The sequence below is a fragment of the Bradyrhizobium sp. SOJA106 genome (assembly GCF_059448745.1).
Genome location: NZ_CM182549.1, coordinates 5,823,524 through 5,938,866 on the forward strand (window position 1 = coordinate 5,823,524; position 115,343 = coordinate 5,938,866).

The 115,343-nt window shown below is 61.4% G+C and carries 97 protein-coding genes (1 of these 97 cut by a window edge); 45 read left to right on the forward strand and 52 right to left on the reverse strand.

Features of this window, described 5'->3' with window-relative positions:
• Nucleotides 1–190: 190 nt before the first annotated feature.
• Complete coding sequence (locus tag AC5V87_RS27445) at nt 191–1,228, reverse strand: glycosyltransferase family 4 protein (RefSeq protein ID WP_495368282.1); 1,038 nt, start codon at nt 1,226–1,228, stop codon at nt 191–193.
• Between the two features lie 126 nt (nt 1,229–1,354).
• Here AC5V87_RS27445 and galE point away from each other — a divergent pair, with 126 nt between their 5' ends.
• The 3 genes from galE (at nt 1,355) to AC5V87_RS27460 (ending at nt 5,027) form a co-directional block, all read left to right on the forward strand.
• Complete coding sequence (gene galE, locus AC5V87_RS27450; protein ID WP_495368283.1) at nt 1,355–2,368, forward strand: UDP-glucose 4-epimerase GalE; 1,014 nt, start codon at nt 1,355–1,357, stop codon at nt 2,366–2,368.
• A gap of 117 nt (nt 2,369–2,485) precedes the next feature.
• Nucleotides 2,486–4,288, forward strand: a complete 1,803-nt coding sequence (locus AC5V87_RS27455) for an ABC transporter ATP-binding protein (protein ID WP_495368284.1) — start codon at nt 2,486–2,488, stop codon at nt 4,286–4,288.
• Nucleotides 4,289–4,325: 37 nt separating this feature from the next.
• Nucleotides 4,326–5,027: a fumarylacetoacetate hydrolase family protein gene (locus AC5V87_RS27460; protein WP_495368285.1), complete on the forward strand. Its 702-nt coding sequence runs from the start codon at nt 4,326–4,328 to the stop codon at nt 5,025–5,027.
• A gap of 71 nt (nt 5,028–5,098) precedes the next feature.
• On the opposite strand, the gene AC5V87_RS27465 is transcribed toward AC5V87_RS27460, so the two are convergent.
• From AC5V87_RS27465 to AC5V87_RS27485, 5 genes are all read right to left on the reverse strand, one after another.
• A complete protein-coding gene (locus tag AC5V87_RS27465; RefSeq protein WP_495368286.1) occupies nt 5,099–6,439 on the reverse strand; it encodes an MFS transporter in 1,341 nt (446 codons plus the stop codon).
• Between the two features lie 151 nt (nt 6,440–6,590).
• Entirely contained in the window at nt 6,591–7,046 is a 456-nt protein-coding gene (locus AC5V87_RS27470) for a YybH family protein (RefSeq protein WP_495368287.1), read from the reverse strand.
• Between the two features lie 13 nt (nt 7,047–7,059).
• A complete protein-coding gene (locus AC5V87_RS27475; RefSeq protein ID WP_495368288.1) occupies nt 7,060–7,989 on the reverse strand; it encodes an aspartyl/asparaginyl beta-hydroxylase domain-containing protein in 930 nt (309 codons plus the stop codon).
• 143 nt (nt 7,990–8,132) lie between these two features.
• The gene (locus AC5V87_RS27480; RefSeq protein WP_014493894.1) at nt 8,133–8,288 is read right to left on the reverse strand and encodes a hypothetical protein; all 156 of its coding nucleotides are present in this window, start codon (nt 8,286–8,288) and stop codon (nt 8,133–8,135) included.
• A 147-nt stretch (nt 8,289–8,435) separates the two neighbouring features.
• A complete protein-coding gene (locus AC5V87_RS27485) occupies nt 8,436–9,359 on the reverse strand; it encodes a LysR family transcriptional regulator (RefSeq protein ID WP_495368289.1) in 924 nt (307 codons plus the stop codon).
• 207 nt (nt 9,360–9,566) lie between these two features.
• Between AC5V87_RS27485 and AC5V87_RS27490 the strand changes: the two genes are divergently transcribed.
• A complete protein-coding gene (locus tag AC5V87_RS27490; RefSeq protein ID WP_495368290.1) occupies nt 9,567–10,277 on the forward strand; it encodes an SDR family NAD(P)-dependent oxidoreductase in 711 nt (236 codons plus the stop codon).
• A gap of 11 nt (nt 10,278–10,288) precedes the next feature.
• Nucleotides 10,289–10,492: a YbfB/YjiJ family MFS transporter gene (locus tag AC5V87_RS27495; protein ID WP_495368291.1), complete on the forward strand. Its 204-nt coding sequence runs from the start codon at nt 10,289–10,291 to the stop codon at nt 10,490–10,492.
• An 18-nt stretch (nt 10,493–10,510) separates the two neighbouring features.
• Here AC5V87_RS27495 and AC5V87_RS27500 read toward each other — a convergent pair whose 3' ends face one another.
• The 4 genes from AC5V87_RS27500 to AC5V87_RS27515 all read right to left on the reverse strand — a co-directional run bounded on the left by AC5V87_RS27500 (nt 10,511) and on the right by AC5V87_RS27515 (nt 16,937).
• Nucleotides 10,511–11,971 carry a flavin-containing monooxygenase gene (locus tag AC5V87_RS27500; protein ID WP_495368292.1) on the reverse strand — a complete coding sequence of 487 codons (1,461 nt, stop codon included), beginning with the start codon at nt 11,969–11,971 and terminating at the stop codon, nt 10,511–10,513.
• Nucleotides 11,972–12,774: 803 nt separating this feature from the next.
• Nucleotides 12,775–14,196 (reverse strand): adenosylhomocysteinase, encoded by a 1,422-nt coding sequence (gene ahcY / locus AC5V87_RS27505; RefSeq protein WP_456837259.1) that lies wholly within the window; start codon nt 14,194–14,196, stop codon nt 12,775–12,777.
• Nucleotides 14,197–14,319: 123 nt separating this feature from the next.
• A complete protein-coding gene (gene metK / locus AC5V87_RS27510; protein ID WP_456837258.1) occupies nt 14,320–15,516 on the reverse strand; it encodes a methionine adenosyltransferase in 1,197 nt (398 codons plus the stop codon).
• A gap of 65 nt (nt 15,517–15,581) precedes the next feature.
• On the reverse strand, nt 15,582–16,937 hold the full coding sequence (locus AC5V87_RS27515) for a hypothetical protein (protein ID WP_456837257.1): 1,356 nt from the start codon (nt 16,935–16,937) through the stop codon (nt 15,582–15,584).
• A gap of 165 nt (nt 16,938–17,102) precedes the next feature.
• Here AC5V87_RS27515 and AC5V87_RS27520 point away from each other — a divergent pair, with 165 nt between their 5' ends.
• On the forward strand, nt 17,103–18,806 hold the full coding sequence (locus AC5V87_RS27520; protein ID WP_456837256.1) for a caspase family protein: 1,704 nt from the start codon (nt 17,103–17,105) through the stop codon (nt 18,804–18,806).
• Nucleotides 18,807–18,903: 97 nt separating this feature from the next.
• On the opposite strand, the gene AC5V87_RS27525 is transcribed toward AC5V87_RS27520, so the two are convergent.
• From AC5V87_RS27525 to AC5V87_RS27550, 6 genes are all read right to left on the reverse strand, one after another.
• Nucleotides 18,904–20,022: a cobalamin-independent methionine synthase II family protein gene (locus AC5V87_RS27525; protein WP_456837255.1), complete on the reverse strand. Its 1,119-nt coding sequence runs from the start codon at nt 20,020–20,022 to the stop codon at nt 18,904–18,906.
• A gap of 20 nt (nt 20,023–20,042) precedes the next feature.
• Complete coding sequence (locus AC5V87_RS27530; protein ID WP_495368293.1) at nt 20,043–20,759, reverse strand: ABC transporter ATP-binding protein; 717 nt, start codon at nt 20,757–20,759, stop codon at nt 20,043–20,045.
• Entirely contained in the window at nt 20,752–21,507 is a 756-nt protein-coding gene (locus tag AC5V87_RS27535; protein WP_495368294.1) for an ABC transporter ATP-binding protein, read from the reverse strand. The genes AC5V87_RS27530 and AC5V87_RS27535 overlap by 8 nt, the downstream gene beginning before the upstream one ends.
• Nucleotides 21,504–22,532, reverse strand: a complete 1,029-nt coding sequence (locus tag AC5V87_RS27540; RefSeq protein ID WP_495368295.1) for a branched-chain amino acid ABC transporter permease — start codon at nt 22,530–22,532, stop codon at nt 21,504–21,506. Before AC5V87_RS27540 ends, AC5V87_RS27535 begins: the two co-directional genes overlap by 4 nt.
• An 8-nt stretch (nt 22,533–22,540) precedes the next feature.
• Nucleotides 22,541–23,410 carry a branched-chain amino acid ABC transporter permease gene (locus AC5V87_RS27545; protein ID WP_456837251.1) on the reverse strand — a complete coding sequence of 290 codons (870 nt, stop codon included), beginning with the start codon at nt 23,408–23,410 and terminating at the stop codon, nt 22,541–22,543.
• A 211-nt stretch (nt 23,411–23,621) separates the two neighbouring features.
• Nucleotides 23,622–24,800, reverse strand: a complete 1,179-nt coding sequence (locus tag AC5V87_RS27550; protein ID WP_456837250.1) for an ABC transporter substrate-binding protein — start codon at nt 24,798–24,800, stop codon at nt 23,622–23,624.
• Between the two features lie 526 nt (nt 24,801–25,326).
• On the opposite strand from AC5V87_RS27550, the gene AC5V87_RS27555 reads away from it, so the two are divergent.
• The gene (locus tag AC5V87_RS27555; protein ID WP_495368296.1) at nt 25,327–25,611 is read left to right on the forward strand and encodes a hypothetical protein; all 285 of its coding nucleotides are present in this window, start codon (nt 25,327–25,329) and stop codon (nt 25,609–25,611) included.
• Nucleotides 25,612–25,709: 98 nt separating this feature from the next.
• Here AC5V87_RS27555 and purU read toward each other — a convergent pair whose 3' ends face one another.
• The gene (gene purU, locus AC5V87_RS27560) at nt 25,710–26,573 is read right to left on the reverse strand and encodes a formyltetrahydrofolate deformylase (protein ID WP_495368297.1); all 864 of its coding nucleotides are present in this window, start codon (nt 26,571–26,573) and stop codon (nt 25,710–25,712) included.
• 144 nt (nt 26,574–26,717) lie between these two features.
• On the opposite strand from purU, the gene AC5V87_RS27565 reads away from it, so the two are divergent.
• The gene (locus AC5V87_RS27565) at nt 26,718–27,557 is read left to right on the forward strand and encodes a uroporphyrinogen-III synthase (protein WP_495368298.1); all 840 of its coding nucleotides are present in this window, start codon (nt 26,718–26,720) and stop codon (nt 27,555–27,557) included.
• Between the two features lie 12 nt (nt 27,558–27,569).
• On the opposite strand, the gene AC5V87_RS27570 is transcribed toward AC5V87_RS27565, so the two are convergent.
• Together AC5V87_RS27570 and AC5V87_RS27575 are read right to left on the reverse strand one after the other, a co-directional pair.
• The gene (locus AC5V87_RS27570; RefSeq protein WP_495368299.1) at nt 27,570–28,250 is read right to left on the reverse strand and encodes a peroxiredoxin-like family protein; all 681 of its coding nucleotides are present in this window, start codon (nt 28,248–28,250) and stop codon (nt 27,570–27,572) included.
• Between the two features lie 21 nt (nt 28,251–28,271).
• Nucleotides 28,272–31,598: an adenylate/guanylate cyclase domain-containing protein gene (locus tag AC5V87_RS27575; protein WP_495368300.1), complete on the reverse strand. Its 3,327-nt coding sequence runs from the start codon at nt 31,596–31,598 to the stop codon at nt 28,272–28,274.
• Nucleotides 31,599–31,895: 297 nt separating this feature from the next.
• Between AC5V87_RS27575 and AC5V87_RS27580 the strand changes: the two genes are divergently transcribed.
• A complete protein-coding gene (locus AC5V87_RS27580) occupies nt 31,896–33,158 on the forward strand; it encodes an MFS transporter (protein ID WP_495368301.1) in 1,263 nt (420 codons plus the stop codon).
• A gap of 91 nt (nt 33,159–33,249) precedes the next feature.
• On the opposite strand, the gene AC5V87_RS27585 is transcribed toward AC5V87_RS27580, so the two are convergent.
• Nucleotides 33,250–33,924 (reverse strand): Crp/Fnr family transcriptional regulator, encoded by a 675-nt coding sequence (locus tag AC5V87_RS27585; protein ID WP_027564916.1) that lies wholly within the window; start codon nt 33,922–33,924, stop codon nt 33,250–33,252.
• Nucleotides 33,925–34,260: 336 nt separating this feature from the next.
• On the opposite strand from AC5V87_RS27585, the gene AC5V87_RS27590 reads away from it, so the two are divergent.
• The 6 genes from AC5V87_RS27590 to AC5V87_RS27615 all read left to right on the forward strand — a co-directional run bounded on the left by AC5V87_RS27590 (nt 34,261) and on the right by AC5V87_RS27615 (nt 41,556).
• Nucleotides 34,261–35,082: an ABC transporter ATP-binding protein gene (locus AC5V87_RS27590; RefSeq protein WP_456837243.1), complete on the forward strand. Its 822-nt coding sequence runs from the start codon at nt 34,261–34,263 to the stop codon at nt 35,080–35,082.
• A complete protein-coding gene (locus tag AC5V87_RS27595; protein WP_495368302.1) occupies nt 35,079–37,010 on the forward strand; it encodes a long-chain fatty acid--CoA ligase in 1,932 nt (643 codons plus the stop codon). Before AC5V87_RS27590 ends, AC5V87_RS27595 begins: the two co-directional genes overlap by 4 nt.
• A gap of 268 nt (nt 37,011–37,278) precedes the next feature.
• A complete protein-coding gene (locus tag AC5V87_RS27600) occupies nt 37,279–38,172 on the forward strand; it encodes a branched-chain amino acid ABC transporter permease (protein ID WP_456837240.1) in 894 nt (297 codons plus the stop codon).
• Nucleotides 38,173–38,175: 3 nt separating this feature from the next.
• A complete protein-coding gene (locus tag AC5V87_RS27605) occupies nt 38,176–39,249 on the forward strand; it encodes a branched-chain amino acid ABC transporter permease (RefSeq protein WP_495368303.1) in 1,074 nt (357 codons plus the stop codon).
• Between the two features lie 45 nt (nt 39,250–39,294).
• Nucleotides 39,295–40,578: an ABC transporter substrate-binding protein gene (locus tag AC5V87_RS27610; protein WP_495368304.1), complete on the forward strand. Its 1,284-nt coding sequence runs from the start codon at nt 39,295–39,297 to the stop codon at nt 40,576–40,578.
• Nucleotides 40,579–40,716: 138 nt separating this feature from the next.
• Nucleotides 40,717–41,556 carry an ABC transporter ATP-binding protein gene (locus AC5V87_RS27615; RefSeq protein ID WP_495368305.1) on the forward strand — a complete coding sequence of 280 codons (840 nt, stop codon included), beginning with the start codon at nt 40,717–40,719 and terminating at the stop codon, nt 41,554–41,556.
• A 3-nt stretch (nt 41,557–41,559) separates the two neighbouring features.
• Here AC5V87_RS27615 and AC5V87_RS27620 read toward each other — a convergent pair whose 3' ends face one another.
• Nucleotides 41,560–42,699, reverse strand: coding sequence for an AGE family epimerase/isomerase (locus tag AC5V87_RS27620; protein ID WP_495368306.1), 1,140 nt, complete (start codon nt 42,697–42,699; stop codon nt 41,560–41,562).
• An 86-nt stretch (nt 42,700–42,785) separates the two neighbouring features.
• Here AC5V87_RS27620 and AC5V87_RS27625 point away from each other — a divergent pair, with 86 nt between their 5' ends.
• A complete protein-coding gene (locus AC5V87_RS27625; RefSeq protein ID WP_495368307.1) occupies nt 42,786–44,009 on the forward strand; it encodes a phenylacetate--CoA ligase family protein in 1,224 nt (407 codons plus the stop codon).
• A gap of 2 nt (nt 44,010–44,011) precedes the next feature.
• Here the strand turns inward: AC5V87_RS27625 and AC5V87_RS27630 are convergent, their stop codons facing one another.
• On the reverse strand, nt 44,012–45,649 hold the full coding sequence (locus AC5V87_RS27630) for a carbamoyltransferase family protein (protein WP_495368308.1): 1,638 nt from the start codon (nt 45,647–45,649) through the stop codon (nt 44,012–44,014).
• 122 nt (nt 45,650–45,771) lie between these two features.
• Between AC5V87_RS27630 and AC5V87_RS27635 the strand changes: the two genes are divergently transcribed.
• The 4 genes from AC5V87_RS27635 to AC5V87_RS27650 all read left to right on the forward strand — a co-directional run bounded on the left by AC5V87_RS27635 (nt 45,772) and on the right by AC5V87_RS27650 (nt 50,574).
• A complete protein-coding gene (locus AC5V87_RS27635; protein ID WP_495368309.1) occupies nt 45,772–46,125 on the forward strand; it encodes an HAD family hydrolase in 354 nt (117 codons plus the stop codon).
• Nucleotides 46,126–47,193: 1,068 nt separating this feature from the next.
• Nucleotides 47,194–48,093, forward strand: a complete 900-nt coding sequence (locus tag AC5V87_RS27640; protein ID WP_495368310.1) for an NAD-dependent epimerase/dehydratase family protein — start codon at nt 47,194–47,196, stop codon at nt 48,091–48,093.
• A gap of 259 nt (nt 48,094–48,352) precedes the next feature.
• On the forward strand, nt 48,353–48,628 hold the full coding sequence (locus tag AC5V87_RS27645; RefSeq protein WP_495368311.1) for a hypothetical protein: 276 nt from the start codon (nt 48,353–48,355) through the stop codon (nt 48,626–48,628).
• 692 nt (nt 48,629–49,320) lie between these two features.
• Complete coding sequence (locus AC5V87_RS27650) at nt 49,321–50,574, forward strand: glycosyltransferase family 4 protein (protein ID WP_495368312.1); 1,254 nt, start codon at nt 49,321–49,323, stop codon at nt 50,572–50,574.
• 86 nt (nt 50,575–50,660) lie between these two features.
• Here AC5V87_RS27650 and wecB read toward each other — a convergent pair whose 3' ends face one another.
• Nucleotides 50,661–51,770, reverse strand: coding sequence for a non-hydrolyzing UDP-N-acetylglucosamine 2-epimerase (gene wecB, locus AC5V87_RS27655; protein WP_495371949.1), 1,110 nt, complete (start codon nt 51,768–51,770; stop codon nt 50,661–50,663).
• A 435-nt stretch (nt 51,771–52,205) separates the two neighbouring features.
• On the opposite strand from wecB, the gene AC5V87_RS27660 reads away from it, so the two are divergent.
• Nucleotides 52,206–52,466, forward strand: coding sequence for a hypothetical protein (locus AC5V87_RS27660; protein ID WP_495368313.1), 261 nt, complete (start codon nt 52,206–52,208; stop codon nt 52,464–52,466).
• Nucleotides 52,467–53,187: 721 nt separating this feature from the next.
• Here AC5V87_RS27660 and AC5V87_RS27665 read toward each other — a convergent pair.
• Together AC5V87_RS27665 and AC5V87_RS27670 are read right to left on the reverse strand one after the other, a co-directional pair.
• On the reverse strand, nt 53,188–54,312 hold the full coding sequence (locus tag AC5V87_RS27665; protein ID WP_495368314.1) for a glycosyltransferase: 1,125 nt from the start codon (nt 54,310–54,312) through the stop codon (nt 53,188–53,190).
• A complete protein-coding gene (locus tag AC5V87_RS27670; RefSeq protein WP_495368315.1) occupies nt 54,305–55,672 on the reverse strand; it encodes a glycosyltransferase in 1,368 nt (455 codons plus the stop codon). The genes AC5V87_RS27665 and AC5V87_RS27670 overlap by 8 nt, the downstream gene beginning before the upstream one ends.
• Before the next feature lie 508 nt (nt 55,673–56,180).
• On the opposite strand from AC5V87_RS27670, the gene AC5V87_RS27675 reads away from it, so the two are divergent.
• On the forward strand, nt 56,181–57,560 hold the full coding sequence (locus tag AC5V87_RS27675) for a glycosyltransferase (RefSeq protein ID WP_495368316.1): 1,380 nt from the start codon (nt 56,181–56,183) through the stop codon (nt 57,558–57,560).
• 106 nt (nt 57,561–57,666) lie between these two features.
• On the opposite strand, the gene AC5V87_RS27680 is transcribed toward AC5V87_RS27675, so the two are convergent.
• Nucleotides 57,667–58,008 (reverse strand): hypothetical protein, encoded by a 342-nt coding sequence (locus AC5V87_RS27680; protein ID WP_495368317.1) that lies wholly within the window; start codon nt 58,006–58,008, stop codon nt 57,667–57,669.
• A gap of 167 nt (nt 58,009–58,175) precedes the next feature.
• On the opposite strand from AC5V87_RS27680, the gene AC5V87_RS27685 reads away from it, so the two are divergent.
• The 16 genes from AC5V87_RS27685 to AC5V87_RS27760 all read left to right on the forward strand — a co-directional run bounded on the left by AC5V87_RS27685 (nt 58,176) and on the right by AC5V87_RS27760 (nt 78,561).
• Nucleotides 58,176–59,438, forward strand: a complete 1,263-nt coding sequence (locus AC5V87_RS27685) for a glycosyltransferase (protein WP_495368318.1) — start codon at nt 58,176–58,178, stop codon at nt 59,436–59,438.
• A gap of 23 nt (nt 59,439–59,461) precedes the next feature.
• Nucleotides 59,462–59,767, forward strand: a complete 306-nt coding sequence (locus AC5V87_RS27690) for a hypothetical protein (RefSeq protein WP_495368319.1) — start codon at nt 59,462–59,464, stop codon at nt 59,765–59,767.
• On the forward strand, nt 59,764–61,011 hold the full coding sequence (locus AC5V87_RS27695; protein WP_495368320.1) for a glycosyltransferase: 1,248 nt from the start codon (nt 59,764–59,766) through the stop codon (nt 61,009–61,011). The genes AC5V87_RS27690 and AC5V87_RS27695 overlap by 4 nt, the downstream gene beginning before the upstream one ends.
• Nucleotides 61,008–62,216: a glycosyltransferase family protein gene (locus AC5V87_RS27700; RefSeq protein WP_495368321.1), complete on the forward strand. Its 1,209-nt coding sequence runs from the start codon at nt 61,008–61,010 to the stop codon at nt 62,214–62,216. The genes AC5V87_RS27695 and AC5V87_RS27700 overlap by 4 nt, the downstream gene beginning before the upstream one ends.
• A gap of 87 nt (nt 62,217–62,303) precedes the next feature.
• Nucleotides 62,304–63,167, forward strand: a complete 864-nt coding sequence (locus AC5V87_RS27705) for a dTDP-4-dehydrorhamnose reductase family protein (RefSeq protein ID WP_495368322.1) — start codon at nt 62,304–62,306, stop codon at nt 63,165–63,167.
• 59 nt (nt 63,168–63,226) lie between these two features.
• Entirely contained in the window at nt 63,227–64,261 is a 1,035-nt protein-coding gene (locus AC5V87_RS27710) for a polysaccharide biosynthesis protein (protein WP_495368323.1), read from the forward strand.
• Between the two features lie 519 nt (nt 64,262–64,780).
• A complete protein-coding gene (locus AC5V87_RS27715; RefSeq protein ID WP_495368324.1) occupies nt 64,781–65,734 on the forward strand; it encodes a glycosyltransferase in 954 nt (317 codons plus the stop codon).
• The gene (locus tag AC5V87_RS27720; RefSeq protein WP_495368325.1) at nt 65,731–67,065 is read left to right on the forward strand and encodes a class I SAM-dependent methyltransferase; all 1,335 of its coding nucleotides are present in this window, start codon (nt 65,731–65,733) and stop codon (nt 67,063–67,065) included. Before AC5V87_RS27715 ends, AC5V87_RS27720 begins: the two co-directional genes overlap by 4 nt.
• Nucleotides 67,062–68,003, forward strand: a complete 942-nt coding sequence (locus tag AC5V87_RS27725; protein ID WP_495368326.1) for an ABC transporter permease — start codon at nt 67,062–67,064, stop codon at nt 68,001–68,003. Before AC5V87_RS27720 ends, AC5V87_RS27725 begins: the two co-directional genes overlap by 4 nt.
• Nucleotides 68,000–69,241: an ABC transporter ATP-binding protein gene (locus AC5V87_RS27730; RefSeq protein WP_495368327.1), complete on the forward strand. Its 1,242-nt coding sequence runs from the start codon at nt 68,000–68,002 to the stop codon at nt 69,239–69,241. The genes AC5V87_RS27725 and AC5V87_RS27730 overlap by 4 nt, the downstream gene beginning before the upstream one ends.
• A 34-nt stretch (nt 69,242–69,275) precedes the next feature.
• A complete protein-coding gene (locus AC5V87_RS27735) occupies nt 69,276–70,046 on the forward strand; it encodes a TylF/MycF/NovP-related O-methyltransferase (protein WP_495368328.1) in 771 nt (256 codons plus the stop codon).
• Between the two features lie 112 nt (nt 70,047–70,158).
• Nucleotides 70,159–72,051, forward strand: a complete 1,893-nt coding sequence (gene asnB / locus AC5V87_RS27740) for an asparagine synthase (glutamine-hydrolyzing) (protein ID WP_495368329.1) — start codon at nt 70,159–70,161, stop codon at nt 72,049–72,051.
• A gap of 128 nt (nt 72,052–72,179) precedes the next feature.
• Nucleotides 72,180–75,263 carry a glycosyltransferase gene (locus tag AC5V87_RS27745; protein ID WP_495368330.1) on the forward strand — a complete coding sequence of 1,028 codons (3,084 nt, stop codon included), beginning with the start codon at nt 72,180–72,182 and terminating at the stop codon, nt 75,261–75,263.
• The gene (locus AC5V87_RS27750) at nt 75,256–76,440 is read left to right on the forward strand and encodes a class I SAM-dependent methyltransferase (protein WP_495368331.1); all 1,185 of its coding nucleotides are present in this window, start codon (nt 75,256–75,258) and stop codon (nt 76,438–76,440) included. The genes AC5V87_RS27745 and AC5V87_RS27750 overlap by 8 nt, the downstream gene beginning before the upstream one ends.
• A 57-nt stretch (nt 76,441–76,497) precedes the next feature.
• On the forward strand, nt 76,498–77,178 hold the full coding sequence (locus AC5V87_RS27755) for a class I SAM-dependent methyltransferase (RefSeq protein ID WP_495368332.1): 681 nt from the start codon (nt 76,498–76,500) through the stop codon (nt 77,176–77,178).
• A 157-nt stretch (nt 77,179–77,335) separates the two neighbouring features.
• Nucleotides 77,336–78,561, forward strand: a protein-coding gene (locus AC5V87_RS27760; RefSeq protein WP_495368333.1) for an IS3 family transposase whose coding sequence is annotated in 2 segments (ribosomal slippage) — nt 77,336–77,672 and nt 77,672–78,561 — 1,227 coding nt in all. Because the reading frame shifts where the segments join, the coding sequence is not laid out codon by codon here.
• 204 nt (nt 78,562–78,765) lie between these two features.
• Here the strand turns inward: AC5V87_RS27760 and AC5V87_RS27765 are convergent.
• From AC5V87_RS27765 to AC5V87_RS27775, 3 genes are all read right to left on the reverse strand, one after another.
• A complete protein-coding gene (locus tag AC5V87_RS27765; protein ID WP_495368334.1) occupies nt 78,766–79,497 on the reverse strand; it encodes a class I SAM-dependent methyltransferase in 732 nt (243 codons plus the stop codon).
• Nucleotides 79,497–79,967, reverse strand: coding sequence for a Wzt carbohydrate-binding domain-containing protein (locus tag AC5V87_RS27770; RefSeq protein ID WP_495368335.1), 471 nt, complete (start codon nt 79,965–79,967; stop codon nt 79,497–79,499). Before AC5V87_RS27770 ends, AC5V87_RS27765 begins: the two co-directional genes overlap by 1 nt.
• Before the next feature lie 428 nt (nt 79,968–80,395).
• On the reverse strand, nt 80,396–83,401 hold the full coding sequence (locus AC5V87_RS27775) for a M10 family metallopeptidase C-terminal domain-containing protein (RefSeq protein ID WP_495368336.1): 3,006 nt from the start codon (nt 83,399–83,401) through the stop codon (nt 80,396–80,398).
• A gap of 195 nt (nt 83,402–83,596) precedes the next feature.
• On the opposite strand from AC5V87_RS27775, the gene AC5V87_RS27780 reads away from it, so the two are divergent.
• Nucleotides 83,597–83,911 (forward strand): hypothetical protein, encoded by a 315-nt coding sequence (locus tag AC5V87_RS27780; RefSeq protein WP_495368338.1) that lies wholly within the window; start codon nt 83,597–83,599, stop codon nt 83,909–83,911.
• 968 nt (nt 83,912–84,879) lie between these two features.
• Nucleotides 84,880–86,241 (forward strand): hypothetical protein, encoded by a 1,362-nt coding sequence (locus tag AC5V87_RS27785; RefSeq protein WP_495368339.1) that lies wholly within the window; start codon nt 84,880–84,882, stop codon nt 86,239–86,241.
• A 486-nt stretch (nt 86,242–86,727) separates the two neighbouring features.
• Here the strand turns inward: AC5V87_RS27785 and AC5V87_RS27790 are convergent, their stop codons facing one another.
• The 6 genes from AC5V87_RS27790 to AC5V87_RS27815 all read right to left on the reverse strand — a co-directional run bounded on the left by AC5V87_RS27790 (nt 86,728) and on the right by AC5V87_RS27815 (nt 94,096).
• Nucleotides 86,728–87,906 carry a glycosyltransferase family 4 protein gene (locus tag AC5V87_RS27790; RefSeq protein WP_495368340.1) on the reverse strand — a complete coding sequence of 393 codons (1,179 nt, stop codon included), beginning with the start codon at nt 87,904–87,906 and terminating at the stop codon, nt 86,728–86,730.
• Nucleotides 87,899–88,831, reverse strand: coding sequence for an NAD-dependent epimerase/dehydratase family protein (locus AC5V87_RS27795; RefSeq protein WP_495368341.1), 933 nt, complete (start codon nt 88,829–88,831; stop codon nt 87,899–87,901). Before AC5V87_RS27795 ends, AC5V87_RS27790 begins: the two co-directional genes overlap by 8 nt.
• Nucleotides 88,832–88,839: 8 nt before the next feature.
• Nucleotides 88,840–89,514 (reverse strand): acyltransferase, encoded by a 675-nt coding sequence (locus AC5V87_RS27800; RefSeq protein ID WP_495368342.1) that lies wholly within the window; start codon nt 89,512–89,514, stop codon nt 88,840–88,842.
• Nucleotides 89,515–89,608: 94 nt separating this feature from the next.
• Nucleotides 89,609–90,697 (reverse strand): glycosyltransferase family protein, encoded by a 1,089-nt coding sequence (locus AC5V87_RS27805; RefSeq protein WP_495368343.1) that lies wholly within the window; start codon nt 90,695–90,697, stop codon nt 89,609–89,611.
• Nucleotides 90,698–90,700: 3 nt separating this feature from the next.
• Complete coding sequence (asnB, locus tag AC5V87_RS27810; RefSeq protein ID WP_495368344.1) at nt 90,701–92,479, reverse strand: asparagine synthase (glutamine-hydrolyzing); 1,779 nt, start codon at nt 92,477–92,479, stop codon at nt 90,701–90,703.
• Nucleotides 92,480–92,542: 63 nt separating this feature from the next.
• Nucleotides 92,543–94,096, reverse strand: coding sequence for a lipopolysaccharide biosynthesis protein (locus AC5V87_RS27815; RefSeq protein ID WP_495368345.1), 1,554 nt, complete (start codon nt 94,094–94,096; stop codon nt 92,543–92,545).
• A 461-nt stretch (nt 94,097–94,557) separates the two neighbouring features.
• On the opposite strand from AC5V87_RS27815, the gene AC5V87_RS27820 reads away from it, so the two are divergent.
• Nucleotides 94,558–94,686, forward strand: a complete 129-nt coding sequence (locus AC5V87_RS27820) for a hypothetical protein (protein ID WP_495368346.1) — start codon at nt 94,558–94,560, stop codon at nt 94,684–94,686.
• A gap of 108 nt (nt 94,687–94,794) precedes the next feature.
• On the forward strand, nt 94,795–95,988 hold the full coding sequence (locus tag AC5V87_RS27825; RefSeq protein ID WP_495368347.1) for a CaiB/BaiF CoA transferase family protein: 1,194 nt from the start codon (nt 94,795–94,797) through the stop codon (nt 95,986–95,988).
• A 311-nt stretch (nt 95,989–96,299) separates the two neighbouring features.
• Here AC5V87_RS27825 and AC5V87_RS27830 read toward each other — a convergent pair whose 3' ends face one another.
• From AC5V87_RS27830 to AC5V87_RS27840, 3 genes are all read right to left on the reverse strand, one after another.
• Nucleotides 96,300–97,814, reverse strand: coding sequence for a tripartite tricarboxylate transporter permease (locus AC5V87_RS27830; protein ID WP_495368348.1), 1,515 nt, complete (start codon nt 97,812–97,814; stop codon nt 96,300–96,302).
• A gap of 10 nt (nt 97,815–97,824) precedes the next feature.
• Nucleotides 97,825–98,367: a tripartite tricarboxylate transporter TctB family protein gene (locus AC5V87_RS27835; protein WP_495368349.1), complete on the reverse strand. Its 543-nt coding sequence runs from the start codon at nt 98,365–98,367 to the stop codon at nt 97,825–97,827.
• 178 nt (nt 98,368–98,545) lie between these two features.
• A complete protein-coding gene (locus AC5V87_RS27840; protein ID WP_495368350.1) occupies nt 98,546–99,520 on the reverse strand; it encodes a Bug family tripartite tricarboxylate transporter substrate binding protein in 975 nt (324 codons plus the stop codon).
• Here AC5V87_RS27840 and AC5V87_RS27845 point away from each other — a divergent pair.
• On the forward strand, nt 99,507–100,025 hold the full coding sequence (locus tag AC5V87_RS27845; protein WP_495368351.1) for a hypothetical protein: 519 nt from the start codon (nt 99,507–99,509) through the stop codon (nt 100,023–100,025). The genes AC5V87_RS27840 and AC5V87_RS27845 overlap by 14 nt on opposite strands.
• Here AC5V87_RS27845 and AC5V87_RS27850 read toward each other — a convergent pair.
• From AC5V87_RS27850 to AC5V87_RS27895, 10 genes are all read right to left on the reverse strand, one after another.
• Nucleotides 99,981–100,349 (reverse strand): hypothetical protein, encoded by a 369-nt coding sequence (locus AC5V87_RS27850; RefSeq protein ID WP_495368352.1) that lies wholly within the window; start codon nt 100,347–100,349, stop codon nt 99,981–99,983. The genes AC5V87_RS27845 and AC5V87_RS27850 overlap by 45 nt on opposite strands.
• 330 nt (nt 100,350–100,679) lie before the next feature.
• Complete coding sequence (gspM, locus tag AC5V87_RS27855; protein ID WP_495368353.1) at nt 100,680–101,261, reverse strand: type II secretion system protein GspM; 582 nt, start codon at nt 101,259–101,261, stop codon at nt 100,680–100,682.
• On the reverse strand, nt 101,258–102,295 hold the full coding sequence (locus AC5V87_RS27860; RefSeq protein WP_495368354.1) for a PilN domain-containing protein: 1,038 nt from the start codon (nt 102,293–102,295) through the stop codon (nt 101,258–101,260). Before AC5V87_RS27860 ends, gspM begins: the two co-directional genes overlap by 4 nt.
• Nucleotide 102,296: 1 nt before the next feature.
• Nucleotides 102,297–103,211 (reverse strand): type II secretion system minor pseudopilin, encoded by a 915-nt coding sequence (locus AC5V87_RS27865; protein WP_495368355.1) that lies wholly within the window; start codon nt 103,209–103,211, stop codon nt 102,297–102,299.
• Nucleotides 103,208–103,912 carry a hypothetical protein gene (locus AC5V87_RS27870; protein ID WP_495368356.1) on the reverse strand — a complete coding sequence of 235 codons (705 nt, stop codon included), beginning with the start codon at nt 103,910–103,912 and terminating at the stop codon, nt 103,208–103,210. Before AC5V87_RS27870 ends, AC5V87_RS27865 begins: the two co-directional genes overlap by 4 nt.
• Nucleotides 103,909–104,307 carry a type IV pilus modification PilV family protein gene (locus AC5V87_RS27875; protein ID WP_495368357.1) on the reverse strand — a complete coding sequence of 133 codons (399 nt, stop codon included), beginning with the start codon at nt 104,305–104,307 and terminating at the stop codon, nt 103,909–103,911. Before AC5V87_RS27875 ends, AC5V87_RS27870 begins: the two co-directional genes overlap by 4 nt.
• Nucleotides 104,285–104,779 carry a prepilin-type N-terminal cleavage/methylation domain-containing protein gene (locus AC5V87_RS27880; RefSeq protein WP_495368358.1) on the reverse strand — a complete coding sequence of 165 codons (495 nt, stop codon included), beginning with the start codon at nt 104,777–104,779 and terminating at the stop codon, nt 104,285–104,287. Before AC5V87_RS27880 ends, AC5V87_RS27875 begins: the two co-directional genes overlap by 23 nt.
• Entirely contained in the window at nt 104,742–105,197 is a 456-nt protein-coding gene (gspG, locus tag AC5V87_RS27885) for a type II secretion system major pseudopilin GspG (RefSeq protein WP_456837199.1), read from the reverse strand. The genes AC5V87_RS27880 and gspG overlap by 38 nt, the downstream gene beginning before the upstream one ends.
• A 46-nt stretch (nt 105,198–105,243) precedes the next feature.
• Entirely contained in the window at nt 105,244–106,455 is a 1,212-nt protein-coding gene (locus tag AC5V87_RS27890; RefSeq protein WP_495368359.1) for a type II secretion system F family protein, read from the reverse strand.
• Between the two features lie 5 nt (nt 106,456–106,460).
• The gene (locus AC5V87_RS27895; protein ID WP_495371950.1) at nt 106,461–108,146 is read right to left on the reverse strand and encodes a GspE/PulE family protein; all 1,686 of its coding nucleotides are present in this window, start codon (nt 108,144–108,146) and stop codon (nt 106,461–106,463) included.
• Between the two features lie 228 nt (nt 108,147–108,374).
• Between AC5V87_RS27895 and gspD the strand changes: the two genes are divergently transcribed.
• Entirely contained in the window at nt 108,375–110,669 is a 2,295-nt protein-coding gene (gene gspD, locus AC5V87_RS27900) for a type II secretion system secretin GspD (RefSeq protein WP_495368360.1), read from the forward strand.
• Nucleotides 110,670–110,755: 86 nt separating this feature from the next.
• Nucleotides 110,756–111,352 carry a prepilin peptidase gene (locus tag AC5V87_RS27905; RefSeq protein ID WP_495368361.1) on the forward strand — a complete coding sequence of 199 codons (597 nt, stop codon included), beginning with the start codon at nt 110,756–110,758 and terminating at the stop codon, nt 111,350–111,352.
• A 198-nt stretch (nt 111,353–111,550) separates the two neighbouring features.
• Here the strand turns inward: AC5V87_RS27905 and AC5V87_RS27910 are convergent, their stop codons facing one another.
• The 4 genes from AC5V87_RS27910 to AC5V87_RS27925 form a co-directional block, all read right to left on the reverse strand.
• Nucleotides 111,551–112,096 carry a tetratricopeptide repeat protein gene (locus AC5V87_RS27910; protein WP_495368362.1) on the reverse strand — a complete coding sequence of 182 codons (546 nt, stop codon included), beginning with the start codon at nt 112,094–112,096 and terminating at the stop codon, nt 111,551–111,553.
• Nucleotides 112,097–112,251: 155 nt separating this feature from the next.
• A complete protein-coding gene (locus AC5V87_RS27915; RefSeq protein ID WP_495368363.1) occupies nt 112,252–113,049 on the reverse strand; it encodes an enoyl-CoA hydratase/isomerase family protein in 798 nt (265 codons plus the stop codon).
• Nucleotides 113,050–113,091: 42 nt separating this feature from the next.
• Nucleotides 113,092–114,291 (reverse strand): pyridoxal-phosphate-dependent aminotransferase family protein, encoded by a 1,200-nt coding sequence (locus AC5V87_RS27920; RefSeq protein ID WP_495368364.1) that lies wholly within the window; start codon nt 114,289–114,291, stop codon nt 113,092–113,094.
• Between the two features lie 230 nt (nt 114,292–114,521).
• Nucleotides 114,522–115,343, reverse strand: the 3' portion of a protein-coding gene (locus tag AC5V87_RS27925) for an MFS transporter (protein WP_495368365.1). Its footprint extends 462 nt past the window's final position; the window shows 822 of its 1,284 coding nt (coding positions 463–1,284); its start codon lies beyond the right edge, outside the window; it ends in the stop codon at nt 114,522–114,524.

Genomic DNA, 115,343 nt, shown 5'->3' on the forward strand with positions numbered 1-115,343 from the left:
AGCAGCAGCAGCAGCAGTTCAAACGCTACGCATTCCTGTGATGCTGCCTTCTTACAGGTGTTTTGCCCGACGCGTCAACCAGATTTCGTAAAATCCGCATCACAGTCAGCAAGGCATTGATTCTGCAGGCACCGGCTACTGTGCATGGGGTTGTTTTCGAACTTCGTGTCACGGCCGGCGAAGGATGGCCTCACAGCAGCCGCCGATAGACCTCGCCGATCCGCTTTGCTTCCGCATCGAGGCTGAATTGATCGAGCACCCGTGCCCGCCCGCGCGCGCCCATCGCTGTCGCCGCCGCCACATCGCGCATCAACGGCTCCAGCGCCGCGGCGAGCGCATCAGCGTCACCGGTCGGGATCAGCACGCCGGTCACGCCATCCTCGACCACCAGCTCGGCAGCTCCAGCGCGCGCGGCGACCAGCGCGCTGCCGGCCGCCATCGCCTCGATCAGCGTGAGCCCAAAACCTTCGTTGCGCGAGGTGAAGGCGTAGACGGTGAGCCGCTGATACCAGCGCTGCACGTCCTCGATCGGCAATTCGCCGGTGATGACGATGCGCGATTGCAGGCCGGCGGACTCGATGCGCTTCTTCAGGTCGTTTGCGAACGACGTTTGCTCCGACGTGATCTGGCCGACGATGACGGCGGTGAAATCCGGATAGCGCGGCAACAGCCGACACATCGCATCGACGAACAGGTCGGTGCCCTTCTGCGCGCGGACGCGGCCGAAGCAACCGATGGCATAGCGGCCCGGGAGCGCGGCTTCCGCGAACGCGGCAGCGCGATCGATCGGTGGCGCATAGACGTCGGTGTCGACGCCGTGCGGGATCACGGTGGAGTCCACCTTCAGGAACGAGGCCGAGATCTCGCTTGTCGCGATGATCGCGTCCATGCGGCGGATCAGCCAGCGCGTGATCCAGGTGTGATGCCGCTGCGCCGCCGAGGTGAAGACGAGCTTGAACGGCCAGCCGAGCGCGCGCAGCACGACGCCGGCGATCATCTCGTTGTTGCGACGCGCGTGCCAGATCATTGGCCTCCCGCGCCGCCACAATTTCAGCAGATCGGCACCGCTCATACGCGCGATCCCCTCCGGCGCGTCGGTGCCGAACCAGGCCGCGCGAAACAGCTTCGCCAGCCGCGGCGCCACCATCCGATTGGTCGCGGTGACCCCGGAATAGCGCCTGTGCAGATTTGGCACGATCAGTTCGAGGTCGCCCGGGGAATTCGTCACGTCACACTCCGTTTCGCACAGCCCCTATACGCAACATTAAGCATAGTGACCAGTTCGGCTGCGCCGATACCCCCTCTTCACCACGCAAACGCTAGCATCCCGCGTTGATCGAAGACGGGTGAGATCATGACTGTGCTAGTCACCGGCGGTGCCGGCTATATCGGAAGTCACACGGTCCTGGCGCTGGCGGAAGCCGGCGAGGACGTCGTCGTGATCGACGATCTGTCGACCGGTTTCTCCGCTTACCTGCCCGAAGGCGTGCCGCTGTTCATCGGCGATGCCGGCGACGAGAACCTGCTCGAAGGCGTGATCGCCCAGCACGACATCGAGAGCATCATCCATTTCGCCGGCTCAGTCGTGGTGCCGGATTCGATGCGCGATCCGCTCGGCTACTACCGCAACAATTTCACGACCGCGCGCAATCTGCTCAACGTCGCGGTCAAGCGCGGCATCGGCCGCTTCATCTTCTCCTCGACCGCCGCCGTCTACGGCAATCCGGATCAGGTGCCGGTGCCCGAGCACGCGCCGACGCGGCCGCTGTCGCCTTACGGCTCCTCGAAGCTGATGACCGAGATCATGCTGCACGACGTCGCCTCCGCCTATGGCATGCAGTACGTGACCCTGCGCTACTTCAACGTCGCCGGCGCCGATCCGCAGGCGCGCATCGGGCTTGCCACCGTCGGCGCCACGCATCTGCTCAAGATCGCGGTGGAAGCCGCGACCGGCCAGCGCGCCAAGATCGACGTGTTCGGCACAGACTATCCGACCCCGGACGGAAGCTGCATCCGCGACTTCATCCACGTCACGGACCTCTCGCAGGCGCATCGCTCGGCGCTGGCCTATCTGCGCAACGGCGGCGCCTCGACCACGCTGAATTGCGGCTATGGCCGCGGCTATTCGGTGCTGGAGACTATCGAGGCCGTGCGCCGTGTCTCAGGCCGCAGCTTCGCCGTGCAATACGCTCCGCGCCGGCCCGGCGACATCATGACCATGGTCGCCGATACCAGCCGCATCCGCGGCCTGCTCGACTGGAAGCCGCAATACGACGACCTCGAAACCATCGCCGCCCATGCCCTGGCCTGGGAGGACAAGCTGTTCCGCGAGCGCCATGGCGAAGTCCGCCACGCCGCCTCGGCCTAAAATCCATCCGCACGCAAGTCCTTAATTGGGCTTGAAAAGCGGAGCTTTAGCGGGCACAGAGGCCCTTCGATCCCTGACGCGCGGGCAGGCTTTCCCTGCGCCGTCAATGGACACCGGATGGCCCAGTTTCCAAAGAAAATCACCGACGATCCCTATGCGGCAGCGGTCCTGATCCGCCGCCTGGTCATGGAACAGGGGGTCGTCTACTGGCGGCGTTACCTGGTTGCCTTTTCGCTGATGGCGCTCGCCGCCGGCGCGACCGCTGCTGCGACCTATGTGCTCGGCCAGGTCATCAACCAGGCTTATGTCGACAAGAACGTCCCGGGCATCGCGATGTTCTCCGGCATCACGGTGATCCTGCTCTTCATCAAGGGCGTGGCGACCTACGGCCACATGGTGATCCTGACCAAGATCAGCAACGCGATTCTTGCCGCCAACCAGCGCCAGCTGTTCGCCAAGTTGATGCGCGAGAGCGTCGGCTTCTTCTCCGAGCGGCATTCGTCCGAATTCCTGGCGCGGCTGACGGCCGGCGCCAAGTCGATCACCGACGTGCTCAACATGCTCGTCAACGCCATCGGGCGCGACCTCTTGATGCTGCTTGCCATGATCGGCGTGATGGTGTGGCAGGATCCGCTGATGTCGTTCATCGGCCTCGTCGCGGTGCCGCCGGCGATGCTGGTGCTGCGCAAGCTAGTCAAGCGCATCAAGGGCCTCGCCTACAACCAGTTCACCGGCACCGCCGATATCATGGAGACGATGCAGGAATCGCTGCAAGGCATCCGCACCGTCAAGGCGTTCACGCTCGAAGAGACCATGCAGAGCCGCATCGACGAGAACATCGCGATCGTCGAGCGCAACGCCAACAAGATGGCCCGCGTGGCCAACCGCTCCAATCCGCTGATGGAGATGTTGGGCGGCTTCGCCGTCGCCGGCTGCCTGATGTACGGCGGCTATGCCGTGGTCGCGCTCAACGCCACGCCCGGCGCATTCTTCTCCTTCATGACGGCGTTCCTGATGGCGACCGAGCCGGCCAAGCGGCTTGCGCGGCTCAACATCGACCTCAACAGCCAGCTGGTCGGCGCCCGCATGCTGCTCGAGGTCGTCGACAGCCCGGCCAGCGAGCATTCCGACGACGACAAGCCGGCGCTCAAGCTCACCGATGCCCGCATCGAGCTGCGCGACGTCAGCTTCTGCTATCGCAACGGCGAGACCGTCCTCAACCGCATGAGCTTCACGGCCGAGCCCGGCAAGGTCACCGCACTGGTCGGCCCCTCCGGCGGCGGCAAGTCGACCGTGCTTGCATTGCTGCTGCGCTTCTACGAGGTGACGCAGGGCGACATCGTGATCGACGGCCAGTCGATCGGCGCGGTCTCGCGCAAGTCGCTACGCGCGCAGACCGCCTATGTGGGCCAGGACGTCTATCTGTTCCGCGACACCATCCGGAGCAACATCGCCTTCGGCAAGCCGGGCGCGCGCCAAGACGAGATCATCGAAGCCGCGAAGGCCGCCTGCGCGCATGATTTCATCATGAGCTTCCCGCTCGGCTACGACACGCCGGTCGGCGAGCACGGCACGCAGCTCTCCGGCGGCCAGCGCCAGCGCATCGCGGTGGCGCGCGCGCTACTCAAGAACGCGCCGATCATCCTCCTGGACGAAGCCACCGCCGCGCTCGATTCCGAATCCGAGCGACAGGTGCAGGAGGCGATCGAGCACCTCTGCCAGAACCGCACCACCATCGTGATCGCGCACCGCCTGCACACCATCATGCATGCCGACCGCATCCTGGTGGTCGAGGGCGGCGAGATCGTCGAGCAGGGCCGCCACGACGAGCTGCTCCGCCGCGGCGGGCGCTATGCCTCGTTCTTCCGGCTGCAACATCACGACGCCGGCGCTCTGGCGCCGATCAGCGCAACTGCATAGAGTTCCTCATCAACCTCAAGAGCAGCGAGACCGCTCCATGAACGCCGCCTCCTACGTCATCCCGCTTCCGCCCCAGGCTTCGCTTCCCGTTGTCGGCGAAGCCGGCCGTTATCCGGTGCGCCGCATCTGGTGCGTCGGCCGCAACTATCTCGAGCACATCCGCGAGATGGGCAATGACGAGCGCGCCCCGCCGTTCTTCTTCGCCAAGCACGCCGACATGCTGGTGCCCGATGGCGTCACCATTCCCTATCCGCCGCTGACCAAGGATCTGCATCACGAGGTCGAGCTGATCGTCGCGATGAAGAGCGGCGGTCTCAACATCCCGGCCGACAAGGCGCTCGATCACGTCTACGGCTATGCCGTCGGCATCGACCTCACCCGCCGCGACCTCCAGATCGCCTCGCGCAAGAAGGAGCGCCCGTGGGAGATCGGCAAGTCGTTCGACTATTCGGCGCCCTGCTCGGCGGTGCAGCCGGCTGCGAAGATCGGTCATCCAGCCAAGGGCAAGATCTGGCTCACCGTCAATGGCAAGGAAGCCCAGAAGGGCGACCTCACCGAATTGATCTGGAACGTGCCGGAGATCATCTGGCAGCTCTCGCAACAGGTGAAGCTCGCCGCCGGCGACATCATCATGACGGGCACGCCGGCCGGTGTGTCGCAGCTCCAGCCCGGCGATAAGCTCGAATGCGGCGTCGACGGCGTCGGCACGCTGAAGGTGAACATCGGCCAGGCGGAATAAGCTGCACGACATCCGGAGCTTCAAAGCCCCGGACAGGACGTCCGGGGCTTTTTGCGAACGACCTCCCGATCTTAGGCCCGCGAAGCATGCGCATCTGCGCCATTGATATCCTTGCCGGTGTAGTCGGTCATCAGCGCGGTCGCGACAAGCGTGATGACGGCGCACGCCGCGATATAGGCCGCAATCGCCGTCGCCGAGTGGAACGTGCCGTACAGCCAGGTGGCGATCAGCGGCGCGGGACCGCCGGCGATCACGGATGCGAGCTGGTATCCGAGCGAGGAGCCGCTGTAGCGCAGGCGTCCGGTAAAGCTCTCGGCGATCAAGGCCGCTTGCGGCCCATACTGCATGTCGTGCGGAATCAGCGACAGAATGATCGCCAGGAAGATGATGGCCAGTGATCCGGTATTGAGCATCGCGAAATAGATGAAGCCGAAGATGCCCGTCGCGGCAGCTCCGAGCATGTACATGTTCTTGCGGCCGATCCGATCGGAGATGTGCCCGCACAATGGGATCGAGACAAACGACAGTACCGAGGCCGAGAGCACCGCCGTCAGTAGGAAGTCGCGCGAAACGTGCAGCGTGCCGATGCCATAGGAGAACACGAAGGCAGTGAAGATGTAGAACGGGGCCTGCTCCGACATGCGCGCGAAGGCGGACAGCAGAATCTCCTTCGGATATTCCCGGATCACAGTCAGCATCGGCGTGCGGTCGACCTGACGTTCAGCCACGAGCTTTGAGAATACCGGCGTTTCGAGAATGCCGAGCCGGATGTAGAGGCCGACGCCGACCAGGACGATGCTGAGCGCGAACGGAATACGCCAGCCCCACGCGAGGAACTGATCGCCCGCCATCTGGCTGAAGGCCAGCACGGCGAGATTGGCGAGGAACAAGCCGCAAGGTACGCCGAACTGCGGCCACGATGCGATCAATCCTCGGGAGTGGTCGTTGCGGGCCCATTCCATCGACATCAGCACCGAGCCGCCCCACTCGCCACCGACGCCGACGCCCTGAATGAATCGCAGCACGGTCAAGATCGCGGCGCCCCAGATGCCGATGCTCGCATAGGTCGGCACTACGGCCACTGCGGCGGTTGCCAGTCCCATCAAGAGCAGCGTCGCGATCAGTGTGGATTTGCGTCCGATGCGGTCGCCATAGTGTCCAAAGATTGCCGCGCCAATCGGGCGCGCGACGAAGCCGACCGCGTAGATTGCAAAGGCTTCCAACGTGCCGACCCAGGGATCGGAATGCGGAAAGAACAGCTTTGCGAAAACCAAACCCGTAACGGTGCTGTAGAGAAAGAAATCATACCATTCGATCGCAGTCCCGATGGTGGAGGCGATCACGGCGCGACGAAGCTGACGCTGATGCTCGGATGCAGTGAGTCGGTTGACGTCGAGGCCTAGTGTTGCCATGGGAATGCTCCCTCGGGCAGGCCCCCGCTTGCGCGTTTTCATCGGTTGTTCGTTCCAAGACAAACGACATTGGGGTTCCAGGGGTTCCAGCCGAACTGCAACGAGAGGCTAAAACTTTAGTCGGCCGATAGAGCCGGCGGTGACTGCTCTACTACCAGGCCTTCACCGGCCGGTTGGCGTGGCTTGCCTGCGGCACACCACGATTGAGCGACATGTGCGAATGCACGCACAGCCAGCCCTTGCCATTCCTTGAGAACACCATGGTCGCCCGCCCAGGACGGTCAAACGCGCTCCCATCGGGATGGTAACCCGTGCTTGTCCAAGGCGCGATCACCGTCGCCATCGCGCCGTCGGGAGATGCCAGAACAGAGGCCTGATCCAGCACGAAGCGGAAGTCGGTCGTCTTCGGCCAGACGTTGTTCCATTGCGTCGTGACCCATTGGTCGAGACCTGGGATCACATCGTTATGCGTGCCGAAGGCCAGCACTTCGGGGTGGAAGAGCGGCCGCGCAGAAGCATAGTCGACCTCGCGGACATAGCCCGCGAAGGTCTCCAGCCATCCGCGGAAGAACTGCGCGGCCGCGTTCGCGGTCGGCAAGGGACTCATTGCCAAGCGCCGATCACCGCAATGCGGACAGCACGATCAGGCCGAGGATCAGCGCCGTCACCGAGTACTTCAGCGTGTAATAGACGTTGCGGTTCCACTCCTTGACCTTGCGGCTGCCGAGATGGATCTCGTAGAGCTTGCCGAACACCTTGTTGAGGACGCCGACATTCTCGCCATCGACATTCTGGGTCGCCGATGCCTTGACGATGTGATGGCTGACCCAGCGGTTGATCGCGGTCATGAAGCCGTATTTCATCGGGCGCTCGACATCGCAGAACAGGATGATGCGGTTGACGTCGGTCGCGTTCTCCGCGCTGTGGATGAAGGTCTCGTCGAACATGAAGGCCTCGCCGTCGCGCCAGACACATTCGACGCCGTCGACCAGGATACGGCACTTGTTCGAGTTCGGCGTGACGAGACCGAGATGATAGCGCAGCGAGCCGGCAAACGGATCGCGGTGCGCCCCTAACTTGCCGCCAGGCGGCAGCATCGCGAACATCGCACCGTGCACGCTCGGGATCGATTTGAGCAGCTGCACCGTCTTCGGGCACAGCGTGTTCGCCGACGGCAGGAAGTCGTCATACCATTTCAGGTAAAACCGCTTCCAGCCGCTCTTGAAGAAGGAGTAGAAGCCCCAGTCGTTGTTCTTCGCCGCCGCGCGGATGAAACCTTCGTCGAACAGGCGCACGGCCTCGTCGCGGATAGTCTCCCAGTTCTCGCTGAGCGGCTTCAGCTCCGGAAACTGATCGACCGAGATCACCGGCTTGTTCGGCACGGCGGAGCCCGCATACATCAGCACATTGTAGGGCGCGAGATACGTCGAGTGATCGCCGAGCTGGCGCGCGAAGCGCAGCCGCTGCTTGCCGCGGAAATGAACGTAGATCGTCGATGCCGCAAGCACATACAAAACGACAAGTTGCGGCGCAAAAAGCTGTCTCAGCATTTCCCCAAATCCCAAGTGACCCAGCCGGGTTGTCGTGTAGCCCGACGCGGCCCAAGCGGCAAGATATTCGCCGGTGGGTTGCAATCACGCTGGGGAGAGCGCTCGCGCGGAACTTAGGGCTGAAAGCGCGGAAACCGCCCGAATCAAGCCCGCGACAGCGCCTGAAGGCCCTTGAACGTCAGGCGCTTGGGATCGGTGACACCGGCGAGATAAAGCCGGCGGATAAAGGCGATGACGGCGTCGCGGTCGCAATCGGTCAGCGCGACGACGGCGTCGACCGCGATCTTCTGGGCTTCCATTAGGCTCACCTCGGCCTTGCGAGTAACCCCGGCCGAGGCAGCCTAGGACTCATCCGTTAAATCGGCGTTAACCGTTTGGGAACCATCGCTGATTCAGCCAGCCCGCCGTATACGCAAAACAACGCATTGCGGGCGGCACGAAGCGGCTCAGCGCGCCTTGATACTCTGCGTCAGCAGCGCAAACTGCTTCTTCAACCGCGGCACGGCAAAGTCGGTGAACGCCCGCACCTTCGGCACCGAAAGGCGGCCCTGCGGGCAGATCAGATGCGCCGGCATCTCCGGATCTTCGTCCCCGGCCAGCACGATCTCGAGCTCGCCACGGGCGATCTGCTCGGCCACCTGGTACGAATACATCCGCGCCACGCCGCGCCCTGCGACCGCGGAGGCCACCGCCGCATAGGTGCTGTTGACGACCAGCCGCGGCGTGAACTGGACCGTACGGGCGGCCGAAGATCCGGCCTGCGGCGCAAAGGTCCAGGAATTTGGCAGGTGAGCCATCGCCACGATCTGATGCTTTGCGAGATCGCCGGGCTCGGTGATGCGCGGATGCTGCTTCAGATAACGGGGAGCTGCCACCACGACGCGGTTGATGCCGCCGACCCGCATCGCCACCATCGATGAATCCGCGAGAGGCCCGATGCGAAGCGCGATATCAATGCCCTCCTCGATCAGGTTGACCCCGCGGTCGAACAGCAGGAGCTTCGCCGACACGGTCGGAAACGCGTCGAGAAACGCATCGAGGATCGGCCGCAGTACCATCTCGCCCGACACGACGGGCGCCGTGATCGTGAGCAGCCCACGCGGCGCCGTGCGCGGTCCGGCAGCGATGTCGTCGGCCTCCTCCAGCTCGGTGAGCACACGCCGGCAGACCGCGAGATAGCGCTCGCCCTCCTCGCTCAGCTTGATCGACCGCGTGGTCCGGTGCAGCAGCTCGGCGCCGACCCGCTCCTCCAGGAAGGCGATGGCGCGGCTCACGGCCGCCGGCGAGCGGCCGAGCTTGCGACCTGCGGCAGCCAAGCTGCCCTGGTCGACCGCAACGACGAACACCTTCATCGCATCCAGACGATCCATGCCTTCCTGCCGCCCATCACATTCCGGTGACAGGCTAGGCGTTCGTTCCCGCCGCGACAACCTCCGCCGGACTCCGATCCGGCATTCGTTCGCGCCGCGTAACAGTGTCTGCCGGACAACGTGTATTCGCAGCCGGGGCGCCGCGGCGTACTTCAACGGGCAAGCCAGCCGCTGCTGGCGCAGGTTTTCAACAACAGGAGCCCCGTCATGGGTATCGAGCAGAAAGTCGCCATCATCACCGGTGCATCGCAGGGCATCGGCGCCGCCCTGGTGAAGGGTTTTCGCGATCGCAATTACCGCGTCGTTGCAACGGCGCGCTCCGTCAAGCCGTCGGGCGACGATGATGTCCTCGCCGTTGCCGGCGACATCGCCGACCGCACTACCGCCGAACGCGTAGTTCAGCAGGCCGTCGCCCGCTTCGGCCGCGTCGACACGCTCGTCAACAATGCCGGCATCTTCGTCGCAAAACCGTTCACGCAGTACACGACCGAGGACTACGCGGCGGTGATGGGCACCAACGTTGCGGGCTTCTTCAACATCACGCAGCTCGCGATCGCCGAGATGGAGAAGCAGGGTTCGGGCCACATCGTCCAGATCACGACCACGCTGGTCGATCAGGCAAACTCTAACGTGCCCTCTGTGCTGGCCTCGCTGAGCAAGGGCGGGTTGAGCGCCGCGACCAAGTCGCTCGCGATCGAATACGCCAGGCGCGGCATCCGCGTGAACGCGGTGTCGCCCGGCATCATCAAATCGCCGATGCATCCGGTCGCGACGCACGCCCAGCTGGGCGCGCTGCACCCGGTCGGCCACATGGGCGAGATGTCCGACATCGTCGATGCCGTGCTCTATCTCGAGGGTGCCTCCTTCGTCACGGGCGAGATCCTGCATGTCGACGGCGGCCAGAGCGCAGGCCACTGAGCCACGAGCTCGTGCCGCACTCGACCGAGCAGAAGCGCACGACATGGAGCCACGCCACGACCAGCTTTGCGCCATCCCAGGCCGCCGCCGCTTTCGGCTTCTCCTGGATCTACGCACAGACCGGCGGCGATTATCAGTTCGCTCTTGGAGGCGGGGCCGTGGTGCTGGCGCTCGCGATCGACCTTGGCCTCGCGCTCACCACGCGCGAGGCATAGACGTAGGCGAAGGCGTGATCAGGAATATTGCATCACGCCGTCGTCGATCCGGCCGAAGCGTAAGGAGACGACGTCGAGCGCGTAGTTCTGATAGAGGCGCCACGGCCGCTTCGAGCCCTGCTTCGGCATTTTTGCGACCGAGCGCTGCACATAACCCGAGGTGAAATCGAGCGAGGGCTGCGCGGTGATCTCGGGATCGTCGTTGTGTGGCATGCACTTGCGGAAATTGTGCCGGTCCATGTAGTTGATGAGACGGCAGACATATTCGCAGGTGAGATCGCATTTCAGCGTCCAGGACGCATTGGTATAGCCGAAGGCCGAGGCCATGTTCGGTACGTCGGCATACATCATCCCCTTGTAAGTGAGCGTTTTGGCGAAATCGACGACGCGGCCGTCGACGCTGACCTCGAGACCGCCGACAACTTGGAGCACGAGGCCGGTTGCAGTCACGATGATGTCGGCGGCAAGTTCGCTGCCGTCCTTGAGGCGAATGCCATTACGCGTAAAAGTGTCGATCTCGCTGGTGACGACGGCGGCGCGCAGTTCGCGGATCGCCTTGAAGAGGTCGCCGTCGGGCACTAGGCACAGCCGCTGGTCCCAGGGATTGTAACGGGGTGTGAAATGGGTCGCGACGTCGTAGTCGGGACCGAGCGCGGCCCTCACCCCCGTCAGGATCAGGTTCTTCACCTTCGCCGGCTTGCGCCGGCTGAGCTGGAAGAAGAACATCCCCCACATCACGTTACGCCAGCGGATCAGGTGATAAGCGAGCCGCGCCGGCAAATTGCGGAGCAGTCTGTTGGCGACAGGATCCTGCGCCGGGCGCGACACCACGTAAGTCGGCGAACGCTGCAGCATAGTGACCTGCGCCGCCTTCTTGGCGAGCTCCGGCACCAGCGTCACCGCAGTCGCGCCCGAGCCGATCACGACGACGCGCTTGCCCGCGTAATCGATGTCCTCGGTCCATTTTTGCGGATGCACGATGCGGCCGGCGAAATCCGCCGTGCCCTTGAATTCCGGCGTATAGCCCGCTTCATATCTGTAATAGCCCGAGCACATGAACAGGAAGTTGCAGGTGAAGCGCACCAGCTCGGTCGCGCCCTCGCCCGTGATTCGCTCGGCCTCGATGGTCCAGCGCGCATCCGGCGTCGTCCACGCCGCGCGCTTGACGCGATGATGGAAGCGGATGTGCTCCTCGATGCCGTTCTCGGCGGCGGTCTCGCGCACGTAATTCAGGATCTGCGGCCCGTCGGCGATCGCCTTCGGATCGGTCCACGGTTTGAAAGAATATCCGAGCGTGAACATGTCGCTGTCGGAACGGATGCCAGGATAGCGGAACAGGTCCCAGGTGCCGCCGATGCAATCTCGCCCTTCCAGGATGACGTAGCTCTTGCCCGGGCATTTGGTCTGAAGGTGATAGCCCGCGCCAATGCCTGATAGCCCTGCACCGACGATGAGGACGTCGAAATGTTCTTGTTGCATGGTTTCCTCCGCCGGGGCGGATTGTCCGCCTGCCGCTGCGGGCCGTCAATCGCCAATCAACCGTGCCGCAACTGCAAAGCGAGTTGAATTCCATGCGCCGAATTGGGATAGGGGGAGTCTCGCGACTCCTCCCTCCCACACCACCGTACTTACGGGTCTCTTATACGGCGGTTCGCCGGATTAAGCAGGGACGGTTTGTTTTGGGTCCGTGCCAGAGGCTCAGATAGTAGACGTCCGCGTGCTGGCTTCGGCCCTTCGAGCAGCGCTGTCCGGGCTTCACCCTTTCCCGCCGCTCCGAAGGCCAGTGACCTGGATTTTCTGCCGCTTGGCCAGCTCGAGATTTCCACCTCCAGCGTCTTTCCAGCGTTCAGGCCTTCGGCGAAACTCGTTCCGCCTACTGCGCCGTCTGCTGACTTCTCCGCCGCGATCACGAACCTTGCGGCCCGCTCAGTCCGGTGTCCCGGACACGACGGAGATCTCCCGAGGTAAGTTCGACCGCCTTCGCCGCACGCCCGCCGGATTTACCACCCGCCCCTTGATGACCCTGGACTTCGCAATCAGCTGCTTGCTCCTCCGGCCGGGTAGGCCTCCTTATCCGGTTTTTGTCCATCGGGCCGCGGCTTTGCTCCACGCTTCCTTCAGACCCCAACTCGCGATGACGCCCTTGCGCTTCGCTAATCCTTCGTCGTCATCAGGCTGGATAGAGGACTTCCACCTCCAAGCTGCCGATCATGCTCGGCACACAACAACGAAGCCCCGGATCGCTCCGGGGCTTCGCGTCGATGGTCGATCGAACCGGTCGATCAGTACCGGTAGTGGTCCGACTTGTACGGGCCTTCCTGCTTGACGCCGATATAGTCGGCCTGGTCCTTGCGCAGCTCGGTGAGCTTGACGCCGATCTTGGCGAGGTGCAGACGCGCTACCTTCTCGTCGAGGGTCTTCGGCAGCACGTACACCTTCTTCTCGTACTTGCCGTCCTTGTTGTTGGCGAACAGCTCGATCTGCGCCAGCGTCTGGTTGGTGAAGGACGCCGACATAACGAAGGAGGGATGGCCCATCGCGTTGCCGAGGTTCACGAGCCGCCCTTCCGACAGCAGGATGATGCGGTGCTTGTCGGGGAACTCGATCTCGTCGACCTGCGGTTTGATGTTGGTCCACTTCAGGTTACGCAGACCGGCGATCTGGATCTCGTTGTCGAAGTGGCCGATGTTGCAGACGATGGCGCGATCCTTCATCGCGCGCATGTGCTCGATGGTGATGATATCCTTGTTGCCGGTGGCGGTGACGAAGATGTCGGCGCGGGGCGCGGCGTCTTCCATCGTCGTGACCTCGTAGCCTTCCATCGCCGCCTGCAGCGCGCAGATCGGATCGACCTCCGACACCATCACGCGGCAGCCGGCCTGGCGCAGCGAAGCCGCCGAGCCCTTGCCGACGTCGCCGAAGCCCGCGACCATCGCGACCTTGCCCGACATCATCACGTCGGTGCCGCGGCGAATGCCGTCGACCAGCGATTCACGGCAGCCATAGAGGTTGTCGAACTTGGACTTGGTGACGCTGTCGTTGACGTTGATCGCCGGCCACAGCAGCGTGCCGGCCTTCTGCATGTCGTAGAGACGATGCACGCCCGTGGTGGTCTCTTCGGACACGCCCTTGATGCTGTTGGCGATCCCGGCGAAGTAGCCCTTCGGCTTCTCCTTGAGCTGCTTCTTCAGCAGCGCGAAGAAGACTTCCTCTTCCTCGGAGCCGGGCTTGTCGAGGAAGGCGGTGTCGCCGTTCTCGGCGCGCAAGCCGAGATGGACGTACATGGTGGCGTCGCCGCCGTCATCGAGGATCATGTTCGGGTGACCGCCGCCGTGCCAGTCGAACAGCTTTGCGGTGTAGTCCCAGTAATCCTTCAGCGTCTCGCCCTTGACGGCGAAGACGGGAATGCCGGCGGCCGCGATCGCCGCTGCGGCATGGTCCTGCGTCGAATAGATGTTGCAGGAGACCCAGCGGATGTCGGCGCCCAGCGCGGCCAGCGTCTCGATCAGCACGCCGGTCTGGATCGTCATATGCAGGGAGCCCGCGATGCGTGCGCCCTTGAGCGGCTGCTTCGGGCCGAACTCCTCGCGGGTGGCCATCAGGCCGGGCATCTCGGTCTCGGCCAGCGAGAGCTCCTTGCGGCCGAAATCGGCGAGCGAAATATCCTTGACGATGTAATCGGTGAAGCCGGGCTTCGCGTTCATAGGGGGTTCCTGTCTGTTTGGCTCGTCATTCCGCGGCGCCCGTGAAACGAGCAAACCCGGAATCCAGAGGTTCGAGATTCCGGGTTCGCCGCTGTCGCGGCGCCCCGGAATGACGCAAGAGAACTAGAGCGCGCGCTTGAGCGGCTCGACGAGATCCGTCTTCTCCCAGGAGAAGCCGCCCTCGTTGTCGGGCGTGCGGCCGAAATGGCCGTAGGCCGAGGTGCGCGCGTAGATCGGGCGGTTGAGGTCGAGATGGGTGCGGATGCCGCGCGGGGTGAGGTCCATCGCCTTGGCGGCAGCCTTCTCGAGCTGGTCCTCCGACACCTTGCCGGTGCCGTGGGTGTCGATATAGATCGACAGCGGACGCGCCACGCCGATGGCGTAGGCGAGCTGCAGCGTGCAGCGGTCGGCAAGACCGGCCGCGACGATGTTCTTGGCGACGTAGCGCGCAGCATAAGCCGCCGAGCGGTCGACCTTGGTCGGATCCTTGCCGGAGAACGCGCCGCCGCCATGCGGAGCCGCGCCGCCATAGGTGTCGACGATGATCTTGCGGCCGGTCAGGCCGGAGTCACCGTCGGGACCGCCGATGTAGAACTTGCCGGTCGGGTTGATGTGCCAGATCGTCTTCGGCGTGATCCAGTCCGCCGGCAGCGCCTCGCGCACATAGGGCTCGACGATGTCGCGGATCTGCTTGGACGAGAGGTCCTCGACCAGATGCTGGTGCGACACCACGATCTCGCGCACGCCGACCGGCTTGCCGTTCTCGTATTGCACGGTGACCTGGCTCTTGGAGTCCGGACCCAGCACCTTCTCCTTGCCGGAGTGACGGGCTTCGGAGATGAGGCGCAGGATCTTGTGGGCGTAGAAGATCGGTGCCGGCATCAGATCCGGCGTCTCGTTGGTGGCGTAGCCGAACATGATGCCCTGGTCGCCAGCGCCCTCTTCCTTGACCTCGCCCGGCTGCAGCGCATCGACGCCCTGCGCGATGTCGGCCGACTGCGGATGCAAGAGGATCTCGATGTCGCAGGTCTTCCAGTGGAAGCCGTCCTGCTCATAGCCGATGTCCTTGATCGCGTTGCGGACGACGCCCTCGATCTGCTCGTTTGTCACCGACTTCGGACCGCGGGTCTCACCGGCAATCACGACCTTGTTGGTGGTTGCGAGGGTCTCGCAGGCGGCGCGGATCTGCCAGGGATCGATGCCGGCCTTCGGCCCCTCGCGGTAGAACAGATCGACGATTTCATCGGAGATCCGGTCGCAGACCTTGTCGGGATGGCCTTCGGACACGGACTCGCTGGTGAAGAGATAGGACGCGCGCATCAGTAACCCCTTGTTCCGCCGCCGCTAAGCTGGCGGGTGTTTGCGATGTTTAGACTTGGATTATGTCAATCACGCCGTCGCGAGATGACGTAGGATTCGTCGAGAAACCAGAGCCCGTTATACTTGCGCAGCACGTCCCGGGCGGCATCCAGAGTGCGGCCGTTTTGAGTCATTTCTGTCAATCGGTCGTCCTCGATCTGCGCCACATACACCGCCGCGTTCCACGCTGCAAAGGCCGTCGAGGTTCCGATGGTACCCGTTACCTCGTTGGGCAGCGCTTCCATATCATACCTGAAGATCGAGCGGTTGTCCGCATAAGCATTAAAATTTAGGTCGCGGCCCAACGATCCGAGCTCATACTTAACCGCGCGCAATATCTCATGGCGGCTGACCGCGAAAGGGTTTTCTCCGGGCCAGATTGCCTGGATCATTTCCATGCCCGGATCCTGGCCGTGAGAGTGGATTCCGATCAGCCTGCCGCCGGGCCGAAGCGCCCGCGCCAGGGGCGCAATGATGCGTTTTGCCCGGAAATTGACCGAAGACAGGGCCCGGTATGGCTGGGATGCAATAACGAGGTCGAAATTGGCCTCGGTCTGGCCCGGCCGCGGAATGGTCGAATCCAGCAGGAAACGGTGGTCCTCGCGATAGAGCACGAGGACGACGGGCCGCTCATAGAGCGGCATGGCCGTGCGTGGGCTGATGGCCGCGCGCCAGTTCTGCTCCAGGAACGGCCTGAGCTCGGCGATCTGCTGCTCGAACTCGCCCGATGAAGCGCCGCGCAGCGGGACCTCGTGCCAGACTGTGGCGGCGGCCGCCGCGGGCGATGCCGGCGTGAGCCAGGGCGCCTCGGAGTAGAACATGTTGGTGAAGACGAACACCGAGGCTGGATGCTCGAAAATGCGGTCCGGCACCTTCTCCAGCGTCAGGCGCAGATCCTCGAGGCTGAGCTCCTTGCCGGCGACATAGAACGGCATGTGCGGATAGCGCTGGTGCGTCGCGCGCAGCACCCGCGCCAGCACCGTGCCGTCGCCGACGCCCGCATCGAAAATGCGCAGCGCCGGCGGGCGCGGATGGATGCTGGAGAGCTCGAGCGCAACACGCTCGGCGATCACCCGCTTCTCGCTGCAGGTATGAACGAACAGCAGGTATTTCTGCCGGTTCTCGAAGAAACGGAAATTGCCGCGCGGATCGCGCTTTTCCGGCGGCACCTGGAGGCCACGCGGCGGCGGCAGGCCGCCGGTCGTCGATGCCGCGATATAGGCCTGGATCCGCTCCAGCGTGTCGATGGTGATGCGCTTGCCCTCGCGCAGGCGATGCACGAGCTTCCCATCGTTCACCGCGCGGCGGCCAAAGGTCGATTCCGCCATGTCCGCCTTACGGCAGAAGTCGGTGATCTGGCTCAGGATTTCGTCGTTTTTCATCGGTGGGAAGGTGGTGGGCAGCAGCGTTGGGCTTTGCCTCGTAGCAAATTCTGCCCACTGATGGAATAGCCTTCCGTGCTTTACTCCACGTCCAATGACGACAGCGTGAACCCGGGGGCACCGCCGGGCAACAAACAGGCGCCTCTCTCTTATGGGACCACCGTCATGCGTCGCCCGCTCGCCGCACTCTGCCTGCTCACCGCCGCGCTTTGGGCAGCACCCGCGCTGGCGCAGACGCGCAGCCAGCTTGGCCCGCTCTGCACCACCGAGAGCACGCCGGCGGACCAGATGGTCGACGCCTGCACCAAAATCATTGCCCTGAAAGTGTTCAACGGCGAACAGCTCGCGACCGTCTATTTCTGGCGTGCGGTGGGCTGGAACAAGAAGGGCGACTACGCCAAGGTCATTGCGGACACCACCGAAGCGATCCGGCTGAAGCCGAGCCAGGCGGTCTACAACTTGCGGGGATCGGCCTATTACGACAAGGGCGATTACGACATCGCGATCGCCGACTTTGACGATGCACTCAAGCTCGGGCCTCCCAGCGGCATCATCTTCCACAATCGCGGTAACGCCTGGCGCGGCAAGCGCGATTACGCCAAGGCGATCGCCGACTACGATGCCGCCATCAAGGCCGATCCGAAATCGGCGTTCTCGTTCCAGAACCGCGGCATCTCCAAGGAGGCGCTCGGCGAGCTCGACGGCGCGCTCGCCGACATCAACCAGGCGATCCGGCTCGACCCGACGCTGCCGCAGCCGCTGATCAACCGCACCTCGATCTGGCGCGCCAAGGGCGAGCTCGATCGCGCCATCGCCGATGGCAGCGAGGCGATCCGGCTCGCCAAGGAGAAGCCGCCGGTCAACATCATGACGCCGCCGAACAGCGTCCTGATCTCCGGCTACACCCATCGCGCGCTGGCCTATGAGGCGAAAGGCGACTACGCCCACGCGCGCGAGGACTACAACGCGACGCTGGCGATCGTGGCTTCCGACGCCATCAGCAAGGCCAACCAGGCCACCGCAAAGGTGCGACTGTCGCTGGTGATCGATGCCACCGCGCCGATCCCGCGCGATGCGCCCTCACCCGCAACACAGCCGGCGGCCCCCGCTTCGCAGCAATCCGGCGCAGCACCCACGCCGGCCGTTCGCGGCACGCGCATGGCGCTGATCATCGGCAACGGCGCCTATGCGCATGTGAAGGCGCTGCCCAACCCGCCCAATGACGCGCGTGCCGTCGCCAAGAGCCTGCGCGACATCGGCTTCACGGTGTCGGAGGGCGTCGACCTCGACCGCGCCGCGATGCAGAAGATGACGCGCGACTTCCTGCGTGACGCGGCACGGGCGCTGGTCGCATTGGTCTACTATGCCGGCCACGGCGTGCAGGTGGACGGCCGCAATTACCTCATTCCCATCGACGTCGAGCTCAAGCCGGGCGCGAACATGACGGAGGCGATGATCGATATGGACACGATCATGGCCGGCCTCGACGACCAGGTCCGCACCAACATTTTGATCTTCGACGCTTGCCGCAGCAATCCGATGGCGCAACAGGTGGCGAGCGCCGGCACCAATCGCGGCATCGAGGGCGCCTCCGGCCTTGCCGCGCCGACGAGTCTGGGTGCCGGTGCGACGCTGGGCGCCGGCACGCTGATCGCCTTCGCCACCGCGCCGGGCCAGGTCGCCCTCGACGGCGAAGGCGCCAACTCGCCGTTCTCCGCGGCGTTGTCACGCCACATCGGCACGCCGGGCCTGGAGGTGCAGCAGATGCTGACGCGGGTGCGGGCCGAGGTGGTGTCGAGCACCAAGAACAAGCAGGTGCCGTGGTCGAACTCGTCGCTGCTGGGCGAGGTTTACTTGGCGGATAAGTGACGACGCGCATGCGCCTCGTCATCCCGGGATGCTGCGCAAGCACCAGACCCGGGATCGCGAGATTCCGGGTTCGCGCTAGGCGGAATGACGCTACGCGTCAATTACCCCACACTTCCTTCGCGATCTCCACCGCGAGGCTGAGCTTGGCCCACTGTTCTTCCTCGGAAAGGATGTTGCCCTCTTCGGTCGAGGCAAAGCCGCATTGCGGCGACAGCGCGAGCTGCTCCAGCGGGGCGAACTTGGCGGCTTCTTCCAGACGGCGCTTGATGTCGTCCTTCTTCTCGAGCTCGCCGAACTTCGAGGTGATGACGCCGACCACGACGACCTTGTTGCCCTTGGGCAGGAAGCGCAGCGGCTCGAAGCCGCCGGCGCGGTCGGAGTCGTATTCCAGGAAGTAGCCGTCGTAATTGGTGCCGGCGAGCATGGTCTCGGCCACGGGCTCGTAGCCGCCCGAAGAGATCCAGGTCGAACGGAAATTGCCGCGGCAGACGTGCGTCGTCACCACCATGTCGGCCGGCTTCTCGGCCAGCGCGTAATTGATGATGCGGGCGTAGATCTGCTGAAGACCGTCCGGGTTGTCGCCGCGCTCGCGCGCCTTCTGCAACTCGTCCTGCGAGCAGAGATAGGCCCAGACCGTGTCGTCGAATTGGAGGTAGCGGCACCCGGCGTCGTAGAACGCCTTGACTGCCTTGCGGTAGGTCTTGCCGAGGTCCTCGTAGAAGGCGTCGAGATCGGGATAGACGTCCTTGGAGATCGACTTGCGGCCGCCGCGGAAGTGCAGCACTGCCGGCGACGGGATCGTCATCTTGGCGGTGACGTGGGCCTGGTCGGCGACCTTCTTCAGGAAGCGGAAGTGGTCCAGCATCGGGTGGCTATCGGGAAAATCGAGCTTGCCGATCACGCGCACCGCGTCGTGACGGGTCTGCACGCCCGTGAACTGGATGCCGGTGTCGGGGTGGAACAGTTCGCAGCCGGTGAGCTTGGCGAGGAAGTCGAAATGCCACCAGGAGCGGCGGAATTCGCCGTCGGTCGCGAGCTTCAGGCCGATCGAGGCCTGCTTGTGCACGACCTTCTCGATCTCCATATCCTCGATCTTGCGCAGATCGTCGGCCGAAATCTCGCCCTTCTCGAGCTTGGCTCGGGCGTCCTTGATCTTGGCGGGACGCAGGAGGCTGCCGACCTCGTCGGCGCGGAAGGGGGCTTTGGTTCGCTGCATTTGGTACTCCCGGGTATTTTCTAGTGGGCCGCCGCCCCTGCGACCCCGAGGTGGCGCTCCAGGACCGAAGGGTCGGCCTTCAGCGCGGCGCTGGGGGCATCGTGGACGATCGTTCCGCGCTCCAATATCACAACGCGGTCGGCGAGCCCCAGAATCTTTTGGGCATTCTGCTCGACGATGATCGAGCAGATGCCGCCGGCCCGGGTGATCGTCCCGATCGCCCTGAGTAGCTCCTCGACGATGATGGGGGCCAGGCCCTCGGTCGGCTCGTCCAGCAGCAGGACTTTCGGGTTGAGGGTCAACGCGCGGCCGATGGCCAGCATCTGCTGCTCGCCGCCGGAGAGCTGGTTGCCAAAGTTGCTGCGCCGCTCCTTCAGCCGCGGGAACATCTCGTAGACCTTCTCGACCGTCCATGGGCCGGGCTGGGCCACCGCGGTCATGTTCTCCTCGACCGTGAGCGAGCGGAAGATGTTGCGCTCCTGCGGCACCCAGCCGATGCCGGCGCGCGCCCGCTGATCGGGCCGCAAGGCCGTGACGTCGGTGCCGGCAAGCCCGACGGTGCCGGAGAAGCGGCGGGTGACGCCGACGATGGAGTTGATCAGCGTGGTCTTGCCGGTGCCGTTGCGTCCCAGAAGCGCCATCACCTGCCCCTCGGCGAGCCGCAGCGACATGTTCGGCAGCACCACCGCCTCGCCATAACCGGCCCGAAGCGAGTCAATTGCGAGCAGGTCAGACATTGACCGCCTCCTCACCGAGATAGACCGCCTTCACTTGCGGATCGCGCGCGACCTGCTCAGGCGGGCCTTCGGTCAGCAGTGCGCCGGAAACCAGCACCGAGATGCGGTCGGCAAAGGAGAAGACGAGGTCCATGTCATGCTCGATCAACAGCACCGTGACCTCGCGCGGCAGGCTACCTACGACCGCAAGAATGTCGTGGCGCTCGCTCTCGGGCACGCCGGCGGCGGGCTCGTCGAGCAACAGCACGCGCGGCTTGGCGGCGATCGCAACCGCGATCTCAAGCAGGCGCTGCTTGCCGTAAGGCAGCGTGACGGTCGCTTCGTTCATGACGTCGAGCAGATGGAAGCGCGTCAGGAGATCGGCGATCTCGTCGTTGACGTCGTTGCGGGTGCCCATCCGCCGCCACCAGTCGCCGCCATGGCCGAGGCGCTCGGACACGGCAAGGCCGATGGTCTCGAGCGGCGTCAGGTCGGGATAGAGCTGGTTGATCTGGAAGGTGCGCGACAGGCCGCGCAGCACGCGCTTGTGCACGGGCAGGTCCGTGATGTCCTGGCCTTCGAGCAGGATGCGGCCCGAGTTCGGCTTCAGCACGCCGGTGAGCTGGTTGATCACCGTGGTCTTGCCGGCCCCGTTCGGCCCGATCAGCGCATGGCGGGCGCCCTGCTCGACCCTGAGCGACAGGTCTCGCGTGACGCGCAGACCGCCGAAGGTCTTTTCGAGGTTCTGGGTCTCGAGCGCGATGGTCATGCGTCGCTCTCCGGCACGGCGACGACGGCCTTGCGCCCGGCCACCTGCTTGATGACGAGGTTCGGCACATACAGCACCCAGCGATGCAGGCGCTGGCGGCCGACCAGCACGATCACGACCAGCACGAGTCCGATCCAGAACTGCCAGTATTGCGGGGTGATGGTGGAGAACACTTCCTGGAGCATGCGGAAGATCACCGCCCCGATCAGGCCGCCATAGAGATAGCCGGTGCCGCCGATGACCAGCACCAGCATGAGATCGGCGGAGCGCTCGAAGGCAAACACGTCGAGCGAGGCGATTGCGGTGGTCTGGGTGAACAGCGCACCGGCGATGCCAGCGTAGAACGCAGCCAACGTGTAGATCGCAATCAGGCGGCGGTTGACGGGGATGCCGATCGCGGCGGCGCGCAACGGATTGTTCTTGATCGCGCGCAGCGAGAGGCCGAACGGGGAATGCACGACCCGGCGGGCGAACAGGAACAACAGGAACAGGACGGCGAGCGAATAGAAGAAGCCGGCCTTGCCGAACATGTCGAACGGGATCTCGCCGAAGATCGGCTGCATCTCGATGCCCTGGAGGCCATCGGTGCCGCCGGTGATGTTGGAGAAGCGCTCGGCGAGCGCCTCCAGCAGCAGCGCGATGCCAAGCGTGACCATCAACCGGGTGAGATCAACGCCGCGGATCACCAGGAAGCTGGTGGCGAAGCCGAGCACCGTCGCGGCAAGACCGGCGACGATCAACGCGAGAACCGGCTCCTTGACGATGCCGTGAAGCGCCAACAGTCCCGCCGCATAGGCGCCGACGCCGAAGAACGCAGCATGGCCGAGCGAGACGATGCCGGCATAGCCGAGGATCAGATCGAGCGACATCGCAAACAGCGCCAGGCGCAGGATGTCGGTCATGATCAGGTAGCGCGTGGGGAACAGGAAGCCGCTGACCAGCACGATGAGCCAGAAGGCGACTTCGCCGTAGTGCCAGCGCGCCTGGCGCTGGGCGTGGTACCCGACGTCGGAGGAAGCGGTCATCGGCGAACTCAACGCGCGGCGGTGCGGCCGAACAGACCGTTCGGGCGCCAGATCAGGATCACGATCATCATGGTGTAGATCACGAACGGCCCCATCTTCGGCACATAGTATTTGCCGGCGACGTCGCCGATGCCAAGCAGGAGCGAGGCCAGGAATGGGCCGGTGATCGAAGACGAGCCGCCGACGGTGACTACGATCAGGAAGTAGATCATGAACTTCAGCGGGAAATACGGGTCGAGCCCGAGGATCTCGGCGCTGAGCGCGCCGCCAAGGCCCGCAAGGCCGCATCCAAACGCGAAGGTGAAGGCGAACACCTGCGGCACGTTGATGCCAAGGCCGCTGGCCGCGCGGGGATCGTCAACCGCGGCGCGCAGGCGGCTGCCGAAGCGGGTCTTGGCCAGCACCATCTGCAGGCCGATGGTGAGCAGGCCACAGATCACGATGATCATCAGGCGGTAGCGGCCGATGCCGACGCCGAGCACGTCGAACTGGCCCTGCAGCGCGGCCGGCAGGTTGATGAAGACGCGCGAGGAACCCTGGATGTAGTCGACGGCTGCGACCGACATGAACGTCAGGCCGATGGTGAAGAGCACCTGGTCGAGATGGCTGCGCGTGTAGAGGTGACGGTACAGCGTGCGCTCGAGCACGATGCCGATCACCGCGGACGAGACGAAGGCAAGCGGCAGCGCGGCGAAGAACGGCCAGCCGTGCTGGTTCACCAGCAGCATGCAGACATAGCCGCCGGCCATGGCGAAGGCGCCATGGGCGAGATTGACGAAGTTCATCAGGCCCAGCGTGACTGCGAGCCCGCAAGCCAGCACGAACAGCAGCATGCCGTAGGCAACGCCATCGAACAGGTTGGTGAGAATTGCGGTCATCGAGCGTCGAAGGTCATCTCAAGTGTGGCCGAGGGCCGTGCTGCGCTCCCTCCCCCGCTTGCGGGGGAGGGTTGGGGAGAGGGTGCCTCAACAACGAAGACTGCCCCAGAGGAGAGAACCCTCACCCGGCGCTTCGCGCCGACCTCTCCCGCAAGCGGGAGAGGTAAGCCGAGCACACGGAGAGCGCCCCGGGATGGCGCGCTTTCGCGCGTCACTTCTTCGTCTTGCCGAGATCCTTGACGGCCTCGAAGGTCGCGAACTCGACGTTGTAGAGCTCGCCGTCGACCTTCTCGACCTTGCGGATGTAGATGTTCTGCACGATGTCGCGGGTCTCGGGATCGATCGAGATCGGGCCGCGCGGGCTTTCCCACTTCTGGCCCTTCATCGCCTCAATCAGCTTGTCGCCGTTGGTGTCGCCATTGGTCTTCTTCAGCGCCTCGTAGATGAGGTGGATGCCGTCATAGCCGCTCACCGCCATGAAGCCCGGACGATTGCCGAACGCCTTCTTGTAGGCCGCGACGAAGTCCTTGTTCATCTGCGAGGGGTGCGCCGCGGAGTAAAGATGCGCCGTGACCGTGCCGAGCACGGCGTCGCCCATGTTGTTGAGCAGGTCGTCGTCGGTGACGTCGCCCGGCCCGATCACCTTGATGCCGGCCTTGTCGAGGCCGCGCTCGGCATATTGCTTCATGAAGTTGCCGCCCTGGCCGGCCGGCACGAACACGAAGATCGCGTCGGGCTTGGCGTCCTTCATGCGCTGCAGGAACGGCGCGAAGTCGGGATTTTGCAGGGGCACCTTAACCTCTTCGACCACCTCGCCGCCGCCCGCGGTGAAATGCTGCTTGAAGAAGTTCAGCGCGTCATTGCCCGGCGCGTAGTCCGAGGTCAGCGTCGCCACCTTCTTGATGCCGTTCTTCACCGCCCAGTCGCCGATGATGGTCGAGGACTGTGCCAGCGTGAAGCTGGTGCGCACGATATAGGGCGAGCGCTCGGTGATGATGGAGGTACCGGCCGCCATCACGACCTCGGGAATCTTGGCCTGCGTCGCCAGCGGCGCGGCGGCGAGCGCTGCCGGCGTCACGCCAAAGCCGGCGATGAAGTTGACCTTGTCGTTGACGATCAGCTCCTGCGCGGCGGTCTTGGTCTTGTCCGGAATCGCCGCATCGTCCTTGACGATGATCTCGACCTTCTTGCCGGCGACGGTGTCGCCCTTCTGCTGCATGTAGAGCTTGATCGCGTTTTCGATCTGCTTGCCGGTCGAGGCCTGGCCGCCGGTCATCGGCAGGATCAGGCCGACCTTGACGGTGTCCTCGGCCTTGGCCGGCGCGAGCGCCGCAAGGCCTGCGATAGCGGCCACCGCTGCAGTGCGCGAAAACATTCTGCGTTCGAACATCAAATGTCCCTCCCCTTCATTCCTGACCTCTTGTACGCCGGACCGAGTGCCCGGTCCTTGCCTCAGTTTAGCTCACGCACGCGCGATAGCGCGCGCCACATGGCGTCTTTCGCGCCCTCATTGTCAATCGGACGTTTGGCGACCCTTCGGCGCAAGCCGAGCGTTCCGATTGCCGAGAGCGAGGAGCGGCGTTCCGGTTACGTAGGGGTAACCTGAACTTCTCGATCGCGCCGCCTCCATTTGGACGATTGTACAAATCAAATGGACCTGTCAACGAAAAAGCCCTTCCGCTGCCCAAGCCAATTTGTCGCGAGGCTGCTGCCGCACTCTAAGAAGAACGCGACCGGCGACGTGGATGGAGGATTTCGTCTAGCTTTTGCAGAATTCGAACACCGGCGAGGTGATGTGCCGGTTAAGATCTGGTAACTAACTACCTATCTCGAATAAGCCTATTTTACCTTGTTGAAGGCTATTCTCCCGACGTCAGCCCGAGCTGACGCCCCATGACACAAGCCGCGCTCCCACAATGCCCAACTCTTTCCGCTCCGTCCTTGCCCTGATTGCGCTCGCCGCAGGGCTATGTGGCTGCGGCACGGTCAACGAGAGACTGTCGGCCGGCATGGGCGACTACATTCCGCAATGGGCCGGCGGCCTGCCGGCCGACGCCCCGCCGCGGCCAGGCACACCTCAATACGACGCCTATATGAAGGAACGCGAACGCAAGCGGCTGATGCCGGCGGCCGATCGCGAGAAGGAAGAGCAGGCGCAGAAGGGCGCGACGGGACCGACGTCGGGCGCCACGTTACGCTGAGGCTCTTCCCGTCATTTCCGGGGCGATGCGTCAGCATCGAACCCGGAATCTCGAGATTCCGGGTTCGCCTCTTCGAGGCGCCCCGGAATGACAGTGCCTCAATCCACGAACACCACGGTCTTGCGACCGTTGAGAATGACGCGATCATCGAGATGATAGCGGATCGCGCGGGCCAGCACCCGGCGTTCGATGTCGCGGCCCTTGCGGACGAGATCTTCCGGCGTGTCGCGATGGCTAATGCGCTCGACGTCCTGATCAATGATCGGACCTTCGTCGAGGTCGCGCGTGACGTAGTGAGCGGTCGCGCCGATCAGTTTGACGCCGCGCTCATGGGCCTGGTGATAGGGCTTTGCGCCCTTGAAGCCGGGCAGGAACGAGTGGTGGATGTTGATGCAGCGCCCGGACAGCTTTGCCGAGAGATCGTCGGACAGGATCTGCATGTAGCGGGCGAGCACGACGAGATCGGTCCCGGTCTTGGCGACGAGATCGAGGATCTGCGCCTCCTGTTCGGGCTTAGTCTCCTTGGTGATCGGCAAATGGTGGAACGGGATGCCGCCGAAATCGAGCCCGGCATAGACTTCGCGTGGGTGGTTGGAGACGATCGCCGCGAGCGTCATCGGCAATTCGCCGGTGCGCCAGCGATAGAGGATGTCGACCAGACAATGATCTGACTTCGACACCAGCAGCATCACCTTGCGATGCGCGGCGCGGTCGCGCATCTGCCACTCCATGCCAAAGCGCTCGGCAATCGCGGCAAAGCCGGTCTGGAGCGCAGACAGTTCCACGGCGAGATCGGCGGCGGTGAACACCACGCGCATGAAGAACTTCTTGGTCTCGACGTCGTCGAACTGCTGGGCGTCGAGAATGTTCTGTCCATTATGGGCCAGGAAGGTCGACACCGCCGAGACGATGCCGGGGCGATCCGGACAGGACAGGGTCAGCACATATTGATGGTCAGGCATGGTTCTTGATGAAGATTTGTGCACGGGCCGCGGAACGCTCCGCGATTTGCGCCCTGCTCTAACACCGACCCTGCCCTTGCGCCAATCCCGACCGCGGAGTCAGGATGAATGGTCCATTGCGATTTGACTGACCGGAGCACGCCCATGGCCGACCGCTTGAACGGCACTCGCATCCTGATCCTGGAAACCCGCGAGGAGGCGCAGTTTTCCAAGCTGCTGGCCGAGCAAGGCGCCGAGGTCGTGCAATGTCCGATGTTCACCATCGAGGACGCGCCGGACCCCGCCCCGGTCGAGGCCTGGATCCGCCGCGCCATCGACAAGCCGTTCGAGGATCTCGTGTTGATGACTGGCGAAGGCCTGCGACGGATCATGAAGCTTGCGCGCGCCCGCGGGCTCGACGAGGCGTTCGTGGCGGCGCTCGCCAAATCGCGAAAATTCACCCGTGGGCCCAAGCCCGTCAAGGCGCTGCGCGAGGTTGGACTTGAGGCGCAGCAGACCACGGAGAAGCCGACCACCGAGGGCGTGATCGAGATGCTGGGCAAGCTCGACCTGAAAGGTCACCGCCTCGGCCTCCAGCTCTATCCGGAGAAAGACCACAGCGCATTGACCGGCGCGCTCGCCGCGCAAGGCGCCGAGGTCGACACCGTGCTTCCTTACGTCTACGATTCCAAGGCTGCGGATGCCAACATCATCGCCGCCATCGATGACATGGCGCAGGGACGAATCGATTCCATCGCACTGACCAATCTCGGCCAGGTCCGCCGTCTGGTCGAGGCCGCGAAGGCCCATGGCAGCGAGGCGAAGCTGCGCGCCGGTCTCGAGCGCACGCTGATCGCCTCAGTGGGACCGGCAGTCTCCGGCGAACTCGCCGCGCACGGCCTGCGCACCGACATCTCGCCTCCGGAGGACGCATATTTCATGCGCCCGCTGATCTCGGCGATGGCGGCAGCGCTCGCCGAGAAACGCGCGAAGGTGGCGAGTTAATCGCCGAGATGCCTAACCTGCCACCTGGGAGGCGGCCGACATCAACTCCTGCGGGCTCGGCGCTGCGAACATGCGCTGGCCGCTGTCGGGGACCTCGGTGAACGTCCAGCGCACGATCCCTTCCCGGTCGAGCAGGAACTGGCCGAATAGCTGGCCCTGGCCCGTTGCCGCCATGCGCTGATCGGCCTCCGTCATCTCGTAACCGTCCTTGTTGTTAAGGTACTCAGCCGCCGCCGGCCGGTTCATCGGGCTCGGCAGTTCGCCGGGCATATCCACTTGCATACTCATGACCGCGTGCATGCTCACCTTGCGCGGCCACTCGGTCTCGTTCTCCGTGAATTCGAGATTTGGCAGGCCGAACGCGCGGTGCGAGACCCGATCGGGGTCGGATGCGGCGAGCAGATTGGGCAATGGATGATAGCGGAAATACAGCCGCGCCCGGTCGATCGGCGTGTTGACGACCGTGAGACTTTCGATGCCCTTCCCGCGCAGGGCGCCGTCAAGCTGCGCCTGCGCCGCAATATGGCGTCGGCAGAAAGGGCAGTGCAGGCCGCGAAACAGGCCCACCAATATCGGACTATGCCCGCGATAATCCTCGAGCGCGATCTTTCCTTCGCGTGTGATGGCATCCAGGACGATGTTCGGTGCGCGATCGCCCGGCTGAAGTGTTCCATCGACATGACGGTCTGACATGGTTGAACTCCCTCCCATTGGCTAGTCAAGAAACGGCAGTACGATCAGCCCTGCGGGATCGAGCCCGTGCCGGACGCAGACGTCATGGGCCAGCGCGAAATACCGCTCGGCCTCAGGCATGTCGCCCCGATCAAGGCTCAGTGTCGCAAGACCATCATAGCACGGAAACAGCTGCTGCGGCTCGCCGGTCTCGCTCGCCACCTCGATGGCCTCATTGTAGCAGCGTGCGGCCATGTCGGGGCGCAAGTGGCACTGATGGATCTGTCCCAGCACGATCAAGGGCACCGGGAGGTGCTCGCGCTGATCGAGCGCGCGGTCGATCTCGACCGCCTTTTCGGCAGCCGGCACCCCCTCCTCGGTGCATCTGTCCGTGAAGGTGCAGCAGGCGACGGCAAGGTTGGCAAGAAGGCGCGCCTGGAAGCCGAGATCGCCGATACGATGCGCGACATCAAGGCCGCGCCGGCAGACTTCCATGGCTCGCGCGGGATCGACGATGGTGTAGAGCACGCCAAGATTCGTGTAGCCGCGACACGCCACGTTGAGGAGGCCAGCGGCCTCGGCTGCCGCGACACTTTGCTCCACCTCCTTCACTGCCTCCTGGTGTCGCCCAAGCCGCGCCAGCGCAACCGCCTTGGTGTTGAGCGCCTCCGCAATGGCGCGCGCCGCCTCGACCCCCGCTTGCTCGCCAGCATCGGCCGGTACCGACCGGGCGTAGCCGATCGCGTCGTCTGCCCATCGCGCGGCAGCGACGTGATCGCCCACGCGGAACGCAAGACGGCCACGCTCTTGCTGGAGATGAGCCCACTCCAAGAGGTGTGCCCATGCGATTGGCGCCTCGGTCCCACCAAGCCGTTCAGCCGCCTCGGCATAATGCGTCTCTGCCCTGATGCGCTTGCCGGCGTCCCACAGCAATCGGCCGAGCTTGCGAAGAATGCGCGCTTCGCCGATGCGGTCCTCCGCCGTGCGGTGCCCTTCCAGCGCACTCTGGTAATGCTCCTCGGCGATGCTGCGACGGCCAGCTACGCAACAGAGGTCCGCGACGCGCTCGTAGAGGATCAGGCGCTCCGGCTCCCGTTCGCCGGAGCTCGAGAGCACGGAGAGCGATTGCTGATAGAAACGAAGGGCATCGTCGTTGGCATAGCTCGCGCGTGCGCGATCGCCGGCAGCACGCAAATAGCGCGCGCCTTTCGACTTGCTCGCGCTCAGACTGAAGTGATGTCCGAGCAATGTGAGATCTTCGAGTCGCTCGGGCTCTTTGCCATAGAGCCGCTCCAGCGCGGCACCAATCCGTCCGTGCAGATCGACCCGACGCTGCACAAGCAGGTTTTGATAGATCACGTCCTGAAACATGGTCTGCGTGAAGCGATAGGTCCGCAGCGACATCGCGTTCGAGCCCGCGACCTCCTCGATGAGTTCGGCGTCGCATAGAAGTTCGAGCCCCGCTTCGACCCTTGCCGGGTCGGTTGCTGCCGCACCGAGAACAGCCGCTTCAAAACGGGGACCGATCACCGCGGCCTCCTGGGCCAAGTGGCGCACTTGCTGCGGCAACCTGTCGAGGCGTGCCAGCAACAACGCCTGGATGCTCGCTGGGATATCGGCGGCGGCTTCGTCCGACCTGATCCGCCACTGCGCACCGTCGCGCTGCAGCGCGCCGGCTTCGATGAGGCCGCGGATGATCTCCTCGAGGAAAAGCGGATTGCCGCCCGCGCGCTCGAGGATTCGGGTGAACAAATGTCCCGGCGGTTCACGCCATCCATGACCGAAATACGCGGCGAGCAACCTTCGTCCGTCAGCATCGCCCAGCGGAGGGAGCCGAATGGTCGTGTGACTGATCCTGCTCGAACCGAACGGGTCCAGCTCCAGCACTGGCCGGTGCGTAAACAGCAGCATCAGCCGCGTCCGCTCCAGCCGGTCCATCAGGAACCGCAACGCCTCAAGCGACACCGCGTCCGCCCAATGCAGATCCTCGACGATGATCAGCAGCGGCGACAAGACGAGACGGCGCTCGAAAACGGTACGGATCGCGAAAAAGATCTGCCGGCGGAGCTGTTCTGGTTCGACGTGCCTGAGCACGGCGTTGGCATCGCCAAGGCCAAGAACGTGCAAGTAAAAAGGCATCAGGCGACCGACCTCCTCGGCCGCGAGACCAAGCTCCGACAGCGCCTCCGCAACCTTCGTCTCTGCCTCTGCGGCACCGGCCTTCTGTGCGATGCCATAGGCGCTACGCAGCACCGCGGCGAGTGCTCCATAGGACTGCTCGCCGAGCGGCGAGCAGACCGCCCGCCGGATCGCCACGCCTGCGAAGCGATCCTCATCGCGGATGCGGGCGGCGAATTCGTTGACCAGCCGCGTCTTCCCAATGCCGGCTTCGCCAACCAGCCGCACCAGCTGAGCTGCGCCGCCGCACGCGCGATCAAGACTGCCGATCACGCGCGCAAGCTCCGCATCGCGCCCGATCAGCGGAGCATCGAGGCCCAGCATGTCGAGGCCGCGTGCCGCGCGGGGGGTCTCGAGCGGTCCCTTCAGACGGTGGACCAGAACGCTGCCCATCTTGCCCTTGAGCGAGACCTCGCCGAGCGAGTCATAGGAGAACGCATGCCGCGTCAGACGGTGAGTCAACGGCCCGACCAGCACCTCATCCGGAGACGCCATCGATTGTAATCGCTGCGCGGTATTCACGGTATCGCCGGTCACCGAATAGGATTTGGCAACGCCGACGCCTAGCCCGCCCGCGACGACGTGCCCGGTGTTGATGCCGACATGGAGCAGCAGCGGCGAACCGGCATAGGCCATCGCGCGCTCGCTAAGGCGCGCCGTCCGGCTGATCATGTCGAGAGCAGCGCGGACCGCCCGCTCGGGGTCGTCCTCGTGCGCAGCCGGCGCCCCAAACAGCGCCAGCAGCGCATCGCCGATGAACTTGTCCACGAAGCCGCCAAAGCGCTGCACCGCGGCCGTCAGCTCCTCGAACAACTGGTTCTGAAGCGTCTGCATGACCTCGGGGTCGAGCCGCTCGCTCATCGCAGTGAAGCCGCTGAGGTCGGCAAACAGCACGGTGATGGTGCGGCGGTTTGCTTCGGTGTCGATCTTGTCGGGCTGCGGTCCAAATGCCTGCTGAGCCGGCTGCGGCAGCGGAGGTGAGGCCGATCGGGTCGCCGGACTCGTCTGCGCCGATGCCTGCCCACCGTTGTTCGTCGCCCCGCTGACGAGGGCGCCGCATTTCGGGCAGTAGACGAAATCCGGTGCACACAGGAAGCCACAGCCCGGGCACGCGTTCGGCTGCTTCGTGCCGCACTTCGGGCAGAAAGCAAAGCCGCTCTGAACCTCGAAACCGCAACCGGAGCAGTTCATGGGCTCAAGACCTCGCGGAAGCCGCGATGGCGCGATCTGTTGACGCTAGCAAATGGGCCTCAGAATGCGGACGAGAATGGGCTTTGTGCGCCAGAAGAGCAAGCGGTGGCTCGTCTGCCTCTTCGTATCGGCTGGGCAACGAGGCAATGCTGCAGGCGCACAGACGCACCGTAGATCATCGGCAAGCATGGCGGCATGCGGTAGCACCAATTGACAGACGCTTCGCCGGGGCTACCCTGCCGAACAGAAGAACAAATAATAAGGACCGGGAATCACCGTGAAGCCCGTCATCCCATCTTGAGCACATCCGCACGACCTTCCGCGTTCGCGCCATTTCGCATCCGCAACTATCGCTTCCAGTGGCCATCCGACCTGCTCACCTCCTGGGCGTTCGAGGTCGAGACGCTGGTGCTCGGCTGGTACATCATGGTCGAGACCGGCTCGGTGTTGCTGCTGACCGTGCTTGCCTCGCTCCAGTTCGTCGGGACCCTGGTCGCGCCGGTGTTCGGCATGATCGGCGACCGCATCGGTCATCGCGATCTCCTGGTCGTGATGCGTCTTGCCTACACCGTGCTTTCGTCGACCATCATGGTTCTGGCGCTGACCGATCATCTGTCGCCGCTGAGCGTCATGATCATCGTCGCGATCATGGGCCTGATCCGCCCCTCCGATCTCGGCGTGCGCGGCGCGCTGCTCGCCGACATCATGCCGGCCGAGCACCTCGTGGGCGCCATCAGCGTGGCACGCACGACCCAGGACAGCGCTCGCATCGCCGGGGCTTTGACGGGCGCCGGTCTGTTCGCCCTCCTCGGCATCGGCCTCGTCTATGTCGCTATCGCCTGCCTCTACTTCGCAGCCGCGCTTCTTATGCTCTGCCTGACCCGGCCCAAAAGGGTCGTCACCTCGAGCGATCTTCCGGCGAACAGCCACGCGATGTCGCGATTGCTAAGCGATCTGAAGGAAGGGATCGTCTACGCCTGGAGTGGTCCGGGCATGCGAGCGGCGCTGTGCGTCGCCTTCCTGGCCAATCTCACCGCGTTTCCCTTTACCGGCGGTCTGTTGCCCTACATCGCGCGGGAGATCTTTCACACCGACCAGACCGGCCTCGGCTATCTCTCGGCGAGCTTTGCCGTCGGCTCGCTGATCGGCTCGATCACGCTCAGCCTTGTCAGCGGACTGCGCATCGCCCGGCTGCTGATCGGCGCGACGCTGGCCTGGTACGCCATGCTGCTCGTGTTCGTCGAGATCAGGACCATGCCGGTAGCGATGGCCTGCCTCGTGCTCGCGGGCATCGCCCAGAGCATGTCGATGATCTCGGCGGCCGTGATCCTGATGCGCACCGCGAGCGCGCATCTGCGCGGCCGCGTGATGGGCGTGCGCATGATGGTGATCTACGGCCTGCCGATCGGTTTGCTCGCGGCCGGCAGCCTGATCGACGTCATCGGCTATTCCGCGACCGGGTCGCTCTACGCCGCCGCGGGGTTTGTCGCGATGCTGGCGATCGCGATCCGCTGGCGCGCCGACCTCTGGCCGGTGCACGCACCCGCCAACGTGCGCTAGAGCCCGTTTCGATGGTTCGGAACCGGGCTCTAGATTTTGTTTTACGCGTCTTCTTGACGCGAACCGGAAATCCGCTTCGCTCGAAAACTCTCTAATCCCCGTAACCGCGCAGCCGCTCGATATCCAGAATCGTCACCCCGCCATATTCCAGCCGCAGCAGGCCCTCCTTCTCCAGCCGGTTCAGCGCGCGGTTGGCGTTCTGGCGGGACATGCCGGAGAGCGCGCCGATCTCTTCCTGGGTGATCTCCAGATGCCGGGTCGATTCCGGATAAAGGATCGGGTTGAACAGCGACGCGATGCTGCGAGCAAGACGGGCGGTGGCGTCCAGCGTGCGGTTGACCTCGAGCATGCCGATGAACTGGCCGAGCCGCTCGTTGAGCTGGCGTACCAGGAAGCGGTTGAAGCCGACGCTGTTCTCGAACAGCCACATGAAGGCGCTGCGCTCCATCAGCGCGACGCGGCTATTGCGCAGCGCGACCACGTCGTAGCGGCGCGGTTCGTTCTTGAGCACGCTGCCCTCGCCGAACCAGGCCCCCGCGGTCAGCCCGGCAAGGCTCGTCTCCTTGCCGTCGCGCGAGACCCCGCCCATGCGGGCGAGGCCGCTGACCATGCCGGCCCAATAGGCAAACGTGTCGCCGCGCATGAACACGGTCTCGCCGGTGCCGTAGGACCGCTCCGTGATCCCGGCGCGGGCGACCTCGATCTCCGCTGGCGTGAGCTCGCGGGACCAGGCGGCGACGCGCTTCAGATGATCCTCTGAAATCATGATCGAGAGGCCAGCCGCACCGTGTCGTCACTCCGCCCTTCTGTTGCAATGCAACATGATTTGATTCCGCCGCCATCCGACGAAAGATGGAGGCCGCCTCGGTCCGAAAAACTTTGTCGCAGAATTGTCAGGCCGGAGACATTTCAAAATAGCGCTTTCCCCTATTGAGAACCACCTTGAGCGATGCGGCTTTTGATCCCGTACGGGACCAGAGTGGTGCGGCTCCGGTCGGGACCAATCGCTGCATGGCCTCGCCGGCTCGGCCGTACTAGGATCGCACCGACGAACGGACGAAGAGCGCCACTGAATGCGCCATCACCGGGAGGGATTTGTTTGGTGGCTACCAGTCTCGAAGTGCGCGGCGTGTCCTTGCGATTCGGCGGCGTCCGTGCGCTGACCGATGTCAGCTTCGCCATCAGGGAGGGCGAGCTGTTCTCGATCATCGGCCCCAACGGCGCCGGCAAAACATCGATCGTGAATTGTATTTCCGGCCGCTACAAGCCGACCGAAGGCCAGCTATTCTACCAGGGCCGTGACATCACCGGCCTTACGCCGAATGCGCGTCCGACGCTCGGCATCGGCCGCACCTTCCAGAATTTGGCGCTGTTCCACCACATGAGTGTGCTCGACAACATCATGGTCGGGCGCCATCACCTCCTGAAGAACAACTTCCTCACCGGCTCGCTCTACTGGCTCACCGGCGCGCGCAAGGAGGAGCTTGAGCACCGCCACAAGGTCGAGGAGATCATCGACTTCCTCGACCTCCAGTCGGTCCGCAAGGCGACCGCCGGAACCCTCCCCTATGGCCTGCGCAAGCGCGTGGAACTCGCCCGCGCCATGGCGCTGGAGCCGCGCCTCATCCTTCTCGACGAGCCGATGGCCGGCATGAATTTCGAGGAGAAGGAGGACATGGCCCGCTACATCGTCGATCTCAATGAGGAGTTCGGGATGACGGTGGTGATGATCGAGCACGATATGGGCGTGGTGATGGACATCTCCCACCGCGTCATGGTGCTGGATTTCGGCCGCAAGATCGCCGAGGGCGATCCGGCCGCCGTGCTCGCCGATCCCCACGTCAAGCGCGCCTACCTCGGTGAAGAAGACGAGGTGCTGGTCGATCCCGACGATGCCCCGCCCGCACAGGAGAGCGCGGCATGATGGATTATGCAGGCCGCGTCGCGCAGGCCGATACCTATCCGAAAATGCTGCGGCTCAACGCCAGAGAGCATGGCAAGGAGATCGCGCTGCGCGAAAAAGATCTCGGCCTCTGGCGCGTCTTCACCTGGAACGACTATCAGACTCGCGTGCGCGATTTTGCGCTCGGCCTCGTCGAGCTCGGCCTCGGCCGCGGCGACGTCATCGGCATCATCGGTGACAATCGGCCGGACTGGGTCGCGGCGGAAGTAGCTACCCATGCGATCGGCGGGTTGAGCCTCGGGCTCTATCGCGACGTGCTGGACGAAGAGGCCTCCTACCTCCTCAATTATGGCGAGGCCCAGCTCGTCTTCGCCGAGGACGAGGAGCAGGTCGACAAGCTGCTGACCCTCGCCGACCGCGTGCCGAAGCTGAAGCACATCATCTATTCCGATCCCCGTGGAATGCGGAAGTACGACGACCCGCGCCTGATGTCGGCGGAGAAGTTTGCCGAGCTCGGCCGCGCGCGGGTCGGACGGGAGCCGGAGCTTTATGACAAGCTGGTCGATGCGACCAAAGGCGAGGACGTCGCGATCCTCTGCACCACATCGGGCACCACCTCGCATCCCAAGCTTGCGATGCTCGCCGCCGGCCGCGTCCTCGGCCATTGCGCGACCTATCTCGCCTTCGATCCAAAGGGACCGGACGACGAATATGTCTCGGTGCTGCCGCTGCCCTGGATCATGGAGCAGGTCTACGTGCTCGGCAAAGGCCTGCTCTGCCGGATGAAGATCAACTTCGTCGAAGAGCCCGACACGATGATGAACGATCTGCGCGAGATCGCGCCGACCTTCGTGCTGTTCGCGCCGCGCGTCTGGGAATCGATCGCCGCCGACGTCCGCGCCAAGGTGATGGACGCGACACCTTTCAAGCAGCGCCTGTTCGACATCGGCATGAAGTCGGGCCTCGCCGCGCTTGAACAGGGCAAGCGCTCGGGCTTTGCCGACGCGATCCTGTTCCGCGCGCTGCGCGACCGCCTCGGCTTCACCCGTCTGCGCTCGGCTGCCACGGGCGGCGCCGCGCTCGGGCCCGACACGTTCAAGTTCTTCCAGGCGATGGGCGTGCCGCTGCGCACGCTCTACGGCCAGACCGAGCTGCTCGGGGCCTACACGCTGCATCCCGAGGGCAAGGTCGATCCTGACACGACTGGCGTGCCGATGGCCGACAGCGTCGAGATTCGCATCGACAATGCCGATGTCCATGGCGTCGGCGAGATCGTGGTGCGACACCCCAACATGTTCCTCGGCTATTACAAGAACCCGGAGGCCAGCGTCGCGGACATCAAGGACGGCTGGATGTGCTCAGGCGACGCCGGCTATTTCAACGCCAACCAGCAGCTCGTCGTCATCGACCGCATCAAGGATCTCGCCGAGACCTCGCGCGGCGAGCGCTTCTCGCCGCAGTTCATCGAGAACAAGCTGAAGTTCTCGCCCTATATCGCGGAGGCCGTGGTGCTGGGCGCCGGCCGCGACGCGCTCGCGGCGATGATCTGCATCCGCTACTCCATCATCTCGAAATGGGCGGAGAAGAACCGCCTCTCCTTCACCACCTACAGCGATCTCGCCTCACGGCCCGAGGTCTATGCGCTGCTGCAAAAGGAGGTCGAGACCGTCAACGCCACGCTGCCGCCGGCCCAGCGCATCTCGCGCTTCCTGCTGCTCTACAAGGAGCTCGATGCCGACGACGGCGAGCTCACCCGCACAAGGAAGGTGCGCCGCGGCGTCATCAACGAGAAATACGCAGGGATCATCGACGCCATCTACCGCGGCGATGCCGAGATTCCCGTCGACACCGTGATCCGCTTCCAGGACGGCACCACGCAGAGGGTGCGAACCACGTTGCGCGTGGTGGATCTCGGCGGACGAGGCCACATGGCGGAGGCTGCGGAGTGACACAGGTATCCGTCGCGAACGGCGCTGCCCTGCGCCTCTCCCTGCTTGCGGCAGGGCTGTCGCATATGCGTAATGCTGCAAGTTCGATGTGTCTTGTGAGTAGCAAATCGCTCCACAAACTCGTCATGCCCGGGCTTGTCCCGGGCATCCACGTCTTGTTTTGCAGGAGTGAAGACGTGGATGGCCGGGACAAGCCCGGCCATGACGCTGTGGAGGATTTAACGCCCCGACTCGTCCGCAAGCGGGGAAAGGCGAAGGATAGCATCACATGAACACCGCCTTCCTCATCGAGCTCCTGGTCAACGGCCTCGTGGTCGGCACGCTCTATGGCGTGGTCGCGATGTCGTTCGTGCTGATCTACAAGGCGACGCAGGTCGTCAATTTCGCGCAAGGTGAATTGCTGCTGGTCGGCGCCTGGGTGTGCTGGGCGCTGCTCGCCAAATACCAGGTGCCGTTCTGGATCGGCATGCCGATCACGCTGGTGTTCATGTTCGCGTTCGGCATCGCGGTCCAGGTGCTGATCCTACGGCCGATGATCGGCGAGCCGATCATCTCCGTGATCATGGTGACGATCGGCCTTTCCACCGTGCTCCAGGCAACGCTGAAATGGATGTTCGGCGTCAACCCGCAGCCGTTCCCACGCGTGTTCGAGAGCCAGTCAGTCAGCCTGTTCGGCCTCCAGATCCAGACCGTCTATGTCATGAGCCTCGTGGTCTCGGTCGCCATGATGATCGGCATGGCCTGGTTCTTCCGCGCCTCGAAATATGGTCTTGCGATGCGTGCCACCGCGTTCAACCAGCAGGTCGCACAGTCGCTCGGCATTTCCGTTAAGAGCGTGTTCGCGATGGCCTGGGCGATCTCGGCGACGGTATCAGCTGTCGCGGGCGTCGTCGTCGCCGTCGTCAACGGCGTATCCTCGGGCCTTGCCGCCTACGGCATCAAGGTGTTCCCGGCGGCGATCCTCGGCGGGCTCGATTCCGTCGGCGGCGCCGTGCTCGGTGGCATCATCATCGGCCTGCTCGAGAACGTCGCCCAATATGTCGACAGCCAATACCTGCACTGGGGCAATCTCTACGAGATCGCACCGTTCTACGTCCTCATCATCGTGCTGATGATCAAGCCTTACGGCCTGTTCGGCACCCACGACATCGAGCGGATCTGACCCATGGCCGGCCCTGCCCTCATCCCCGCTGGTGACTTCCGCACCTCTTACGCCGCGGACACGACGATCTTCCCGACCACCACTAGCCGCAACTTCGCCATTGTGGGCGTTGCGCTGCTCTGCCTCGCGCCGCAATTCTTCACCGGTTACTGGCTCAGCATCCTGATCCAGATCGGCATCTTCTCGATTGCGGCGCTCGGCCTCAACATCCTGGTCGGCTTCACCGGCCAGATCTCGATCGGGCACGCCGCCTTCTTCCTGCTCGGCGCGTTCACCTCGGCCTACATCTCCAACAACGCGCCGATCCCGGTGTTCTTCGCGATTCCGCTTGCTGGCGTTATCACTGCGATGGTCGGGCTGATTTTCGGTATTCCGGCGGCGCGGCTGAAAGGCCTCTATCTCGTCATCGCGACGCTGGCGGCGCAATACATCCTGCTCGACTTCTTCTCGCGCGCCGAATGGTTCTCCGGCGGCTCCGTTCCGGCGAGCGCCAATCCGTTCTCGATCTTCGGCTACGCGTTGCGCGGCGACAAACAGTATTTCTACGTCGTGCTGGCCTACGTGCTGGCGAGCTATATCCTCGTCACCAACCTGATGCGCACACGCGACGGCCGCGCGCTCGTGGCGATCCGCGACCACTATCTCTCCGCCGAGATCATGGGCATCAACCTCACCAAATACCGCACGCTGTCGTTCGGCCTTGCCGCCTTCTTCGCCGGCATCGCCGGCGCACTCTATGCGCACTACCAACTCGTGGTCTCGCAAGAGGGTTTCGGCATCGAGCGCTCGATCCTGTTCCTGGCCATGATCATCATCGGAGGCACCGGCTCCATCATGGGCACGCTGATGGGCACCGCCTTCGTAGTGCTGCTGCCGGAGACGATGGAGTTCATCAGCCTCTATTTGAAAGGCGGCGCGATCGACAAGGCGCTGTCACTCAACAACAACATCACCTTCCTGCGCGAGATTGCGATCGGGCTGATCATCATTGCGTTCCTGATGTTCGAGCCCGACGGGCTTGCGCATCGCTGGCGGCAGATCAAGGCGTATTGGAAACTCTACCCGTTCTCGCACTGAGCACGGAAACTCACGAACCAACGAATAAGCAGGAGGAGGCAACCAATGAAGACAAAAATCCTTTTGAGCACTGCATCGCTCGCGATCGCGATTGCCGCATTCTCGGGGAGCGCGCAGGCGCAGATCGCGATCGGCCACCTCGCCGATTATTCCGGCGGCACCTCCGACGTCGGCACGCCCTACGGCCAGGCCGTCGCCGACACCTTTGCGTGGGTCAACAAGAATGGCGGCGTCAATGGCAAGCAGCTCAATGTCGACACCAACGACTATGGCTACCAGGTGCCGCGCGCGATCGCGCTGTACAAGAAATGGTCTGCGCCAGACAGCAAGGTCGCGGCGATCATGGGCTGGGGCACCGCGGATACCGAGGCGCTGACCGGCTTCCTCGCGCAGGACAAGATTCCCGACATGTCCGGCTCCTATGCCGCGGCGTTGACCGACCCCGAAGGGGTCAGCGGCAAGGCCAAGCCCGCTCCTTATAATTTCTTTTACGGCCCGAGCTATTCGGACTCGCTGCGCGCGATGCTGATGTGGGCGGCCGAGGACTGGAAGGCCAAGGGCAAGTCCGGCAAGCCCAAGTTCGTGCACATGGGTGCCAACCACCCCTATCCGAACGCGCCGAAGGCCGCCGGCGAAGCCATGGCGCAGGAGCTCGGCTTTGAAGTGCTGCCGCCGCTGGTGTTCGCGCTCTCCCCAGGTGACTACAGCGCGCAGTGCCTCAGCCTGAAATCCTCGGGCGCCAACTATGCCTATCTCGGCAACACCGCGGCCTCCAACATCTCGGTGATGAAGGCCTGCAAGACCGCCGGCGTCGACGTCCAGTTCCTCGGCAATGTCTGGGGCATGGACGAGAACGCCGCCAAGACCGCAGGCGATGCCGCCAATGGCGTGATCTTCCCGCTGCGCACTGCGGTGAGCTGGGGCGGCGATGCGCCCGGCATGAAGACGGTGATCGAGATCTCCAAGATGTCGGACCCCACCGGCAAGGTCTATCGCCCGGTGCACTACATCGCGGCGGTCTGCTCGGCGCTGTACATGAAGGAGGCGCTCGACTGGGCCGCCAAGAACGGCGGCGCCACCGGCGAGAACGTCGCCAAGGGCTTCTATCAGAAGAAGGACTGGGTGCCCGCCGGCATGGAAGGCGTCTGCAATCCCTCGACCTGGACCGACAAGGACCATCGCGGCACGCTGAAGGTCGACCTCTATCGCACCAAGGTGTCAGGCGCGACCGACGGCGACCTCAACGACCTCATGGCCAAGGGCACGATCAAGCTCGAGAAGGTCAAGACCGTCGAGCTGCCGCGCAAGCCGGAACTGTTGGGTTGGTGAGCCTGGCACTCACCTCCATGGTCGTTCCGGGGCGCCTTGAAGAGACGAACCCGGAACCTCGAGATTCCGGGTTCGGTCCTGCGGACCGCCCCGGAATGACGGGATAGAGCCGTGACGATACCGAGAGAGTAACTGACCATGAGTGAAACGGCTCAGATCGAGCGTCCCTCCCCCAGCGTCGTCCCCGCGCCGCCCCTCCTCGCCGTGCGCAACATCGAGGTCGTCTATGACGACGTCATCCTGGTGCTGCGCGGCCTGAGCCTCGACGTGCCCAAGGGCGCGATCGTGGCGCTGCTGGGAGCCAATGGCGCCGGCAAGTCGACGACGCTGAAGGCGATCTCGGGACTGCTCAAGACCGAGGACGGCGAGGTCACGCGCGGCGAGATCCTGTTCGAGGGCGAGCCGATCGCCGGCATCGACCCCGACAAGATCGTCCGCCGTGGCATCTTCCAGGTGATGGAGGGCCGGCGCATCGTCGCGGATATGACGTCGCTGGAAAACCTCAAGCTCGGCGCCTTCACCCGCAGGGACCGCGAGGTCGACGCCGATCTCGACATGGTCTTCAACTATTTCCCGCGCCTGAAGGAGCGCACTGGGCTTGCTGGTTATCTTTCCGGCGGCGAGCAACAGATGCTCGCGATCGGGCGCGCTTTGATGGCGCGCCCGAAGATGATTCTGATGGACGAGCCGTCGATGGGCCTGTCGCCGCTGCTCGTGAAAGAAGTGTTCGCCATTATCCAGAAGATCAACCGCGACCTCGGCGTCACCATCCTGCTGGTCGAGCAGAACGCGCGCGCCGCGCTGTCGGTGGCGAGCCACGGCTACATCATGGAGCAGGGCAAGGTCGTGCTCGACGGCACCGCCGACGAGCTGCGCGACAACGAGGACGTCAAGGAGTTCTACCTCGGCGGCGCCGGCGACCAGCGCAAGAGTTTCAAGAACCTCAAGAGTTTCAAGCGCCGCAAGCGGTGGCTCTGAAACTCACTCGAGCACCTGCTCCGCTTCGATGACTGCGCAGAGAACATGATAGAACGACGACGCAGGAATGGTGTCGACCAGCGACTTGCCGTCGCGATCAAACTGGTCGTACCAGCCGCCCCTCACGGGATGGCTGAGATAATGCCGTTCGAGCCGCACCAGCGCCGCGCGCGCTTCGTCCGCGGCGCCCGCCTCGCCGGATTCGGCCTGCGCGATCCACGCCTTCGCCATCTCGGTCTGCGGCCACAGCCGGCGCGTCGCGCGGCGGATGTTACCGCTCGCATCGCCCTCGTCAGTGAGGCAGCCAGTCGCCTCGTCGCGATAGCAGAGCGCCGTCGCAAGCAGCTCGGCGCGGCGCTGGCCGGTCGGGCAGCCCGTGATGCGCTCAAATCCCTTCAAGAGCCAGACCCATTCCGCCTGATGGCCGGCCTCCACGCTGACCGGCTCGATCTTCGACCAGTCCTCCTCGAAATATTCCGTCAGGATGCGCTTCTGCTTGTCGTAGAGATTGGCGAGGAACAGCGCGAAGAATTCGCCGGCGCGGTTCTGGAACGACAGATCGTGGGTCGCGTCGAAGCACGCGATCATCGCCTCGAACAGATGCATGTGCGGGTTCTGCCGGCGCGGCAGCGAGACCGGCAGGCTTTCGTGGACGCCGCCATGCGGCGAGCGCAGGTGGCCATCAAGGAAAGCGAGCAGCGCGTCGATCTCGGCGCGCACCTGGGCGTCCTGGTCGAGCGAGTAGACAGCCGCGAGCGCAAACAGGATGAACGCGTGGTCATAGGCATCGCGCCGCGCGTCGAGCACCGCGCCCTCCGGCGTCAGCCGGTGCACATAGCCAGGCTTGCCGTCGGGCCCCTTCGCCTTGGCCAAGAGATGCTCCAGCCCCTTCAGCGCGACGGCGCGGCCTTGCGGATACCAGCCCATCTGCGCCGCCTTGGCGTAGCACCAGATCTGGCGCGCCTGCACGAACACGCGGCGCGGTGCGGCTGCGTCCGCCGTGCCATCGCGATGCAGCCGGTCGATGAAGCCGCCGGCGACGCCATCCCAGCCGGTCGTCGACCACAACGGCAGCGCGTCCTCGATCATGCGGAGCTTCAGGCGCGCGACGACGTCCGCCGCAATCATTCCTTCGTCCGCCATCGCGTCCTCTTCAAGCCGAGCCAATGGCCGTCTGATACCCATGCCGGCGGCGGCGCGCAACGGATGCCAACCCGGAAAGACCCGCCATGACCGCCCATTACGACGCCCGCGAGACGCGCGAACCGGTCGCGCGCGAGACCGAGCTGTTCGCCCGCTTGCCGGAGGTGTTGCGCAGCGCGATGGCAGCGCCGGCCTATGCCGAGCGGCTGAAGGGCATCGAACCCACTGCCGTGACCTCCCGGGCGGCACTGGCGGGCTTGCCGGTGCTGCGCAAGTCGGAGCTGCCGGCCTTGCACAAGGCCTCCCAGCCCTTTGGCGGCTTCGTTGCGGCGGCGCCGGGATCGTTCGCCCGCCTTTTCACCTCGCCCGGCCCGATCTTCGAGCCGGAGGGGCGGCAGGCCGACCCCTGGCGCGGCGCGAGGGCGCTGTTCGCGGCCGGATTCCGCCCCAATGACGTCGTCCTCAATACCTTCAGCTATCACCTCACCCCTGGCGGCTTCATCTTCGACGCCTCGGCGCGCGCGCTCGGTTGCGCGGTGATCCCCGCCGGGCCTGGCAATACCGAGCAGCAATTCGAGCTGATCGAGGCCTACCGGCCCGTCGGCTACAGCGGTACGCCGGATTTTCTGAAGATTCTGCTCGATGCCGCGGAGACCGCGGGCCGGGACGTCTCCTCGATCAAGCGTGCGCTTGTCTCGGGCGCGGCCTTCCCCCTCTCGCTCCAGGCCGAGATCAAGGCGCGCGGCATCGATGCCTACCAGGCCTTCGGCACCGCGGATCTTGGCCTCATCGCCTTCGAGACCGAAGCGCGCGAGGGCATGGTCGTGAACGAGGATCTGATCCTGGAGATCGTCAAGCCCGGCACCGGCGATCCCGTCGTACCTGGCGATGTCGGCGAGATCGTCGTCACCTCGCTTGACCCGCACCATCCCTGGATCCGGCTTGCGCTGGGCGATCTCACCGCCGCGCTGCCGGGCACCAGCCCCTGCGGCCGCACCAACATGCGGATCAAGGGATGGATGGGCCGCGCCGACCAGACCACCAAGGTCAAGGGCATGTTCGTCCGGCTCGAGCAGGTCGCCGAGATCGGCAAGCGCCATTCCGCGCTCGGGAGGCTGCGCCTTGTCGTCACGCGCCACGGCGAGACCGACGCGATGACGCTGAAAGCGGAAACGGCCGCCGCGAGCGACAGCTTACGCGAGGAGATCGCCGCCACCTTGCGCGCGGTGACGAAGCTCGGCGGCAATGTCGAGCTGGTCAGCCCGGGCGCGCTGCCGAACGACGGGAAGGTGATCGCGGACGAGCGCTGACCTCAGCTCTGCTTCGACAGCCGATAAGGCCCAAGATAGAGCACATCGAGCCCCGAGCAGAAATACGTGTGCAGCGCCTCCAGCGGCGCGTTCACGGTGGGCTGCTCGTTGATGTTGAGGCTGGTGTTGATAAGGACCGGCAGTGACGTCGCCTTTGCGAATTCTCCAATCAGGCGGCTGTAGAGCGGATTGCTGTCAGCATGGACGCTCTGGATGCGTGCGGTGTTGTCGACGTGGACCACCGCCGGCATGGTCTCGGCGACTTTCTCGTTGACCGGGAACGTCACCACCATGAAGGGCGCGTCGAACGTGTCCTCGAAATATTCGGCTTGGCGCTCGTATAACACCGACGGGCAGAACGGACGGAACTCCTCGCGATATTTGATCGTGAGGTTGATGCGGTCCTTCATGCCGGCATGGCGCGGATCGGCCAGGATCGAGCGGTTGCCGAGCGCCCGCGGACCGTATTCCATCCGCCCCTGGAACCAGCCCACCGTCTTCTGCTCCGTCAGGTCGCTGACGCAGCGCGAGACGGGATCGTCGAGCAGTTCGAACTTCGCGCCGACCTTGTCCAGCGTCTCCCGGATCGTGTCGTTGGAATATTCCGGTCCCCAGTAGGCGTGGGTCAGCGCCGCGATCGCGTGTCCCGCTTCCGCGCACTTCATCATCGCGGCGCCCAGCGCCACGCCCGCATCGTGCGGCACCGGCGGGACGTAGAGACGCTTCACCGACGGCGCGGCCGCGATCTCCATGTTCATCTTGCAGTTCAGCCCGACACCGCCGGCGATGCAGACATCGCCGCAGCCCGTCTCGGCGATCGCGGTGCGGATCACCTCGGTGGTGACGATCTCGAGTTGCTTCTGGCCGCTCGCGGCGATGTTCGTCAGTCGCTGGTCGAGCGGCGCGCCACGCAACCGCCGCGGACCCAATATTTTCTCCATCTTCTCGGTGAAGATGCGCTCCTGCCGTGTGGAGAAGTCGCTGGTGAAAATGTCCGCATCGCGCCGGCGCTTGTCGAGCTCGGGATCGAGCTCGTAGTTGATACCTGCCGGGCGCAGCAGCCTGGCAAACTTGTCCAGATATTCGGGGCTGCCATACGACGACAGGCCCATGACCTTGTACTCGTCGTTGGTCATCTGATAGCCGAGATACTGCGTCAGCATCCCGTAATAGAGACCAAGGCTGTTGTGGCGGCCGAACCGCGTCAGCACGCGGAAGTCGTTGCCGCGCGCATGGGCGACGAGACCCGAGCTGGAATCGCCGGAGAAGTCGAAGCAGGCAACGGTCGCCTCGGAGAAACCGGAGCCATAGAACGAGCTCGCGGCATGACACAGGTGATGGTCGTAGAGTTCGATCTTCGGGCTATGCCCGAACTGGTACTTGAAATACTCCGTGAGACGCTGCGTATAATTCGTATAGGTTTTCAGCGGCGAGCAGATCCAGTCGACCTCGCGCATGGTGATGCCGGCCTGCTTCAGGCAGTAGCCGATGGCACCGCGCGGCAGCTCGCCGCGCGCATGCTTGGCCAGCGTGAACCGTTCTTCTTCGGCGGCGCCAATCAGCTCACCGTCGCGCAACAGCACCGCCGCGCCATCGTGGTGGCCGTGCTTGATGCCAGAGCTGATCCCGATCACATACATTCGTGCATATCCTTGAAAGCTGCTTTCTACAGCACTGTGAAACAAAGTAAATCAGGCTTGGCGAGACCAGCCGATATTCTGACTTGAAGCAGACGCTGGGGCACGTAGCATAGAAGCGGCCATTGAATTCCACATTTCAGCTCGATGAAAAAGCTTGCCTTTTTTTAACCGAGACGGTGTCCTCATTGAGGACACCGGATATGTCTTTCGCCCCCAAGACCCTGCGGTGGATCGAAGGCGCCCGCGAATCAGTCAAATTCGTCAATGAAGCAGGCTATTTCGCCTTTGTCGTCACAATCACTCTGGCGTCGCTCGCGGCTTTTATGAGGATGCAGGAGCTCCACAGCTGGATGGCCGACGAACTGGCCAAGATCGAGGCGCATATCGACCAGTTGGAATACCGCCCCAACCATCCCGAGGCCGTGGTCGAACGCTATCGATGCAGCAGCACCCAGCGAAGACTGGGCCGGGAATGATCATCGAGCTTGTAGTACCTTACGCCGTCGATACCAGTCGGAGCATTCTCGTCGGCGACAAGCAAACCGACATTCAGGCAATTCTAGCCGCCGCATCAAGGGCTACCTTTTTTCAGGAGTCGACCTCTGCGCCTTCACCCAATCGGTCCTCACCAATGAACACCTTTGCGGGATCCAACACGACGCGTAGCGAACCCACTCTCTCTCTCTCTCTCTCTCTCTCGCCCCAAGCGCGCATCTGGCCGGTGGTGAGCACGAACTCGCAGGGCTTGTCGGCCCGGCTGCCTCGCCGAACACCGGCAAGTTGACTGCGGCCGAACGATAGCCGGCCCGACGTCGCCACGACCGGCCAGGTCGTCACTGTCCTCGCAGCTTTTCCTCTTCGCAAGCTTGACGGGCTGTCTCGCGGTCTCTGACGGGTCGCCGGAGCGTCTGCTTGACGCGTGCAGTTCAAAACCCCTCACGGGTTCGACGGAGCCAACGCTGATTAGATCGGCTGACATTTGGGTTCCGACACGTCGCAAGACGCTGTAGGCGACACGGGGTTGGAGAGCGGTTCTTCAGTAGCACCCAAGATCCAGCGATCACCGCACAGGGCGCTCGCTGGTGTAATGTCATAGTCCTCCGCTCCGGGATATCCGCCAATCGCGTCGCGCCAAAACAGCGCCGGCCGCAGTAAGCATCAGGGACTGCAGCGTCAGCGAATTGTAACTTGGCGCGGATTCGGCAAATGGAGCGTTGCAACTTCGGCAAATGGAGCGTTGCGACCCTGCGGATTGACCGCTCGACCTAGCGGAAACAGCAGGACGACAGCTCCACAGGAAGATGATTTCCGTCGAACATCGCGGCAGAATTCGTGGGGAATGCATGTCGTCCCAGAGCAAGGAAAGAACAATTCGAGGCTTGAGGACAGCGCGAGCGGCTGTTCCGAGATGCTGTCTACTCCACCCCAAGAAGCATCGGAACGCGCTTGCAAATTGCTCGTCGAAACGCCATGGATTAACTTAGCCATCGGTATTGACGGCCAACCGGCTACCCTACAGCTCCTTCGATGTCCATGTGCCCCTTATGAATAACCGAACCGTGCTCGTGACCGGCGCCGATGGATTCATCGGACGCTATCTTGTGCCTTACCTTGCATCTCGGCATCACAAGGTCGTAGCCGCATCCAGGAGCGCGCACGATTTCGAGCGCGAGAACATTGTCTCGATCCAGCTACCTGATATATCGGCGGCGCTCGACTGGGATCCCCTGCTGCAGCAATGCGACGCCGTTATCCACCTTGCGGGCATTGCGCACAAATTCGCCCACGATGACCTGTATGAGCGCGTCAATCACGGAGCAACGGAAGCCCTCGCCAGGGCTGCGTCTCGCCGAGGCATACATCTCGTGTTCGTCTCTTCCATCGCAGCACAATCGGGTTCATTTGCCGATCACGAGTTAACTGAAGACTGCGTTCCGAGACCAACCAATGGCTATGGACGATCAAAGCTGGCGGCTGAGCAAAGTGTTCGTGCGGCAGGAGTGCCCTTTACGATCCTGCGCCCCGTCGTGGTTTACGGCAGTGGAGCGAAAGGTAATGTCGCGATCATCGAAAAAGTGGCACGACTGCCAATACCGCTGCCGTTCGGCGCGCTAACTGCCAAACGATCAGTATTGTCAATTGAGAATCTTAGCTCGGCCATCGCACTGGCACTAACTGATCCACGCGCCCGAGGAGAAACGTTCATCGTCTCGAACCCCGCGCCTCTCACCGTTTCCGAGCTCATCGTGCAATACCGAACCAGCGCAGGCCGTCCCGCCCAGCTTATAAGAATTCCGGCGAAATGGATTGAACTGCTACTTAAAGCCTTCGGTCAGAACGAAATCTGGCAGCGAGTCGGCAAACCCTTGCTGGCACCGCCTACCAAACTCCTCGCATTCGGCTGGAAGCCATCTGGGGATTCCGACCACAACTTGCTGAACTAACCTATCGGACGCGACAACGTTCCAGCGATCATTCGCGGACAAGGCTGACGCCTCTCGCCCGGCAACTAAGACCGAAGGCTGATGAGGTCGCAAGCACGATGATTGCATTGAGACTCTCTGCCGGATATTCGACTGCGGGAAGCTGAGAGCGATCCACGCCATGAACGAAAAGGACAATCGAATCTTGTCTCGGCGCTGGAGTCTCGCGTTTGCCTGCTTTTTCGCGCACCGCGATCCTTAAGCCGGCGTGGCTTTGGTCTTGGAATTGCTGCTCTATCCGATCACTCGGAGCAAGCTCGCGCTATTTACGCCGGCATGGCTGGTCTTCATCGCAATTCTTCAAATGTTCGGCGCGAGAAGGGCTGCCATCCTCTCGCTGTTTTTGCCGATACTTGTGGGCGTGTTGAGCGCGATGGTTGAGACGAGGTCGAGCTATTTCGACATCGCCAACTTTCGCATGCCGGCAATTCCGTCGGTCGCCATGGAATTCTACAATGACTTCTTTTCCAATCGCCCGGTTACCTACTTTTGCTAGATTTGGCTGTTCAAGCCGCTGACGTTCTGCCCTATAGCGAGCCGTTATCGATCCTCATGGAGAAAGCATACAACCTCGGCAGGTACAACGCTTCGCCATTCGCTACCGAAAGGCATCGCGTCGGTCGGACCAGCATTCGCGCCAATTTCCACCCTTGCCTGCGGACCGGTCATAGATCTCACCAATCGCCTGTCCGCGGACTTACCGGCTAGCTTCGTACCGACATCCAGTGCGGTTCTGCCTCAGGTTCTCCTCAACGTGCCGCTCTCAACGACCTTGCTGACGCATGGTGCGGCGCTTCTCTTTCTGCTCTGGTACATTGCACCCCGCGAAGAGCGTTCGAACAAAAGGAGAGTGAACAGACAGTTCTTGAGAATTGACGGGGTGGCGCGTCGCATTCGGCAGCCGCAAACTCTGCCGATCGTCTGGCCGTTGACGATCTAAATCCGACGGATTACCACTGCTCGTCGCCAACGTCCTGGCTGACCTCGCCGATTTCCATTCGAACAACTTTGCGGCGCTAGGCCAAACGGTGGCGAAAATCCACCCCGAACCACCTGGCTTCAGGCGTCCTGGGCAAACGAACGCGACATTGTGGTCGAACCGTTGGAGGCAATAGGCAGACGCGTTGTGCCCTCTCCAGTTGGCTGCAACTCCGTTCAACCAAATCCATACGCCGCGCGAGTTCGAGTATGAAAGATCGCCCTCTCCGCATTCTGATCGTTTCTCAGTATTTTTTTCCGGAAGCTTTCGGCGTGAACGCGCTCGTCGCCGACCTCCAAGAGCGCGGTCACAACGTCACAGTCCTGACTGGCATGCCGAATTACCCTTCGGGTCTCTTTTACGAAGGTTATGGCGGTTGGAAAGTGCGTCGCGAAACCTGGAAAAATGCCAGCATTGTTCGCATTCCTATTTTGGCGAGAGGACAAAGCTCCCGCTTACGCTTGGCCTTGAATTATCTATCCTTTGCGATCAACGCCAGCATTTTGGCTCCTTTCGTATTGAGGGATCGCCCTAGCGTCATTCTCGTGTATCAGATGTCGCCCGTGACGATGGCGCTGCCAGCACTGGTCGTAAAGCTGTTCACCAGTTCGAGTATCCTTCATTGGGTGCAAGACATCTGGCCAGAGAGTCTGATCGCAACGGGCGCCGTAAAAAACTCCATGGTCGTCGCCATATTGCGGCGCCTGGTTAGCTTGATATATCGACGCTCGTCAATCATTGCGGTGCAATCGCGTCAATTTGAGAAATTCATACGCTCTTTAGGGAACTCTGAAAGTGATATCAGATATCTTCCGAATACTGCTGATCGTTTCTATCGACCTGTCAACGTCCCGCTTGATTCATCCGAACGAAAGCTCTTCCGTCAAGGCTTCAATATCGTCATTGCCGGCAACCTCGGCCTAGCACAGAACCTGGAAGTGATCGTAGAGACGATTGGGTTGCTCAAGGAGCGGAGAGATATTCAGTGGGTTTTCATCGGCGATGGCCGTCGCCGGCCTTGGCTCGAGCGTCAAGTCGAAGAACGAAACCTTACCGGCACCGTTCAGATACTGGGATCTTTCCCTCCCGAGAAGATGCCAGTGTTCTTTGCGATCGCAGACGCGTTGCTTGTCACTCTGGGCGACGAGGAAATATTCTCCCTGACGATTCCATCCAGATTGCAGACCTACCTCGCATGCGGGCGTCCCATTCTGGGCGCGATATCCGGAGAGGCAGCAAACATTCTAACGGCCTCGGGCGCCGGATTTACAGTCTCGCCCAACGATCCCCGGCAACTCTCTGAAATGGTATTGAAGATGGCGCAGATGCCGCCCGAACGCCTCGACGCTCTCGGAAATGCAGCGTTGGAATACCATCGGCGGGAATTCGACCGAGACTACTGGTTGGACCGCCTGGAAGACTGGCTTGAGGAACTCAACCGAACTTCAATGTTACAGAACTGAATTTTGCTTCCTCATAACTTGCCAGCGTAACGCAAAGTTGGGACGAAGTGCGCAAAATGAGCCAGCGGCAGTCGCGCTAGTGTAGCTCATTTCGACCATACAGTCCGGTTTACGTAATCGACGTAGCTTACGATGATACGAATCACCTTCTGGGAGACGTCGGGAACGTTATAGTCGTCCACAACGACCGAACGAAATCCATTCTCATGCTGAGCTGTGACGATTTGGACGGACTGAAGGATGCGTTCGGGGTCGAGTCCTGTCATGATCAATGTACCCCGATCCATTCCCTCGGGCCGCTCGTGAGCCTCGCGGACCGTGATAGCCGGAAATCCAAGAATTGAGGATTCTTCGGTTATGGTGCCACTGTCGGAGACCACGCAAAATGCGTTCATTTGCAGTTTCACATAGCTGAGAAAGCCAAATGGCTTCAGAAACTCGATTCGACCGTCGCGCTCTCTGTCACCGAGCGCCTCAATGCGCCTGCGCGTTCGCGGATGCGTGGAAACAATCATCCGCACGTTGAAAGATGTCGCCAACCGTTCCAGACAGGTAAGCAGCCGATCGAGCTTTGCGGGCTCATCGACGTTTTCCTCACGATGCAAGCTCACGATAATGTACGATCTCGGCTTCAATCCGAGTTCATCGAGAATATCCGACTCATCGATTCCAGACCGATAATACGACAGCACCTCCGCCATCGTCGACCCGGTCTTGATAATGCGCTCGGGCGCCAGACCTTCATCAAGGAGATAGCGACGTGCATGTTCCGTCAAAGGTAAATTGATGTCCGACAGGTGATCGATGATCTTGCGGTTGATTTCTTCGGGGACTCGCTCATCGAAGCAGCGGTTGCCTGCCTCCATGTGAAACACCGGAATCTTCCGCCGCTTTGCGGGTATCACAGCTAAGCCGGTATTCGTATCACCGTAGATTAGAACACCGTCGGGCTTCTCTCGCTCAAAGGCCTCATCTGCAGCAATGATGACCTTGCCAATAGTTTCCGCGGCGGTTTCCCCTACCGCGTTGAGAAAAATATCCGGCCGACGGATGCCTAACTCCTGAAAAAAGACCTCGTTCAATTCGAAATCAAAATTCTGACCGGAATGAACAAGAACATGGTCGGTATGCCGGTCAAGCTCGGCGATGACTCTGCTGAGCTTGATGATCTCCGGACGGGTTCCAACAACGGTCATGATCCTTAACCGCGTCGTCTGATCCTGTTCAGCCACTGCAAAGTCCCTTCTTCACGAACCGCAGGTATCGCATAGCAAATTGGGGACTTCAAGCGAGCCACATCGACACGCATTCGGCGGCGCGGTTGACTTAATCAGATACCCCGCTGGCGGATCCCAAGGGGCAAATATCGTCGGCTCGGGCTCGCTGGAATGCGCCGATCAAATGCTCTCAGCAGTCACCGCGACCGGTTCTCGACTCCTAAGTAGAACCTCTCTAGCAGGGTGAACGAGGCCCATCCCAGCCCGACAGCACCGACAAAGCCGATCGTCCCCAGATAAAGAACATTGCCCACTGTGCCAAAAGGCGGAAACCAAAGGCGCCACCAAAACCTAAACAGCCCGACCAAAGCAACCGAATGCAGAAGATAAAACGAATAGGAGATCCCCCCAAGCATGACCAGCGGCGACCATGCAAGAACCGCGCAAGCCCCCTCGGCCGACGAGCGCCTTGCGGACTATTTCAAAGCCCGACCCCGCAAACAGACACACAAACTGCGAGGTCGCCAATATCCCGCGACCATCAGCCATCCGACAGCGCAATCGAGCAGCACGACTATCGAGTCCGGAGAGGCATCTGCGACCATCGTGGTTCCAGGAGACGAAAGCGTTCCGATCGACGCGCCGACAAACAAGAACAGAAAAAATTCGGAATAAAATCCAATCAGGGCCGGACCATAAGCGAAAATGACGCCGGCCGTGACTATCGCGCCGACGGCTGGAATCGCGAACCTTTGCGACAGCATGAGTACATGCGGAAGGTTCAGATAAAACGCCATTTAGTAGAACAGGGACCAAACAACATTGTTAAATACGATGCCCGGCACGCTAAACTAGATCGAATCCGACATCGCCAGAGAGGAATCGATCCACACCCAATAAAATTCACGGCGCTGCAATCATCAAAGCAAGCAAGAAGGCTGGATAGATTCGGAGCATCCGATTGCTGACGAACGCAAAATAGGAAGTCTTTTCGCTCAGCGATTTTGGTAATCAGGAATCCACTTAAAAGAAAAAAACACCGTGATGAGAGCGAAAGAGCCAGTACATGACTTTATCGAACGGATCGGACCATCCCTCAAACCCGATAGCGTTCGGGTTCTCGCCTCGAAACGTCGCCATGTATGGACCGCAATAATGAAACGAGGTTATTCCACGTGATCCTTCGAGACCGCGATTACGTTCAATCATGCCCGATAATTCGCCAATGAGAAAAGCGCGGCTGGCGAGCCGGTTCGTCATATGCTTCGCGCATACGCATTGAACGTCGCATCCACCCGCTGGTGGTTTGAAAGTATTGAAGGACGCTGCCATCGAAATCCGCTACTCAACTATTCTTCTTCTAGCCAACGCAGATTGAGTCACCAGGCCCTTGCAACTACGTCGCCGTCGTCACCCAATTGGGTCTGGTCCCGCACTGTGTCGTAATCCAGTTGTAAGCTTCGACGTAGCGATCTGCGATCGGCGGCCACGTGTATAGCTGAGCGTAATCTCGAGCTTGACTTCTAATTGACCGAAGGCGACTGGAATCCGTGGAAAGTGCACGACTCAGCGCGTCGCCCAACTGGGCTACGTCGTTATCAACAATCCATCCTAGGTTTCTTGAGGACAGCTCGCCCCACGGAGTGGCTTTGGTCGTAATAACCGGAAGGCCCGATAACAAAGCTTCCGCAATCGTGATCCCAAAATTTTCACTATACGAAGGAAGAACATAGATGGACGATCTTTCCAGTTTTCTCCACTTTTCTTCGCCGTACAACGGGCCACATAGTTTAACGTGAAGCCCGATCTTGAGCGATGAGATGCGGCGTTCAAGCTGCCTGAGATAAGAGGCTGCCCCATAGCCGTGAATATGAAGCTCATGGCCACGGCGGTCGATCGTGCTCCAGGCCTCCAAAAGATCGGGAATGCCCTTCTTGGGCGAAAGGCGGGCGAGGAAAAGCACGACGTTGTCTCGATCAGACGTTTTTGGCTGGGATAGATCTGCCGGACGATCACTGGTGTCGACTCCCACGGGAATAACCGCAATGGGCGCTGTTAATCCAAGGTCACGAAAATGATCACGTTCGAGATCGGTGCTGGCTACAAGCAGATCAGCCTGTTGCAGGATGTTTTTTTGATACAGCATCCACGCTGCCAACTTTTTCACCCGCTTATGTCTAAACGCCCAGGGCTCCAGCGATCCATGCGGGCTAATGACCAAACGCGCGCCTCGTGCCTTTGCTTCTCGATAAGCACGCCACTCAAATGGCGTCCACAATCCGTGAATGTGGACCACACTACTCATCGAGCCGTCAGGAAGTTCGCGAAAGCCGCCACCTCTCACGCCAACAACACGCAAATTTTTCGTTGGACGTTCCGGCGCAAGTCCAACGACGATATCCGCGTTTAAGCGCCGCTCCAGGAGCTTATGCACGGTAAGAGCAACACTTGCCATTCCGGCACCCGACCTACTCGCATCACACACGACAGTGGTGACCGTATTGCCGGATTCCTTATGCACGTCGCACGCTCATCTTTACCAGAGCTCTCCGGACAACCTTTGAGTATTTGACCGCTAGCGAGAACAACGACCGCCGCATCGACGCGTGCAGCTGATCGGGGCGGCGTTCATCTCCACTGTGCCTTGAGTGATCGTTGAGGGTCATCACGCCGTTAGCCCCCGCGTCGATGAAATCGTCAAACGAGCGCGCCATAGTTTCCAGGACGAAATCAGCCAAGAAAGCCTTCCGTGCGTTCGCGGCCATCTCAGAATAACGTTGTCGATTGACGACCAGCCGCGCCATTTCATCTAAGAGACCTTCTGTCGACAAGTTGGTGGCCAGAATACCGCAGTCTTTCTCGCGGACGAACTGAGCAGCAGCGGAATAGATTGGGCCGTGAAATATGATTGGTCGACCGGCAGCAAGGTAGAGCACCAGCTTGCTCGGAAAGCTCTGTCGGGCAACTTCTTCCATGGACGGGGCGAAAGGATATGGACAGTAGCAAAAATCGCAATCAGCAAGCAACTTCACTGCCTCCTTTTGCGATTTCCAACCAAGAAATGTCACACGATTTGCCGGCAGGGATGGCGGCCGAATTGCCCCCATGGCAACGATACTGACGCTGCATTCACCGACCATCCAATTCGCAGCCTCGAAGGCCGCAATCAACCTCGACCATTCGTCGGCTGCATAAAATTGGCCCGCCATCCCGATCGAAATAGATGAGCCAACACGCGGAAAAGTCGAAGGCGAACGGGCCAAGGCCCGCGGGTAGCTTAAAATGACAGGGACAGCTTTGACACCAAATCGAACCCGATAGGCTTTTGCCATGGCATCGGAAGCAGTCGCAACACCGACGCTTCTTGCGATAGTCGTATCGAATAGTTCCTGCGTTTCGCGGGCCGTGTCGTGGGGGATGCAATTCTCCTTAGCCCACCAGCTAAACGGGTCCCAAACCTGCGTGTAAAGCGGAACATTCAGCCCTTGCGCGACTGCAATTGCCATTCGAATCGTCGTCTGTCCCTGCAAGACGACCCAAACTCGATCGACCTGCTGCCTGCGACCAAATTCGATAGCTTTGCTGACAAGCGATTTAACGGACCAATTGCTGGCGTAAGCCTCTCCCGCCCGCGATACCACAGACGAAACCTTGGCCAGCGGAAAGTTCCGGGGCAACCAAGCCCAGTTCTCCAAGGGTTTTGAGTGGAACTCGACAGGGACGCCACCAAACTCCTGCGAGATCCGAAACGGGTGGGCCGGATTGACGACCGCAAAGCAGCAGATTGAGCCGCGGGGCAAAAACCTCACCATCGCAGAGAGGACGATCCCCGCGGTGAAATCGTCACAAGGCGGTACATCTGTTATGAGTAGAACTTTCATTGAAGAGAAGGCGCAGGCCTGTTGATGGTGACAAATCCGTCTGGGTGCCCGCTGCTGATGCGGGTCCGACGTCCCGGATCATACATCCCAGCAGGGCAGGCATAGGGTATCAGCTAACCGCTCCGGCGCATCGTCCTTCGGCTCACTTATGATCGTGAAATGGCGGGGATCGTTCTCGTTCGTCAGCTGGGACAAGGGCCAGGAATGCAACGGCAGCGCTGATCCCGCTAAATTAGCACATAGGGATTCCACAAACCATAGCTTCGATCTCCGGCGACTAAGACCTCATCCGACAACGCAATGAAACTCGCGCTCCATATGTTGTATTATCATGTTCCGCTATTTTAAGTAGCATTGCTGCGCAAGGAGAATGGTCGCCGGTTGCGCATGCATCGTTGATGGGTCCTCACTATTATCGTAAAAGGGCCCACGGTCCTATGCCGAGCTCGATGTTCGGACAGTAAGCCGACAATCTTTTCCGATACTCAACGCATGGCGCAGCCTTCGTATGTCACGTCGTCCTCGAATATTATTTGTTGCCATGCACGATAGTCCTCACGCCGCCCGCTGGATCGAGATGCTCGACGGCTTTGATTTCGATGTTCACCTTTTCCCGGTGAAGGCGGGGTCACCTCACGAAAAATTGCGCAATCTCACGCTGCATATTCCAGTCCTTGCAGCCTCGCCGCCCGCCGTTCGCGCTGAGGAGTGGATAAGTAAGGGTCTTCAGCTCGCGCGTCTCGCGCTTGATAATCCAACCAAGGCGCTCATTCGGCTTAAGCGAAAACTCCTGGCCTTTGCAAAAAAAAGACGTCCGTTGAGCAATTTAGGTGGCGGCTCCAAGATTACGATACGAAGCTTTCCGGTTGATCGCATTGTCCGCAGAGCCCCAGCGAAAGCGCAATCCGTCCGTCTTGGACGAGAAAACGAAAGCCCCCAGGCAACGACGCGCATCCACGGACCGGAGGTGCTGGCGTCTTTGATACAAGAGCTTAAGCCAGATCTGATTCATTCAATGGAATTTCAGCATTCGGCGTACCTCGTACTGGCCGCGCGCGATCACGCTACATTTCAGTTTCCAGGCTGGCTCGCGACCAACTGGGGAAGTGACATTTTTTACTTCGGAAGGGATCCCGAGCATGCCCGTCAAATCAGGCGCGTGTGCGAGACCATCGATCTTTACTCGTGCGAGTGTCACCGCGATCTCGCGCTAGGGCGAGCTTTCGGTTATCAAGGTCCCGACCTCCCAGTGCTGCCTAACTCTGGTGGCATGGACATAACACATGTGCTCAAACTTCGGGGAGCGACGCTCCCGTCTCAGCGCAAGGTGATTATGGTGAAAGGTTACGATCACTTTGCAGGCCGCGCGATGGTGTCCCTTGCTGTGCTCGAGCGGTTTGCCAAATCTTTGCGGGAATACACCATCATCTTGTTCTCGGTTGGCGCTAGACCAAAAGCTCGCGCTTTCGAACTCGCCAACTCAGGAATTCTGAACATTAAAGTAATTGACTCGGCGACACACGATGAGATTTTGGAATGTTTTGCCAAAGCACGAATATATCTGGGCGTCAGTGTTTCCGATGCTATCTCGACTTCTGTTCTTGAGGCGATGGCGATGGGTGCATTTCCCATCCAAACCAACACCTCATGTTGCGAGGAGTGGTTCATTCACGAAAGAACCGGTTTTGCGATCCCGCCAGACGATTTTGAGGTCATTTGTTCGAGCTTCAAATCTGCCTTGATGGACGATGCATTGGTGGATGCTGCCGCCATCGAAAACTTCGAAATCATAAAATCAAGACTCTCGCTTGAGGTTTTGCGCCCCCGCATGAAAGACTTTTACGAACAGGCACTTTCCTATCTTGCCCATCGAACAACTCAACCATGAAATACTCTTCAATGACTTCGTCGGTTGATCGCAAGTCGCCTCACCATACGTCAATTGCTTGTCGCGGAAGGAATGACAGCATCGCTCCAGTTCTACATCATCCGGATTATTCTTCGATTGAATCTGGAAGCCGAAGAACAGCAACGTCAGGGCTTCTTCCTGAACACGATGCAGCGTCGAGCGCGAGATCCAGCAACCTTTCCGGTGAGAACGTTCTGTTGTCGTAGCGATCAAGGATGTCCCGCCTAATCCGGGTGTCGCAGGCTTTCATCCCGCCGTAACTTTTGAGCACGTAGGCAAAATGGCGGCGAAAGTGCCCGACATTATCGTGCAGTCCGTAGACCTGCAATTCCGCCTCGTGGTCGCGTGCGATCTTGTCGAGAACACTGCGCGGAAAGGCCCATTTTGTCGTCTGGGCCCACCCGGGACTTGCTGCAGCATCATTCACGGATTTCCATCGCCTCCAAGCACCACGCCGCGCAGGCGCCTGAGTGGCCCCTACGGTCAGGCTTCGAGAAAAGGGGACCGTTTCGCATCGCAAGCGATTGACAAAAATTGCTATCTTCCGGCCCCGAGAATCGGTAGCACGATTGCCTCCAAAGCCTCGGACTAGCAATGAATCTGGTTTCAACACAAGAAACGGCAAGACCCGAATACTGGGAACCTGCCAGCCCGCTCCGGCTTGCCATCGTAACGACGGCTGCACCGCCGTCGGCAAACGGCCAGGCACGCGTGTTGGGCCAGATTACAACGCCAGAGATGTTCGCGCCGCCAATATTCCTGACCGATCAGATGAACATTATCGAAGTCGATCAGGCGCACCGTGGCCTCCATTTCGAACTGTCGCCGCCTCGGTTCCAATTCACCACGCGCCGTTGGGGAAGGCTGGCAGTCAAGCTGAACCATGGCGGAGGCCTTGCAAGCACCGTCGCGATCAGGGCCGGTGAAATCGTGCGGACCCTGCAGAAAAACCAAGTCGACATTATCATCGGCTGCAGCGGCAATCCGTTCGACCTGCCTGCGAGTTATCTAGCTGCGCGGCGTCTCAATATCCCTTTCGTTGCGTATCTTTTCGACGACCCAGTCTATCAGTGGGAACGTGGCTCATATCGCAGCCTCTCGCGCCTCTCCGAACGGCTGTGGAGTCGCGGTGCAGCCACTTTGATTGCTCCAAATGAAGTGCTGGCGAGGGACATAGAAAAACGCTTGCCCCGTCGTAACGTTCAGATTGTCAGAAATCCGGTCGGGTCGGATGTCGCTCCGGCAGTCGATGAATTTCCCACCGAACGCTCCAGCGACGATGCCTCAGTATGGCGGCTGCTCTATACTGGTTCGGTTTATTCCGCACAAGCGAGCTCATTTCGCAATTTAGTGGTGGCGCTTGGTAACCTGCAGGGCCGCTTTGTGATCGACATATATACCGGGCAATACGGTTCGGATCTTGTTTCCAAGGACCTTGCGAGTCCCCACGCGATCATACACCCGCAGGCAAGCCACGCGACCGCGATCACGCTGCAGAAATCTGCCGATATCTTGTTCCTGCCTCTGGCATTCGATTCACCCATTCCCGAAGTGATCCGATCTTCGGCCCCCGCCAAGCTAGGAGAATATTTGGCATCGGGGCGCCCCATTCTGGTTCACGCGCCAGCCGGATCGTTTGTCACGGAATTGATACGCGACGCCGAGGCCGGTGTAGTCGTGGATACGCCGGATCCGCAGCAGCTGGCCGGAGCGCTCCTCAGGATCGCGAGCGACCACATGTTGCGGAAACGTATTGTCGCGAACGCTTCGGTCTTAGCGTGTCAGTTCAGTGTCAAGCGAGCCCGCGACGACTTCCTCGCGATTATGACGTCAGTCGTCAAGCTACGCCGCCAATGACCGTGCCTCTCGAGATTCTTCACGTGGCGATCCACACCAGTGTGCGCTTGAACCCACGGATCGACCAGGCAGCGCGCCTGAACTTCGATCATTATTTTATTCCACTCGTTGGACGTCTGGCACGTCGCAAGCTCGCAAAGGTGATACTTCACGTTCAACTCCTCAGTGAAAAACCTCCTCAACGAGGGCTACTACGCGAAGCGGCGATCCTCGCCTCGGGTATAATCAGATCGCGTTGGACAATTGATGCCTTTATGTCAGCGAAGCGCGTCTGTCATGAACAGACGTTCGACCATGCAAAATGCGTCGATTTAAGTGTGTTGCAATGAAGGTTCTCCAGGTCAATTCGTCCGACGTCATTGGCAGCCGCTTTAACGGCTTCGACATTCGTGGCCTGCTTGCCGATGAAGGGATTCGGTCCCAACATCTGGTTTGGAACAAGATCAGCAAGGACTCTGCATCAAGCCGTTTTTTCGACCTATTTGGCAGTCGATTCGCCATGCAGTTATTGGCACGGCTCGAGCGTTTTTTCTCGATTCATTCTCGGCTCCAGTGGCAATCCTTTTTACTTCCACTGCATCGCGAATTTCGGGAAGCCGATGTGGTCCATTATCATATTCTGCACGATGGTTATTTTAGCCTCGACGCGCTTCCTATGCTCAGTCGCCTAAAACCAACGATCTGGACTTTGCACGATCAATGGCCGCTCACCGGACATTGCATCTATCCGCTTGGTTGCGAGCGCTGGCGCGGAGGATGCGGCGCTTGCCCGCGGCTCGATCTTCCGTTCGCGATGCATCGAGATCGGACGGCGCAAGAATTCAAATGGAAGGCGAGTATTCTGCAGCGGATGAAGGTGGAGCTGGTCGTCGCCTCGGATTCGATGCGCCGCATGGTGGAGCAATCGCCCGTCACGCGCGATAAGCCGCTACACGTGATTCCGTTCGGCATCAATCTGCAGAAGTTCGTGCCCGGTGACGTTGCCGCTGCGCGTGAACGATTGGGCATCTTGCCCAACCGTGTTGTAATCGGCGTCAGATCTTTTCCGTTAAGTCCCTATAAGGGTTTCGATCATTTCGTTAGCGCGCTGCGGCGGCTCACAGCGATCGGCGTTCCCCTTGCCGTCGTGACCACGCACGCTCGAGGCCAACTTAACGAGTTCATCGGCAGGCACCAGATCATCGATCTGGGATGGATACACGATGAAGACCTCATGCTGGATACGTATCGAGCCGCGGATTTGTTCGTGATGCCTTCGGTGAGCGAGGCCTTTGGAATGATGGCTATCGAGGCTATGGCATGCGGCAAGCCGGTGATCGTATTCGACGGGACGTCCCTGCCCGATGTTACCCGCGCCCCAACCATAGGCCTGGCAGTTCCTAATGGAAATGACGAGGCACTCGCCAGGGCAATCCGATTCCTTGTCGAGAACAAGGACGAGCGCCTGAGACGCGGGGTCGCAGGACGCGAGCTCGCGGAGCGACTCTACGACGAGCGAGAGTTCGCCCGGCGTCTGTCGGAACTGTATGGGTCGGTGGCGAGCCATCGGACAAGCCGAGCGGACCGAGAATGAAGACACTCCTACTCACCGACATCCCACCATCCAGCAATCTCACCGCGGGGATTGTCACCGCACAAATGTGCCGCTTCGTGCCCCCGGGAGAGCTGGCGATCTTCTGCGTTCTAAATCGACATCTTCGGCCCGATCCCTATCCGGATCTTGTCAAGATTCCAACCCAGATGGTTCAAAAGCCCGACGAATTCAATCGGCGCATCCCAAACCTATTTCCGCTAGATCGAGCCAAGATAATAGCGACCGAGGCCTTCAGGCGCTATGCCAAGTCACCTGCCTTGATCCGGCAAGCGATCGAATACGGCCGGCAGCAAGGCGTGACTTCGCTGTGGGCCGTGCTACAGGGACAAACAATGGTGCGGATGGCGGGTGCCGTCGCCAAGGGCTTAGACATACCATTGAGAGCTCAGGTATGGGATCCATTGGGCTGGTGGTTACAGGCCCATGGTGTCGATCGACTTAATCGCAGGATCGATCTGGCGAAATTCGACGAGACAATGCGCCAGGCGGAGACCTGCGCAACCGCTTCCTGGGCGATGGCCCGCGAATATGCGCAGAAGTATGGCACAGCATGCCATGTGGTGATTGCCTCGTTGGACGATGCTCTTGCGCACCAGCCGCAACCGGCGCTGCGAACGGGGAATGAACTGGCAATCGGGATGATCGGACAATTCTACGCCGAGCCGGAGTGGCGCAATTTGATGATGGCGCTGGATTATGCGGGTTGGCACGTAGGCGGGCGCAAAGTTGTCGTTCGCATTGCCGGACACGCGCGGCCGGAGATGCAGATTGCCCCCTCGGCCAACATCGAATTTCTCGGCTGGATGGCCCAGAGCGAGCTCGTCGATTTCCTCTCCAGGACGTGTGATATTCTCTATTGCCCCTACCCGTTCTCGCCCGAGATGGAGGAGGTGGCGCGGCTCAGCTTTCCGTCAAAAATCCCGACCTATCTGGCCGCCGGTCGACCCATCCTGTTTCATGGTCCCGCCTACGCGTCGCCGGCGCACTATCTCCACGATCGCGGCGCAGGCCTGGTCTGCCGCGCGGCAGATCCAGCGGCCGTTTATGACGGCCTAACTCGCCTCGTCGAAGATTCTAACCTCTATGCTCGACTTGTGATAGCTTCCCACGCCGCCTTCCTTGCGGATTTCACATTGCGCAGCATGCAAAAGAGCGTGCTGAGATTTCTTGGTTATCCAGACTGAGGATGTGTCTGACCGGGCACCAATTACCGCCGGGATTGGACTTCCCCCCCAAATTGGTGCAGAGACGGACAAAACTAGGCTTGCCGCATGACAAAAATCCTAATTGTTGGAGTTTCCGGAATGCTTGGAAGCTCTGCTTATCGCCTCTTTGCGTCCTCACCGGGAATCAGCGTCACAGGCACCGCGCGATCGCTTCGCGGCCTGGACGAGCTTCCTTGCCATCGCAACGCGACTATCGTGGGAGGCATTGACGCCACCGATACCGACGGGGTCATCCGGGTCCTCGCTCAGGAAAAGCCTGATGTCGTCATCAACTGCGTCGGAATCATCAAGCAATTGGCTGCGTCGAAGGAGGCGCTGACGTCGATTACTATAAACTCGTTGTTCCCCCACCGTTTGGCTGAGCTCTGCGCGGTAGCAAATGCGCGCCTTATCCAGATTTCGACAGATTGTGTATTCTCCGGGGACCGGGGTGGCTATCGCGAAAGCGATCACCCCGATGCGCAAGATCTTTATGGGCGTTCAAAGCTGCTCGGCGAGGTCATCAACTACCCTCGCGCCATTACGCTCCGCACATCGATCATTGGCCATGAAATGGGTCGTTGTGTCTCGCTGATCGATTGGTTTCTTCACCAGCCGGGTCCTACGGTATCCGGCTATCGACGGGCGATTTACACCGGATTTCCGACGGTCGAACTCGCCCGGGTCATAAGAGATTTGGTCATTCCCAATCCAACCCTTAGCGGCCTGTGGCACGTGGCGTCGCAGCCCATCAGCAAGTTCGAACTCCTCAAGATTGTCGGAGAAATCTACGGCAAGCGGATTGAAATCATTCCGGACGACTCCGTCACGATTGACCGATCGCTCGACGGCTCGCGCTTCAATGCGGCTACCGGATATTCCGCACCGTCCTGGCGCGAACTCGTGAGCCAGATGCATGCCGCACGTTAATCGCGAGATGCATTTTCGAAGACGGCTTTTTTTCGCATTCTCGAGATAGAGCAACCCTCATGATGGCTGGAACCATGGACTTGAAAGACAAAGTACTCCTCATTACCGGAGGAACAGGTTCGTTCGGCAACGCAGTTTTGAAGCGCTTCCTCAATGAGCAGGTGCGCGAGATACGCATCTTCAGTCGCGATGAAAAAAAGCAAGAAGATATGCGGATCGAACTGAAGAACGACAAGGTTAAGTTCTACATCGGCGACGTCCGCGAGCCGTCCAGCATTGCGACCGCCATGATGGGTGTGGATCTCGTTTTTCATGCTGCCGCGTTGAAGCAGGTGCCTTCATGCGAATTTTATCCACTCGAAGCGGTACGGACCAACATCCTAGGCGCTGAAAACGTCCTGGACGCCGCCCTGCGATGTCACGTTGAACGTGTAGTCGTCCTATCTACGGACAAGGCTGTTTACCCGATCAACGCCATGGGCATGAGCAAGGCGTTGATGGAAAAGCTGACAGTCGCCAAGGCGCGACTACTGAACGGGAGGACCGTGCTGTGTGCCACCCGTTATGGCAACGTGATGGCCTCGCGCGGGTCCGTCATTCCTCTCTTTGTGTCCCAGGTGAAGGCCAATCAACCTATCACCGTCACTGACCCGAAAATGACCCGTTTCCTGATGTCACTCGAAGAATCGGTCGATCTTGTGCTTTTTGCTTACGCAAACGGCAAACAGGGAGACATTCTTGTTCAAAAATCACCAGCTTGCACCGTCGAAACTCTGGCGAAAGCCGTGATGGCGGTCCTTGAACGCGAGGTTCCGATCCAAGTGATCGGAACGAGACACGGCGAAAAGAAATACGAATCGCTCGTGTCCCGCGAGGAGATGGCGAGGGCGGAAGATTTGGGGCGCTTTTATCGTATCCCAGCCGACGATCGTGACCTTAATTACAATAAGTATTTCGTCGAGGGCGAGCAGAGCATTTCTAAGATGGACGATTACACGTCCGACAACACCGAACTTCTCGACGTCAAGCAAACAAGAGACGTGCTTCTTAAGCTGGATTATATAACACATGAACTTAATTCACATAAGACATGATGTTGTTTACGTCTCCAACGGTGCGAGCGGCGAGCTATCTCGGGAACTGTCGTTCGTACGCCGGCCCGCTGGCGGATTGACGCTCAATTAGACAGACCGGCCGCACCAGATGATGAGTGACCTTGACCTGACCTACGCTTTCTTGGAGCATGCGCGGTTGCTCGCTCCAGTTGGAAACTGCGAGTAGTCGTGATGCGGCAATCTCCCGATGCTTCGATGTTCGAAGCGGACGATCACCCCAATGGACCACGGGTCCTCTTTGTCGGATGGCCAGAAAGCTCCCACACCCACTCGTGGATCGATCTGCTCCGGGGCTCACCGATCAACACCCGACTGTTCGCGCTGCCATCGGCTATTCCTCCGGCGGACTGGCGCGTCCGAACATATGTGACCATTAATGTTCCCGAGATGCTAGATCCTGCATTTCGAAAGCCACCAACAATGATACGACCGGCACCGCGGAGGCTGGAATTCCTCCGTAAGCCTGCACCGCTAATTCCAGTTTCCGTTGAACGTCAATTGGCTGATGCCATCCTACGCTGGCGCCCCCACGTTGTACACAGCCTTGGCATAGATGCGGCGTCCTACCTGATGGATCGAACTCGCAAGCTTCATCCCGAAATCCAGGGGATCGGGCGATGGGTGGTACAGGTGCGTGGCGGGCCGGACCTCGCTCTTCACCAGCACGATCCAGACCATCGGCCGCGAATCGAAAGCATCTTTGCCCAATGCGATCACCTTATTGCCGATAACTCTATCAACTACGAAGATGCCATCAAACTTGGGCTGGACAAAAGCAAAGCCCAATCGCCGGGTCTCGGCGTTGTCTCGGGACCGGGTGGGCTCGACGTTGCGGCGTTGCGTGCGACCTGGTCGCTTCCACCTTCGAAAAGACCGCGAACCATATTATGGCCCAAGACATATGAGACGATTTCTGCAAAAGCACTACCTGTCTTCGAGGCCATCCGGCTCGCATGGGACCGGATCGCGCCGGTGAAATTCGAGATGCTCTGGCTCGTCCAGAGCGACGTCAAAATCTGGTTCGAGAAGACAATGCCGGACCACATCAAGGCGTCCTGCAATCTGCATGGTCGAATCAGTCGCGAACAGGTCCTCGCAATGCTGCCAGACGCTCGGGTAATGCTCGCGCCGTCACTGACCGATGGAATTCCCAACTCCATGATGGAAGCGATGGCCTTGGGTGCTTTTCCGATCGTTTCGCCGCTCGACACTATTACTCCGGTCGTCAAAAATGAAGAGAATGTTCTGTTTGCCAAAAACCTATATCCTGAGGAGATTGCAGCTGCTTTAGTCAGGGCGATGCAGGATGATGTTCTCGTAGATCGGGCAGCGGCGCGCAACGTGGACCGCGTCGATCAACTTGCCAATCGCTCGCGCGTCCGGAATGCGGTCATCGCCTATTACTTGGACCTTGCAGGAATGGAGGCACGCGTGTCCTCCGTGAAGCCATGATCAGTCCTGCAAAAGACGAAAGCGCCGGTTCCGCCGCCTGTTGTCCAGCATGCGGAACGGACACCTTCGGCGCGACGAAGGAAGTCGTCGATATCGACCGCATGATGACGCGCTGGTCTAACAACGGCGTCGTTTTCGATGCTGATACCCTCAATCACTATAGCAGCGAAAAGCTTGGTCCCATCCGTCTGTATCAGTGTAAGTCCTGCGGCTTTGGCCAGTACTTACCGATCGTCGTCGGTGACTCCGGCTTTTATGCCGCCGTAGGAAGTGTGGAGTATTACACCGAAGAAAAATGGGAATTTTCCCGTTCGCTCCAGATGATTCGCAAAGAGGGCGCGCGCTCGGTGATCGATGTGGGCTGTGGATCTGGCCTCTTCTTGAACCAGCTGCGCGACGCCATGCCGTCCATTAAGGCGACAGGTCTCGAAATCAATGAACTAGCTGCCGCGCAAGCTCGGTCACGTGGTCATCGCGTTGAAGTCCTCGATTGGAGCAGCGACGATTTCACATTCGACAGCCTTCCACACGCGGATGTCGTGGTGTGCCACCAGGTTCTCGAACATGTCAGAGATCCCTTTCGACTCCTGAAGGCAATCCGAGCCATGCTGACCGACAAAGGGCTCGCGATCATATCAACTCCCGACAGCGCCGGACTTGTCGGAACGCAGGTCGACGCGTTAACCGAGCAGCCACCTCACCACGTCACGAAATGGACGGAGCAGTCATTCCGGGCCGCCTTGCCGCTGGCCGGATTTCATTCAGTCAATGCCTATTTCGAGCCGCTCCCCAAGGTCTTGTGGCCGGGGTACCTACCGAAAGTCTGGGAGGCGAATGGCTGGCCCGCCCTACTGGGCCGCACCGCCGCCGGTCTAGGCAATCTGGATAGCGAGGGAATCAATTGGGTTGCAGATGTTTTGGAGGAAAGAGGTATACCCTATATCTATGGGGTTGGCGGCCACACAATCATGATGACGGCACGTCCGTTCGCGGCCGAGGCGGTGCCGCACGAGGAGGGCGTAGCGGCGGACCGCCGCAACCGTCTGGCGTGGCTGTCTCGGCTGTCAGATCAAATAGCCAATTGGCGGGATAGCAAGCGCATCGCAGCCCGCAAAAAGACTTTCGATCGCGCCCTCAAGAGCCTTATTGCTTCGGCAGAAGAAATCGACACAGCAAAGGCTGAGATGGCCGATCGCAATAGCAACAACTCCAGCCCTGACGGCCCACTTCATCTTACCACCGTAAAACTGGAAATACTGGCTGCGATCGTATTAACGGTGAACAGCCATTACGAGACAATGACCCGATATTACGAAAGAAGACGCTCTTGAACAGCCGGAACATTCAGAGCAAACAGGGCAAACCTAAAGTAATCGATCGCAGTTATCACAATAGACGGCGTCCTTGCCTGGACCAGGAGTTGATCTTGTTAGCTGCGCGATCCCCCTTTTCTCCGTGGTGGCATTCCAGTCTGACCTTGCTGCGGAGCGCGTCTCGAAATCGCCGACTCATCTTTGAACTCGCAAAGCGTGAATTGCTCGATCGTTACGCGGGCCAGCTCTTCGGAACTGCCTGGGCTATTTTGCATCCAGCTTTGACAGTCCTCGTTTTCCTGTTCTTGTTTGGCGAAGTACTGAAGTTGAAGCTGGAGGGCAACAATCTTCCGGTCAACAACGACTTCACGACATATCTTCTGTCGGGTCTGTTGCCCTGGCTGGTGATACAGGAAGTCGTGACGCGAAGCTCGAGCCTGATCGTCAGCAATGCCCCTCTAGTCAAGCAGGTAGCGTTTCCGCTCGATGTGCTGCCAATCAAAATGATTCCGTCTGCGTTTGTGATCCTGATGGTCGGGATTAGCCTGCTGGCTCTCTATACCGGGCTATTCGTCGGGCCACTGCACTGGACCTATCTACTCCTGCCGTATCTCCTTGTCTTGCTTGCGCTCCTTTGCATCGGGATCGCTCTGTTTCTCGCATCGCTCGGGGTCTTCCTGCGCGACCTAAAGGACATCGTGCAGGTCTTCGCGTTCGTGGGAATTTACGTGTCGCCTATCTTCTACACGCTGGACACCGTGCCCGGAAAATTGCGCATACTGGTGCTGATGAATCCGTTCACATCGACCGTGCTTACTTTCCAGGACGCCCTGTTCTATGGAGCAATCAATCATCCCTGGGCCTGGCCCATATCCGCATTGCTGTCGCTCCTGGCATTTGTGGTTGGCGCGCGGGTGTTCTCCTCGACCCAACACTATTTCGGTAGTTATCTGTGAATAATCCCGCAATCTCAATCCGTAACCTTTCCAAGGTCTACAAGATCTATCAGCGCCCCGCGGATATTTTGCGAGAGTTGCTAACACGCACGAAACATCACAGAGAGTTCTGGGCGCTGCGCGACGTTTCACTCGATGTGAACCGCGGTGAAGTGGTCGGAGTGATCGGGCGCAATGGAGCCGGCAAAACGACCTTGCTCCGCATCATTGCCGGAACGCTAGATGCCAATGCCGGCACCGTGGATGTTGAAGGCAAAGTGTCGGCGATCATGGCGCTTGGAACCGGCTTCAACATGGATCTGACCGGCCGCGAGAACATTCTCATCGGAGGCCTGGTGCAGGGGCTCACCCACGAGCAGGTCGACGCCAAGACCCAGGAAATCATCGATTTTTCCGGACTGGCTGATTTTATCGACCAGCCCTGCAAGACCTATTCGAGCGGCATGATTGCCCGCCTCGCCTTCTCAGTTGCCTCGAGCATAGACCCCGATATCTTGATCGTGGACGAAGCCCTCGCGACGGGAGACATGGTTTTCAACGTCAAAAGTTACGCTCGCATGCGGCGCATTGCTCGCAGCGGCGCTACCGTGTTGCTGGTCACCCACAGCCTTGCTCAAATCTATGAACTGTGTGATCGCGCGATCCTGATCGAGCACGGACGCGTTGCGATGATAGGCGAACCCCGCGTCGTCGGGCAGTCCTACGAGGATATGCTGCACAAGGAGATGGAAGCTGCAGCAGCGACAACGGCGCCGTCCACGTCCCCGGGGCAAACCTTGAATGCTCCTCCCGTCGAAGAGGGCGGCTTCGCCATTGAATCCGTCGAGTTTACCGATCAGGCCGGCCGGCCGGTGCGTGGACTCTCCTCCGGCGGGGTCTACCGTATTGCCGTTAGTGGCAGAGCGAGGGGTCCTCTGAAGGGCGTCAGCCTTGGCTACATCATACGAACGCAGATGGGCACAGGCATTTACGGCACATCGAGCGGTGACCAAGGTCGTTTTCTCGACTTGGACATCGGAGAGCGCGCTCAAGCATTGTTTGACTTTAGATGCGAGCTTGGCGCGGGAAGCTATTATCTGACGATCACGACGGCCGCGGGAAACGACGTTCGTAGCCGATTTGCAACGGCTGACACTATGGATTTGGCAAACGCCGTATTCTTTGATGTTGCCGCCGGACGACTATTCGCGGGGATTGTGGATCTCAAAAGTGAATTCCTTCCTGAAAGTACAAAATGAGACGCTTACTAACCATAACTAGGGCGAACACCTTATGATCTTCAAGCGCAAAGTTCCGTGGCATCGCGCCGGATCGCCTTATTCCTCGGAAATGAACTTGAAGCAGGAACTCGAACAGCTTCGTGAAGAGGTTTTCGCGCTGCGGAAGCAAGTCGCGAATCTGGAACAGCGTTTTGCCACCTATCATCGAGAGCGCTTCAACTGCATCGACAAGCTTGCGGACTATCTGGTTGGCGCACAGCTTCCGGGCGGCTATTTCGAATTTGGTGTCTCGCAGGGCGTCACATTCTCCTATGCGATGCGAACGATGCAGGGACTGTTCCCGCACATGCAATTTGTTGCGTTGGATTCGTTTGAAGGACTCCCCACGCCCAGGGGACAAGACGCCCTGCATGGATACACGAGCGGGTTCAAGGCCGGGGAATTCGCCTGCACACCGGAGACGTTTCTGAGCAATGTCGCGTCAGCGGGAGGGGACATCAAAAGGGTAAAGATCGTCAAAGGCTGGTTTGATCAGTCCCTTGCAAAAGGCGATCAGCGGACAGCTGAGCTTGGCAAAGTTGCTGCGGCTTGGATCGATTGTGACCTTTATGAATCCACCATTCCAGTTCTGGACTTCCTTACTGATCGACTGAGTATCGGAACTGTTCTATTATTTGATGACTGGCGTTGCTTTCGAAATCTGCCTGATCGTGGCGAGCAGCGAGCCTGTCGGGAATGGCTCGAGCGCAATCCTCAGATAGCCCTTCGCGAGTTCGTCGATTTCGGCTTTCACGGCGTCTCGTTTACGGTCGAGCGGTGCTAACCCCCATAGCACTACGCGGTCAATATCGCTAACACCCTCCTAACCCGGTCTTGGAAAAATGTGCGGAATTGCTGGAGTCTTTGGGGTCTCGGATCAGCCGACTGTTCAGCTTATGGTTGCTTCGATGCGCCACCGCGGCCCTGATGATCAGGGCACGTACGCTGGCGACAGGGTCACCTTAGGCCACGCGAGACTTTCGATCATCGATTTGACCGCAACTGGTCATCAGCCAATGTTTAATACAGCTGGCACGATCGGAATTTGCTTTAATGGCGAAATTTACAATTACCTCGAAGAGCGCCAGAGACTAATCAAGGATGGGTGGCAATTTCGCTCGACCTCAGACACCGAAGTATTGCTTGCCCTATACGAACGCGAGGGCGACGCGTTTCTGTCCCGACTTCGGGGCATCTTCGCCTTCGCGATCTATGACGCCCGCCTGGGACGAGGTCGCGAACGGCTGCTGCTCGCGCGCGATCAGTTTGGAATCAAACCGCTGATCTATGCCGAAACCCCTCGAGGACTGATATTCGCCTCCGAACTTAAAGCTGTCCTGGCGAGTGGCTATGTAGAGCGTAGAATCGATCGGGATGCACTACGTACGTTGCTGACTTTCGGCTCTGTCACCCAGCCTCGCACTCTTATTGAGGGCGTTTGTCAATTGCCAGCGGCGCATAAGTTGGTGGAGGACGAAACCGGTCGCCGCATCTCTTCTTATTGGTCGTTCGGCGTCGACCGTGTCGCAGGCTTGCGTAGCAGCCCCTATCCCGTGATCAGGGAATACGTTCGGGATGCTATTGTACAATCGGTCGAAATGCAGATGGTTGCCGACGTGAAAGTTGGAGCATTTTTGAGCGGCGGCGTCGATTCCTCGCTGATTGTGGCACTTATGGCCAGACATACCGGCGCGCGCATCGAAACCTACTCAGTTGGCTTCGAATCCGACGCCAAAGCGGAAGACGAGACTGAAGATGCCGCGGAGATTGCCGACCTCCTGAACACGAACCATACGAGGATCGTGGTCGGTGGGGACCAAGCAGCCGAGCACCTCCGGCGATTCGTTGTCGGACTCGATCAACCGTCCGTTGATGGAATGAACAGCTATTTCGTTTCCCACTGGACTGGACAGAAGGTAAAGGTCGCCCTGTCCGGCACCGGTGGTGACGAGCTATTCGCTGGCTATCCGTGGTTCGCAGGGATGATTCCCGACTTTGACAATCGATCGGGCCGAACAGAAAATGTCGCTCCCAGCATTTTCAAGCGTCTTAAAGCTTTGCTAGGGGCGAATCCACTCGTGACAGCAAACAGCTTCCCCCGCGACGTATCGGAATTTCTGGAAAACTACGGTCGTCTATATCACTGCTTCGGCCCGACAACAGCGGCAGGGCTACTCTCAATCACGCCTGGGAAATCAATGGCGTCGGATCTATTGCCTCTTGACGAACTGCCGTTAGCAGAGGTTCTCGATCGCGTTGGCGCGCTCTGTCTGAATGGATACACGCGCAATCAATTGTTGCGAGACATCGACACTACATCGATGACCAGTTCCCTTGAAGTTCGTGTTCCATTTCTTGATCCTGTCATCGCAGATATCGCTTTCTCGCTGCCCCGGGACGCCAAGCTCAAACCTCACGGCGCGCCCCTTGCCGCATCGGCGAGCTATAATGAGAGCGGTGTCAAACGCGTTCTAACCGACGTGGCGCGTGAATTTCTCCCCCCTGACTTTTTCTCCCGCCGCGGCAAACGCGGGTTTAGCCTTCCATTCGCCGACTGGCTGAGAGGGCCCTTGCGGCCGGTACTTGACGATACGCTGTCACTGGAAACGGTGCGGCGCCGAGGCCTGTTCGACCCTTTGGTGGTGAACGACATTAGGCAACAGTTCATTGCCGGAAACCAGGCTTGGAACGGACCATGGCTTTTGATGATCCTGGAACTCTGGATGCGTGAAGTATTCGACCGCGTAGGCCCGTACCGTTTGCCAAGCCTTGGTCGATATCCGGCCTGAAGATCTCCCCTGGCGGGAAGAGAGAGATTCAAGGCTTTATAGCTGGTAAAATCCACTATTACTCGCGAACTCCCATCCTCTTCCGCTTCGGAAGATCGCCCGAGTAATTCTTTTGGAAGAAGTGCGCCATGGCGGCTCCTACATTCAGCATCATCATCCCAACTTATAACCAATCTCAATATTTAGGCGCCTGTCTGGATAGTATCATTGCCCAGACGGACGGCGACTGGGAAGCTATCGTCATTAACGACGGCTCGACGGACGGCACGGCGGAACTTGCAACTGCCTATGCATGTCGTGATCGGCGCATCCGCGTGTCGCACAAGTTGAACGGCGGTGTCGCAAGCGCACTCAACGAAGGCTTGCGTCAAGCTCGCGGTCGCTGGATTCACTGGCTCTCGTCCGACGATTTTTTCGATCCTCAGAAACTGGAGATCAATCGCAAGGCGATTTCTGATTTTCCAGATTGCAAGTTCTTCTTTTCCTATTTTCGGCTCCTTAGGGAGTCAACGCGGGAGGTTTGCGACCATGCGCTATGGGGACCACTTCCGGATCGCGAACTGCAAATTCCAACTCTGTTTTTTCGTAACTACATCAGCGGCATCACGATATGCATCGAGCGCTCGGCGTGGCTGAAAATTGGCTACTTTGATGAGTCGCTGCGCTACGCTCAAGACTATGACATGTGGCTGCGTCTTCTGGCGAGCTATCCCGCGCGCTTCATCGATCAATGGACCGTCACTAATCGCAACCACGCCTTACAGGGATCGGAGGTCTTCCCCCAAGCGTGCTACTACGATACGGCCAAGGCGGCGATACTTTTCCTCAATCAGAAATCCTTCGAATCACTCTTCCCACTCCTGGACCTCTCGGATCCGACGCAGGCGATCCGGGCGCTCGAGTATTCTCTCTCGATTACCGCGGATCAGTCGGCATTTTTATACGCTCTGGGTTGGCATTCGGCACTGGTCTGGCGCGTGATAGAATGGATCGCCGAAACCGAACGGCGAGACGCCTCTCTGGGCAAGCGGCTTAGAACAAAGGCGAGATGGATCTGTCGGAATAACGCCCGTCGTCTGGGCCAATCCAGCGCCTCATTCATCTGGAAGACCATGCGAGTCGCGCTCGCAAGCAAGGGTATTCAAACGACCTATCGGGCGCTTGATCCGGTCGCTATCGCAGTGGACCAATATTTTGAACTCCTGTCGGCATCCGATCCTGCCGCGCTTCCTCTTGCTGAATATTTGAACCAGTTTCACGGCTTGGGCCTGTCGAGTGCACGCTTCGCTGAAAAAAGGGGCGATGAGATTGCTCTAGTTGTCCACGGCAAAGGGTCCGCCCAGGATTTGCTTGACTTAGTGCGACCTCTTGTTCGTACGCTGACGGAGCTTGGATGGCGCACCGTCATTTTCCTCGAAGGGAGTTCGGCTTATTGGCTCGACGGCGCGACCCCTGTAATCGTCGAATCTGGGCAACGTATCCGTCATTTGGCACTTCAGTTCCGTCATAGATGCGCACTGTCCTCCGACATCGTAAATGCGCAATTCGCGCCCAAGTATCTCACACTGCCTTTGAATACGGTCGAGCACTCCGAAGTAACCGCTAACATCATTACCTGCCTGGTCACGGCCTTTCCGAGCGAGCTCCAAAGGATCCAGGAATCGAGTTCGGGTTCTATTCCGCTCGTGTTCTTGACACGAGCACTCTATGGCGGAGGGGCTGAACGAGCGCTTTACGATCTCGTTCACGCACTTGTTGATCCTCGTTTCAATATTACGATCATCCCGATATTTGAAGCGGCGCATACGCCCGAGTTCTCTAACGGGCTCGTGGCCCAGTCATTCGAGGAGGCTCTATCGCGAACGACGACCAAATCAGGGGAACCGGACGTCGTTCGCCCCTCCGCGCCGGTTACTCCACTGCCCGCGTCGATCGTAACGCTCGCTCGCAGGCTGTCCCCACGTCAGCTTCATTATATTAAATCAAGCCGGCTTTACTCACCAGCCGTTCTCGCCTTGCGAACGATTGCGTCAATCTACCGTACGCTGCGCTACGGCAGACGACAAAATCAGCGTAGCGATTATCCTCCCGAAGGATCCCAAGAACATGTGGCGGCTGAGACGAAAAACGCTACGCCCGCGCGGCAATCTCAGTATGCTAGACTGCACCAGTATAGCCGTATAGCCGATTATGTGGCGGACCTTGTGCGGCCACTTGGCCACCGAGCGATACTGATTTCGGTCATGGAAGAGGCAACCATCGTGGCCTGGCTGACATCACTCCGCCAACCGCTTCGTTATTTGGCGTGGCTTCACACCGTTGAAAGTGTCTATTTGGACCAACTATTCCCCAACAAAGATGAGCGCAGTGTTCATAATGTCCTGCTACACACAGCGGTGGCGCGCTCAGAAAAGTGCGTTTTTCCATCCCGCGGCTGCTGCGATGACCTTATCTCGTTGTTTGGCCTGCCGGCGGACCGCTTCCAAACCATTTACAATCCGATCAATTTGTCGGCCGCGGTAAAGTTCAAGCTGGAAGCACCCGAAAAACCTTTAAATTTCGATCCGGCAGTGCCACTCATCGTAAGTCTCGGCCGGCTTTCGCCTGAAAAAGGCCACGACCATCTACTCAAGGCGCTGCACCTATTGCGTCAACGGCGCAAAGACTTTTTATGCCTCATCATCGGAGAGGGCGAGTGTGATAAAGAAATTGCGGCCATGATTGAGCAATACGATCTGGGGGAAAACGTCAACTTGCTGGGCGCGGTGAAGAATCCTTTTCCCTATCTCGCTAGAGCTAGGAGTTTGGTTTTGACTTCCAAATTCGAGTCGTTCTCCCTGGTTTTGATTGAGGCGATGGCGAGTGGCGTCATACCCATTTCCTTCGACTGCCCAACGGGTCCGAGAGAAGTTCTGGATCAAGGCCGGGTGGGAATTTTGGTTCCTCCCGGCGATGAACGCGGCTTAGCAGATACCATCGAAGAGGTGCTGTGGTCAGGTCAGAACAACGACCGACTACTTGCGAACGCGGCAGACTGGATTAGGACTTTTGACGTTGCAACTGTGAGTTCGCAATGGGAGCGTCTGCTCAAAGATGTCTACGCGAAGGGTCCCCAATCGACGTTTGAGCGCCGACAAATCGACCCGTCCCTCGAGCACGATCTACGACATGACGAAGAATCTGATCGATTAAAGGCATCGCATCATGGCTGATCACGACGGCAAGCTTCCTGCGTTCATCAGGAGAGGTCAAGATGAAATATTGCGGCGTCTTATTAGGGTTGCAAAGCGACTAGTCGGGCCGGCTATTCGACGGGGGCTCGCGCAAAGCCACCAGATTGCGGCTCCCACCACCGCCCAACCGGGCGATAAGAGGATGCTGGCGCGGATGGCAGAGCTGGCCGGCTCGGATCTGGCTAAGCGATATCCTAACGTCGCTCCTGACGATGCGGTGGCACTCGAGTTGGCGCGCTTAATTGCGCCGAAACTCGCCGCCATGCCGGGCAATCCCGCTCACGATGTCTTCTATGAGAACGGATTCCATCTGCTACGCAAACATTTTTATCTTCCGATTCCTGACGACAGTGATCGACTCGATGCTTTTTGGACGACGCCCAGTCAAATGGTCGGGGTCGAAACAAACGTCGAGTCGCAGCTCGCGCTAATGAAGGATATATTTCCCCGCTATCTCGCGGAATTTCGGTCGCGCTTTCCGATCGCCCAACCGAAAGTGCATGGCGACTTTTTTCTGCTCAATGGGAGCTACATGGCGGTAGATGCCCATGTTTACTATTCACTGATACGCGAGACCAACCCGCGTCGCATCGTCGAGATCGGAACCGGATACTCGACGCTTCTTGCCTGCCAGGCGGCATTGCTTAACAACCAAGAGCTTGGTCGAATGCCGTTGATAACCGCAATCGATCCCTACCCTTGGGACATCTTCAGGAATGGCCTCGCCGGCCTGAACGAAGTGGTGGCTAAGAAGGTTCAAGACGTTCCTTTGGACGTTTTTACCTCGCTGAGAGCTGGAGACATTCTCTTCATCGACTCCACCCATGCGCTCCGCTCAGGTAGTGACGTACAATATGAGTTTCTTGAGATCTTGCCGCGACTTGCTCCCGGCGTGCTTGTGCACGTGCACGATATCAGCCTCCCATTGCCATATCCGAAAGTTTATTACGACACACAGACTTACTGGAATGAGCAGTATCTACTTCAGGCATTTCTGGCGTACAATTCCCGTTTTGAGATTGTGTGGGCGGGAAATTACATGCTGCTAAATCACCGCGATGCAGTGATCGAAACGTTTCCTGAATTCAACTTGATGCGGGAGAAGTGGACTTCTTCCGAACCCACCGCATTTTGGATGCGATCGAAACAAATATAATCGTGTCGAAGCAATCGCGCTTCCTTTGGAAAGGCGTACTGTCAGGGAGGGCGTGCCGTGAAGATAACATACCAATCCCTCCAGCCGGAGCTCGATCGGGTACGCTTGTATTCTAAATCAGTGGATTGCTCTTCATGGACGTCTGATGATTATCAGCGAGACGTCCTACGTTTTCTCGTCGAGAATTCGGGCGAAACTCAGTACCGTTCCATTGTGGAAGTCGGCTGTTTTCGAGGAGGACTCACAGTCCAGCTCGCCACGGTCTGCAAGGCTTTTAGATTGCGCCTTCATACCATGGATGTTTGGGATGCCGCAGTTGATATCACGCGCCAACACCTCAGCGCCCTCGGCTTGACAGACGTTGCGACCGTCCATCACAGCAACCTATCTCAATTCACGCACGTCGAAGTCGAAACGCCTATACTTCTGGCAATCCTCGATGGTGACCACCTTTATCAGGCAGTTCGACAAGACATCGCAGATATCTACAGACTACCGTCACTGCCTTTTGCTGGCGCATTTCACGACTACAGCCTCAGGCATCCGACCATCGACGAAAGGGTAAGTGACGCGATAGCTGACAGCTTCGGCCTGAATGTCAATATCAGACTAATCGGCGCGCAGATGACCGCCAACGGTCCCTACCCTACGATCGACCGCCCTCAGCCCGATGGACACTATTGGGCGACGCCGGGCTCCGAGGGCGCAATCGTGGTGCTGCCGCACCGGTTGATTTGATCATATCAGCAACAACCAAAGCAACGCGGCCGCCCGCATCCGCCATCGACCATCGACAGCCCAAACGAGGCACGTATTGCCGACGTGAACTGCTCCCTGTTTTGACCGGACACCGGCGTTAGCCGGAGGAGCTAGGCATAGTCCTAGGCATACGCCTATGTCCGAGACGTTTTCGAAGGTGGAAGTCATCACCGGCGTTGCCCGCCGGCGACGGTTTACGACGGAGCAGAAGCTCTTGGTCGTCAATGAGACGCTGCAACCGGGCATGTCGATCAGCTATGTTGCCCGTCGCCATGGGCTCTCCCCGAGCCTGGTCTTCCGATGGAGACGGCTGATGAGCGAAGGGGGCAAGGAAGCGGTTCGGGCAGATGAGGATGTGGTCGCCGCATCCGAGGTCCGGCGGTTGGAGGAACGGGTTAGAGACCTCGAACGCCTGCTGGGCCGCAAGACCATGGAGGTCGAGATCCTCAAGGAGGCTCTTGATCTTGCACGGGTAAAAAAACCGACCTTGCTGTCGCGATCGCAAGCGCCGGAGGATACCCCGTGAAACGGATCGCAGAGACCCTCGGGGTGGCCCGCTCCAACCTGGTTGAGCGAGTTGATGGCAAGCGTCCGAAGCGCGGGCCCCAGATCCGCGCCGGGGATGTGGAACTCACGTCTGATATCCGGCGCCTGGTGGACGCCCGCCCGAGCTATGGCTACCGGCGGATCGCCGCGCTCCTCAAGCGCGCGCGGCGATCCGCCGGCCACGATCCCGTCAACGCCAAGCGCGTCTACCGGCTGATGAAGAAGGGCGGCTTGTTGCTGGCCCGGCATACAGGGCGCCGCATCCCGCGGGCCCATGATGGAACGATCATGACAAGCCACTCCAACGTGCGTTGGTGTTCGGACGCGCTGGAGTTCACCTGCTGGAATGGCGAGATCGTGCGGGTTGCCTTTGCCCTGGACAGCCATGACCGCGAGGTCATCAGCTGGGTGGCGACAACGGCCGGGATCTCCGGCGAGATGATCCGGGACATGATGGTCCACTGTGTCGAACGGCGGTTCGGTGACATGCGCGCTCCACGTAAGGTGCAATGGCTGAGCGACAATTGCTCGATCTTCGCCGCCTATCGCACCCTTGAGATTGCCGCGGCCTTGAACCTCGAGCCTTGCTTCACGCCGGTCGAAAGCCCCGAGAGCAACGGCATGGCCGAGGCGTTCGTGAAGACCTTCAAGCGCGACTATGTTCGCGTCAACCCGATCCCCGACGCGCGCACCGCGCTGCTGTGGATCGACCACTGGATGGAGGATTACAACTCAGAACACCCGCATTCCCGGCTGGGCTACCGCTCACCGCGGGAGTACATTGCATCTCTCAAACCAGCCGAGTGTCCGGTCTAACGGGGGCAACTCCACGACGGGATTCCGTTCCCGAAGCGTAAGCGTAGCTCTGAGGCCCATTTGATTGGCGCTTGACGTCAATTTTGAGCGGCCGTCACCGGACGCGTACCTAGTATCTGGATGTTAAGTTAAAGACGAGGCGTGCGCGCAAACCCAAACGAGAGAAATGTGCATTTCGGTTTACAGCAGAATGATCGTTTCGGATCAACCATTGTCAGCCAGAATGTTTGACCAGGGAGCCTTAACGTAAGGGCGATATTCACTGGTCATGACATTTTTTTGGTCTGTAAACATACTATCGGATGGATTCTTGAAATCCGCCCCAGTGCCCTTTGTCATAACTGCATAGAACAATACGTCTCGTGCATCGAACAATCGGAAGTTCTCAATCGTATACGGAACGCGCTTCGGGGTGAAATCGGCAGTCAGGAAGGCAAAGCTGATCTCGTATCCGTTGGCTTTTGCCAGTTCGGCGATAAACCGAGGATGATAGTTGTAAAATGCATGATTTACCAATCCTTGCGAAGGTAAGCAGTGGATCATTGTTCCGCCGGTCTTCGCGAGCCGATGCATGTTTCTGAACGCTGACGCTTGATCGAAACAATGTTCTAGGGTCCCCAGATTTGTCACCAAGTCAAATGTCCTTGCGAATCCGTAAGTAGAGGCGAGATCGAAGTTTAAGTCGAACGCATGAACGTTTACAGGGCCGCCGTTGATGTCGATAGCATCGTAGCTTGCGAAGCCCAAACGGCTATAAAGTTCGGCGGCCGTGTTAATAGGGCCGCCATTCTTGAAGCCAAAATCCGACAGTAGCCTCGCCACGGCGCCCGGGTCAGCTGAAACGTCCTGTGCACCAAGCTCCAACACGGTGGCATCAGCAGGGAGCTGAGATCTGATCTCCGCAAGAGTCGCGACGAACTCTAAGTTGATGCCCATTACTGCGCGCCAATCTTTTCAAACGAAATCAGATCGCTCTTCAGCTCCGCCAAGCCAGTATCCTTGTCTGAGACAACAACAAACGTTAAGGCATCGTGAACGAAGTCGCGCATGACGTAATTATGAATCTCATCATCGGGGGTGAGCACCTGGGCAGCGCCGGCTGAGAGATAATAAGTTCCAAGCCCCAACTCAGGCTTAAGTGTAAAACGACAAACTTTCGTTTCTCCGCCTTCGAAATTCAGCAGATGTCGTTGGATGGCTGAAGACGTTCCATAAACGGTTGTTCCATTGGCGAGTTTGATATTATATCCTATACTCATGTCCTTGACGGGTTCTGTGGCCGTAACCGTAATGGCGATCAAATATTCCTCGCCAGCATTCAGCCCCCGAACGCACTTCCCCGCAGAATCGATAATTTCGGTCGAGCGAATAGTCAGTCCCTGTGGGGGTGGAGTCTGGCTTGTCATCTGAATTCCTCTGGGAGGGGCAAATTAACATTTCGAACGGCGCTTTCAACCATGCTCCGGCCAGATGGGGCCGAGCTCGGCTTCGGCGCGGACGAGATCACGGCTTTGGAGCACAAGCAATGCTCGATTCATTGCGTCGCCGTACTTCCACTATCAGTTTATTTCATTTCTGCGTGGCGAGCCGTTGGCAATTCCTATACGTTGAACGATCGGCTTCTTCGCTTAGTTGAGCTGCCAGAATCGGCCCGTGCGATCCGGGATTTTGCGCGCTGCAGCATCACCTTGCCCAAATGGACAATCATCTACCGCAGCTTAGCGTTCTCGATGTCGGACGTCTTCAATCGACGCATCTCAGCCAGTAAGAGTCCGTCGTATTACTTCTTCCAGCAGGTCGCCTGGCTACCCTGCATACCGCCGCCGTCCAGCAGTCATTGTATAAAAGCAGAACTTGCGTGCAGGTCGGCAATTAATTTTAGGTGATCGTGATTCCCGGCGAGATCGTGCCCAATACTACTCACCTCGAACGCCGTGTGTGGTGCGCCAATCTGCTCGTGGAGCACAGACAATTCGGAGTGATCGGCTCTCAACGAGGAGTAGTCGCTGAATTTGGCCGTTTCGGCCTCAAGGCCCCAGTCGCCTCGGAACGCGAACGAGCCACCAATTGCAGCGGTGCCGACGGACGCTTCGACAACAGAACTTGACGTCGGGTTGACAGTGCTTGTCGCTACTGGGCTGGCTCCCGCCGGGACAACACCGACCACTCCGTCACCGTTGAGGTCCTGGTGGAAGCTGGTCTCGACCGATTCCAAAGCCAAGCTAGAGCCCGGCGTCGTCATGACTGCAGTTGAGACGTAATTGCCATCTCCGTTGGCGTTCCAGACCGAGTACTGGTCGGAACCGATGACCTTCCAGGCAACCTCGTATCCGCTTGCTGTCGGCTCCGCTCCAAGCGGCGTCCAGGCACCCGCTTGGCTCGACGCCACGATGGGAGTGCCGCTATATTTCACCTCAGGACCAGAACTCATGCCGTTCGGGAAAAGATAGTAATTGACCCCAACTTGCGTCAGGCTCGTCGAGCCGAACGACTCGACGATTGTCGCCGCGACGCCTATCACTCCGTCACCGTTGAGGTCCTGGTGGAAGCTGGTCTCGACCGATTCCAAAGCCAAGCTAGAGCCCGGCGTCGTCATGACTGCAGTTGAGACGTAATTGCCATCTCCGTCGGCGTTCCAGACCGAGTACTGGTCGGAACCGATGACCTTCCAGGCAACCTCGTATCCGCTTGCTGTCGGCTCCGCTCCAAGCGGCGTCCAGGCACCCGCTTGGCTCGACGCCACGATGGGAGTGCCGCTATATTTCACCTCAGGACCAGAACTCATGCCGTTCGGGAAAAGATAGTAATTGACCCCAACTTGCGTCAGGCTCGTCGAGCCGAACGACTCGACGATTGTCGCCGCGACGCCTATCACTCCGTCACCGTTGAGGTCCTGGTGGAAGCTGGTCTCGACCGATTCCAAAGCCAAGCTAGAGCCCGGCGTCGTCATGACTGCAGTTGAGACGTAATTGCCATCTCCGTCGGCGTTCCAGACCGAGTACTGGTCGGAACCGATGACCTTCCATGCAACCTCGTATCCGCTTGCTGTCGGCTCCACTCCAAGCGGCGTCCAGGCACCCGCTTGGCTCGACGCCGCGATGGGAGTGCCGCTATATTTCACCTCAGGACCAGAACTCGTGCCGTTCGGGAAAAGATAGTAATTGACCCCAACTTGCGTCAGGCTCGTCGAGCCGAACGACTCGACGATTGTCGCCGCGACGCCTATCACTCCGTCACCGTTGAGGTCCTGGTGGAAGCTGGTCTCGACCGATTCCAAAGCCAAGCTAGAGCCCGGCGTCGTCATGACTGCAGTTGAGACGTAATTGCCATCTCCGTCGGCGTTCCAGACCGAGTACTGGTCGGAACCGATGACCTTCCAGGCAACCTCGTATCCGCTTGCTATCGGCTCCGCTCCAATCGGCGTCCATGCTCCCGGCTGGTTCGATGCGACGAAGGGCGTTCCGCCATATTTGAGCGACGGCCCCCCGCTAGTTGCGATCGCACTGAGAAAGAAATTGCCGCCACTCTGCACCAAGCTTGTCGCACCGACAGCTTCGATCACAATCGGTGATTCAAGTGCGACGCTGGCGACCGTCCCGTCGGCGAACTGGAAATACTCGACCCCTGTGGCGGTGTCGGTGCCATCCGGCGAGCCAGCGCGTTGGTCACTAATCGTGAAAGTCTGGGTACTTGCGTCATAGCTGATGACGTAATTCGCCCTGGTGCCGGAATACACCGCCACGTCAGTGCCAGCACCGCCGATAATCGTGTCGTTGCCGCCGCCGCCGCTGATCGTGTCGTTCCCGGCGCCGCCATTGAGCACGTTGGCGATGGCGTTGCCGAGGATCGTATCGTTGCCGGAGCCGCCGGTGGCGTTGTCGATGTAGGAGCGCGCGTCGCCGTTGTAGAGATAGGCGTTGTAGACATTGCCTGAGGCGTAATGTCCGTTGCCGAGATTGGCGAGTTGCACGGGGGAGAATACCGACGCCGCGCCAGGATTGAGATTGATGCTCAGATTCGTCGTGTAGTTCGACAGGTCGTAGGTATCGACGCCACCGCCGTCCCAGACCGTCTCGTAGATGCGGTTGGCCGAACCGCCTGCGCCGCCGCCCGGTGCGAGCTGTCCGACGCCGTTGATGAACTCCTGCCCGGTCGTCGCGCTCCAACTGTAGACCGTGTTGCTGCTCTGGGCGTTGTAGTTCGCGCCGTACATCGTTTGCAGCGCGAGGATGTCGTTGGCCATGTAGGTCTGCGGATATCCGTAGGCCTCGTTGGTGTAGCCGGACGTCGTCGAAGCGCCGACATAGCTGCGATAGCTCATGACGGTGTATTCGCTGTCGTCATGCGCGCTCGGCATCGCAACGTTGGCGGGGCCGCCGGTCTCCTGGCTGTGCTTGAGGCCAAAGGCATGGCCGAGCTCGTGCAGCGCGGTCGTGAAGTAGTAGTTGCCGAGCTTTGCCTGCGTGTAGTCGTATTTGGTGCCGAACCACACGTCGCCGGCCGCGGCATAGTTGCCGGGGTAGTAGGCGTAAGAGGTGGGGTTGGCCGCGGGCGACTGCGCGATCATGATATTGGCGCCGTCCGTTCCCGCGTACTGGATGTTGGCGTTGGTGTAGCTGAGGATCAATCCGATCGCGTAATTGATCGCCGCCTGCATCTGGCTCGGCGCCGAGGCGAAGCCGGCCTGCGTCGGCTCGCTGCTGCCGCCGCCGTATGGATTGGCGTAGTCGCTGGGCGCGTCGGGAAAGCTGTAGGTGATCGTGCCGGACCATTTGTAGCCCGACAGCAGGCCGTCGATCTCGGCGTTATTGGTGGCATTGACAGTGACAGAGTTAGCCAAGAAACTCTCCGGAGCAGCGTTTCGGCACGATCAGAAGTGCAGGCGCCTAATTCTAGCTTGAGAGCTATAGATTTGGTTTAAATTTGGCGTCGGCGCAGATTCCCCTTCCGTCACGCCGTATTAGCCATCAAATTCCGTAGTGATACGGAGTGGCAGGATGCAAGTTCCGCCTCGCGTGTAATTGTAAGGGAAATCATGAAACTGGGCCCGCATTCAGCCGGTCTGGTCTGGGCGCTGGCAGTGCTCGCCGGACCGGACCAAAAGCACTTCGGAGAACAGCCTGCGATGGTCGGGAAAGCCAAAGCAGACGACAGCGCCAAAGAAAGTTCCAAAGCAGGACGCGCTGCCTCCATGCCGATGGCGCGCGATCCGACCGTCGCCGTGACGGAGGAGTACGAAGCCGCCCGGCGGCAGGGAACTCGGGAGGCGTTCGAGCTCTTCATTGCTCGGCACGGCGACGATCCGCTCGCCGAGAAGGCTCGCGCGGAGCTGCGTCGGCTGTCACGCTGACCGAGCCCGGCCGTTTTGGGTCACGATGCGCTTCACCCTACTCAATCTAACCCGCGTCTGGTCCGACTCCACGGGTGTGCGCAGTTCACGACACGAAATATGGTGGAACCGATCGCGTCGTTTGTCGCACGCCTGGACGACTGGAGTGAGAAGGGCAACGGGCGCGTGGGTGCGGCTAGTGCAATACCCCACAGGCTTGGGGTTCTCGCCACCGGAAGTACTATTTGGGTCCGCCGGAGCTACCCCTCAGGATTTGCCGACTCGTCTCACAGGCCGACAAAATGCTTGCGCCTGGCTGGAAGCCGGTCGAATTCTCAAACCTTCGATTTGCTGTCCAATGACCAGCGCCGCCCACTTACTCTTTCTCTTTCTGACCTGCAACAGGATTGCCAAAATGGGCATTAGTAGCAGCGTACTGGCGGATAAGATTTCAACGTGTCTTGGTTTACTGATCGGCTTTCACATCTTAGCTTGCTGTATTTCGCTCGCCTACCTAGCCACTGCTACGGCTTCTATCATATCTACTATGATCCGGCATTGCCTAACGGCGCAATTGTAACAATCGCCGTGTTTGCTGTCCTCTCGTACGTGTATCGTGAACGCCTGCTAAGAAGCCTTATGGATGCGGCAGCGTGCGGCAGACCGCCAATTGCCACCGGTGTGCCGGGTCGCCGGCCAGTTGTACTGGATTATCAAACGGGTCTGCTGGTGCTAGTGAAGATCCAAATGCTTTGGCTACGGCAATTTTGCGGTTGGCCGAATCTCGGCAACTGCGGACGCAGTATGGTCAGAACGCAAGGCAACTAGTCGTGGATAAACTCGCGGCGACAGTCATTGGAAACACCATTGCTCGCCTGTACAACGATTTGACGGTGGAGGGTGAGAAGTTTGTTCACAGCTCAATCCCTAAGTTTGCGTACAATAACGGACGCCTACCTTACAGCTGTCTAACCAGATAATTCCACCAAATGACCATGAACTCGCCAGTTTCGAACGACATTTTCGAGCGCGTGATGCTGGGGTTGCTGATCGGCGTTCACATCATCGCCTGCTGCATTTCGCTCGCCTACCTCAGCCGCGACTATTACGTGTATCATATCTATTACGATCCGGCTCTCCTCAAGGGAGCGGGCGTCGCGATCGCAGCATTCGCTCTTCTCTCTTATGTTTTCTTACGAGCTCCGTTCAGTTTCGGCTATTTTGTCGGATTTTATTTTTATACCATGGTGGTAGGTTATCTATGGCTAAATTCCTTCTCGCGGTTTGAGTACGATCATTGGCTCAGCGGAGCCTCTGCCGTTGTATCGATGGTTGGGTTTCTCGCCCCGGCACTATTTGCGTCGTCCCCGATCCGGCAAAGATTCAAAGTCGAGGAGTCGACTTTCGACCGCATGCTGACCTTCATTTTGGTAGCCGGCGTAGCTACGATTCTACTCAGCGCAACGTATAGCTTCAGCCTCGTCTCGCTAGCGCGGATGTATGAGTTCCGCGAGAAGCTCAACATACCTAATCCGCTCTATTACTGGATCGGGATCACTTCGAACTCACTACTGCCTTTCACCTTTGCCTGCTTTGTGATGCGAAAAAGCTACTGGCGAGCTGGCTTCACGCTTGCTCTATTGCTGTTGTTCTACCCGATCACGCTAAACAAGATTGCCCTATTTACGCCTGCCTGGTTATTGGCGTTGGCTGTGCTTACGCGCTTATTTGACTGCAGGGTGACCGTTGTCATTTCGCTATTGCTGCCGCTGTTGGCAGGGCTCGTTTTGTACGAAATCCTTGGGACGAATGCGCGTTTCTTTCTCGAATTGATCAATCTGCGGATGATTGCAACGCCATCGAACGCTATGGACATCTACAATGATTTCTTTTTCCATCATCCCTACACTTACTTCTGCCAGATTAGGCTCCTCAAAGCCTTAGTCGCGTGTCCCTACCAGGAACAGTTGGGGGTCGTTATGTCGAGCGCTTACGGCCTCGGCAATTTCAATGCCTCCCTGTTCTCGACCGAAGGAATCGCTTCTGTCGGACCGCTCTTGGCACCAATTCCTGTGCTGATTTGCGGTCTCGTGGTCGCCTTTGCCAATCGTCTCTCCGCCGGCCTCCCCTCCCGTTTGGTTCTGATCTCGAGCTCCGTCCTTCCTCAAATCCTCCTGAATGTACCACTTACGACAACCCTGCTTTCTCACGGTGCCGCCTTTCTTTTCTTGCTGTGGTATGTCACGCCCCGGTCGATGTTTCCAGAGCAAGCGCCACTTGTTCGAGTAGCATTCCTCGGCCTGTCTAGGTCCACCGAAGCAATCGGCAGAAAATCGATGCTTTGCGTCTGATCACCGGCGCCGCCGCTCGCAGGGTGGGCCAATCGAACAAAACCTTCAGCAAAAGCATGCCCGGCTCCTGAACGTTCGGCAGTAAATATATCTTCGGCGGGGTCAATCGATTTGGAAATGCTTACCGGCAGGGCGTGATGCTTCGCGGCCTGCGTCGCGACGCTCGAACTCGCCCCACAAGCACTTTCCGCGAAGGTCCGAGCGCAAGCGCAAGCGGGTGGCGTCATCCAACAGGTCTCGCGGCAGATTCGATGCATTCTTCTCATCAGCACCTGACGAATCCGGAGCAGGAAATAGTAGCGCGATATCTACTATCTCAATCTTTCAATCTGGTCCGTCGACACATCGACTCGCATGCGATCCCGGAGCAAGCTTTTCGAAGCCCTTGAAGGTTCGATTGATGTGCCAGACGGTGGCACCGCGCTCCTCTTTCTTGCTCTGGTATGTGGTGCCGCGGAGCATCTTCGCGCGGGCCAGTCTCAATGACTAACAAGCCCGCGGCGCTTGGATTACCTCCCGGGCCAGTCGGACGAAGTCTGCAACGAACCCCTTTACCTGCCCATCGACGTTCGGCAATAAATCGCGGACCGTCATAGGGCCGGCCGTTTGCGTGACCTCCGCCATGTGACCGGCGAGCGCGTCGAAATCGCGTGTGCCGAAGTAACGCGCCTTTCCCCCGGTCTGCTCGCTATGAACGGCGAGGTCGGACAGGATCATAGGAACGCCGAACGACTTCGCCTCCTCGACGGTCGTGCTCCATCCCTCGCACTCCGAGGGATTGATGAGCGCGGTCGACGCGCGCAGCAACGCGTAGACATGATCCAGCGGGATCATCCCGAGATGGCGGAAGTTCCGCTCAAGCCCTCGGGCTTTCACTTGTCTCATCGTGCTCTCAAAAAAGCCGGGGTTGCGAAGGTCTTGCGTGCTGCCCGACGCCGCAACGACGATGTCGAGCCCTCGGCGCTTCAAGAGATCGAGTGCTTCGATGACGAGCTGGTGATTCTTATGCCGCCAGAACTGATTGGGCAGGTAGAAATAGCGCTGTGGCAGGCCATATTGCGCGATCACGTCGGACGGATTCGTCGCAAGCAGGCTCGAAGGAGGCTCGGTCGCGAACCGGACCACCGAAACGCCATTTGCGACGCCCGGATAGAACGTGCGGAAGTCGGCGAGAGCGCTGGTGCTGCTCAGCATGATGTGCCGGCGGGCTGCTATCTGGACCCGAAAGCCGATTTCACGCCGCCAATAGGCACTCTTGGAGAAGAGCTGCGGCAGCAGGCGGTGTTGAAAATCGGGAAACCAGGCGATCGCCGGATACGGCAGGCGCCAGCCGAAGAAGCGCGCGGACTCGAACACCATATCGACATTCCGCGCGCGGAATTCGGCGACCGCTTGTCGGTCGACTCCGAACGCAATTGGACCGAGCAGGCCCCATCGGCCGCGGGCGAATGCGGGCGAACGAACGACCTCCACCGCCGGAATGTCCGCGAGCCAAGTGATCTCCTCGGGATCATCCGCCGGTCCCGCAAACAGCACCGGCACAATCGCGCCGGGGCAGTACCGGTTCAGCGCCACGAAGAGGTTGCGCTGATAGTTGTGACCGCCTGCCCACAGGCGGCGCGGAATGTTGGTGAAAGCAATTCGCAGCGGCGCAAGCTCAGCCACGGGCTTGGCCTTTGAACCAATTCACGTAGTCGGCAAGACCGCGTTCGAGCGGAATGCGCCAAACAAAATTCATCTCGCGCAGGAGCCGGTCGTCCGCCAGCAGGCTTACCGGATCGCCCGGCCGGACGACGCCGGAGTAGCGCACGACGGTCGTGCCTCCCCACTGCTTGATCAGGCCGTCCGCAATGGCTGCTACGCTCGCCCCGCGCCCAGAGCCGCCGTTGATCACGCGAAAGCCGTCCTGCTGCGCCACTTCCACGACCCGTGTCAGCAATCGCACTACGTCTCGAACATCGGTCCAGTCCCTAATTTCAGCCCCAGTTCCTCCGAGAGCGAGCGACCGCTCCGCGGTCCTCAGCCGCGAGCAGATATCCCACAGCAGTTGTTTGCGAAGGTTGGGACCGTAGACCGAGAACAATCGTACCACGACGCAGCGGATGCCGAAGCTCTGAGCGTAGCTGCAGCACAGCTGCTCCATCATCAGTTTGTGGTGGCCATAGGGCGACATCGGAGCCTTCGCCGCGCATTCGGGGATCGGGCCGGCGTGGTCAGCGCCGTAGACGGCAGCGCTCGACGCAACGACCAGCAGGCTCTTGGGCGCAAAGCCTCGCAGCCATTCGAGCAAATGAGCCGTGCTCGTCACCGTACGCGAAAAATCCTCGAGCGGTCGGGCGATCGACGGCCCGACGGAAGAGCCGCCCGCTAGGTGAAAAACCCGCGACGGCAATCCGTGCGCGGACGCAAGCGCATTCAGATTGGCCGCGTCGACCTCACCATTGATCCAAGTTTCCAGGCCAAGCTGCCGCGCATCGCCCGGATCGATGGCGCCGTGCCCGACACCGTGCACCGCGTGCCCTGCACCTGCCAGCTCGCGGACGAGATGGCGGCCGATGAACCCGTTCGCGCCGGTCACCCAGATGGACATGGCTTACCTCATCGCTCGTCCGGGGACAGTTTCCGGACGATGGTTGCGGGGTTACCGGCCACGATGGAATAGGCCGGAACATCCTTGGTGACCACGGCACCCGCAGCGACGATCCCACACTCGCCAATGGTCACGCCACGCATGACCATGGCGCAAGCGCCGATCCACGCATCATCGCAGATCCTGATCGGACGATCGTCCAGGGCGACCTTCTTCGGATGCCCAGTGGAAAAAATCTGTTTCGCCTGCTCGTGCCGCTCGGCAGCACGGATCGGATGCGAGAGATTATCGAATATGTTCACGGAATGCGAGATCAAGACGCGATTACCGATGTTGATCGACGCTCCTGACCAAATTCGCGTGCCAACCCCGACATAGCACCACTCCCCTATCGTGATCCGGCCGCCGTGACCGAGGATCATCAGCTCGCCCCTGACGTGAGAATTGCTTCCGATGACTATCCTATCGCTATCGCCGAGCGCATTCCTGATCCGAGCGCTATGAGCCAGGAATGCTCCTTGGTGCAAGCGGCAGGTGGCCCGCCCGATCAGGCGCTGGACAATGTAGTGCAAGTTGATGCCATCGATGGCGTGCGCGCCATAGCGCACTAGCGCAGAAAGGCCGGACATCAGCGCATTCCAGCACGTCGCAGAATCGGTCGTGTTCGGATCTTCAAATTGCATCTCCAACGGGGCTCGCCTCCGTCCCGCACCGGATCAGGAAGCTGATATTCGTGCAATCGATCGGGAGTGTACTGGGCCGAATGCTGTAGCATGGCTACAGGCGTCCTACGACATCGCCGAATTCCTTCCACTGCCGGTCCTTGCTGTAGATGTCCCGTATGCGGGTTCGACCAAGCGCGGCGATCTCGGCCGATCTTGGCCAATCTTGCAGACTGCGTGAGATCACCTCAACGGCCCGTTCCGGGCTATCGTAGGTCTCGATCGTGACGCCGTCCTGCATGCCCTGCAGATATCTTCCAGCGTCGGATACGAGCAGCGCGCCGCACCCCATTGCCTCGAAGCAGCGCATATTGCCGCGGTCTTCGCCGGCCATGTCGATCGCGCCATTGAGGACGATCTTCGACGAGCCAATCAGCTCATAAAGATCTCTCCCGAACACGGGCGGCCTCGCGATGATCGCGATCGAATCGGGACGCCGGTGCCGCCGCAGCGGCAGCAACCGTCCGATTGCGCTCTCAGCGAGCCTGGTCAGGCGCGATGCATCGAGACAAAGCACGACATTGTGGCTGTCCGCGAGCTGCGCAACCCGTTCGAGCGTCCTGGCACGCGCGCGATGATGTCGCGAGTAGCCGCCGACGAAGGCAACATCGATCGGACGTTCGCCATAACCATAATCGTCCATCACGGGATCATACGCCGGATAGAACAATTCGCCCCGACATCCCTTGCGGCGCCAGATATCGAGGATCGACGGAAAATTTCCAACCACTGCGCCATAGGCTGTGAAATCCGCATTTCCCGACGGCGCTGCGCGCCAGCACAACGTCTTTTTCACGCAGCCGGGCAGCTTGGCAACGAACGCGCTGGGGTAGCGTACGGGATCGAGATTGTAAAACACCTCGGTTGCGTGATGCTCTATCTGCGCGAGCAGGATGGCCTCGAGCGTCGGCACGCCCGGCATCCCCTGCTCACGCGCCCAGAGGCGCTGGAGAATCTCGTCGTCGCCGTTGGTGAAGAAGGCCTCCGGCAATCCATCGAGCACGGGCTTCAGGAAATGAGCCGCACCGAAACGATCGTCCAGAAACGCTCGGCGCCGCTCTTCGAAGCTCGCCGCCTTTGCCGCGAGCTGATTCAACCGCGGCAGATAGGACGGATAGAAGCAGCTATTCTGGAACAGACGCATTGCTTATACGTACCTTGCCAACATCCATTTCATGTTCAAATACGGCCAGATCCGCCCGACCGACTCCCAATCCCATGTCTTCGATGCCGTCAAACGGCCGACCGCTCTGCGCAGGCCTGTTTCATCGACCAGTTCGGCAAAGGCCGGCACTTTCTGGCCGAGGAGGTCTGCCGTCCAGCCGGCAAGCGGCCCGTTCAGCCATTCTGGCATCGGCGAATTGAATCCTACCTTGCGGCGCGCGGTGCGGATCGTCTCCGGCATCAGCTTGGCCATCGCGCGCCGAGCGACCAACTTGGTACAGCCGTCTGACGCCTTGCTGCTTTCGGGCAACGCCATCGTATAGGTCACCAGGCGCCAGTCCATGAAGGGCATCCGGACCTCGACGCCATGGGCCATCGAAAGACGATCGAAGTTGCGCAGGATAGTGGGCAGCACCGTGCTGTGAAACATGCGGTAGAGCCGCCGGTTCAACCCACCCCATTCGCGCGGCAGCACATCGTCCTCCGCCGTCAGCGAAACCCGGGCGGGAAGATCGCGCAGGCCGCCGCGCAGAAAGTAGAGCCCCCGACGCTTGAGGGCCGACGCACGCAGGATGTCGACGCCGCGCCGCGCCAGCGGCGAACGCGAAGCCAAGTCTTCGGCCGCGTTGCGGATCCGAAATGCGGCTGCCTGTCCTTCCTGCAAATAGGCGCCCATCAGTTCGTCCGCCCCATGGCCATCCAGCGACACCGTCACGTTGTGCCGCCTGAGCTGCCGATAGATCAACCACGCGGCGCTAGGTAGGCCGATATAGACGTCATCGAGATCGTCGAGAATTTGATCGAGGTCGATCAACGCGTCGGCCTGCCCAACTTCTAGGAACGTAGGCGCGACCTCAGCCCAGGCCGCCGCTTCCTCGGCCATCGGTCGCTCGTCATTCGAGGCACCGGGAAACGTCGCGACGAAGGCGTGGCGCCATGCGGTGCTATCTCGCGGTCCCATGCCGGCCCTCTCGTGCGCCGCCATGGTGCAGATCACGGCCGAGGAATCGAAGCCGCCGGACAGGCAGGTGCCGATCGGAACATCGCTGCGCATGCGCAAGGCCACGGCATCCTGGAACAGCTCGCGAAAGCGCGCGACGCGCTCGGCCTCCGTGGCCGGCACGGCCGGCAGATGATCGACTGTCCGCCACCAGCGCTGGACAACGATCTTGCCCTGGCGCAGCCACATGCAATGACCGCCCTGCAGACGCCGCACTTGACCAAACAGGGTCCGCTCACTGCCCTCGATCGCGAAGGCATCGAGCAGCAGGCGCCGCGCAACCTCCATGTCGAAGGATGCATCGATCAAGCGGCTGCGCACCAGCGCGCGCTGCTCGGAGGCGAAGACGAAGCGGTCGGCGGAGTGCGCATACAACAGTGGCTTGATGCCGAATCGGTCGCGCGCCAGGAAAAGCTCGTTGGTTTCCGTGTCGTAGATCGCCAATGCCCACATGCCGTTGAAGCGGGGCAGCATCTCCTCGCGCCAGGCCTGCCACGCGGCCAGAATCACCTCGGTGTCGGATTCGCTGCGGAAGACCGCGCCACGTGCCTCAAGCTCGCGGCGCAGCTCGAGGAAATTGTAGATCTCACCATTGAACACGATCACGTGGCGGCCGTCCGCAGACAGCATCGGCTGATAGCCGCCCTCGCCAGGGTCGATGATCGCAAGGCGGCGGTGGCCGAGTGCGAGGCTTCGGTCCGCGCTGAACCACGTCCCCTCGCCGAACGGCCCGCGATGCGCGATCAGACCGGTCAGCCGCAAGATGTCGGCCGGCTCGACGGCGTTTCCGCGCAAATTGATGATGCCCGCGATTCCGCACATCTCCTAGGCGGCCCCAAGTGGCAGGAAGCGGCCGACAATGGCACGCAGGTCGCGCCGGCAGACTGTCCGATATGGACCAAGCTGCGACGCAGCGACCGCAACGGCAAGGATCGTCGCCGCAGACAACGCGCCGACGACCACGACCGACCACCAGGACGGCCCGAGATCCGGCGCCACCCGTTCAAGAACATAGCGCAGCACGAGTGCGGTCGCGATCCCGGCCCCAAGCGGCATCAGCACGAAGTGCAGCACACGCGACCCCATGTCATCGAGATTGAAGCTCCGGCGCAACAAGATGACGATGGTCGCCATCTGCGCGATCATGCCCACGCAGGCGCTCCAGCCCGCAGCCACCCATCCGAAATGCGGCAGGGCGACCGCGCTGGTTGCGAGGGTAAAGATCCCGGTAAGCAGCGCGATCACGGCGTTGGAGCGCGATCGTCCCTGTGCCAGCAGATAGAACCCGAAGACGTTCGCGCTCGATCCGAGTATTCCAGCGATCGACAGGACGACGAGCACGCGCTCGGCCTCGGCGGCGACTTCGGCGCCGGTCCAGACATGCAGCAGCGCGCCGGCCGCCGGGATCAATCCGCCGAGCGCGCTTGCAGCAAGCACGTTGAGGATCCATGACGACCGGAACAACAGATCGACTTTGCGACCCTCGGCCTCCTTCTGCAGCGTGCTGAAGAATGGGAACAGGATTTCGCCGATCTTCAGGATACCGATATACATCGCCTCCTCGAGACGCTGCGCGACGCCGTAGAAGCCGACGAACTGCGGCGGCAACAGCGCACCGAGCAGATACCGGTCGGCTTGCGCGGCAAACAGCGCGCCGCCCTGCGCAGCAACCTGCCAACTCCCCAGCCTGACCAGCCTGCCGAGCGCATCGCGATGAAGCGCGGGCCCTGCCAGCCACTCGCCGATTGAGCCGCGGGACCAGGCCAGCGCCGCCAGCAGTCCGAGCGCGAAGCCGAGCGCCTGGCAACCAAGGAAGGTCGACGCATGCGGCGCGCGTGGGATCAGGAGCAACATCGACACGGTCGCAACCACTGTGCTGACGATGCCGATCGCGGCAAGCCGCCGGTAGTCCTGCCGCGCGGTGAATAGCGCAAGGAAGATCGCCGATACGCTCTGGCACCACCAGCCGCAGGCGGCCAGCGCGAATGCCAATCCGAGGTCATCGGCAGCCGGACTGCCCAGACGAAATGCAAGCCGTGCGAACGGGGGTCCGGCGACGACGAAGCACAGCGCAATCAAGCTTCCGGCGCCGAGTGCGAGCATCACCGCGGTCGAAAACAGCCGCCGCGCGTCATCGCGATCGAGCGGCGTCAATCGCTGCGCGAGCTCCCGCGCCGTCGACATTCCGAGCGCGTTGCTAAAGACCAGCGCAGGTGCAATGCAGGAAGTGACGAGACCGGCGACGCCGAATGCGGCGAGGCCAAGGCGATGGATGACGAAGGGCAGGATGGCCAGATTGAGCACCACCGCCACCACGAAGGCCATCGCGTTCCACGCCGAGTTACCCAGCAGATCGGGCTGATTTTGTCTCGAGGTCATGCAAGCCACTCGATCATCGCTTCGCCACGTGCCAGAGCCTCTGTGATCAAGGCAAAACCCCGTCATTATTCGAGACGGGCTAGCAGCCGATGCCGCGAAAGTCGAGGGGTGGTCGAAGACGGATTGGACCAGCGCTGGGGCGAATTGGCGGTTGACTCTTTCCAGCGAAAGGGCATTGCAGTGAAAGGCGCTAGCTCATCGGCGAGACTGTCGGTGGACGGAGACTTTGGGCCGCGGCGCGCTGACTTAGCAGAGCCTAGGCAAGAGCACGACAATCGCCGGGCGAGCCAACCTACATCGCGAGCTCAACGGGCGGCTGCAGGACAATTGCTGAACGAGGCGCTGTTCGCCTCCCTGGCCGAGCCCCAGACGTTGGCGGGCCGGACAGATTAGCTTGAGAGCGAGGGCAGTCTTCGTCCGACAGTGTAGTCTCGCGGTCCGAGGACGAAGGATCGCTCCCCGTGAGGGAGGAGTACGAAGCCGCCCGGCGGCAGGGAACTCGGGAGGCGTTCGAGCTCCGCATCGCGCGCCATGGGGATGACCGGCTGGCCGAGCAGGCGCGCGCCGAGCTGAAGCGCCTGTCACGCTGATCTCCGAGACATCGCATTTCGGCAGGTCGCCTCGGCGCCAGACCGGGCTTGCCGCATGATGTTTCGTCACTATGGTGGCTCCGCAATCCGTTCCCGGAGCCTTTCACGATGCCCTTTCCGCATGCCTCGGACGCCCTGTCGCGCTTCACAGTGCTCGATCTGACCCGCGTCCGGTCCGGGCCAACCTGCGTGCGGCAGCTCGCGGATTGGGGCGCCAATGTCATCAAGATCGACGCGCTGACCGAGGATGCCGGCGGCGAACAGCCTGGCGGGCCGCGGCGCGGCTCGGACTTCCAGAATTTGCACCGCAACAAGCGGGCCATGACGCTGAACCTGAAGGACGAGCGCGGGCTCGGCCTGTTCAAGCGTCTCGCCGCCAAGGCCGACGTCGTGGTCGAGAACTTCCGGCCCGACGTGAAGAAGAAGCTCGGCATCGACTATGAGAGCCTGCGCGAGGTCAACCCGCGCATCGTCTATGGCAGCATCTCCGGTTTCGGTCAGGACGGCCCCTACCACAAGCGGCCGGGCTTCGATCAGATCGCGCAGGGGATGGGCGGGCTGATGTCGATCACCGGCGCGCCGGGCGGAGGCCCGATGCGGGTCGGCATTCCCGTCGCAGACCTCACCGCCGGCCTGTTCTGCGCCATGGGCATCCTCACCGCGTTGCTCGAGCGCGAGGTCTCGGGCAAGGGCCAGTGGGTGCAGACCTCGCTGCTGCAGGCCCAGATCTTTATGCTCGACTTCCAGGCTGCGCGCTGGCTGATGGAGAAGGAGGTCGCCAAGCAGGCCGGTAACAATCATCCGACCAGCATCCCGACCGGCGTGTTCAAGACCTCTGACGGCTACATCAACATCGCCACGACCGGCGGCCGGATCTGGGAACGTTGCGCCCAGGCGATCGGCGCACCGGAGCTCTATAGCCATCCCGACTATGCAACGGCCCCTGCCCGCTCCAAGAACCGCGACGCGCTCAACGCCGAGATCGAGAAGCGCACGGTGACGAAGTCGACCGAGACCTGGGTCCGGGAACTCAACGAGGCCGGGGTGCCCTGCGGGCCGATCTACGCGATCGACCAGATGTTCGAGGACGCCCAGGTCAAGCATCTCGGCATCGCGCAGGGCGTGCCGAACGACGAGGGCCGCCACATCCGCCTGGTCGGCCAGCCCGTGACGCTGTCGCGCACGCCGAGCAGGATGGTGGCGCGCCCGCCGGAATTCGGCGAGCAGACCGACGAGGTGCTGAAGGAATTCGGCCTCAGTGCGGACGAGATCGCAAGCCTCCGAGCCGCCAGGGTGGTGTAAGCAGGAGGCTTGATGCCACCGAACCGAGGCTGAGCCCCTCAGCCCAAGAGGTCCCGGCTGCCCCGATCCTCAGGCGGTTCAGCGGCGTAACCTCCTCGCCGGAGTCTTGCGGGCGCGGCTGACCTCTCACGCAAGCGGCTGCAAGGCCCGGTTGCGAAGTACTGATCTCACTGTCGAGCGCGAAAGAGCCCCCACCTAGCCGCGGCTTTTCTGTTGCTGCGGGTAACCCAGCCCATTCGACGTCACCCCCGTTGCAATCCGCGGGATCGACGCTCCAGCCGTACCTATGTGTCGCGGTCGCGTGCCGCGGCTCAGCTTGCGGAGGCCGGCTTTCGCATCAAGCCTGCTCGCCCCAGCAGACCGTCGATCACAGGCCAGAACAGCAGCACGATCGCCAGTGTCGTGATCGAGCCGACGAGGCTATTTGACCAGAACACCTTCAGAGTTCCCCCGGAGCCGATCATCGACAGGCGGAAGGCATCCTCGGCGCGGTTGCCGAGCACCAGCGCCAGCGTGAACGGCGCCAAGGGGACGCCGATCTTCTTGAAGACATAGCCGACGACGCCGAAGCCGAGCATCAGCCAGATGTCGAACATCGCATTCTGGATCGCATAGGCGCCGATCGCGCAGGACACCACGATCATCGGCGCCACCGCCGCGAACGGCACGCGCAGGATCGAGGCGAAGATCGGCACCGTCGTCAGCACCAGCATGAGGCCCACGACATTGCCGAGATACATCGAGGCGATCAGGCCCCAGACGAAATCCTTGTGCTCGACGAACAGCAGCGGGCCCGGATTGAGTCCCCACACCATCAGGCCGCCGAGCAGGATCGCGGCCGTGCCAGACCCGGGAATGCCGAGCGCCAGCATCGGCAGCAGTGCCGAGGTGCCGGAGGCATGCGCCGCCGTCTCCGGCGCGAACACGCCCTCGATGCGGCCCCTGCCAAAGCTCTCCGGCTCTTTGGCGAAGCGTTTTGCCAGGTTGTAGCCCATGAAGGACGCCGCGATCGCGCCGCCCGGCGTGATCCCGAGCCAGCAGCCGATGAAGGAGGAGCGCAGCAGCGTCACCCAATATTTCGGCAGGTCCTTCCAGACGCCGAGCACCACGCGGAGCGAGATGCTCGCGGCGTGGCCGCGCAGCGCGAGGCGCTCCTCCATCGTCAGCAGGATCTCGCTGATGCCGAACAGGCCGATGACGGCGACGAGGAAGTTGATGCCGCGGAGCAGCTCGGACGAGCCGAAGGTCATGCGGAGATTGCCCGACACGGTGTCCATGCCGATGCCGGCAAGCAGGAGGCCCAGCGCCATCGAGATGACCGTCTTGTGCTTGGCTTCACGGCCGAGCCCGACGAACGAGCAGAAGGTGAGCAGATACACCGCAAAGAACTCGGGCGGGCCGAACTTCAGCGCAAAGGACGAGATCATCGGCGCGAGGAAGGTGATCAGGAGCACCGCGACCAGCGAGCCGATGAAGGAGGAGGTGAACGCTGCGGTCAGCGCCTGCGCCGCCCTGCCCTGCTGCGCCATCGGATAGCCGTCGAAGGTGGTCGCGACCGACCAGGCCTCGCCGGGGATGTTGAACAGGATCGAGGTGATCGCGCCGCCGAACAGCGCGCCCCAGTAGATGCAGGACAGCATCACGATCGCCGAGGTCGGATCCATCGTGAAGGTCAGCGGCAGCAGGATCGCAACGCCGTTGGGCCCACCGAGACCGGGCAGCACACCGACGAAGATACCGAGCACGAGCCCGACCATCATCAGCGCGAGCGTCTTCCACGTCAGCAGGACGGCGAAGCCGTGAAGGAGGAGACCGAGAGCTTCCATCGCGGACCGCCTAGTGGCCGAAGGCCGCTTCGAGCGGCCCTTTCGGCATGATGACGTCGAAGGCGATGTCGAAGGTGATGAACATGATCGCCGTGAACAGGAAAGCGGTGAGCAGCGACTTCCACAACGCGATCTTGCCGACAAGGCGCATGAAGCCGGCGATCAAGAGGAAGCTCGCGACATAGAGGCCGAGAAACTGCGTCACCAGGCAGAACAGAAGCGTCGGCACGAACACCGCCATGACGCGGCGCGCCTGCGCGCGCGTCACAAAGCTCTCGGACGTCTTGCGGTGGGCGATCAGCGCCATGACCAGGCCGTAGAGGCTGCCGCCGCCGAGGATGACGGAGAGATAGAACGGGAAATAGCCGGGCTCGGGCCCGGTCGCATCCCAGGAGGCGCCGGTGCGCCAATTGTCATAGCCGAGCGTGACGGCCAGCGCGAGCAGCAGCAGGCAGACGACGATCTCGATCGTGCCGGAGGAGACGACCGAGGGGGAGTCGTCTTCAGGGGCGGTCGGATCGTCGACCACGATTTCAAGTTCGGTTTGGGACATGCTCTGTTAGGGACGGAGTGCGATCAATTCTCCCTCTCCGCGCCTGCGGGACCACGACGAGTTAAGAGGGTTGGGGTGAGGGGGAGTCTCCGCAGGGACGGTGAGTTGAACTCGTGGAGAGAGCCCTAAACCCCCGACCCTCTCCCGTAAGAACGGGAAGAGGCAGAAGAAGAGACGGCTATTTCGCGACGAAACCGGCTTCCGTCATCAGTGCCTTGTTCTGGGCATCGTCCTCTTCGAGGAATTGCACCATGTCCTTGCCGGTGAGGAAGATCGGCTTCAACGCCTGCTTCTCCATGTAGTCCTTGTACTCGGCGGTCTGCGTCACCTTGTGGAACAGCTCGACATAGAACGCCTGCTGCTCCGCCGTGACCTTGCCGGGCAGGAACATCGCGCGGAGCATCAGATATTGCACGTCGACGCCCTCCTCCTTGCAGGTCGGGATGTCGGCCCAGGACTGCGTGTCCGTCACCTTGCTGGTGTAGGAGATGCGCTCCTTGTCGAACACGCAGAGCGGACGCACCTGGCCTGCGCGCCAGACTTCGAGATTTTCGGATGGATTGTTGACGTTGGCTTCGGTGTGGTTGCCGACGAGCTGGGTCGCGGCCTCGCCGCCGGACTTGTAGGGCAGATAGGAGAACTTGGCGCCCGTCTTCTGCTCCAGGAACACGCTCAGCACGTGGTCCTCGCGTTTGGAGCCGGTGCCGCCCATCTTGAAGGGCGAGTTCGCGGCCTTCGCAGCCTCGATGAACTCCTTCACGGTCTTGGGGCCTGCGCTGTTGTCCCACAGCACGAACTGGTCGAGCGCAATCACCGCGACCGGGGTCAGCTCACGCCAATTGAACGGAATCTTCGCCGACAGCGGCAGCATGTAAATCAGCGAATAGGCGATCAGCACCTTGTTCGGATCGCCCTCGCTCGACTTCATGTACATCAGCGCTTCCGCGCCCGACGCGCCGCCCTTGAGCGAGACCACCATCGGCTGCTTCATCAGATTGTTCTTCTGGATCGCGGCCTGCATCATCCGCGCCATCTGATCCGAGGCACCACCGGCGCCCGCGGCCACCACGATCTCCACCGGTTTGGTCGGTTCCCAGCCGGCAAAGGCCGACGAGCCGAAAAGCGCGGCCGCCAGCGTGATGGCGGCCTTCATTCCATGTCCCACGCGCGTCTTCCCCAAGTTTTCGCCTATGTTCTTGTTCGGATTGGTCATTCGCGAAGTATTGGCGGATTGCATTGTGCGGGCGAATACCGGCCAGTTCAAGCCGGGCTGGCGCCGCAGCGCTTATGACTTTGGAATGAGACGGATTGCAAGCGCCTGGTTGGAATCGATCTTCCGCGAGCGGTCCGCGGCCGCGACCCAATCTGCAGTCGATGATCGCACGGCTCACGATCCCATTGAGATTGCCGCTCCTTCGCTTGCCCCTGCCAAGCGGGTTCGGACGGCGCGGCGTCGCCTAGGGATGGCAGAGCTGCTTTCGATGACGCTCCGCTTCCCAAACTACTTTGCCACCAATCACCTGGGCCTTGCTGCGGTCGCAACAGATGGCGGCGAGATGGACTTTTGCAATGCGGTCAAAGAACTCAGAGGAACGCACCGTTCAGGCAGAACGCTATTCAACGGGTGGACTTGCGGGTTCAACCTTCCGCTGCAGTAAGTACATCTCGCTGTGGTCGCCCTGCTTGAACGTCACCTCGCGCGGCTGCACCGAGATCAGCGACCAGCCGCCCAGCGTATCCCCCTGCCGCAGGCGCACGATCGACTTGTCGGTGCGGTTGACGAGGATCGCGATCGCATCCCCCTCGCCCACCACGGCCCCGACCAGCAGCAGCGGCGGTGGCGCCTCCGCCGGCTTGGGCGGTGGCGGTGCCTGCACCGCCTCGACCAGAGAGGCGGCAACCGCGCGCGGCGGCGGCGTCGCGAGGCCGAGAAGGTTGGGCGCTCCTGGGTGGCCGTCAGCGCCGAGAACGGCACCGCCCACAGTGGATTGCCGCGGGGGACCGGTTTGCTGACAGGCTGCGCCGGGCCCGCAATCGGGCGCATCGCGCCGACCTCGACGCTCTCAGCGGGGCTCCCCGCAGCATCGTCGGACAGGATATCCATGCGCGACGAGGTCGCGGCCGGAGCCTCGGTGATGCCCTGAGCCGCCCATGCGGCCACCGCGCACAGCGCAGCCCATCCTGTCGATCTCAGCCACCCGGACATCGTAATTCCCTTGGAAGCTCGCGGCATGCTCGTGCCAGCAAGCTAGTTCCGATGCACCGCGCCATCAACCCGCATCGAACCGGAAGCCGGCGGCCGGCCAAGGCCCCTATTTGCCGGCGTGCCACTGGCCGGAGACACCCAGGATCACCCTGACGCGGCCGGTACCGGCCTCGTTCAGCGCAGTGGTTTGCGGCACCTGGACGTCGAGCTGATCGACGTAGAGGAACGGCATGCCGGCTTCGAGATCGTAGAGCACCTTCTGAAGCGCGGGCTGGTCCAGCTCGCAGCTCACGACGAGACCGACGAAACCATCCCTTACCTGGGCGCCTGTGACGTCGACCTGCGAGGACTGCACCGAGCCACCGACATTGCCGACTGCGGCTGCAACCCGTTGCAACAGGTTGGCACCCGCGACCGTCACCGTCGGCCCTTCCAGAAACGGAGTGCCCGGATGCTCGGCCAAGGCTGCCGCGGCATTCTTGGCGCCGCCCTTGCGGCCGCGCAGCTCGTCGAGCAGGTCGGAGGTCTGCGCCAGCGCCTGGCGGTGGGCGATGACGTCGGCGATCGACAGTCCCGCCATCAGCAGCAGCCCGCCGGCCACCGCAACATAGAGCGTGACCGCGATCAGCGGCGAGCTTGCGAGCGCCCGCGTGACCGCATTTCCGCCGGCGACCTTGGCGCTGCTCATGGCACGTTCCTCGGCTCGATCTGCGCCTCGATGTGGAAGCGCTCGCCGGGATCGGACGAGCTGCGCGTCGTCGGGGCGTAGAAGGTCGCGCGGGTGAAATGCTGGGACTGCTCGATCAGCGGGATCAGCGAGGGCGCATCGCGGGTGATGCCGCCGATCTGGAGCTTGTTGCCGGCCAGATGCAGCTCGGTGACATAGGTATGATCAGGTAATATCCGACTGAGCGTTTCCAGCACGATCACGCTCGCAGGCGTCTCGTATTTGCGACGTTCCAGCTGCGCGAGCGGCGAGCGCTCGCCGCCGTCGGCGCCGCGCAGCGCAGCGCGGCGCTGGGTGATCTGCCGTTCGAGCTCGCTTTCCTGCGCGCTGAGACTGTCGGCGAGATAACCTGCGGCCACCGATCCGATCACCGCGGCGGCGGCGGCGAAGGCCAGCACCAGTTGCAGCGTCCGGCTCAGCCGGGCCGGGTCGACCGCGCCGCGCGATCGCTGCTCGAACACCTTGATGCGTCCGCCCTCGGCCGTCTGCGTCGCGACCGCGATCGCGGCCGGATGGAAGGGCGCGACCGCCTCGACATAGCTCATCGCCAGCTTGCGCGGAGCCGCCGCAATCTCGGTGGTGATGCTCTCGCTGCCATGCGCCACCGGGGTGCTGCAACCGAACACGGCATCCCCCGCGCTCCACGGCGTCAGCCGGTCGATCTGCGCCCGCACGATGCCCTCGAGGAAATCGGCCGCGCGTGCGGGCAGCTCCAGCGGACGAAACAGGAAGCGCGCCGGCCGCAGCACGATCTCGACGCGGCTGCCGTGAACGATCTGCGCCAAGTTGGGACTTGCGATCTCGCCGTCCTCGAACGCGATCTCCTTCGAACCGTTCTGCGGTTTCGCCGTCTCCAGCGCGAAAGCGCCGGTCTCGGTCTCGACCAGCCGCACCACACGCGGCGACACCATCCGCTCGAGGCCGGCAACCACCGTAGCAGCCACTGTGCCGGTCCAGGAATCGAGAATGGCGCGAAGGGAATCGAGCGAACTCATCTCACAGAGGCTTTCCGGCAGAGCCGTCATAGGCGTTGTGCCACGACAATACACGATACGGCTCATCGCCGCCTTCGAGAAGCAGGATGACGATCTCGGCCGAGTTGCGCCGATACGACGGCGCCTCGGCCACGACGGTCAGCCGGTAGGCCCGCGAGCCGTCGGTCGTCGCATTGGCGCTGCCGGCGAGGCTGACCAGGGAGCGCAGATCGACCTTGGGGTCGGTGCGGTCGCGCAGCACCTGTTGCAGGGTCTCTGGCGTCATGCCCGGCAGCGCCGCCAGCACCTGAGGCGCGGCGTCGAGCAAATTCACCGTGCGCATGTTGCTGAACACGGTGACGAAGGGCAGCACACGCTCGATGACGGCCGCCGGAATGCCGCGCACGAGCCAGAGCTCGTCACTGTGCGGAAACGGCGCATGACGCGGCAGATAGGGCGCGCCGAGCGTGCGGTAATAGGAATCCTCCGGATTGTCCTGGCCGGCCTCCGTCGAGGTGCGCCAGGCGAGGATCCGGTCGGCATAGACCGGCGCGTCGCTCGCGGAGACGCCGAGCGCCGTCATCAGGCCCGCCAGCATCGGCTTTGGCGCCATGTTGAGATCGACGCGTGCGGCCTCCGAGCGGAACGTCACGCTCACCCGGCCGGCGCCGACCCGAGCGTTGAAGGTGCCGCTGGTTGGACGCACGGCTTCGTTCTGCGCCGAGAGCCGGTAGGCCGTGAGCTCGAGCCCGGCATTGATCAGCGCATCGGTCTGCAACTGGTCGACGTTGACGGCGACGGTGGCGGCCGTGTTGGTGACATAGGTCAGATAGATCAGCGCGAACGTCGCCAGCGCCGCCAGCATCCAGAGCACCGCGACGACGATGAAGCCGCGGGAGTCGCGCAGCTCTCCGCAATTCTGCGCCGGGCGGCTCACAATTGCTGCTCCTCTTTCTGCGCCTGTTGCGGCCCGCCGCGCGCCGCGACGCAGGTCGCAGGATTCTTGGCGCGCGCACATTCGGCGGGCGCGGTGATGCGCGGGATCACCGCGCCCGAGACCGCAAGCACCTGCCCGGTGGCGCTGTTGCGCACGGTGATGCGGATGCGATCCGGCAGCTGCGGCTGGCCGCGCCAGGTCGGCTGCCACTGGCCATCCGGCCCGGCATAGGAGAAGCTCACGCGAAAGGGCGCGCGGACCAGCACGACCTGGTCGACGAAGCGGATCTGCCCGTCGGTCGGCATCGGCTGGAACGGCCCGCGCTCGCGCACCAGCGCTAGCCCCTGCGAGTCCGCCTTCTCGATCAAGCGGATGAATTCGAGGCCCAGCCGCGTGCTCGGGCCGACCGCGGTGCGCAGAAAGGTCACCGACAATTCGGCGCCGTCGAACAGCGGCACCTTGGCATCGCCGTTCACGGTCATCTGCTCGGCGACTGACAAGTCAGCGACGATGCGGTCGAGCCCGGTCGCGAGACGCTCGGCCCGCTGCACCCGGGCGATGCCGCGGTTCCAGTTCGGCAGCCATTGCGCCGTCACCGTCGCCAGCGCCGCCAGGATGAGCGTCATCAGCAGTGTCGCGAGCAACGCTTCGAGCAGGGTGAAGCCCGCCTCGTCGTCCAGCGCGCGGCGCAGGCGCTTCATTGTGTGGCCCTCGGCACCAGCTTCACCGTCGTGATCTGGATCGCAGCTCCGTCGGCGCGCTGGAGGCGCAGATTGACGGCCATCGGCACGAAGCGGTTGGCGGCGGGATCATCGCCCGCCACGTTCATCGGCGCAATGTCGACGCGCCAGCGGCTGCCGGCCAGCTCGCCGCTCTGCTGTCCCGGCTTGAGCAAGGCCCGCGGCGGCAGATCCGCGAGCAACCGCTCGGCGGTGCCGGCAAGCGCCAGGCGCTGGTCGATCGAACGCGTGCCCTTCGCCGTCGTGGCGATGACCGACCCGATGGTGCCGAGCACGGCCACGATGATCGCAAGCGCCACCAGCGCCTCGATCAGAGTGAAGCCGGCGGCGCCGTCAGAGCTGCTTCTGCGGAACAATCTCGACGCCTCCGGTCAGCCAGTTGACGCGCACCTCATAACCCATGCCGGGCCGCGCCAGTGCGATCGTGCCGCCGCACGACATGCCCGACGGAAAGAAGTCGATCGACTGCCCCGTCGTCCTGTCGGCACAGCGCAAGGCCAGAGTCGCCGCGACGACCACGTCGCGGGGCAGGCGGATGATTTGCCCGGTGACGCCGGAACGGATCGCGCGCGCCTCGGCATCCACCGTGGTCGTCACCCTGGTCTGCCGGCGCAGCGCCGCGTTGCGGTCGGCTTTCAGCAGAGCCGCGGCCTCGACCGCATAGCTCTCCAGCTTGGCGCGCGTCGTCGGGCGCGGGACCGCCGGCAGGATGATCGCCGCGAGCAGGCCGATGATGGCAAGCACGCACAGGATCTCGATCAGCGCGAAGCCGTGCGCCTCAAAGAGACCCTCAGCGCGCGCCGCTGACAATGTCGGCTGCCGTTCCACTGCCGCCTTCCTGACCGTCCGATCCGAGCGAGATGATCTCGTAAGGCGCGCTCGCGCCCGGCGAGCGATAGACGTAGACGTGGCCCCAAGGATCGTTCGGCACCATGCCGCCGCGCAAATAGGGCCCGTTCCAGCCGGACTGGTTGTTGCTGCGGGTCAGCGCGGTGAGGCCCTCGTTCGACGTCGGATAGCGGCCGAGATCGAGGTAATAGAGATCGAGCGCGCTGGAAAAGCTCTCGATCTGGATCTTCGCCGCCTTCGCCTTGGACTCGCTGAGATAGTTCAGCACCCGCGGGCCGACCAGCGCCATGATCATCCCGATGATGGTGATGACGACCAGCATCTCGACGAGCGTGAAGCCGGCCTCGCCTCGGCCTGCGCGCCGCCGGCTGCGCCCTGACGATGGGTGTTTTGTCACTTCAAATCTCTCCCCTTACCTGCCCGTTACTCGCGTTTTGTCTGATCTAACCGACAACCTGGCTCACCGACATCAGCGCCGTCATCACCGACGTGATCAGGCCACCGACCACCAGCGAAATCGCGATGATCGCCGCCGGCCCCGCGATGCCGACCGCACGGTCGAGCGTTCGCTGCAACTTCGTTTCGTAGAATTCGGCGACGCGCCCCGAGAGCATCGGCAGCTGCCCGGTCTCGTCACCGAGCCGGAGCATGCGTATCGCCATCGCCGGCAGCGCCTCGGTCTCGGCCAGCGCGTCGGAAAGCTTGGAGCCATGGCGAACGCGATCGGCGGCATCGCTCCAGACCGTGGATGGTCCGGTGGTCGCCATCATGTCGATCAGGATGCGCAGCGTGGTCGTGAGATTGACCCCGCTGCCGAGCAGCAGGCCGAGATTGCGGCAGAACAGCGCCGTGCGGTACGCGCTCATCACGTTGCGGATCGCCGGCAGCCGCACGATCGTATTGGTGATGCCGCGGCGGACCCGCTGCTGCCGCAGCAACAGCCATACGGCCGCGATCGTCGCCGCAAGGCCGGCCAGCATCGTATCGGAATTGCTGCGCAGGAAAGTCGAAATGTTGAGGAAGAGGCCGACCACCGGATCGACCTTGGCACCGAAATCCTGCAGCACGCTGGCAAACTGCGGCAAGACGAAGCTGAGGAAGAACAGCAGCACGCAGCCGGCCGCACCGAGCACGAATATCGGATAGCGGATCGCATCCGACAGCCGGCGTCGCAGGGCCTCGCCGCGCGCGCGCTCGCCGGCCACCACCTCCAGCACCTGATCCAGGGATCCCGAGGCTTCGCCGACCCGGACCAGCGCGATGTACATCGGCGGAAACAGCACCTCGTGCCGCGCCAGCGCCTCGGCAAAGCTCTCGCCCGAGACGACCCGCGAACGGATGTCGGCCACGACCGGCCGCAGCCGGCCGAAATCGGGATCTGCCGCGAGCAACTCCAACCCGTCGTTGATGCGGGCGCCGGCGCGCAGCAGCAGCGCGAGGTCGCGGGTGAAGATGGTGACGTCTTCCGGCTTCGGCCTGTTGAAGAGGCTGAGGACACCGGCGCCCGCGCCGCCCTCCTCCGGCGTGACGTTGTCGACCAGCACGAGGCCAAGCCGCTCGATCCGCGGCCCGACGTCGCCCGGCGCGGACGCGGCGATGGCGCCGGAGATCAGTTCGCCGTTGGCATTGAGCGCGCGGTAGCGATAGTTCGGCATGGGTTCTAGCGCGCCGTCGTGACACGGAAGACCTCGGGCACGGTGGTGAGCCCGGCCCGGCATTTGGCGACCGCATCTTCCAGCATCGTGGTCATGCCGCCACGCATCGCAGCGGAATCGATGGAGTGGGAGTCAGTCTGCGGCGCGATCAGCCCGCGCACCTCGTCGGACATTTCGAGGATCTCGAACACGCCGCTGCGGCCGCGATAGCCAGTGCCGCCGCAGCGTTCGCAGCCGCCGGCCTCGTGCACGACCTCGCCGCACTTGAAACCGATCACCGCAAAGCGCGGGTCCTTGGCAAGGTCGGCCTCGGTCAGCGTGTGCGGCACCTTGCAGCGGTCGCAGAGCATGCGCACCAGGCGCTGCGCCACCACGGCGCGCAAGGTGGACTTCAGCAAAAACCCCTCGATGCCGAGATCGATGAGGCGCGGCACGGCCGTGGCCGCCGTCTCGGTGTGCAGCGTCGTCAGCACGAGATGGCCGGTCAGCGCGGCATGGATGGCGATATGAGCGGTCTCGGCGTCGCGGACCTCGCCGACCATAATCACATCGGGGTCCTGGCGCACGAAGGCACGCATGGCCGAGGCGAAGGTCAGCCCGATCGACGGCTTGACCTGGGACTGGTTGATGCCCGGAATCTCGTACTCCACGGGATCCTCGATGGTGAGGATCTTGCGTGTCGGCTCGTTCAGGATCGACAGCATGGTCGCAAGCGTCGTGGTCTTGCCGCTGCCGGTCGGCCCGGTGATGACGATCATGCCGTGCGGCATCGCCAGCATCCGCGTCATCGCGCCCTCGTCGCGCGCGCCGAGCCCGAGCCTGCTCATCTCTAAGAGGCCGCGGTCGCGCGGCAAGAGACGGATGACGGCGCTCTCGCCATGCTGCGTCGGCATGGTGGCGACGCGAACGTCGATCTCGCTGCGCCCGACGCGAACGCGCGCGGCGCCGTCCTGCGGTAGGCGCCGTTCGGCGATATTGAGGCTGGCGAGAATCTTGATGCGCGAGATCAGCGCTTGGGGCGGGATGCCTTGCGGCGACGGCAGCGCGCGTAGCAGGCCGTCGACGCGCATGCGCACCGTGAGCCCGGCGCGGAATGGCTCGACATGGATGTCGCTGGCACGCAAGTCCACCGCGCGCTCCAGGAGATCGTTGAGCGCGCGCACCACAGGTGCGCCGCTGGCGAGATCGCGCAGGCTCTCGATGTCATCATCGGACTGCTGCTGCAGCCGAACGCCTTCGTCCGCAGTTGTTTCGGCTGCGCCGGTCCTTTGGTCGAGAGCTGTCGTAATATCTTCATACGACGCGACGACAATGTCGACCCGCGTGCCGAAGACAATCTCGGCGGCGCGGATGGCGGCGGCATCCAAAGGATCGGCAATCGCTATTCCATAAGTTCCGCTCGAAGAGCGGAATGGAAATAAGGTCGATTCCCGCAGGAATCTATGTGAGAAGCCGTCGAGGCAAGGCGTGATTGACAGTAACTGCGGAAGACCCAGCCGCGGCAGCCGAAAATATTCCGAGACCTCGTCCGCAAATTCAGCTGACGAAAGCTCCATTCTCTCCCACAGCTCACGAAGCGACCGACCGGATCGGGCATCTGTCGGACCAACAGGGTGCGCAAGTGCACGTGACGGTAACGCGTGCTTTGCAAGAAGATGCTGTTTGAAGGTGTCGACCGCGACGTCTTGCATGTCCTTCACCGCACCGCGCTTCTTGGCAACACGTCCATCTGGCCTGCTCACGACCATGGAGTCCACGATAGGTTTACTAGCAAGAAATGGCAGCGACGCAAATTTCGGCGCATACGATCCATGACGGATCAGACACATTTTTCGGCCACTCGAAGCGGCACTCGTCATATTTCATTCAAACTACTCCAGCCGCTTTTGCGCCTCCGCACAGCGTTGCCTGGAGCGCTCATGCTCTTGTCGTCTGCTTTCCTGCTCGGCGCCTGCATCGTCACCGCCGACCAATCCATCGAAGCCGATCCGAAAGATCCGCGCGCCCAGGACATTGCCGACAAGATCCGCTCGCTCGACCTGCAGCCGCGGCAACCTGCCGATACCGGCGCAAGCGGCATCGGCCAGTCGAAATCGTCCAAGCCCGCGATCTATCTCGGGGATGATGCAACGCCGCAGGGCAGTGCTGTGGCCGAGCGCGATGATGGCGGCGGCAGCGGCTACGATCTCAGCTTCGAGAACGCGCCGGTGGCGACTGTCGCAAAAGTCATTCTCGGTGACGTATTGAACGTCGGCTATACGATCGACCCGCGCGTGCAGGGGACCGTGACGCTGGCCTCGGTGCGCCCCGTGCCCAAGGCGGATGCGCTCTACGTGCTGGAGAACGCGCTGCGCATGTCCGGCGTAGCAATGGTGCGCGACCGCACCGGCTATCGGCTGCTGCCGGCGCCGGAGGCAGGCCCCGGCGGCGTCGACCGCGCCAACGTCGCGGCAGGCCAGGGCATCTCGGTGGTGCCGCTGCGCTATGTCTCGGCCCAGAACATCTTCAAGCTGCTCGACGCCTTCGGCGTCAAGGCCTCGACCATGCGTCCCGACAACGCCCGCAACACGCTGATCGTCAGCGGCAGCGGCTCCGACCGGGCGACAGCCGTCGACACCATTCTCTCCTTCGATGCCGACTGGATGCGCGGACAATCCGTCGGCATCTTCCCGGTGCACAATTCCGCGCCGGAGCCCGTCATCAGCGAGATCGAGAAGATCATGGATTCCGGCGAAGGCGGAATGAGCCAGAACGTAATCAAGCTGCAGGCGATCGCACGGCTCAATGCGATCCTCGTGGTGAGCCAGAAGCCGGAATATCTGAAGCGCGCGCAGACATGGATCGCGCGGCTCGACCGCTCCGACACCGACGGGGTGAACCTGAAATCGTATCCGCTGCGCTACGGCAATTCCAAGGTGATCGTGGCGATGCTGAACGACATGCTGCTCAACCAGGGCTCGGCGAGCAGCTCGACGCTCGACAGCGCCTCGAGCCAGATCTCGCCCGGCTCGGGCACGTCGACGACGACGTCGTCCTCCACCAATCCCGTCGCCTCGCTGAGCGCATTGCCGACCGCCGCTGCCGGCGCCACCACGCCGGTCAGCGGCCCCACCGGCTCGGCGTTCAGCGGCCGTCCCGCTCCGGCCGCCTCCGTGACGCCGGCGCAGGACACCGGCCTCGGCGGCGGACTGTCGGGCGGCGGCGGTGCGAAGGCTGGCGCCAACAGCATCCTCCAGAACGTGCGGATCACCGCCGACGTCACCAACAACGCCGTGCTCGTCTATGCCAACCAGGACGCGCAGCGCATCGTCGAGCAGACCATCCGCCAGATCGACCGGCCGCAGCGCCAGATCGCGATCGAGGCAACCATCGCCGAGGTGACGCTGAACAATCAGCTGAACTACGGCGTGCAGTTCTTCCTGGCGAGCCAGAAGGGCTCGATCTCCAACACCATCTCGGGCATCAGCACCAGCGCCACGATCGGCAGCAACACAGAGTCGACGAGCAACGCGGTCAACGCCGCCGCCGGCGCCCTGCTCGGGCGCGCTTTGCCTGGCTTCAATTTCCTGATCGGCTCGGAAAACTCGCCACGCGTCGTGCTCGATGCGCTGCATAACGTCACCGACGTCAAGGTGCTGTCGAATCCCTCGCTGGTGGTGCTCGACAACCAGGCCGCGACTTTGCAGGTCGGCGACCAGGTGCCGTTCTCGACCGGCACCGCGACCGTGCTGACCGCCAACAACACCGTGGTCAACACCATCGACTACAAGAACACCGGCATCATCCTGCGCGTGCTGCCGCGCGCCAATGCCAACGGCAACGTCGTGCTCGACATCGAGCAGGAGATCTCGAGCGTCGCTGCCGGCAGTGCCAACTCGCTGACGCCGACGATCTCGCAGCGCCGGGTCAAGAGCTCGATCGCGGTGACGAGCGGGCAGACCGTGCTGCTGGCCGGCCTGATCAGCGAGACCGAGAACAGGCAGCGCCAGGGCATTCCGATCCTCGATTCGATTCCTGGCATGGGCGATGCCTTCTCGCATCAGACCAACATGCGCGCCCGCACCGAGCTGATCCTGTTCATCCGGCCGACCGTGATCAAGGACGGCGTCGATGCGCATGTCATCGCCGAGGAGATGCGCACCAAGATGAACAGTCGCCTGGTCGGGACCAGCAATCCCGTGGTCACCGTGAACCCGCCCAAGGCGGCACGCTAGCGCATGATCCGGGCAAGCGCGCCGCGGCTTTCCCTCGCGACAAACGCGGAACGCGTTTGCGCGGAGATCATGCCCAGACCACAACCGTGACGGATCAGGTGGCGGACGACGAGATGGGCCCTTCGCTCGCACTCGCCATCGCTCTGCTGCTGGGCGTGTTCGCGAGCCTCGTCACCGCGCCGGGCGCGGAAGGCCTCTACGGCGCCTTCCTGGCCGCGCTGATGCTGGCGATCGCGGCGAACGACGCCCGCCATTACCTCATTCCGAACGAGCTGACGGGCGCGGCTTTCGCCCTCGCCCTGCTGCGCGCCGGCGCCTTCGTGATCGACATCGGGATCGAGGCATTGCTCTGGCCGCTGGCACGCGCCGCGGCGGTCGCGCTGCCGCTGCTGCTGCTGATGCTGGTCTACCGCTACTGGCGCGGCCGCGACGGGCTCGGGCTCGGCGACGTCAAGCTTGCGGCGGTGTGCGGAGCCTGGCTCGATCTTGCCACCGTGATTGTGGTGATCGAGCTTGCGGCGCTGCTCGCGATCGGCGCCTATGTCGGCAACGCCGCGCTGCAAAGGAAGCGGCTGCGCGCGAGCGCCTTCCTGCCGTTCGGGCTGTTCCTGGCGCCGGCGATCTGGATCGGTTGGCTGGGCGAGACCTGGTATGTGAACTGGCTCGGCGGCGGGCCGGACTAAGGTGTGACAACCGCCATTGGCCGCCGGCCCGTACAAAAGTTCGAAACAACCCCATGCACAGTAGACGGGGACAGCTTTATCAATGACCTAGCGGCCCTCGGGGGCGCGTTCGGATTCTACGAAAAAAATTTGACACGTCGGGCAAAACACTGGCACAATGTCACCATGGCCACCGCGCGCCAGGGGGAATATCCGCGATCAGTGCTCGCGGCTCGGCACCCATTCCAGCGCCCGCAACCGGGCCTGCGCGATCTCTCCGCGCGTCATCTTGGTGGTGACGGCATCGCGGATCCGGGCCCGGGATTCACGCACCGGCGGCGGCGCGGCGGCCGTAGACAGGTTGAGCCATTTGGAGGCCTCGACGATGTCCTGCGGCACGCCCTGGCCGCGGTCATAGAGCAGGCCGAGGGAGTATTGGGCGCGGCTGTCGCCCTGCTCCGCCGCGCGACGGTACCACATGGCGGCTTCCGAGTAGTTCATCGGCACGCCGCGGCCGGTCTCGAACAGGAAGCCGAGATAGGTTTGCGCCGGCGCATTGCCGCGCTCGGCGAGCGGAATGAAGATGCGGGAGGCTGTGACATAGTCCTGGCGCTGGAACGCGACGACGCCCTGGCGGAACGACTGGGCGTGGGCACCGGCGACACCCACAAGCAGCCAGCCGGCGACGCCGAGCGACATGAGCATGTGTCGCAGCGGCCGCCGCCCTATGCTCGCAGCCTGATCGGCCCCCATCTTCCTCATCATGCAGCATCCTCGCCTATCATGCGGTCGCAGGCTATTCCGAACACATGACAGAATCCCTACGCCTCGTGATGCAATGCTGCACCTTGCCCGCGATACGGTGATGCCGACGTCACGACGCCGCACATCGGGCGGCGCAAGATTGCGCGGGAGGCGCGCTATTTGCCCTTCCAGACCGGCGTGCGCTTGTTGAGGAAGGCGTCCATGCCCTCGCGGAAGTCCTCGCTCATATAGGCCTTGAGGATCAGATCCTCGCCCTCTTCGCGCGACAGCGTGCGGCGGATGCGGCGCACCGCTTCCTTGGTCGCTTCCAGCGTGAGCGGCGCGTGGCTGGCAACGAGCTTGGCGGTCTCGTCGGCGCGCCGCTGAAGCGTCTCGACGTCGGGCACAACCTCGTTGAGCAGGCCGAGCGCGAGCGCTTCCGGCGCCTCGACGAGGCGCGCCCTAAAGATCAGATCCTTGGTGCGGGCCGGTCCCACCAGCGCGACGACGCGGCTGATGTTGGACATCGACAGGCAATTGCCGAGCGTGCGCGCGATCGGAAAGCCTATCCGCGTCGTCTCGGTGCCGATACGGAGATCGCAGCAGGCCGCGATCCCGGCGCCGCCGCCGGTGCAGGCGCCGGCAATCGCCGCGATCACCGGCACGCGGCATTGCTCCAATGTGCCGAGCACGCGGTCGATACGGGCCTCGTAGTCGAGCGCGTCCTGCGCGGACTTGAACGCACGAAACTGGGAAATATCGGTGCCGGAGGCAAAGGCCTTGTCGCCGGCGCCGGTCAAAATCAGCGCCTTGATCGAACGATCGACGTTGATCTCCTGGCAAATCTCCGCCATGCGGTCATACATGGCGAAGGTCATGGCGTTGCGCGCCTGGGGGCGGTTGAAGGTGATCCGCGCGATGCCGTCGGTGACGGAGTAGAGCAGGTCTTCGTTGGCAGTCGCAGGTAGGTTCATCGCGCGCTCACTTTCTTAAATATGGTTCAGGCTGCCTGAACCTTAAGCCACCTGAGCCTTGGTCATCGGCACCACATCGCGTCCCTTCAGGACGTCCATGGCCGCCAGCACGCCGCCGCTCCGGTGTGGGATCTTTGCAAGGTCGAGGCCCATCTCGACGCCGGCAAGCGTGCCCATCAGCATCAGATCGTTGAAATGGCCGATATGGCCGATGCGGAACACCTTGCCCTTGACCTTGTTGAGGCCGGTGCCGAGCGACATGTCGAAATTCTCCAGCACCACCTTGCGGAAGGCGTCGGCGTCGAACCCTTCCGGCACGCGCACGCCGGTCAGCGCCGGCGAATGCGCGGCGGGATCGGCGCACTGCGTCTCGAGGCCCCAGACCTTGACCGCAGCGCGCGTCGCCGCGCTGTGACGCTTGTGGCGGGCCCAGACGTTCTCGAGGCCCTCCTCCTCCAGCATCTTCACCGCTTCGCGCAGGCCATAGAGCAGATTGGTCGCGGGGGTGTAGGGGAAGGTGCCGAGCTTGTTGAAGCTGATGACCTCCTGCCAGTCCCAATAGGAGCGCATGCCCGGATTGGCCTTGGCGACGTTGAGCGCCTTCTCCGAGACCGCGTTGAAGCCGAGGCCCGGCGGCAGCATCAGGCCCTTCTGCGAGCCCGCGACCGAGACGTCGATGCCCCAGGCGTCGTGCTCGTATTCCATCGAGCCGAGGCCGGAAATGGTGTCGACCATCAGCAGCGCCGGGTGCTTCACCCGGTCGAGGATCTTGCGCACCTCCAGAGGCGGCGTCACGCAACCGGTCGAGGTCTCGTTGTGCACGACGCAGACCGCCTTGATCTTGTGCTGCTTGTCAGCGGCAAGACGCGTCTCGATCTCGGCGAGGTCGGCGCCATGGCGCCAGTCGCTCGGGATGAAGTCGACGTTGAGCTTGAACTTGTCGGCGATGCCGCGCCACAGCACGGCGAACTGGCCGGTCTCGCACATCAAGACCTTGTCGCCGGGGGCGAACACGTTGACCATCGCCGCTTCCCAGGCGCCGGTGCCGGACGAGGGGAAGATGATGACGGGCTGCTTGGTGCGGAACACGCGTTGCATTGCGGCGAGGACGGCGAAACCGAGCTCGGCGAACTCCGGACCGCGATGATCCAGCGTCGGCATGTCCATCGCCCGCAGCACGCGGTCAGGCACGTTGGTCGGTCCTGGAATCTGTAGGAAATGCCTTCCAGTATGCACGGTCATCGGCGTCCTTCCCGGTCTAGCCTTGATTTTGGTGGCCGCCGAATAGCACCATTTGACCGGCTTGTCCCCTCTCCTAAAGGCCTCTCCCATGCATAACCGGCGGGCCTCCGCCGCCCTATTTCCACAGCGTCATGGGCCGGGCTGTCCCGGCCATCCACGTCTTACCCATGGCATGAAGAACGTGGATGCCCGGGACAAGCCCCGGGCACGACGGGCAATTGTGAACGCCCCTATTCCGCAGCCACGACCCGGCCTGAGGGCACGCGACCCTCGGCCTCGGTGAACGGGCGTTCTGGATGCATCAGGAAGGCCGAGACGCCGCCGAGCAGTAGCAGGCCGATCGACATCAGGAACGGCAGGTACCAGTTGCCCGTCATGTCGATCACGAAGCCGGCAACCAGCGGCGATACGATGGCGGCGAAGGCCGAGCCGGTGTTCATGATTCCCGACGCGGTGCCGGAATATTTCGGGGCGATGTCCATCGGGATCGACCACATCGGGCCGATCACGAGCTCGGCGCAGAAGAAGCCGGCCGACAGGCACAGCGCGACGACGGTGATGTCGTGGACGAACAGGATCGGAAACAGCGAAAGCAGCGCCCCCGTAAACCCTGTTACGGTGACGCTGAGCCGCGCCAGGCGGACATTGCCGGTGCGATCGAGGATCTTGTCCGAGAGAACACCGCCGACGCTGTCGCCGACCACACCGGCGAAGAACACGCCCGAGGCGAACAGCGCCGAGTTCTTGATGTCGAGATTGTAGTTGTTCTTGAAGAACAGCGGCAGCCAGTTCAGGTACAGCCACAGGCACCAGCCGTAGCAGAAATAGGTCAGCGTCACCGGCCACATCCGCCCGAGCAGTGGGCCCCAGGGCACGCGCGGCCGCTCGCCGCTCGGGCGCGGCGGCAACGCTGCGAGCTCGGCCTCGGTGATCGAGGCGTGGTCCTTCGGCTCGTTGCGGAAGTACCAGACCCAGATCACGCCCCAGATGAGGCTGACGAAGCCGAGCACGACGAAGGCGCCGCGCCAGGTCAGCCATAGGATCAACAGCGC

What these genes read in the sequence shown, in the direction of transcription:
- wecB (WP_495371949.1), bottom strand. Translation starts at nt 51,770, where the DNA reads ATGACCGTTGTTGGAACCCGTCCGGAGATCATCAAGCTCAGCAGAGTC.
- AC5V87_RS27705 (WP_495368322.1), top strand. Translation starts at nt 62,304, where the DNA reads ATGACAAAAATCCTAATTGTTGGAGTTTCCGGAATGCTTGGAAGCTCT.
- AC5V87_RS27475 (WP_495368288.1), bottom strand. Translation starts at nt 7,989, where the DNA reads ATGCTGAGACAGCTTTTTGCGCCGCAACTTGTCGTTTTGTATGTGCTT.
- AC5V87_RS27455 (WP_495368284.1), top strand. Translation starts at nt 2,486, where the DNA reads ATGGCCCAGTTTCCAAAGAAAATCACCGACGATCCCTATGCGGCAGCG.
- AC5V87_RS27660 (WP_495368313.1), top strand. Translation starts at nt 52,206, where the DNA reads ATGACCAGCGGCGACCATGCAAGAACCGCGCAAGCCCCCTCGGCCGAC.
- AC5V87_RS27525 (WP_456837255.1), bottom strand. Translation starts at nt 20,022, where the DNA reads ATGCAGCGAACCAAAGCCCCCTTCCGCGCCGACGAGGTCGGCAGCCTC.
- AC5V87_RS27750 (WP_495368331.1), top strand. Translation starts at nt 75,256, where the DNA reads ATGGCTGATCACGACGGCAAGCTTCCTGCGTTCATCAGGAGAGGTCAA.
- AC5V87_RS27765 (WP_495368334.1), bottom strand. Translation starts at nt 79,497, where the DNA reads ATGGGCATCAACTTAGAGTTCGTCGCGACTCTTGCGGAGATCAGATCT.
- galE (WP_495368283.1), top strand. Translation starts at nt 1,355, where the DNA reads ATGACTGTGCTAGTCACCGGCGGTGCCGGCTATATCGGAAGTCACACG.
- AC5V87_RS27860 (WP_495368354.1), bottom strand. Translation starts at nt 102,295, where the DNA reads ATGAGTTCGCTCGATTCCCTTCGCGCCATTCTCGATTCCTGGACCGGC.
- AC5V87_RS27540 (WP_495368295.1), bottom strand. Translation starts at nt 22,532, where the DNA reads ATGACCGCTTCCTCCGACGTCGGGTACCACGCCCAGCGCCAGGCGCGC.
- AC5V87_RS27890 (WP_495368359.1), bottom strand. Translation starts at nt 106,455, where the DNA reads ATGCCGAACTATCGCTACCGCGCGCTCAATGCCAACGGCGAACTGATC.
- AC5V87_RS27625 (WP_495368307.1), top strand. Translation starts at nt 42,786, where the DNA reads ATGACCGCCCATTACGACGCCCGCGAGACGCGCGAACCGGTCGCGCGC.
- AC5V87_RS27555 (WP_495368296.1), top strand. Translation starts at nt 25,327, where the DNA reads ATGCCCAACTCTTTCCGCTCCGTCCTTGCCCTGATTGCGCTCGCCGCA.
- AC5V87_RS27595 (WP_495368302.1), top strand. Translation starts at nt 35,079, where the DNA reads ATGATGGATTATGCAGGCCGCGTCGCGCAGGCCGATACCTATCCGAAA.
- AC5V87_RS27605 (WP_495368303.1), top strand. Translation starts at nt 38,176, where the DNA reads ATGGCCGGCCCTGCCCTCATCCCCGCTGGTGACTTCCGCACCTCTTAC.
- AC5V87_RS27550 (WP_456837250.1), bottom strand. Translation starts at nt 24,800, where the DNA reads ATGTTCGAACGCAGAATGTTTTCGCGCACTGCAGCGGTGGCCGCTATC.
- AC5V87_RS27640 (WP_495368310.1), top strand. Translation starts at nt 47,194, where the DNA reads ATGAATAACCGAACCGTGCTCGTGACCGGCGCCGATGGATTCATCGGA.
- AC5V87_RS27710 (WP_495368323.1), top strand. Translation starts at nt 63,227, where the DNA reads ATGATGGCTGGAACCATGGACTTGAAAGACAAAGTACTCCTCATTACC.
- AC5V87_RS27585 (WP_027564916.1), bottom strand. Translation starts at nt 33,924, where the DNA reads ATGATTTCAGAGGATCATCTGAAGCGCGTCGCCGCCTGGTCCCGCGAG.
- AC5V87_RS27530 (WP_495368293.1), bottom strand. Translation starts at nt 20,759, where the DNA reads ATGTCTGACCTGCTCGCAATTGACTCGCTTCGGGCCGGTTATGGCGAG.
- metK (WP_456837258.1), bottom strand. Translation starts at nt 15,516, where the DNA reads ATGCGCGCGTCCTATCTCTTCACCAGCGAGTCCGTGTCCGAAGGCCAT.
- AC5V87_RS27620 (WP_495368306.1), bottom strand. Translation starts at nt 42,699, where the DNA reads ATGGCGGACGAAGGAATGATTGCGGCGGACGTCGTCGCGCGCCTGAAG.
- AC5V87_RS27515 (WP_456837257.1), bottom strand. Translation starts at nt 16,937, where the DNA reads ATGAAAAACGACGAAATCCTGAGCCAGATCACCGACTTCTGCCGTAAG.
- AC5V87_RS27720 (WP_495368325.1), top strand. Translation starts at nt 65,731, where the DNA reads ATGATCAGTCCTGCAAAAGACGAAAGCGCCGGTTCCGCCGCCTGTTGT.
- AC5V87_RS27615 (WP_495368305.1), top strand. Translation starts at nt 40,717, where the DNA reads ATGAGTGAAACGGCTCAGATCGAGCGTCCCTCCCCCAGCGTCGTCCCC.
- AC5V87_RS27465 (WP_495368286.1), bottom strand. Translation starts at nt 6,439, where the DNA reads ATGGCAACACTAGGCCTCGACGTCAACCGACTCACTGCATCCGAGCAT.
- AC5V87_RS27685 (WP_495368318.1), top strand. Translation starts at nt 58,176, where the DNA reads ATGAATCTGGTTTCAACACAAGAAACGGCAAGACCCGAATACTGGGAA.
- AC5V87_RS27800 (WP_495368342.1), bottom strand. Translation starts at nt 89,514, where the DNA reads ATGCAATTTGAAGATCCGAACACGACCGATTCTGCGACGTGCTGGAAT.
- AC5V87_RS27480 (WP_014493894.1), bottom strand. Translation starts at nt 8,288, where the DNA reads ATGGAAGCCCAGAAGATCGCGGTCGACGCCGTCGTCGCGCTGACCGAT.
- AC5V87_RS27500 (WP_495368292.1), bottom strand. Translation starts at nt 11,971, where the DNA reads ATGCAACAAGAACATTTCGACGTCCTCATCGTCGGTGCAGGGCTATCA.
- AC5V87_RS27650 (WP_495368312.1), top strand. Translation starts at nt 49,321, where the DNA reads ATGAAAGATCGCCCTCTCCGCATTCTGATCGTTTCTCAGTATTTTTTT.
- AC5V87_RS27915 (WP_495368363.1), bottom strand. Translation starts at nt 113,049, where the DNA reads ATGAACCTACCTGCGACTGCCAACGAAGACCTGCTCTACTCCGTCACC.
- AC5V87_RS27840 (WP_495368350.1), bottom strand. Translation starts at nt 99,520, where the DNA reads ATGAAGGCCGCCATCACGCTGGCGGCCGCGCTTTTCGGCTCGTCGGCC.
- AC5V87_RS27470 (WP_495368287.1), bottom strand. Translation starts at nt 7,046, where the DNA reads ATGAGTCCCTTGCCGACCGCGAACGCGGCCGCGCAGTTCTTCCGCGGA.
- purU (WP_495368297.1), bottom strand. Translation starts at nt 26,573, where the DNA reads ATGCCTGACCATCAATATGTGCTGACCCTGTCCTGTCCGGATCGCCCC.
- AC5V87_RS27670 (WP_495368315.1), bottom strand. Translation starts at nt 55,672, where the DNA reads ATGAAAGTTCTACTCATAACAGATGTACCGCCTTGTGACGATTTCACC.
- ahcY (WP_456837259.1), bottom strand. Translation starts at nt 14,196, where the DNA reads ATGAACGCGAAGCCCGGCTTCACCGATTACATCGTCAAGGATATTTCG.
- asnB (WP_495368329.1), top strand. Translation starts at nt 70,159, where the DNA reads ATGGTTGCTTCGATGCGCCACCGCGGCCCTGATGATCAGGGCACGTAC.
- AC5V87_RS27845 (WP_495368351.1), top strand. Translation starts at nt 99,507, where the DNA reads ATGGCGGCCTTCATTCCATGTCCCACGCGCGTCTTCCCCAAGTTTTCG.
- AC5V87_RS27675 (WP_495368316.1), top strand. Translation starts at nt 56,181, where the DNA reads ATGTCACGTCGTCCTCGAATATTATTTGTTGCCATGCACGATAGTCCT.
- AC5V87_RS27780 (WP_495368338.1), top strand. Translation starts at nt 83,597, where the DNA reads ATGAAACTGGGCCCGCATTCAGCCGGTCTGGTCTGGGCGCTGGCAGTG.
- AC5V87_RS27700 (WP_495368321.1), top strand. Translation starts at nt 61,008, where the DNA reads ATGAAGACACTCCTACTCACCGACATCCCACCATCCAGCAATCTCACC.
- AC5V87_RS27485 (WP_495368289.1), bottom strand. Translation starts at nt 9,359, where the DNA reads ATGGATCGTCTGGATGCGATGAAGGTGTTCGTCGTTGCGGTCGACCAG.
- AC5V87_RS27695 (WP_495368320.1), top strand. Translation starts at nt 59,764, where the DNA reads ATGAAGGTTCTCCAGGTCAATTCGTCCGACGTCATTGGCAGCCGCTTT.
- AC5V87_RS27870 (WP_495368356.1), bottom strand. Translation starts at nt 103,912, where the DNA reads ATGAAGCGCCTGCGCCGCGCGCTGGACGACGAGGCGGGCTTCACCCTG.
- AC5V87_RS27910 (WP_495368362.1), bottom strand. Translation starts at nt 112,096, where the DNA reads ATGATGAGGAAGATGGGGGCCGATCAGGCTGCGAGCATAGGGCGGCGG.
- AC5V87_RS27575 (WP_495368300.1), bottom strand. Translation starts at nt 31,598, where the DNA reads ATGAACTGCTCCGGTTGCGGTTTCGAGGTTCAGAGCGGCTTTGCTTTC.
- AC5V87_RS27535 (WP_495368294.1), bottom strand. Translation starts at nt 21,507, where the DNA reads ATGACCATCGCGCTCGAGACCCAGAACCTCGAAAAGACCTTCGGCGGT.
- AC5V87_RS27920 (WP_495368364.1), bottom strand. Translation starts at nt 114,291, where the DNA reads ATGACCGTGCATACTGGAAGGCATTTCCTACAGATTCCAGGACCGACC.
- AC5V87_RS27490 (WP_495368290.1), top strand. Translation starts at nt 9,567, where the DNA reads ATGGGTATCGAGCAGAAAGTCGCCATCATCACCGGTGCATCGCAGGGC.
- AC5V87_RS27460 (WP_495368285.1), top strand. Translation starts at nt 4,326, where the DNA reads ATGAACGCCGCCTCCTACGTCATCCCGCTTCCGCCCCAGGCTTCGCTT.
- AC5V87_RS27610 (WP_495368304.1), top strand. Translation starts at nt 39,295, where the DNA reads ATGAAGACAAAAATCCTTTTGAGCACTGCATCGCTCGCGATCGCGATT.
- AC5V87_RS27770 (WP_495368335.1), bottom strand. Translation starts at nt 79,967, where the DNA reads ATGACAAGCCAGACTCCACCCCCACAGGGACTGACTATTCGCTCGACC.
- AC5V87_RS27795 (WP_495368341.1), bottom strand. Translation starts at nt 88,831, where the DNA reads ATGTCCATCTGGGTGACCGGCGCGAACGGGTTCATCGGCCGCCATCTC.
- AC5V87_RS27785 (WP_495368339.1), top strand. Translation starts at nt 84,880, where the DNA reads ATGACCATGAACTCGCCAGTTTCGAACGACATTTTCGAGCGCGTGATG.
- AC5V87_RS27735 (WP_495368328.1), top strand. Translation starts at nt 69,276, where the DNA reads ATGATCTTCAAGCGCAAAGTTCCGTGGCATCGCGCCGGATCGCCTTAT.
- AC5V87_RS27815 (WP_495368345.1), bottom strand. Translation starts at nt 94,096, where the DNA reads ATGACCTCGAGACAAAATCAGCCCGATCTGCTGGGTAACTCGGCGTGG.
- gspD (WP_495368360.1), top strand. Translation starts at nt 108,375, where the DNA reads ATGCTCTTGTCGTCTGCTTTCCTGCTCGGCGCCTGCATCGTCACCGCC.
- AC5V87_RS27600 (WP_456837240.1), top strand. Translation starts at nt 37,279, where the DNA reads ATGAACACCGCCTTCCTCATCGAGCTCCTGGTCAACGGCCTCGTGGTC.
- AC5V87_RS27805 (WP_495368343.1), bottom strand. Translation starts at nt 90,697, where the DNA reads ATGCGTCTGTTCCAGAATAGCTGCTTCTATCCGTCCTATCTGCCGCGG.
- AC5V87_RS27565 (WP_495368298.1), top strand. Translation starts at nt 26,718, where the DNA reads ATGGCCGACCGCTTGAACGGCACTCGCATCCTGATCCTGGAAACCCGC.
- AC5V87_RS27745 (WP_495368330.1), top strand. Translation starts at nt 72,180, where the DNA reads ATGGCGGCTCCTACATTCAGCATCATCATCCCAACTTATAACCAATCT.
- AC5V87_RS27830 (WP_495368348.1), bottom strand. Translation starts at nt 97,814, where the DNA reads ATGGAAGCTCTCGGTCTCCTCCTTCACGGCTTCGCCGTCCTGCTGACG.
- AC5V87_RS27825 (WP_495368347.1), top strand. Translation starts at nt 94,795, where the DNA reads ATGCCCTTTCCGCATGCCTCGGACGCCCTGTCGCGCTTCACAGTGCTC.
- AC5V87_RS27835 (WP_495368349.1), bottom strand. Translation starts at nt 98,367, where the DNA reads ATGTCCCAAACCGAACTTGAAATCGTGGTCGACGATCCGACCGCCCCT.
- AC5V87_RS27630 (WP_495368308.1), bottom strand. Translation starts at nt 45,649, where the DNA reads ATGTATGTGATCGGGATCAGCTCTGGCATCAAGCACGGCCACCACGAT.
- gspM (WP_495368353.1), bottom strand. Translation starts at nt 101,261, where the DNA reads ATGAGCAGCGCCAAGGTCGCCGGCGGAAATGCGGTCACGCGGGCGCTC.
- AC5V87_RS27570 (WP_495368299.1), bottom strand. Translation starts at nt 28,250, where the DNA reads ATGTCAGACCGTCATGTCGATGGAACACTTCAGCCGGGCGATCGCGCA.
- AC5V87_RS27895 (WP_495371950.1), bottom strand. Translation starts at nt 108,146, where the DNA reads ATGCAAGACGTCGCGGTCGACACCTTCAAACAGCATCTTCTTGCAAAG.
- AC5V87_RS27545 (WP_456837251.1), bottom strand. Translation starts at nt 23,410, where the DNA reads ATGACCGCAATTCTCACCAACCTGTTCGATGGCGTTGCCTACGGCATG.
- AC5V87_RS27520 (WP_456837256.1), top strand. Translation starts at nt 17,103, where the DNA reads ATGCGTCGCCCGCTCGCCGCACTCTGCCTGCTCACCGCCGCGCTTTGG.